Origin of the sequence: Streptomyces sp. NPDC090106, assembly GCF_044747265.1 — a bacterium.
GTDB lineage: Bacteria > Actinomycetota > Actinomycetes > Streptomycetales > Streptomycetaceae > Streptomyces.
In genome coordinates this window covers 54848-169680 of the sequence record NZ_JBIVDS010000007.1, presented here as the reverse complement: position 1 = coordinate 169680, position 114833 = coordinate 54848, and the positions used below count along the sequence as shown (strand labels likewise).

93 protein-coding genes and 2 pseudogenes (2 of these 95 running past the window's edge) are annotated in these 114833 nt (G+C 72.7%); 47 read left to right on the top strand and 48 right to left on the bottom strand.

Annotated features, from left to right (window positions below):
- Nucleotides 1-411: the final stretch of a SpoIIE family protein phosphatase gene (locus tag ACIPSE_RS23500; RefSeq protein WP_401665253.1), read on the top strand. 1959 nt of this gene lie to the left of the window's left edge; 411 of the gene's 2370 nt are visible here — the last part of the coding sequence; its start codon lies off the left edge, out of view; it ends in the stop codon at nt 409-411.
- A gap of 13 nt (nt 412-424) precedes the next feature.
- On the opposite strand, the gene ACIPSE_RS23495 is transcribed toward ACIPSE_RS23500, so the two are convergent.
- Entirely contained in the window at nt 425-1093 is a 669-nt protein-coding gene (locus ACIPSE_RS23495; protein WP_401665252.1) for a peptidoglycan-binding protein, read from the bottom strand.
- Between the two features lie 168 nt (nt 1094-1261).
- On the opposite strand from ACIPSE_RS23495, the gene ACIPSE_RS23490 reads away from it, so the two are divergent.
- Nucleotides 1262-3724, top strand: coding sequence for a polysaccharide lyase 8 family protein (locus ACIPSE_RS23490; protein WP_401665251.1), 2463 nt, complete (start codon nt 1262-1264; stop codon nt 3722-3724).
- 11 nt (nt 3725-3735) lie between these two features.
- Here ACIPSE_RS23490 and ACIPSE_RS23485 read toward each other — a convergent pair whose 3' ends face one another.
- Entirely contained in the window at nt 3736-4575 is an 840-nt protein-coding gene (locus ACIPSE_RS23485; protein ID WP_401665250.1) for a hypothetical protein, read from the bottom strand.
- Between the two features lie 157 nt (nt 4576-4732).
- Between ACIPSE_RS23485 and ACIPSE_RS23480 the strand changes: the two genes are divergently transcribed.
- Nucleotides 4733-5305, top strand: coding sequence for a MarR family winged helix-turn-helix transcriptional regulator (locus ACIPSE_RS23480; protein ID WP_401665249.1), 573 nt, complete (start codon nt 4733-4735; stop codon nt 5303-5305).
- A 37-nt stretch (nt 5306-5342) separates the two neighbouring features.
- Here ACIPSE_RS23480 and ACIPSE_RS23475 read toward each other — a convergent pair whose 3' ends face one another.
- The 10 genes from ACIPSE_RS23475 to ACIPSE_RS23430 form a co-directional block, all read right to left on the bottom strand.
- Entirely contained in the window at nt 5343-6068 is a 726-nt protein-coding gene (locus tag ACIPSE_RS23475) for a gamma-glutamyl-gamma-aminobutyrate hydrolase family protein (protein ID WP_401665248.1), read from the bottom strand.
- On the bottom strand, nt 6065-7555 hold the full coding sequence (locus tag ACIPSE_RS23470) for an aldehyde dehydrogenase (protein ID WP_401665246.1): 1491 nt from the start codon (nt 7553-7555) through the stop codon (nt 6065-6067). The genes ACIPSE_RS23475 and ACIPSE_RS23470 overlap by 4 nt, the downstream gene beginning before the upstream one ends.
- Before the next feature lie 30 nt (nt 7556-7585).
- Nucleotides 7586-9040 (bottom strand): APC family permease, encoded by a 1455-nt coding sequence (locus tag ACIPSE_RS23465; protein WP_401665244.1) that lies wholly within the window; start codon nt 9038-9040, stop codon nt 7586-7588.
- A 269-nt stretch (nt 9041-9309) separates the two neighbouring features.
- The gene (locus ACIPSE_RS23460) at nt 9310-9909 is read right to left on the bottom strand and encodes a TetR/AcrR family transcriptional regulator (protein WP_401665242.1); all 600 of its coding nucleotides are present in this window, start codon (nt 9907-9909) and stop codon (nt 9310-9312) included.
- Between the two features lie 61 nt (nt 9910-9970).
- Entirely contained in the window at nt 9971-10816 is an 846-nt protein-coding gene (locus tag ACIPSE_RS23455) for a fumarylacetoacetate hydrolase family protein (RefSeq protein WP_401665241.1), read from the bottom strand.
- Nucleotides 10817-10827: 11 nt separating this feature from the next.
- Nucleotides 10828-11790 carry a 3,4-dihydroxyphenylacetate 2,3-dioxygenase gene (locus tag ACIPSE_RS23450; protein ID WP_401665239.1) on the bottom strand — a complete coding sequence of 321 codons (963 nt, stop codon included), beginning with the start codon at nt 11788-11790 and terminating at the stop codon, nt 10828-10830.
- Nucleotides 11783-13249: an aldehyde dehydrogenase gene (locus tag ACIPSE_RS23445; RefSeq protein ID WP_401665238.1), complete on the bottom strand. Its 1467-nt coding sequence runs from the start codon at nt 13247-13249 to the stop codon at nt 11783-11785. Before ACIPSE_RS23445 ends, ACIPSE_RS23450 begins: the two co-directional genes overlap by 8 nt.
- Nucleotides 13250-13283: 34 nt before the next feature.
- Complete coding sequence (locus ACIPSE_RS23440) at nt 13284-14090, bottom strand: acetoacetate decarboxylase family protein (protein WP_401665237.1); 807 nt, start codon at nt 14088-14090, stop codon at nt 13284-13286.
- A complete protein-coding gene (locus ACIPSE_RS23435) occupies nt 14087-15325 on the bottom strand; it encodes an NAD(P)/FAD-dependent oxidoreductase (RefSeq protein ID WP_401665236.1) in 1239 nt (412 codons plus the stop codon). Before ACIPSE_RS23435 ends, ACIPSE_RS23440 begins: the two co-directional genes overlap by 4 nt.
- A 1-nt stretch (nt 15326) precedes the next feature.
- Entirely contained in the window at nt 15327-15515 is a 189-nt protein-coding gene (locus tag ACIPSE_RS23430; protein ID WP_401665235.1) for a ferredoxin, read from the bottom strand.
- A 280-nt stretch (nt 15516-15795) separates the two neighbouring features.
- Here ACIPSE_RS23430 and ACIPSE_RS23425 point away from each other — a divergent pair, with 280 nt between their 5' ends.
- Both ACIPSE_RS23425 and ACIPSE_RS23420 read left to right on the top strand, forming a co-directional pair.
- Complete coding sequence (locus tag ACIPSE_RS23425; protein ID WP_401665234.1) at nt 15796-17145, top strand: glutamine synthetase family protein; 1350 nt, start codon at nt 15796-15798, stop codon at nt 17143-17145.
- Nucleotides 17146-17161: 16 nt separating this feature from the next.
- Nucleotides 17162-18454, top strand: coding sequence for a cytochrome P450 (locus tag ACIPSE_RS23420; protein ID WP_401665233.1), 1293 nt, complete (start codon nt 17162-17164; stop codon nt 18452-18454).
- Nucleotides 18455-18460: 6 nt separating this feature from the next.
- Here ACIPSE_RS23420 and ACIPSE_RS23415 read toward each other — a convergent pair whose 3' ends face one another.
- From ACIPSE_RS23415 to ACIPSE_RS23390, 6 genes are all read right to left on the bottom strand, one after another.
- Nucleotides 18461-19909, bottom strand: a complete 1449-nt coding sequence (locus tag ACIPSE_RS23415; RefSeq protein ID WP_401665232.1) for an HAD-IA family hydrolase — start codon at nt 19907-19909, stop codon at nt 18461-18463.
- A 132-nt stretch (nt 19910-20041) separates the two neighbouring features.
- Entirely contained in the window at nt 20042-21019 is a 978-nt protein-coding gene (locus tag ACIPSE_RS23410) for a hydroxyacid dehydrogenase (RefSeq protein ID WP_401666066.1), read from the bottom strand.
- Nucleotides 21020-21078: 59 nt separating this feature from the next.
- Entirely contained in the window at nt 21079-21849 is a 771-nt protein-coding gene (locus ACIPSE_RS23405; RefSeq protein WP_401666064.1) for a carbohydrate ABC transporter permease, read from the bottom strand.
- Nucleotides 21850-21911: 62 nt separating this feature from the next.
- Nucleotides 21912-22736, bottom strand: a complete 825-nt coding sequence (locus tag ACIPSE_RS23400) for a carbohydrate ABC transporter permease (RefSeq protein ID WP_401666062.1) — start codon at nt 22734-22736, stop codon at nt 21912-21914.
- 251 nt (nt 22737-22987) lie between these two features.
- The gene (locus tag ACIPSE_RS23395; protein WP_401665230.1) at nt 22988-24295 is read right to left on the bottom strand and encodes an ABC transporter substrate-binding protein; all 1308 of its coding nucleotides are present in this window, start codon (nt 24293-24295) and stop codon (nt 22988-22990) included.
- Between the two features lie 136 nt (nt 24296-24431).
- Entirely contained in the window at nt 24432-25517 is a 1086-nt protein-coding gene (locus ACIPSE_RS23390; RefSeq protein WP_401665228.1) for a substrate-binding domain-containing protein, read from the bottom strand.
- A 211-nt stretch (nt 25518-25728) separates the two neighbouring features.
- Here ACIPSE_RS23390 and ACIPSE_RS23385 point away from each other — a divergent pair, with 211 nt between their 5' ends.
- Together ACIPSE_RS23385 and ACIPSE_RS23380 are read left to right on the top strand one after the other, a co-directional pair.
- A complete protein-coding gene (locus tag ACIPSE_RS23385; RefSeq protein ID WP_401665227.1) occupies nt 25729-26460 on the top strand; it encodes a TetR family transcriptional regulator in 732 nt (243 codons plus the stop codon).
- Between the two features lie 189 nt (nt 26461-26649).
- Nucleotides 26650-27093: a Zn-ribbon domain-containing OB-fold protein gene (locus ACIPSE_RS23380; RefSeq protein ID WP_401666060.1), complete on the top strand. Its 444-nt coding sequence runs from the start codon at nt 26650-26652 to the stop codon at nt 27091-27093.
- A gap of 28 nt (nt 27094-27121) precedes the next feature.
- On the opposite strand, the gene ACIPSE_RS23375 is transcribed toward ACIPSE_RS23380, so the two are convergent.
- Nucleotides 27122-27505 carry a PPOX class F420-dependent oxidoreductase gene (locus tag ACIPSE_RS23375; RefSeq protein ID WP_401665225.1) on the bottom strand — a complete coding sequence of 128 codons (384 nt, stop codon included), beginning with the start codon at nt 27503-27505 and terminating at the stop codon, nt 27122-27124.
- Nucleotides 27506-27628: 123 nt separating this feature from the next.
- Here ACIPSE_RS23375 and ACIPSE_RS23370 point away from each other — a divergent pair, with 123 nt between their 5' ends.
- Together ACIPSE_RS23370 and ACIPSE_RS23365 are read left to right on the top strand one after the other, a co-directional pair.
- Entirely contained in the window at nt 27629-28657 is a 1029-nt protein-coding gene (locus ACIPSE_RS23370) for a hypothetical protein (RefSeq protein ID WP_401665224.1), read from the top strand.
- 97 nt (nt 28658-28754) lie between these two features.
- On the top strand, nt 28755-30143 hold the full coding sequence (locus tag ACIPSE_RS23365; RefSeq protein WP_401665222.1) for a S1 family peptidase: 1389 nt from the start codon (nt 28755-28757) through the stop codon (nt 30141-30143).
- A 33-nt stretch (nt 30144-30176) separates the two neighbouring features.
- On the opposite strand, the gene ACIPSE_RS23360 is transcribed toward ACIPSE_RS23365, so the two are convergent.
- Together ACIPSE_RS23360 and ACIPSE_RS23355 are read right to left on the bottom strand one after the other, a co-directional pair.
- Nucleotides 30177-30341, bottom strand: coding sequence for a hypothetical protein (locus ACIPSE_RS23360; protein ID WP_401666104.1), 165 nt, complete (start codon nt 30339-30341; stop codon nt 30177-30179).
- A 161-nt stretch (nt 30342-30502) separates the two neighbouring features.
- A complete protein-coding gene (locus ACIPSE_RS23355) occupies nt 30503-31666 on the bottom strand; it encodes an ROK family protein (RefSeq protein ID WP_401665221.1) in 1164 nt (387 codons plus the stop codon).
- A 172-nt stretch (nt 31667-31838) separates the two neighbouring features.
- Between ACIPSE_RS23355 and ACIPSE_RS23350 the strand changes: the two genes are divergently transcribed.
- Genes ACIPSE_RS23350 through ACIPSE_RS23335 form a run of 4 tightly spaced genes read left to right on the top strand, consistent with a single transcriptional unit; the run spans nt 31839 to nt 36316 of the window.
- Complete coding sequence (locus ACIPSE_RS23350; RefSeq protein WP_401665219.1) at nt 31839-32804, top strand: carbohydrate ABC transporter permease; 966 nt, start codon at nt 31839-31841, stop codon at nt 32802-32804.
- Nucleotides 32805-32821: 17 nt separating this feature from the next.
- Complete coding sequence (locus tag ACIPSE_RS23345) at nt 32822-33745, top strand: carbohydrate ABC transporter permease (protein WP_401665218.1); 924 nt, start codon at nt 32822-32824, stop codon at nt 33743-33745.
- Nucleotides 33746-33755: 10 nt separating this feature from the next.
- The gene (locus ACIPSE_RS23340; RefSeq protein ID WP_401665216.1) at nt 33756-35099 is read left to right on the top strand and encodes an ABC transporter substrate-binding protein; all 1344 of its coding nucleotides are present in this window, start codon (nt 33756-33758) and stop codon (nt 35097-35099) included.
- A gap of 14 nt (nt 35100-35113) precedes the next feature.
- Nucleotides 35114-36316 carry a Gfo/Idh/MocA family protein gene (locus ACIPSE_RS23335; protein WP_401666057.1) on the top strand — a complete coding sequence of 401 codons (1203 nt, stop codon included), beginning with the start codon at nt 35114-35116 and terminating at the stop codon, nt 36314-36316.
- 15 nt (nt 36317-36331) lie between these two features.
- On the opposite strand, the gene ACIPSE_RS23330 is transcribed toward ACIPSE_RS23335, so the two are convergent.
- Nucleotides 36332-36997, bottom strand: coding sequence for a response regulator (locus ACIPSE_RS23330; protein ID WP_401665215.1), 666 nt, complete (start codon nt 36995-36997; stop codon nt 36332-36334).
- Nucleotides 36998-37155: 158 nt separating this feature from the next.
- On the opposite strand from ACIPSE_RS23330, the gene ACIPSE_RS23325 reads away from it, so the two are divergent.
- Nucleotides 37156-37905 carry a hypothetical protein gene (locus ACIPSE_RS23325; RefSeq protein ID WP_401665214.1) on the top strand — a complete coding sequence of 250 codons (750 nt, stop codon included), beginning with the start codon at nt 37156-37158 and terminating at the stop codon, nt 37903-37905.
- 50 nt (nt 37906-37955) lie between these two features.
- Here ACIPSE_RS23325 and ACIPSE_RS23320 read toward each other — a convergent pair whose 3' ends face one another.
- From ACIPSE_RS23320 to ACIPSE_RS23305, 4 genes are read right to left on the bottom strand one after another with little or no spacing between them, the layout of a single operon-like run.
- A complete protein-coding gene (locus tag ACIPSE_RS23320; RefSeq protein WP_401665213.1) occupies nt 37956-39428 on the bottom strand; it encodes a S8 family serine peptidase in 1473 nt (490 codons plus the stop codon).
- A gap of 5 nt (nt 39429-39433) precedes the next feature.
- Nucleotides 39434-41320, bottom strand: coding sequence for a RiPP maturation radical SAM C-methyltransferase (locus tag ACIPSE_RS23315; protein ID WP_401665211.1), 1887 nt, complete (start codon nt 41318-41320; stop codon nt 39434-39436).
- Between the two features lie 10 nt (nt 41321-41330).
- Complete coding sequence (locus ACIPSE_RS23310; RefSeq protein WP_401665210.1) at nt 41331-41651, bottom strand: hypothetical protein; 321 nt, start codon at nt 41649-41651, stop codon at nt 41331-41333.
- A 57-nt stretch (nt 41652-41708) separates the two neighbouring features.
- Nucleotides 41709-44597 carry an AfsR/SARP family transcriptional regulator gene (locus tag ACIPSE_RS23305; RefSeq protein WP_401665209.1) on the bottom strand — a complete coding sequence of 963 codons (2889 nt, stop codon included), beginning with the start codon at nt 44595-44597 and terminating at the stop codon, nt 41709-41711.
- Between the two features lie 192 nt (nt 44598-44789).
- On the opposite strand from ACIPSE_RS23305, the gene ACIPSE_RS23300 reads away from it, so the two are divergent.
- From ACIPSE_RS23300 to ACIPSE_RS23290, 3 genes are all read left to right on the top strand, one after another.
- Nucleotides 44790-45035, top strand: coding sequence for a hypothetical protein (locus ACIPSE_RS23300; protein ID WP_401665208.1), 246 nt, complete (start codon nt 44790-44792; stop codon nt 45033-45035).
- Nucleotides 45032-45838 carry a sensor histidine kinase gene (locus ACIPSE_RS23295; RefSeq protein WP_401665207.1) on the top strand — a complete coding sequence of 269 codons (807 nt, stop codon included), beginning with the start codon at nt 45032-45034 and terminating at the stop codon, nt 45836-45838. Before ACIPSE_RS23300 ends, ACIPSE_RS23295 begins: the two co-directional genes overlap by 4 nt.
- Nucleotides 45839-45979: 141 nt before the next feature.
- The gene (locus tag ACIPSE_RS23290; RefSeq protein ID WP_401665206.1) at nt 45980-46399 is read left to right on the top strand and encodes a hypothetical protein; all 420 of its coding nucleotides are present in this window, start codon (nt 45980-45982) and stop codon (nt 46397-46399) included.
- A gap of 125 nt (nt 46400-46524) precedes the next feature.
- On the opposite strand, the gene ACIPSE_RS23285 is transcribed toward ACIPSE_RS23290, so the two are convergent.
- The 6 genes from ACIPSE_RS23285 to ACIPSE_RS23260 all read right to left on the bottom strand — a co-directional run bounded on the left by ACIPSE_RS23285 (nt 46525) and on the right by ACIPSE_RS23260 (nt 51258).
- Entirely contained in the window at nt 46525-47220 is a 696-nt protein-coding gene (locus tag ACIPSE_RS23285; protein WP_401665205.1) for a L,D-transpeptidase family protein, read from the bottom strand.
- A gap of 115 nt (nt 47221-47335) precedes the next feature.
- Entirely contained in the window at nt 47336-48118 is a 783-nt protein-coding gene (locus ACIPSE_RS23280) for an SDR family NAD(P)-dependent oxidoreductase (protein WP_401665204.1), read from the bottom strand.
- Between the two features lie 59 nt (nt 48119-48177).
- A complete protein-coding gene (locus ACIPSE_RS23275; protein WP_401665203.1) occupies nt 48178-49092 on the bottom strand; it encodes an SDR family oxidoreductase in 915 nt (304 codons plus the stop codon).
- Nucleotides 49093-49179: 87 nt separating this feature from the next.
- Nucleotides 49180-49554: a DUF4180 domain-containing protein gene (locus ACIPSE_RS23270; RefSeq protein ID WP_401665202.1), complete on the bottom strand. Its 375-nt coding sequence runs from the start codon at nt 49552-49554 to the stop codon at nt 49180-49182.
- The gene (locus ACIPSE_RS23265; protein WP_401665200.1) at nt 49544-50173 is read right to left on the bottom strand and encodes an MBL fold metallo-hydrolase; all 630 of its coding nucleotides are present in this window, start codon (nt 50171-50173) and stop codon (nt 49544-49546) included. Before ACIPSE_RS23265 ends, ACIPSE_RS23270 begins: the two co-directional genes overlap by 11 nt.
- Entirely contained in the window at nt 50173-51258 is a 1086-nt protein-coding gene (locus tag ACIPSE_RS23260) for an S-(hydroxymethyl)mycothiol dehydrogenase (protein ID WP_401665198.1), read from the bottom strand. The genes ACIPSE_RS23265 and ACIPSE_RS23260 overlap by 1 nt, the downstream gene beginning before the upstream one ends.
- Nucleotides 51259-51414: 156 nt before the next feature.
- On the opposite strand from ACIPSE_RS23260, the gene ACIPSE_RS23255 reads away from it, so the two are divergent.
- Nucleotides 51415-53163 carry an ABC transporter ATP-binding protein gene (locus ACIPSE_RS23255; RefSeq protein WP_401666055.1) on the top strand — a complete coding sequence of 583 codons (1749 nt, stop codon included), beginning with the start codon at nt 51415-51417 and terminating at the stop codon, nt 53161-53163.
- A gap of 12 nt (nt 53164-53175) precedes the next feature.
- On the opposite strand, the gene ACIPSE_RS23250 is transcribed toward ACIPSE_RS23255, so the two are convergent.
- Entirely contained in the window at nt 53176-53598 is a 423-nt protein-coding gene (locus ACIPSE_RS23250; RefSeq protein WP_401665197.1) for a spore germination protein GerW family protein, read from the bottom strand.
- Between the two features lie 80 nt (nt 53599-53678).
- Nucleotides 53679-54515, bottom strand: a complete 837-nt coding sequence (locus ACIPSE_RS23245; RefSeq protein ID WP_401665196.1) for a (2Fe-2S)-binding protein — start codon at nt 54513-54515, stop codon at nt 53679-53681.
- Between the two features lie 279 nt (nt 54516-54794).
- On the opposite strand from ACIPSE_RS23245, the gene ACIPSE_RS23240 reads away from it, so the two are divergent.
- Genes ACIPSE_RS23240 through ACIPSE_RS23225 form a run of 4 tightly spaced genes read left to right on the top strand, consistent with a single transcriptional unit; the run spans nt 54795 to nt 60604 of the window.
- Nucleotides 54795-56012: an acetyl-CoA carboxylase biotin carboxylase subunit family protein gene (locus ACIPSE_RS23240; protein WP_401665195.1), complete on the top strand. Its 1218-nt coding sequence runs from the start codon at nt 54795-54797 to the stop codon at nt 56010-56012.
- Nucleotides 56009-57628, top strand: coding sequence for an IucA/IucC family protein (locus ACIPSE_RS23235; protein WP_401665194.1), 1620 nt, complete (start codon nt 56009-56011; stop codon nt 57626-57628). The genes ACIPSE_RS23240 and ACIPSE_RS23235 overlap by 4 nt, the downstream gene beginning before the upstream one ends.
- Before the next feature lie 55 nt (nt 57629-57683).
- A complete protein-coding gene (locus tag ACIPSE_RS23230; protein WP_401665193.1) occupies nt 57684-59366 on the top strand; it encodes an IucA/IucC family protein in 1683 nt (560 codons plus the stop codon).
- Nucleotides 59363-60604, top strand: a complete 1242-nt coding sequence (locus ACIPSE_RS23225) for a type III PLP-dependent enzyme (RefSeq protein ID WP_401665192.1) — start codon at nt 59363-59365, stop codon at nt 60602-60604. The genes ACIPSE_RS23230 and ACIPSE_RS23225 overlap by 4 nt, the downstream gene beginning before the upstream one ends.
- On the opposite strand, the gene ACIPSE_RS23220 is transcribed toward ACIPSE_RS23225, so the two are convergent.
- Both ACIPSE_RS23220 and ACIPSE_RS23215 read right to left on the bottom strand, forming a co-directional pair.
- Nucleotides 60601-62061, bottom strand: coding sequence for an aldehyde dehydrogenase family protein (locus ACIPSE_RS23220; RefSeq protein ID WP_401665191.1), 1461 nt, complete (start codon nt 62059-62061; stop codon nt 60601-60603). The two genes, ACIPSE_RS23225 and ACIPSE_RS23220, sit on opposite strands and share 4 nt — an antisense overlap.
- 131 nt (nt 62062-62192) lie before the next feature.
- Entirely contained in the window at nt 62193-62486 is a 294-nt protein-coding gene (locus ACIPSE_RS23215; protein WP_401665190.1) for a hypothetical protein, read from the bottom strand.
- A 170-nt stretch (nt 62487-62656) separates the two neighbouring features.
- Between ACIPSE_RS23215 and ACIPSE_RS23210 the strand changes: the two genes are divergently transcribed.
- The gene (locus ACIPSE_RS23210) at nt 62657-63010 is read left to right on the top strand and encodes a nuclear transport factor 2 family protein (protein WP_401665188.1); all 354 of its coding nucleotides are present in this window, start codon (nt 62657-62659) and stop codon (nt 63008-63010) included.
- A gap of 234 nt (nt 63011-63244) precedes the next feature.
- Here ACIPSE_RS23210 and ACIPSE_RS23205 read toward each other — a convergent pair whose 3' ends face one another.
- Nucleotides 63245-65212, bottom strand: coding sequence for an RICIN domain-containing protein (locus ACIPSE_RS23205; RefSeq protein WP_401665186.1), 1968 nt, complete (start codon nt 65210-65212; stop codon nt 63245-63247).
- Between the two features lie 238 nt (nt 65213-65450).
- Between ACIPSE_RS23205 and ACIPSE_RS23200 the strand changes: the two genes are divergently transcribed.
- Nucleotides 65451-66695 carry a glycosyltransferase gene (locus tag ACIPSE_RS23200; RefSeq protein ID WP_401666052.1) on the top strand — a complete coding sequence of 415 codons (1245 nt, stop codon included), beginning with the start codon at nt 65451-65453 and terminating at the stop codon, nt 66693-66695.
- 596 nt (nt 66696-67291) lie between these two features.
- Here ACIPSE_RS23200 and ACIPSE_RS23195 read toward each other — a convergent pair.
- Nucleotides 67292-67951: a TetR/AcrR family transcriptional regulator gene (locus ACIPSE_RS23195; protein ID WP_401666050.1), complete on the bottom strand. Its 660-nt coding sequence runs from the start codon at nt 67949-67951 to the stop codon at nt 67292-67294.
- Nucleotides 67952-68202: 251 nt separating this feature from the next.
- A complete protein-coding gene (locus ACIPSE_RS23190) occupies nt 68203-70056 on the bottom strand; it encodes a cellulase family glycosylhydrolase (RefSeq protein ID WP_401665184.1) in 1854 nt (617 codons plus the stop codon).
- Between the two features lie 242 nt (nt 70057-70298).
- On the opposite strand from ACIPSE_RS23190, the gene ACIPSE_RS23185 reads away from it, so the two are divergent.
- The 8 genes from ACIPSE_RS23185 (at nt 70299) to ACIPSE_RS23150 (ending at nt 80333) form a co-directional block, all read left to right on the top strand.
- Nucleotides 70299-70772, top strand: coding sequence for a (2Fe-2S)-binding protein (locus ACIPSE_RS23185; RefSeq protein WP_401665183.1), 474 nt, complete (start codon nt 70299-70301; stop codon nt 70770-70772).
- On the top strand, nt 70769-73129 hold the full coding sequence (locus ACIPSE_RS23180) for a xanthine dehydrogenase family protein molybdopterin-binding subunit (protein WP_401665181.1): 2361 nt from the start codon (nt 70769-70771) through the stop codon (nt 73127-73129). Before ACIPSE_RS23185 ends, ACIPSE_RS23180 begins: the two co-directional genes overlap by 4 nt.
- Nucleotides 73126-73980 (top strand): FAD binding domain-containing protein, encoded by an 855-nt coding sequence (locus tag ACIPSE_RS23175; protein ID WP_401665180.1) that lies wholly within the window; start codon nt 73126-73128, stop codon nt 73978-73980. The genes ACIPSE_RS23180 and ACIPSE_RS23175 overlap by 4 nt, the downstream gene beginning before the upstream one ends.
- Nucleotides 73981-73986: 6 nt before the next feature.
- Entirely contained in the window at nt 73987-74871 is an 885-nt protein-coding gene (locus ACIPSE_RS23170; RefSeq protein ID WP_401666048.1) for an AAA family ATPase, read from the top strand.
- The gene (locus tag ACIPSE_RS23165; RefSeq protein ID WP_401665178.1) at nt 74868-75980 is read left to right on the top strand and encodes a VWA domain-containing protein; all 1113 of its coding nucleotides are present in this window, start codon (nt 74868-74870) and stop codon (nt 75978-75980) included. Before ACIPSE_RS23170 ends, ACIPSE_RS23165 begins: the two co-directional genes overlap by 4 nt.
- A complete protein-coding gene (locus ACIPSE_RS23160; protein WP_401665177.1) occupies nt 75973-77070 on the top strand; it encodes an XdhC family protein in 1098 nt (365 codons plus the stop codon). The genes ACIPSE_RS23165 and ACIPSE_RS23160 overlap by 8 nt, the downstream gene beginning before the upstream one ends.
- Nucleotides 77071-77158: 88 nt before the next feature.
- Entirely contained in the window at nt 77159-77806 is a 648-nt protein-coding gene (locus ACIPSE_RS23155) for an SRPBCC family protein (RefSeq protein ID WP_401665176.1), read from the top strand.
- Between the two features lie 625 nt (nt 77807-78431).
- Complete coding sequence (locus ACIPSE_RS23150) at nt 78432-80333, top strand: glycosyltransferase family 2 protein (RefSeq protein ID WP_401665175.1); 1902 nt, start codon at nt 78432-78434, stop codon at nt 80331-80333.
- Nucleotides 80334-80400: 67 nt separating this feature from the next.
- On the opposite strand, the gene ACIPSE_RS23145 is transcribed toward ACIPSE_RS23150, so the two are convergent.
- A complete protein-coding gene (locus ACIPSE_RS23145; RefSeq protein WP_401665174.1) occupies nt 80401-81249 on the bottom strand; it encodes a hypothetical protein in 849 nt (282 codons plus the stop codon).
- A 358-nt stretch (nt 81250-81607) separates the two neighbouring features.
- Nucleotides 81608-83995 (bottom strand): SpoIIE family protein phosphatase, encoded by a 2388-nt coding sequence (locus ACIPSE_RS23140; RefSeq protein ID WP_401665172.1) that lies wholly within the window; start codon nt 83993-83995, stop codon nt 81608-81610.
- Nucleotides 83996-84263: 268 nt separating this feature from the next.
- On the opposite strand from ACIPSE_RS23140, the gene lanKC reads away from it, so the two are divergent.
- From lanKC to ACIPSE_RS23120, 4 genes and pseudogenes are all read left to right on the top strand, one after another.
- Nucleotides 84264-86849, top strand: coding sequence for a class III lanthionine synthetase LanKC (gene lanKC, locus ACIPSE_RS23135; RefSeq protein ID WP_401665170.1), 2586 nt, complete (start codon nt 84264-84266; stop codon nt 86847-86849).
- Between the two features lie 58 nt (nt 86850-86907).
- Nucleotides 86908-87024 (top strand): SapB/AmfS family lanthipeptide, encoded by a 117-nt coding sequence (locus ACIPSE_RS23130; RefSeq protein WP_401665169.1) that lies wholly within the window; start codon nt 86908-86910, stop codon nt 87022-87024.
- An 82-nt stretch (nt 87025-87106) separates the two neighbouring features.
- Entirely contained in the window at nt 87107-88774 is a 1668-nt protein-coding gene (locus ACIPSE_RS23125; protein ID WP_401665167.1) for an ABC transporter ATP-binding protein, read from the top strand.
- Nucleotides 88735-90243, top strand: a pseudogene (locus ACIPSE_RS23120) (ATP-binding cassette domain-containing protein); the annotation flags it as partial. The gene ACIPSE_RS23125 and the pseudogene ACIPSE_RS23120, both read left to right, overlap by 40 nt.
- Before the next feature lie 279 nt (nt 90244-90522).
- Here the strand turns inward: ACIPSE_RS23120 and ACIPSE_RS23115 are convergent.
- Nucleotides 90523-91131, bottom strand: coding sequence for a LuxR C-terminal-related transcriptional regulator (locus tag ACIPSE_RS23115; RefSeq protein WP_401665165.1), 609 nt, complete (start codon nt 91129-91131; stop codon nt 90523-90525).
- A gap of 213 nt (nt 91132-91344) precedes the next feature.
- Between ACIPSE_RS23115 and ACIPSE_RS23110 the strand changes: the two genes are divergently transcribed.
- Nucleotides 91345-93486, top strand: a complete 2142-nt coding sequence (locus ACIPSE_RS23110; protein ID WP_401665164.1) for a SpoIIE family protein phosphatase — start codon at nt 91345-91347, stop codon at nt 93484-93486.
- Nucleotides 93487-93732: 246 nt separating this feature from the next.
- Here the strand turns inward: ACIPSE_RS23110 and ACIPSE_RS23105 are convergent, their stop codons facing one another.
- Nucleotides 93733-95088 carry a S1 family peptidase gene (locus tag ACIPSE_RS23105; RefSeq protein WP_401665162.1) on the bottom strand — a complete coding sequence of 452 codons (1356 nt, stop codon included), beginning with the start codon at nt 95086-95088 and terminating at the stop codon, nt 93733-93735.
- A 944-nt stretch (nt 95089-96032) separates the two neighbouring features.
- Here ACIPSE_RS23105 and ACIPSE_RS23100 point away from each other — a divergent pair.
- The 7 genes from ACIPSE_RS23100 to ACIPSE_RS23070 all read left to right on the top strand — a co-directional run bounded on the left by ACIPSE_RS23100 (nt 96033) and on the right by ACIPSE_RS23070 (nt 105038).
- Nucleotides 96033-96248, top strand: coding sequence for a type A2 lantipeptide (locus ACIPSE_RS23100; RefSeq protein ID WP_401665161.1), 216 nt, complete (start codon nt 96033-96035; stop codon nt 96246-96248).
- A gap of 121 nt (nt 96249-96369) precedes the next feature.
- Nucleotides 96370-97176: an HlyD family efflux transporter periplasmic adaptor subunit gene (locus ACIPSE_RS23095; protein WP_401665159.1), complete on the top strand. Its 807-nt coding sequence runs from the start codon at nt 96370-96372 to the stop codon at nt 97174-97176.
- Entirely contained in the window at nt 97173-99395 is a 2223-nt protein-coding gene (locus ACIPSE_RS23090) for an NHLP family bacteriocin export ABC transporter peptidase/permease/ATPase subunit (RefSeq protein WP_401665158.1), read from the top strand. The genes ACIPSE_RS23095 and ACIPSE_RS23090 overlap by 4 nt, the downstream gene beginning before the upstream one ends.
- 1 nt (nt 99396) lies before the next feature.
- Nucleotides 99397-102219, top strand: coding sequence for an NHLP bacteriocin export ABC transporter permease/ATPase subunit (locus ACIPSE_RS23085; RefSeq protein ID WP_401665156.1), 2823 nt, complete (start codon nt 99397-99399; stop codon nt 102217-102219).
- 193 nt (nt 102220-102412) lie between these two features.
- The gene (locus tag ACIPSE_RS23080; protein WP_401665155.1) at nt 102413-103918 is read left to right on the top strand and encodes an MFS transporter; all 1506 of its coding nucleotides are present in this window, start codon (nt 102413-102415) and stop codon (nt 103916-103918) included.
- Nucleotides 103919-104006: 88 nt separating this feature from the next.
- Nucleotides 104007-104501, top strand: coding sequence for a methyltransferase family protein (locus ACIPSE_RS23075; RefSeq protein WP_401665153.1), 495 nt, complete (start codon nt 104007-104009; stop codon nt 104499-104501).
- A 150-nt stretch (nt 104502-104651) separates the two neighbouring features.
- Entirely contained in the window at nt 104652-105038 is a 387-nt protein-coding gene (locus ACIPSE_RS23070; protein ID WP_401665152.1) for an STAS domain-containing protein, read from the top strand.
- Between the two features lie 156 nt (nt 105039-105194).
- Here the strand turns inward: ACIPSE_RS23070 and ACIPSE_RS23065 are convergent, their stop codons facing one another.
- Entirely contained in the window at nt 105195-105617 is a 423-nt protein-coding gene (locus tag ACIPSE_RS23065; RefSeq protein ID WP_401665150.1) for a subtilase-type protease inhibitor, read from the bottom strand.
- 616 nt (nt 105618-106233) lie between these two features.
- On the opposite strand from ACIPSE_RS23065, the pseudogene ACIPSE_RS23060 reads away from it, so the two are divergent.
- Nucleotides 106234-107746 (top strand): annotated as a pseudogene (locus ACIPSE_RS23060) (purine-cytosine permease family protein).
- Between the two features lie 99 nt (nt 107747-107845).
- Nucleotides 107846-109015, top strand: coding sequence for a lactate 2-monooxygenase (locus tag ACIPSE_RS23055; RefSeq protein WP_401665148.1), 1170 nt, complete (start codon nt 107846-107848; stop codon nt 109013-109015).
- A 345-nt stretch (nt 109016-109360) separates the two neighbouring features.
- On the opposite strand, the gene ACIPSE_RS23050 is transcribed toward ACIPSE_RS23055, so the two are convergent.
- The 4 genes from ACIPSE_RS23050 to ACIPSE_RS23035 form a co-directional block, all read right to left on the bottom strand.
- On the bottom strand, nt 109361-110962 hold the full coding sequence (locus ACIPSE_RS23050; RefSeq protein ID WP_401665147.1) for an RICIN domain-containing protein: 1602 nt from the start codon (nt 110960-110962) through the stop codon (nt 109361-109363).
- 463 nt (nt 110963-111425) lie between these two features.
- Nucleotides 111426-111803 (bottom strand): toxin Doc, encoded by a 378-nt coding sequence (locus ACIPSE_RS23045; RefSeq protein ID WP_401665145.1) that lies wholly within the window; start codon nt 111801-111803, stop codon nt 111426-111428.
- A gap of 3 nt (nt 111804-111806) precedes the next feature.
- A complete protein-coding gene (locus ACIPSE_RS23040) occupies nt 111807-112052 on the bottom strand; it encodes a hypothetical protein (RefSeq protein WP_401665143.1) in 246 nt (81 codons plus the stop codon).
- A 137-nt stretch (nt 112053-112189) separates the two neighbouring features.
- Nucleotides 112190-114433: a glycoside hydrolase family 9 protein gene (locus ACIPSE_RS23035; protein WP_401665142.1), complete on the bottom strand. Its 2244-nt coding sequence runs from the start codon at nt 114431-114433 to the stop codon at nt 112190-112192.
- A 354-nt stretch (nt 114434-114787) separates the two neighbouring features.
- On the opposite strand from ACIPSE_RS23035, the gene ACIPSE_RS23030 reads away from it, so the two are divergent.
- Nucleotides 114788-114833: the 5' portion of a SpoIIE family protein phosphatase gene (locus tag ACIPSE_RS23030; RefSeq protein ID WP_401665141.1), read on the top strand. 2339 nt of this gene lie beyond the right edge of the window; 46 of the gene's 2385 nt are visible here — the first part of the coding sequence; it begins with the start codon at nt 114788-114790; its stop codon lies beyond the right edge, outside the window.

Genomic DNA, 114833 nt, shown 5'->3' with positions numbered 1-114833 from the left:
GGCCGGCACGGCACCGCCACCATGGTCCTCGCCCGCTACTCCCCCGCCGACCGGCGCCTGGTGTGGGCCCAGGCCGGGCATCCGCCGCCGCTGCTGCTGCTGCGCGACGGCCGGGCCCGCTACCTCGACCGGCCCGGCGGCATGCTCCTCGGGGCGTGCGCCTCACCGCGGTTCACCGAGCAGGTGTGTCCGCTGGAGCCGGGCGACCGCATCCTGCTGTACACGGACGGGCTGGTGGAGCGCCCGTCCGAGGGACTGGACCGGGGTCTTCAGCGGCTCGCCGACGCCGCCGTCGCCCACCCCGCCGCGGGCCGCGGCGCACTGCGGCCCCTGCTCGCGGACCTCCTGGAGGGCGAGCTGCGCGACGACGTGTGCGTCGTGGACATCCGGGTCCCCGGCGGGCGGACCTGACCGCCCGCCGCCGTCAACCGCCCTCCGTGGTACGGGACTCCAGGGCGTCCCGGGTGTCGTTGCCGTAGACGCCGGTCTCGTCGCCGCGGATGCCGTACCAGAGCTGGAAGCGGGCCACGGCCTCGGTGAGGACGGCGTCGTAGGTGCCGTCGGTGGGGCCGTCCCGGTAGACGTCGGGGATGCGCAGCAGGCGCTGCTGGAGGTCGGTGACCTCCGGTCCGCTGTCGCCCTCGCGGAGCGTGCCGGCTCCGTCGGGGTCCACGGCGTCCGGCCCGGCCGGTGCCGACGCGCTGACGGGAGGGGTGGGCGTCGGCGCGGGCGTGGCGGTGGTCCCGGTGTGTCCGCGCTCGTGCAGCAGGAGCGCGCCGCCGAAGCCGAGCAGCGCGGCGGCGGCCACCGCGATCACCACGGCGGCCCGGCGCTGACCTGGCCCGAAGCCGAGGCCCCCGCCACCGTGGGACACGGGGGCGGGCCGCGCGGGGACGGGTGGCAGTTCCTGGGTCTCGTCCTCCCAGTCCTCGGGGCTCCGCCGCGGCATCACCACGGACTCGTAACCGGCCCCGTCCTGCGGTGGCTCACGGAAGAGCTCGGCCAGGGCGTCGGTGCGCCGGGGGCGCAGCACCCTGATCGGTTCGAGGACCGGGCGGTCCTGCGGTTGCCCGGTCTCGGGCGGTGTCGGCACGTGGGTCTCCTTCCGTCCCTCGCGCGGCAGGCGCGACCGTCCCCGGGTGTGATACGCGGCGCGGGCGCCGCCGGTTCAGCGGCCCGGCCCGAACCTGAACCGATCAATACGATCGATTCGGTAGGCGCTATTGAGCGTTCGATCGTTCGCGTGCTAGAAACCGCCGTCATGACGACTATGCCTCGCCTGTCCCGTTGGTCACGCCGCGGCTTCCTGTCCGCGAGCACCGGTACCGCCCTCGCCCTCGGTCTCGCCGCGCGGGCTTCCGCCGCGGTCCCGTCGGCCGCCGCGACGGCGGCGGAAGCGGACGAGTTCGCCACCCTGCGGGCGAAGTGGAGCACCCTCGTCCTCGGCGAGGGATTCAGCCCCACCGCCGAGCCGTTCCGGACCCGGCTCACCGAACTGGGCACCACAGCGGCCCAGTTGCTGTCCACCATGGCCCCGGCGACCGGTTCCCTCTGGCCCGACCTGGTCTACGCCGACCCCGAGCCGGACACCGACCAGGAGTCGTACGGCTACTCCGCCAACATGAACGCGAGTTACACCCGGCTCCACACGCTCACCCAGGCCTGCGTCCGCCCGGGCACCGGTCTCACCGGCGACGCGGACCTCAAGGCGGCGATCCTCACCGGTCTCGACCACCTCCAGGCCGAGGTCTACAACGCCGGCCAGACCCGCTACGGCAACTGGTACAACTGGCAGATCGGCGCACCGCAGGCGCTGCTCGACATCTGCGTGCTGCTGTACGACGACCTGTCGGCCGCGCGGCTCGCCGGATTCCTCGCCGCCGTCGACCACTTCGTGCCCGACTCCGCCGTCGCGTCCTACTCCGGCACGAGCACCGGCGCCAACCGGGTCGACCTGTGCCGGGTGCTGGCGCTGCGCGGGATCGTCGGCGCGAGCGCGGCGAAGACGGCACTGGCGCGCGACGCCCTCTCCCCGGTGTTCCCGTACGTCACGAGCGGCGACGGGCTCTACACCGACGGGTCCTTCATCCAGCACACCACCGTGCCCTACACGGGCTCCTACGGCTCGGTCATGCTCGGCGGGCTCGGGATGCTGTTCGCGCTGCTCGCCGGGTCGACCTGGGAGGTCACGGACGCGAACCGGCAGATCGTGTTCGACGCGGTCGAGAACGCCTGGGCACCGTTCCTGCACAACGGCCTGGTCATGGACGGGGTCGCGGGCCGCGCGATCAGCCGCGGCCTGACCGCGACCGACGCCAAGCAGATCCAGCAGGACGACCATCTGCGGGGCCACCCGATCCTCGCGGCGATCGTCCTGCTCGGACTGGGCGCGAGCGGCACGGAGAACGCGCGCTGGCGGGCGCTGGTCAAGGGCTGGATGCAGCGCGACTACTACAGCCCGCCGATGAGCGACCCCTCGCTCTCGCTCGCCGGACTCGCCCGTCTCCAGGGTGTCCAGGACGACACGACGGTCACCGCGCTCGCCGAGCCCACCGGGCACCGGCTGTTCACCGGCATGGCCCGGGCCACCCACCGCGGACCCGGCTGGGCCGCCTCGATCAGCATGGCGGACCGGCGGATCACCTACTACGAGACCGGCAACGGCGAGAACCTGCGCGGCTGGCACACCGGCTCCGGAATGCTCTACTGGTGGGGCGACACCTACGCCAACGGCCAGTACAGCGACGCCTTCTGGCCCACCGTCGACCCCTACCGGCTGCCCGGCACGACCGCCTCGCGCAAGGTTCTCGCCGACGCGGCGGGCGGCGACTGGGGCGCGTCCCTGCCGGACGTGAACTGGGTCGGCGGGGTCACCGACGGCCGGCGGGCCTCGATCGGCCAGTACCTCAAGGGACTTCAGTCCACGCTCTTGGCGAAGAAGTCGTGGTTCTGCCTCGACGACGCGATCGTCTGCCTGGGCGCGGGCATCACGTCGACGGACGGCACGGCGGTCGAGTCGACGATCGAGAACCGCAACCTCGGCGCGACCGGCGGCCACACCTTCACCGTCGACGGCACGGTCCGCTCCGCCGCCTCCCCGTGGTCGCAGGCGTTCACCGGCGCCAGCTGGGCGCACATCGGCGGCATGGGCGGCTACGTCTTCCCCGGCGGCGCCGACTTCACCGCGCGGCGCGAGGCGCGCACCGGCGCGTGGAGCGACATCAACAAGGGCGGCTCGACGACCGCGCTCACCCGCACGTACCTGACCCTGTACGTCGACCACGGCACCGATCCGACCGGCGCGGGCTACGCCTATCTGCTGATGCCGGGCGCCACGGCCGCGCAGACCCAGGCCCGCGCCGCCGCCACGGGCTGGTTGACCGTGCTGGCCAACACCGACGGCCAGCAGGGCGTCAGCGTGCCCTCGTCGGGCTTCACCGGCGTCAACTTCTGGTTCGGCGGCACGGTCGGCCCGCTCGTCGCGAGCGACCCGTGCTCCGTGATGGTCACCGAGAAGGGCGACGGCACGGCGGTGCTCTGCGTCAGCGACCCCAAGCGGATGCTGACGGGGCTCACGCTCACCTGGGACCGGGCGGTCTCCGCGGTCGTCTCGAAGCCGTCCACGGTGACCTCGGCGACGACGGGTTCCGCGCTCACCCTGACCTTCGGCGACCTCACGGCGACGGCGGGCGCCACCCAGAAGATCACCGTCAGCCTGGCGTGACCTCCAGGAGGTCAGCCCCGGGCGGCCTCCAGGAACCGGTGCAGGGACGCCTTCAGCGCGATGACGAAGGCGTCCCTCGTCGCGTCGTCGAGGGCGTCCAGGGAGAGATAGGGGTTCAGGTCCTCCAGCTCCACCAGCAGCAGTTCGCCGCCCGGCGCGCGACAGGCGTCGACGCGCTGGATGCCGTGGGCGAGGCTGTTCCACCCGACGAACCGGCGGGCGAACTCCAGGTCCTGCGGGGTCGGTTCATAGGGTTCGAGTTCCCAGCGGCGGTCGGTGCGCGGGGCGTACAGGGCGTACTGGAAGTCGTGGTCGACGAAGTAGAAGGACACCTCGTAGGCGAAGTCCACGCACGGCTGGACGAGGACGTCGCCGTCGGCGAGATCCCGCACCTGCCCGGCCTCCACGATCCGCAGCCCCACCGAGTCCGCGCCGAGCTTCGGCTTGACGACGTACCGCCCGGACTCCGGCAGCCGGCGCAGGTCCGCCGCGCGGTCCACGGTCGGGATGACGGGGTACCCGGCCGCGCTCAGGTCGAGCAGGTACTGCTTGCCCGCCATGTCGCCCCTGCCGTCGAGGGGGTTGTAGACCCGCGTCCCGGCCTCGGCCGCCCGCGCGCGGAAGGCGTCGTACGCGTCCTGGTAGGCGAGGACGGGGCCGCTGTTGCGGACGACGACGGCGTCGAAGGCGTCCATCAGCGCGGCCGCGTCGCGGGGGTGGCACAGGGCCAGGTCGAACTCCTCGCGCAGCCGTGCGGTGAGGTGGATGTCCTCGTCGCAGTAGCGGCGCCCGCGCGCCGGGTAGGCCAGGTCGGTCACATAGAGGAGGCGGGGGCGGCGGGCGGTGGACATGCGGGCTCCTGGCCGGGGCGTCGGGACGGCAGCAGAAAGGTTACGTCAGCGGCTGTCCGGTCCGGCCGGTGCGGGCGCTTCCGTACAATTTGAGGCCGAACGACCGCACGGCCCTCGGAAACGGTGAGGTCGTCGTCCCGCGACCGAAGGAGTCCCCGTGCCCGGCCAGCGATCCATCACCGAAGCCGAGAAGCTCGCCGCGGCCAAGCTGGGCGGCGTCGCGATCCGCCGGGAGCAGATGGCGGCGGTCGCCAACATCTACCGGGCCGCCTCCGCCGTCCGCCAGCATCTGGAGAACTCGGTGCTGCGCGGTTCGGACCTGACATGGACCGCGTTCGTGGTGCTGTGGGTGGTGTGGGTGTGGGGCGAGTCGGAGACCCGGCACGTGGCGGAGGAGGCGGGGATCTCCAAGGGCACGCTGACGGGGGTGGCCCGGACGCTGGAGTCGCGCGGGCTGCTGCGCCGGGCCGGGCACCCGACCGACGGACGGCTGGTCCTGCTGAGCCTGACCGACAAGGGCGAGGAGCTGATGGCCCGGGTGTTCCCCGAGTTCAACGCCGAGGAGGCGTTCGTGACGGAGGGGCTCTCCGACGCCGAGTGCCACGTCCTCGCGGAGGGGCTCAGGAAGGTCGTCCTCCAGGTCGAGGAGCACGGGGAGGAGCGCCGCCGTTCGCTGCTCGGCGGCGCCGAACCGGCCCCGCGGCGCAGCGGGCGGCGTTCCAAGTCCTGACGGTGCGTCAACCGGCGGACCGGCAGCTGACGGTACGTCAACCGGCTGATCGGCGGACCAGTTCGTCGAACAGGCGCTGCTGGGCGGGGTCTTCGTGCGCGGTGTCCTCGGGGTGCCACTGCACGGCGGTGAACCAGCCGCGCGCGGTGGGGAGTTCGAGAGCCTCGATCGTGCCGTCGGCGGCCCGGGCGGTCACGCGCAGTCCGGTGCCCACGCGGTCGACGCGCTGGTGGTGGTAGCAGGAGACGTCGGTCTTCTCCGCTCCGGTGACCCGGGCGACGGTCGATCCGGGTTCCAGGGTGACGGGGTGCACGACATGCCGGTGGTCGCCGCCGGGGCCGCCCATGTCCTGGTGCAGGGTGCCACCGAGGACGGTGTTGACGACCTGGAGCCCCCGGCAGACCGCCAGCAGGGGAAGGCCCAGGTCCAGCGCGTGGCGGGCCGTCTCCAGGTCGAAGGCGTCCTGGACGTCGTCGACGTCGTACACGTCGGCGTGCACGTCGGCGGCGCCGTAGCGGTGCGGGGCGAGGTCGCCGCCGCCGGGCAGCAGGACGCCGTCGAAGCGGGTGAGGCGGGCGGCCACGTCGGTCGGGGCGGGGTGGACGGCGACCGGTTCGCCGCCCGCCCGCCAGACGGCCTCCACGAGCGCGCGTGCGCTGACCTCGGCGGCGTACCGGAGGGCGGAGGCGGACGCGGCGAACCGGGCCGGGACGGCGATGAGCGGGCGGTGCCCGAGGGGCGGTCCGGCCGGGTGGGGTGTCACAACTGGATCCAGGTGGTCTTGAGTTCGGTGTACTTCTCCAGGGCGTGGGCGGACTTGTCGCGGCCGTTGCCGGACTGCTTGTAGCCGCCGAAGGGCACGGTCAGGTCGCCCTCCTCGTAGCAGTTGACCCAGACGGTTCCGGCCCTCAGGGCGCGGGACGCGCGGTGGGCGGTGGTGAGGTCGGAGGTCCACAGTCCGGCGGCGAGGCCGTACTCGGTGGCGTTGGCCAGGCGTATCGCCTCGTCGAGGTCGTCGAAGGGCAGGACGGACAGGACCGGGCCGAAGATCTCCTCGCGGGCCAGCCGGGAGGCGGGGGTGACCTGGTCGAAGACGGTCGGCTCCAGGTAGGTGCCGCCGGTGCCGGTGAGGGTGCGGGCGCCGCCGGTGCGGAGCCGGGCGCCCTCGTCGTGGCCGGTGGCGATGTGGTCCAGGACGCGGCCGAGGTGGGCCTCGCCGACCAGGGCGCCCATCTCGGTGGCCGGGTCGAGCGGGTCGCCGACGCGCAGGGCGCGGGCCCGCCGTACGACGGCCTCGGTGACCTGTTCGGCCACGGTGGAGTGGACCAGGAGGCGGGAGGGGGCGGTGCACATCTCGCCCTGGTTGAAGAAGATGCCCCAGGCGGCGGTGGCGGCGGCCCGGTCGAGATCGGGGGCGTCGGGCAGGACGATGTTCGGTGACTTGCCGCCGAGTTCGAGCCAGACGCGCTTGAGGTTGGAGTCGGCCGCGTAGCGCAGGAAGTGGCGCCCGACGGCGGTGGAGCCGGTGAACGCGAGGACGTCGACGTCCGGATGGAGGCCGAGGGCCCGTCCGGCGACGGGGCCGCGTCCGCCGACGACGTTGAGGACACCCGGCGGCAGTCCTGCCTCGGTGGCCAGCCGGCCCAGGAGCAGTGCGGAGAGCGGGGAGTTCTCGGAGGGTTTGAGGACGACGGTGCAGCCGGCCGCGAGGGCCGGGGCTACCTTCCAACCGGCGAGCGTCAGGGGGAAGTTCCACGGGACGACCGCGCCGACCACGCCGGCGGGCTCGCGGGTGACGAGGGCGAGGGCGTCGGACGCGGTGTGCGGGGACTCGTCGGTGAGCTTGTCGGCGAGCTGGCCGTACCAGCGGAACGTGCCGATGGCGGCGCGCAGTTCGATGTCGTGGGCGTCGGTGACGGGTTTGCCCATCTCCAGGCTGACGGTGAGGGCGAGCGACTCCCGGTTGTCCTCGATGAGTTCGGCGAGGCGGACGAGGGCACGGCCCCGGTCGGCGGGTGCGAGGCGCGGCCAGGGGCCGTGGTCGAAGGCGCGGCGGGCGGCGGCCACGGCCGCGTCGACCTCGGCGGGGCCGCCGTCGGCGACCTCGGCGAGGACCCTGCCGTCGCGCGGTGACACGGCGTGGAAGGTCCCGCCGCCACCTGGCTCGTCGGCTCCGTCGATGTGGTGCGCGCCGGAGATCTCCAGCGCCTTGGCCCGACGGAGCCATTCGTCGTGGGTGACGGCGGACATGGGTGTCCTCTCTTCCGGGGGTGGGGCGGTCTAGGCGGTCGCGTCGCGGCGGGTCAGGCGGGCGGTGAGCAGGCCGAGGAGCAGGACCGCGGGGACGGACACCTCCAGCCAGAGGGCGGTGGTGCTGTCGCCGCCGATGAGGGTGGTGAAGTTCGCGAGGATCAGCCAGATGGCACCGGCGATGCCGAGGGCGCCGAGGCCGGGGGCGATCAGGGTGTTCCAGGGGCGGGTGTCGAGGCGTTCGCGGCGGAAGTAGACGACGACGGAGGCCGAGGTCAGGAAGTACAGCAGCATGATCCCGAGGACGGCGACGCCGCTGCCCCAGGAGAAGAGCGTCAGGACGGGGTCCTTCCCTGCGAGCGCGAAGGGGACGACGAGCAGGAGGGCGATGCCGGTCTGGACGCCTCCCGCGACGGCCGGGCAGTGGCGCCGGTTGGTCCTGGTGAGCGCGTGGGGCAGCAGGCGGTCGCGGCCCAGGGAGTACAGATAGCGGTTGGCGGAGTTGTGGAAGGCCAGGATGCCGGCGAACAGGGACGTGGCCAGCAGGACGGGCAGCACGTCGTTGACCCAGGCGCCGAACTGGTCGGCGATGGGCGCGAAGACGAAGGACGTGGAGTCCCCGCTCTCCAGGGCCTTCCCGGCCGCCGCCGAGGCCTGGGAGGCGCCGTAGGCGGAGATGAGCATCCAGGAGGTGAAGGCGAAGAAGCCGGTCACCAGGGCGACGGCGAGATAGGTGGCGCGGGGGACGGTCCTGCGGGGTTCGCGCGCCTCCTCGCCGTAGATCGCGGTGGCCTCGAAGCCGACCATCGAGGCGACGGCGAACATCAGGGCCACGCCCGGCGCGCCGTCGAGGGCGGCGGCCGGTGAGAAGGAGTCCACGAAGCCGAGCCCTTCGGGGCCGCCGCACTTGACCAGGGTGACCAGGGAGAAGGCGCTGAGGATGCTGAACTCGGCGAGGACGAACACCGCGAGCACCTTGGCGCCCATCTCGATGCCGGAGGCGCCGAGCACCTGGACGATCGCCATGGTGATCACCGAGCACGCCCACCAGGGCAGGTCGAGACCGGTGTGCGCGGCCAGCAGACCGCTGACGGTGGCGCCGTACAGGCCGTACATCGCGGCCTGGATGGCGCAGTAGGAGAAGAGCGCGACCCCGGCGCTGCCCGTGCCGACGGTCCGGCCGAGCCCTTTGCCGATGTAGGTGTAGAAGGCGCCGGCGTTGACCACGTGACGGCCCATGGCGACGAAGCCGACCGAGAAGAGCAGCGTGATCACTCCGGCCACCACGTAGGCGGCGGGTGCGCCGGCACCGTTGCCGATCCCGACGGAGATGGGGGCGGCGCCCGCGATGCCGGTCAGCGGGGCCTGTGCGGACAGGACGAAGAAGAGGATGCCCAGGACGCCGAGGGCGTTGGGCTTGAGCGTGCCTGCGGTGGATGTGGTGTCCTGCGCGGTCTGCGCCGCGGCGACCGTCCGACTGTCCACTCGGATCACCTGCCTGGAGGAGAGGAGGATCGTTTCAGGCCAAACGAGTTGCCTTATCGTGGGGCCGAACTATCCGTTTGGCAAGGGGCCGCGGCGGAGTTTCCGCCGCCGACGCGCACTTCTTACGAAGCCGTGACCAGCCGTACGGCACGCGGGACGGAGGGCGGGCGTCGAGCGGGTCGGGCGGGAGCCGGGCCGGTGGGAGGTGGGCCTGCGGGAGACAGGCCGGTGGGAGGCGCGGTGGTGGTGGGAGGCGCGGTGGTGGCGCTTCAGTCCCCGGCCCGTTCGCGGGCGAGCAGCCGCAGCGTCGCGCGCAGTTCGTCGAGGGCGCTCTCGATGACGTCCCGCTCGCCGAAGACGAGCTGGTGCAGGACGAGACCCTCCAGGGTGGCGAACACCATCCGGGACAGGCCCTCGTCGACGGGCCCGGGCAGCATCTGGGTGAGTTCGCGGCGGGCCGCGTCGAAGTACTCGTCGTACAGCGCCCGCAGGTGCGGGAGCAGTTCGGGGCGGCGGCGGGACTCCAGCAGCAGTTCGTACTGGAAGGCCTGGTGGTCGGGTCCGGTGGCCACCATGTCGGTGAGCCCGGCGGCGAAGTCGGCGGTGTCGCCGGTGCCGGGTTCCAGGGCGCTGCTGCTGAGGGAGGTGCGGATGGCGTGGGTGAGCGCCTCCTCGATCAGCGCGTCGCGCGAACCGAAGTGGTGCACGACGAGCCCGTGGGTGACGCCCGCCTCCTCGGCGACGGCCCGGTAGGTGAGCCTGCGCAGCCCGCCCCGCGCGACGACGCGGACAGCGGCGTCCAGCAGGGCCTCGCGGCCCGCGCCGTAGGTCACGCGCTTGCGGGGGCGCCGCTCGGCAGGATCGGTCATGACAGCGACCCTACCTGCGCGAACGGCGCCGGCGGCGGCGGTGCGCCCCGGGCCGTCGCGGTCAGCGGCGCGGCGGGCGGACGCCACGGAACTCCCAGTCGCCGCCGAGCGCGGTGGACAGCACTTCCTCGGACTCGGTGGGCTGCGCGCCGACGTCGGCGCGCAGGGGCGTGGGTCCGGTGACGATGTGGTTGGTGAGCCGCCCGAGCCCTTCCACCTCGACCTCGACGACGTCACCGGGCTGTACCGGGCGGGAGTTGGCGGGGGTGCCGGACAGCAGGACGTCGCCCGGGTACAGGGTGATGGTGCGGGCGATGTCGGCGACGAGGTAGTGCATGTCCCACTGCATCTCGTCCGTCGAACCGTCCTGCGCCACCTGCCCGTTGACGTACGTGCGCAGGCTCTTGCCGTGGAAGTCCCAGTCCGTCACCAGCCCGGGGCCGAGCGGGCAGAGGGTGTCGGAGCCCTTGACGCGGAGCATCGAACCGGCGTCGGTGTCCCGGAAGTCGTGCAGGCCGTAGTCGTTGGCGATCGTGTAGCCCGCGATGAACTCCCCCGCTTCCGCGGGGGAGATGTTCCGCGCGGTGCGCCCGATGACGATGGCCACCTCGCCCTCGTAGTTGAGCCACTTGCAGCCCTCGGGGCGGACGACCGCGCCCCGGTGGGAGTTGAGGGCGGAGGTGGGCTTGTGGAAGTAGGTGGGGGTGGCGGGCAGCTCGATCATGAACTCGTCCACGCGGCTGCGGTGGTTGAGGTGGACGGCGATCACCTTGGACGGCACGACGGGCGGCAGGTGGTGCGCCTCGCCGGCCTTGACGCGGCGGCCGTCACCGGCGACGAGTTCGTCGCCGTCGACGGTGACCTGGACGGCGGCGCCGTCCAGGAGGATGCGGCGGTACTCGGGCATGGGGCGGTCTCCTAACTGCGGCTGTGCGGGGTGCGCGGGGCGGTCCGGGTGCGCGGGGCGGTCGGTCCGGTACGGGCGGCCGGTCCGGTGCCGGTCCAGCCGTCGGCGGGGCGGTCGAACCAGAGGTGGACCTGGCCGGTGCCGATCGAGTTCTCGTAGGCGCCGTACTGGCGGGCCGGGGCGGCGCAGGCCCCTTCGCCGAGGGCGCCGGCCATCATCAGGTAGTGGAAGAACCTGGCTTCGGGCCTGAACCTCCAGAAGGCGTCCATGGTGTCGAGGACCTTGTCGTGGCGGCCCGCCTTGAACCAGTCGATGCGTTCCAGGTCGGCCTCGCGGGCCTCTGGGGTGAAGATGTGCGACGGGTCGCTGGACTCGTGGTCGCGCAGTTCGCGCAGCGGCCAGAAGGTGTGGGAGAGGGCGCCGGAGGCGATGAGCAGCACGCGGCGTCCGGGGGTGGCGGCGATGCCGTCGGCGAGGGCGCGTCCGAGGCGCAGGTGGTCCTCCATGTCGCCGGTCTGGCAGACGCCGATGGTCACCCAGCGCTTGCCGGGCAGGCCCTCGCCGAGGAACTTCCAGAGGTTGATCGTGGCGTAGTAGATCGGCAGGAAGTCGTCCTCGATCGCGGTGATCCAGGTGCCGTGCTTGTCCGCGAACCGCTCGATGTTGAGGGCCAGTTCGGGGTCGCCGGGAAAGTCGTAGGGCATCCGGCACATTCCGCGCGGGAGTTCCTCGGAGGTGAACAGGCCCGCGCGGCGGCGCTGGGCGGTGACGACGAACTCGACGGTGGTCGCCCAGTGGGAGTCGAGGACGACGACGGTGTCGTAGTCGTCGCGGGCGAAGACGTCCTCGCGCAGCTGCCGGAGCCCGGTGACGAGGGTGATCTCCTTGCCCTCGTTGAGTTCGAGGCGGTCGGCCTCCGGCAGGACGATGGTGGGGACGTGGGCGAGCAGCCCGGCCCCGACGATCTCACCCATGGCTGTGGCTCCATCCCCGCGGCGCGGTCACGGTGTTCTTGAGGTCGCAGTAGAAGTCGAAGCTCCAGGTGCCGCCCTCGCGGCCGACGCCGGAGAGGCGGGAGCCGCCGAAGGGTGCCCGGAGGTCGCGGACGAAGAAGCAGTTGACCCAGACGGTCCCGGCGACGAGGCGTGCGGTGACCCGCTCGGCCCGCTCCGGGTCACCGGTGGCGAGGGTGGCGGCGAGGCCGAACCGGGTGTCGTCGGCGAGGCGGACGGCTTCCTCCTCGTCGGTGAAGGTCTGGAGGGTGAGGACGGGTCCGAAGACCTCCTCCTGCACGATCTCGGAGTCCTGGGCGACGTCGGTGAGGAGCGTGGGCGCGTAGTACTGCCCGTCCCCCGGGTGCCCGCCGATGACCGCGCGGGCGCCGTTCGCGAGGGCCCGCCGCACGAAGCCGTCGATCTTCTCCAGCTGGCGGGGGTGGATGCAGGGTCCGATGTCGGTGGCCTCCTCGCGGGGGTCCCCCTGCGTGAGCCGCCCGGCCTTCTCGGCGAACCGGCGGGTGAACTCCTCGGCGACGGACTCCTCGACCAGCAGGCGGGTCGCGGCCAGGCAGACCTGCCCGGCGTTGTCGTACTGCTCGACGGCGAGGTCCACCGCGAGGTCGAGATCGGCGTCCGCGAAGACCAGCAGGGGCGATTTGCCGCCGAGTTCGAGGCTCAGCGGGGTCAGGTTGGCCGCCGCGGAGGCCGCGATGCGCCGGGCCGTGGGCACGGACCCGGTGAAGCTGATGCGGCGGACGTCCGGGTGCGAGGTGAGGGCGTCGCCGATCTCGGAGCCGAGGCCCTGGACGACGTTGAGGACACCGTCGGGCAGTCCGGCCTCGGCGGCGATGTCGGCGAGGAGGGAGGCGGTGAGCGGGGACCACTCGGCGGGCTTGAGCACCACCGTGTCACCGGCGGCGAGGGCCGGGGCGACCTTCCAGGTGGCCAGCATCAGCGGGGCGTTCCAGGGCGTGATCAGCACACACGGCCCGGCGGGGTCCCAGCTGACCTGGTTCGTGTGCCCGCGCGTCTCGAAGTCCTCGTGGTCCAGGGTCAGCAACCAGTCGGCGAAGAAACGGAAGTTGTGCGCGACGCGGGGCATCACGCCGCGGCGGTGGGACCGCAGCAGCGCCCCGTTGTCCGTGGTCTCGACGATCGCGAGCTCCTCGATCCGCTTCTCGACCCCGTCCGCGACGGCGTGCAGGATGCGGGCCCGTTCGGCGCGCGGGGTGGCGGCCCAGGCGGGGAAGGCGGCGCGGGCGGCGGCCACCGCGGCGGCGGCCTCCTTCGCCGTGCCCCGGGAGATCTCGCCGATCGTGCCGCCGTCGATGGGCGACACGTCGGTGAACGTCCCGGCGGAGGCGACGCGTTCGCCGCCGATCCAGTGCCGGGTGTCGACGGCGACCCCGGCCACCTTGAGCGTGTGCGTGGTCATCTCTGGCCTCCAAGTCCTGTGGCGGATACGGGATTCACTCGGCAGCGGACGTGCCGGACTCCAGGAGCCGGCCGCCGTCCCACACCACGCCGACCTGCCGGTAGTACGCGGCGATCGGCTCCCGGATCTCCAGCCGGGCCAGCTCCTCCGTGGGCGCCTCGAACAGCTCCAGTTCGGCGTCGCCGACCCATGCCTGGCCGGCCTCGAAGGAGGCGGCGCCGGTCTCGATCAGTTCGTCGAGGGCGAGCCCCTTGCCGTTTTCCACGGACGGCAGCCAGCGGTGGTGGGCCATGGGGTGGGCGTTGACGAACCCGTTGGTCCGCGACGGTTCGCGCAGGGTCACCACGGTCTGGGCGAGCCGGCGGTCGGCGGCGGCGAGGGTCGCCCCGAAGCGCGCGCCCGCCTCGATGCGCGGGGCGGGACCGTAGGGGTGGGGGCGGGTCTGGTGGATGGAGCCGAGCTTCTTCGGATAGCCCTGGTGCAGGCCCCGCGCGACGGCGAAGTCCTTGTCGACCCAGATGTACACGCAGCGCGAGTACGTCTGTCCCCGGTACCGGCAGCGGACGACCGCGAACGCCTCCTTGTACTGGGCGCGCACCGGGTCGAGGAGTTCCTCCCCGGCCGCCGCGCAGGACTGCCAGTCGGCCCAGATGAGCGCCACGGCTCCCGGGTCCTCCTCCGCCAACTCCAGCGGCTCGGGCAACAGTTCACGGACGCGGGCGGGGTCGGTGCGGTACTCGACGGTGAGCAGGTCGCCGGAGTAGTGCCAGGGCGGCGCGGGGATCAGCGACGAGGCGCCTGTCGCCGTCTTGGGGTGGAAGTAACCACGGACACCGGTCACTTGAGGGCTCCTTGCGCGGTGAGGGCGGTACGGGCGGGCTGCCGGAGGAGTTCGGCGCGGTACCGGGCGGCCCGGGTGGCGACGGCCGGGCCGCCGAGGGCGACGACACCGACGAGCAGGCCGTCGTGGTGGTACCCGGCCAGCAGGTCGCCGTCCGGGGCGCCTTCGAGGAGGCGGACGTCCGCGAGGCCGAGGGCGGGCGCTCCGAAGGACTGGAGGCGGAAGTCGTGCTGGTCGCTCCAGAAGGTGGGCAGCGGCGCGAAGGGCGCCGGCTCCGCCTCCCCGCAGGTGAGATGGGCGACGAGGGACCTGGCGGCGTGCTTGGCGGTGTCGGTGGGGATGGACCAGTGCTCGACGCGGCGCGGGACGCCGTCGTAGCGGGCGTTGGGGAAGCGGGCGACGTCGCCGACCGCGACGACCTCGGGCCGGCCGCCGACCCGTAGCCGCGCGTCGGTGAGGACGCCGTCGGTGAGGTCCAGGCCGTTGCCGTCCAGCCATTCGACGTTGGCGAGCGAGCCGACCGACTCGATCACCACGTCGGCGGGCAGGGTGCGGCCGTCGCTCAGGGTGACGCCGGTGACGCGTTCGCCGCCCTCGAATCCGGCGACGGCGACGCCGAGCGCGAACCGCACCCCGCGTTCCTCGTGCCGGGCGCGCAGGGCGCGGGCGAGCAGGTCACCGAGGGGTGCCACCATCGGCTGGGGCAGCGGGTCGACGACGGTGACGTGGGCCGCGCCGAGCCCGGTGGCGGTGGCGGCGACCTCGCAGCCGATGAATCCGGCGCCGATGACGACCACACGGACGCCGGGGCGGGTCAGTGCGTCGCGCAGGGCGCGGGCGTCGGCGAGGGTGCGGACCGTGTGGCGGCCGGCGAGGGGGCCGGGGCGGTCCAGGCGGCGGGGGCGCATGCCGGTGGCGACGACGAGTCCGTCGTAGGGCAGGGTGCCGCCGTCGTCGAGTTCCACGAGGCGTTCGTCGAGGCGGGCGGCGGTGACGCGGGTGCCCAGGCGCCATTCGACGTCGGCGGTGGACGCCTTCGGGGTGAAGGCGAGCGTCTCGAAGGAGGCCCGGCCCGCCAGTACCTCCTTGGAGAGCGGGGGCCGGTTGTAGGGCATGTGGGGCTCGTCGCCGACGACGGTGACGGGTCCGGTCCAGCCGGCCGCCCGCAGTTGCTCGGCGGCGCGCAGACCGCCCAGCGAGGCCCCGGCGACGACGACGCGTCCGGTGCGCGTCATGTCAGCCCTCGATCCGGATCGCCTGGAGCGGGCAGACGTCGGCGGCTTCCTCGACCTCGTCGCGCAGGGCGTCGTCGGCGTCGGGGACGTAGGCGAGGTGTCCGTCGTCGTCCAGCCGGAAGACGTCGGGGGCGGCGAAGACGCACTGGCCGTGGTCCTGGCACTTGTTCATGTCGACGACGACCTTCATGGCCGGCCTCCTGGGAGTGGCGTCGGGGCGGGAGAAGGAGAAGGGGAGGAAGAAGGAGAAGGGGAAAAGGGCCCGCCCGGTGCACGGGCGGGCCCCGGCCAAAGGGGTGCGGATCACCGCACCCCCTACTCGTTTGGCTTCAAACAAAGTAGGCAGGCCCTCACCCCTCGTCAATACCTATCCGTCTGGATAAATTCTTTCCCCGCACCCCTTGCGGGCACCGCCACCCGTTCTTACCGTTTGGCATCAAACAATGAGCTGAGGGCCCGAGGAGACAACGGTGAGCGCTCACGACACCCCGGACGTCCGCCGCCATCTGGAGCGGCTCGCCGCCGACGGCATCGACGTGGTCCGGGTGACCTATCCCGATCTGATCGGCACCGACCGCGCCCGTGACGTCCTGGTCGAGGAACTGCCCCGGGCCATGGAGCACGGGCTGGCGTTCTGCCGCGCCGTCTACCACACCAGCCCGCAGGGCGACGTGGTAGCGGTCGGCGGCGGCCTGGACGCGGGGCTGCCAGACATCTCGGTCCGGCCCGACCTGGACACGCTGACGCCCCTGCCGTGGGAACCAGGGGTCGCCACCTGTCTCGGGGACGTCCTGGACCCGGCGACCGGGGTGCCCGCCCCGGAGTCACCGCGCGATCTGCTGCGCGCCGTCCTGGACCGGTGCGCCGAGCACGGGCTGCGGCCGGTCGTCGGACCGGAGCTGGAGTACTTCCTGTGCGAGCCGGACCCCGCGGGCGGCTGGCGCCGGTACGCCCGTGACCCTGGCGTCGTCTACACCGCCGGACTGCGCGCCGACCCGGACAACCACCTGCTGCGCACCCTGCGGCGGGTCAGGGAGCTGGGCGTGGGCGCGATCAGCGGGAACCACGAGTTCGACGGCGGCCAGTTCGAGATCAACCTGACCCATTCACCCGCCCTGTCGGCGGCCGACCGCGCCTTCCGTTTCAAGGCGGCGGTCAAGGAGCTGGCCCGCGCCGAGGGCAGACTCGCCACCTTCATGGCCAAACCCTTCAACGACGCGGGCGGCTCGGGCTTCCACCTCCATCTGTCCTGCGAGGACGCCTCGGGGGCCAACGTCTTCGACGACCCCGCAGGGGTGCACGGCCTGTCGGCGACCGCCCGGCACGCCGTCGCGGGCGTCCTCGCCCACGCGCCCGCCCTGGCCGCCCTCGCCAATCCGACCGTGAACTCCTACAAACGCTTCGGCCCCGACACCCTCGCGCCCTGGCTGATCGACTGGGGGCTCGACAACCGCAGCGCCATGGTGCGGGTCCCGCCGGAGCGCGGCGGCGGGGCCCGCCTCGAACTGCGGCTCGGCGACGGCGGCGCCAACCCCTATCTGCTGATCGCGGGCACGATCGCGGCGGCCCTGCTCGGCGTGCTGGCGGGCGACGAACCGCCGCCCCCGCTGGAGGGCTACGGCTACGACACCGCCCGATCGCCCCTGCTGCCCCAGACCCTGCCGGCCGCCCTGGACGCGCTGGAGGCGGACACCGCACTGTCCACGCTGCTCGGCAAGGACTTCACCACCGCCTACCTGACCTACAAGCGCGACGAGGTCGAACGCTTCCAACGGCACGTCACCGACTGGGAGTTCACCGAGTACGCCTACCACCTGTGACGACCGGGAGCCACCGATGACCACCCACCCCACCCCCGCGGCCCCCGACGCCGCCGAACCGATGGCGCTCGCCGACGTCGACCTGGCCGACCTCGACCGCTTCACGGACGGCGTCACCCCGTGGCGGATGTTCCACACCCTGCGCCATGAGGACCCGGTGCACTGGCAGCCGGAGGACGCGCCCAACTCGGGTTTCTGGGCGGTGACCCGGCACGCCGACATCGCCCGCGTCGACCGGGACGCGGAGACCTTCACCTCCACCCGGTTCGTCAATCTCGAAGAGGTCGACGAGGACCAGATCCGCAAACGCGCCTCCATCCTCGAACTCGACGGGGTCCGCCACCGCGCCCTGCGCAGCGTCATCCAGCGGCAGTTCGGCGCCGGCGTCATCAACAGCTACACCGACTTCCTGCGCGGGCTCACCGCGAAGACGCTCGACGCGGCACTCGCCAAGGGCCGGTTCGACTTCGTGCGCGAGGTGTCCGCCGACTTCCCCATCAACGTGCTCGCCCGGCTCCTCGACGTACCGCCGACGGACAACCAGCGGCTCATCGACTGGGGCAACCGGATCATCGGCAACACCGACCCCGACTACGCGGACGTGCTGCTGCACAGCGAGGAGAGCGAGAAGTACCGCGATCTGCCCTTCCGCTCCCCCGCTTCCCTCGAAGTGTTCGCCTACGGACGGGAACTGGCCCGGCAGCGGCGCGGCGGCGACGGAGCCGACCTCGTCTCCAAGCTGGTCAACACCACCCCGCGCGACGGAGTCCCGTTGTCCGAGCGGGACTTCGACAACTACTTCCTGCTCCTGGTGGTGGCCGGAAACGAGACGACCCGGCACACCATCACCCACTCGATGCTGGCCCTCCTCCAGCACCCCGAGCAGCTCGCCCGCCTCCAGGAGGACCCCTCCCTGATCCCCACGGCGGTCGAGGAGTTCCTGCGCTGGGCCTCCCCCGTCTACCACTTCCGCCGCACCGCGACCCGGGACGTCGAACTCGGCGGGAAGCGGGTGAGGGAGGGGGACAAGGTCGTCATGTGGTACGCCTCCGGCAACCGTGACGAGGAGGTCTTCGGCAACCCCTACGCCTTCGACGTGGCCCGCGAGAACAACGACCACGTGACGTTCGGCAAGGGCAGCCCGCATCTGTGCCTGGGCAATCTGCTGGCCCGCACCGAGATCCGGATCATGTTCGAGGAGCTGATCCCCCGGCTCGCCGGCATCCGGCTCACCGGTGAAGTGCCGCGCGTGCGCTCGAACTTCGTCAACGGCATCAAGAAGCTGCCGGTCGAGGTGACCCTCGCCTGACCCCGGTCACAGACCCGCCGTCCATACCTCCCGCCGGCCGACGCCCTTCAGGCCGGGGACGACCGTGCGCCGGGGCCCCGCGGCGATCGGCGCGAACGACGGGACGGCGAGGACACGGCAGCCCGCGGCCTCGGCGGCCCTGACCCCGGTGGGCGAGTCCTCGACGGCCAGGCACGCCGTCGGGTCGACACCGAGGGCGCGGGCCGCCGCGAGGTAGGGGTCGGCGGCGGGTTTGGTGCGGGGCGTCTCGCCCTCGGCGACCGTCGTCCGGAACCGGTCGGCGCCCAGCCGCTCCAGGACGGCGTCCACCACCGTCCGCGAGGACGCCGACACCAGGGCGGCCGGGATCGCCGACTCCGCGAGCAGGTCGAGGAGTTCGAGCGCACCCGGCAGCGGCGCCGCCTCCTCCCGTACCGCCGCGAGGAAGCGGGCCTCCAGGTCCGCGGCGAGGTCGCGTGGGTCGTCGCCGCTGAGGGTGTGCAGGTGGGAGGCGGTGTCGGCGACCGAACGGCCCAGGACACGGTCGACGTCGACGTCGGGTGCGCTCGCGCGGACCGTGCGCAGCCACAGCGACTCGGTGTCGACCAGGGTGCCGTCCATGTCGAACAGCACGGCGTGCGGGGCGGCGGCGAAGGGCCGGCCGTCCAGGGTCCAGTGCCGGTCGATGTGACGCCCCGCCGCGGCGAACGCCTGGGCGGCGACGTCGACGTGCCGGACGCGGGGCGGCGGGGCCGCGATGCCGGGTCCACACGCGGCCAGCCATGCCGTGGCCTCCTCGGGGGTACGGCCGCCGTGGCCGCCGCCGTCGGCGTGGCCGTGGTCGGTGACGACGAGGACGGTCCACTCCTCCACCGCGTACGACGGCCGGGAGCGCAGCGCGGCGAGCAGCCGGCCGAGCCGGGCGTCGGCCGCGCGGACCGACGTCTCGTACTCCGCGCCGCAGCCCCGGTAGTGGGCGGTCTCGTCGGGTGCGCCGAGGTAGACGAACGCGGCCTCGACGTCGTCCTCGACAAGGACGCGCTCGGCGTCGCGCACGATGTTCTCGTCGCAGTCCTCCCACGCTTCCGGTGTGTCGGCGGCGGGCGCGATGTAGGTGCTCCTGGCCGGGGCGCGGAACAGGGGGCCGCCGCCGCGCGCCTGCATCAGCGGCTGCCAGCCGGCGGCGACGTAGGTGCGGCGGCCGTCCTTCTCGGCGAGCCGGGTCGCGAAGTCGGGGAAGACGTCGAGGCGGTTGCCGCTGAAGGTGTTGCTCCACACCCCGTGCTTGGTCACCCGGACTCCGGTGACGATCGTCGCCCAGCAGGGGCCGGACATGGTGGGGGTCTCCTCGTCGACCTCGACGGGGGTGAGGAAGCCGTCGGCGGCCAGGGCGTCGAGATGCGGGGTGGGCAGACGGCGCAGGATGTCGAGGCGTACTCCGTCGACACCCACGACCAGAACACGGCGGTCGGGCACGGGACTTCCTTTCCGTTCGGGACGGGTCGAGCCTGGTCAGGTCAGGTCAGGTCAGGTCGGGTCGGGTCAGGTCGGGTTGGGTCGGGTTGGGTCGGCTCCTGCCGGACGGGGCCTCCTTTCCGGCAGGTCGGTTCACGCCGATCGGGACAGTTCCTCCGGCCCGATCCCGTACGCGAACGGCAAGCCTCGCGCGTACCGGCCGACCTCGTCGATGGCCCAGTCGGTCATCCGGTGCAGCTCGTTGCCGAGGGACCCGGCGATGTGCGGGGTGAGCAGCACGTTCGGCAGGGTGTACAACGGCGAGCCGGCGGGCGGCACTTCGGGTTCGGTGACATCGAGGACCGCGTGCAGGCGGCCGGTCAGCAGCCGCGCGGTGAGGGCGTCGGTGTCGACGAGGGAGCCGCGCGCGGTGTTGATCAGGGTGGCCCCGTCCTTCAGGAGCGCGATCCGCCGGGCGTCGAACATGTGCCGCGTCTCGGGGAGTTGGGGCGCGTGGATGGAGACGACGTCGCCGCGCCGGGCGAGTTCGTCCAGCTCCGTCTTCTCCGCCCCGAGCGCGCGGGCGTGGGCGGCGTCGACGTACGGGTCGTGCAGGAGGACGTCGAGGTCGAAGGGGCGCAGCAGGTCGATGACCCGGCGGCCGATGCGGGAGGCGCCGACGATACCGACCGTGCGGCGGTAGTTGCCGTGACCGCTGAAGTACGGCAGCAGGTCGGGCGGGGTACGGGCGGCGCGGTAGGCGCGGGCGGCGTCCAGGACGCGTTTGTTGGCGAAGAGGATGGCGGCGAGGGTGAACTCGGCGACCGGCAGGGCGTTGGCGCCCGCCGCGGAGGACACGGTGACGCCGTGCCGCCAGACGGCCTCGGTGACATGGTGCTTGACGGAACCCGCCGCGTGGACGACCGCCCTGAGGCGGGGCAGCCGGCGCAGGGTGTCGTCGGTGAGCGGCGGGGCTCCCCAGTGGGTGAACAGGACTTCGGCGTCGGCCAGTCGGGCGGGATCGGCGGTGGCGAGGTCGGTGACGGCGATGGCCGTGTCGACGCGGGCGACGGTGTGCAGCCGGTCGAGGGTGCCCTCGGCCAGCAGACGGCGGTGGATGCTGTCGCCCATGGCGAGCAGGGTGTGCGGGCGGGTGCGGGGCACGGGGGCTTCCTTCGGTGCGGGCAGGGTCACTTGACCGCGCCCGCGGTCAGGCCGGAGCGCCAGAAGCGCTGGAGGCAGACGAAGGCGGCGATCAGCGGGACGACGGCGACGAGGGAACCGGTGATGACGAGCGTGTAGTACTCGGGCTGCTGCTGGGTGACGCTGTTCCACATGAACAGGCCCAGGTTGACCGGGTAGAGCTTGTCGTCGTTGAGCATGACGAGCGCGCCGAAGAAGTTGTTCCAGCTCGCGGTGAACGAGAACAGGAAGATCGTCATGAAGCCGGGCAGCAGCATCGGCAGGGAGATCGCCCCGAACAGGCGCAGTTCGCTCGCGCCGTCGACGCGGGCCGCCTCCAGCACCTCGTCGGGCACGTACCCCTCGGAGAAGACGCGGGCGAGGTAGACGCCGAAGGGGTTGACCAGGGCGGGCAGCAGCAGCGCCCAGTAGGTGTTGACGACGCCCACCTTGCTGGCCAGCAGGTACATGGGCAGCTGGATGACGGTGGTGGGGACGAGGACCCCGCCGAGGACGACGCCGAACAGCTTCTCCTTGCCGCGGAAGCCGTACTTGTCGAAGGCGTAGCCGGTGGCCACGCACAGCAGGGTCGAGGCGGCCGAGCCGACGACGGAGTAGAGGACGCTGTTGCCGAACCAGCGCAGGTAGATGCCGTCGTCGAAGCTGAACACGCGCTGGATGTTGGCGAACAGGTGGAAGTCGCCGAACGCGAATCCGCCGGTGGCGAAGAGGTCGCGGTGGTTCTTGGTGGCCGCGAACAGCAGCCAGCTGACCGGCATGAGCGTGTAGAACGCGGCGATCAGCAGGATGCCGTTGACGGCGCCCTTGGAGAGCAGGGTCTTCACGAGGTCGCCGCCTTCCACCGGTTGCCGAGGCGGGTGACGAGGTAGGACAGGATGATGCCGAGCGCGGCGAGCAACAGGGACGCGGCGGCGGCGAGACCGTAGTCGTGCCGCACGAAACCGGCCTTCCAGATGAACAGGGTCGGCGACCACTCGGTGTCGATGGACGGGGCGCCCCGCTGGCCCAGGAGCTTGGGCTCGGTGAAGATCTGGATGGCGCCGACGCAGGTGAACAGGACGGTCATGACGACCGCGGAGGCGATCATCGGGACCTTGATCCGGAGGGCGATGCGCAGGGCCCCGGCCCCGTCGACGACGGCCGCCTCGATCACCTCGCGCGGCACGGCCTGGAGGGCGGCGTAGAAGATGACCATGTTGTAGCCGGTCCACTGCCAGGCGCACAGGTTGACCATCGACGCGAGGACGTGGTCGTCGCGGTAGAAGTCCCAGGAGCCGCCGACGGCGCCGATCCAGTCGAGCACGGGGCTCAGTCCCGGGGTGTACAGGTAGATCCAGATGATCGAGGCGATCAGTCCGGGGATCGCGTGCGGCAGGAACAGAGCCAGCTGGAAGAAGCGCCGGGCGCGGGCGAGGGTCGAGTCGACCAGGAGCGCCAGGGCGAGGGAGCCGCCGGTCATGACAGGGATGTAGAGGGCGCAGTAGAGGGCGATGTGGCCGAAGGAGGCGCGGAATCCGTCGTCGGACAGGGCGCCCGCGTAGTTCGCGAAGCCCGCGAAGACGCGCTCGGTGCCGCCGAAGCCGAGTCCCGAGGACTTCTCCTGGAACAGGCTCATCCACCCCGCGTAGCCGATGGGCGCCGCCATGACCAGGGCGAACAGGACGAAGAACGGGGCGATGAGGAGCGCGGCGGTACGCCGCTGGCCGCGCCGGAGCGGTGAAGCTCCGGCCGGCGGGTCCGGCGGCCTGCGCACGGGGTGCCGGCGCATCGGTCGGACGGAGGTGACTGCCACGAGGGCTCCTTGACGAACAGGGTCGGGTCGGACGGGGCGGCCGGGGCGGCGCGGACGGGACACCGGTCGCGCGCGGCCCCGCGGGACGGCGACTCCCCCGGTGGTCACTCGGCGAGCTTCAGCCCGCGTTCCTCGATGCCCGACTCGGCCTTGTCCTGGCCGGCGTCGACGCCCGCCGCGAAGCCGGACTTGGCGGTGGTGTCCTGGACGGCGGTGTACACGTCCATCTGGTTCGGGCCCCAGGTCCAGCCGGGCACGATGGTGTCGACCTGGGCGGAGGCGAGCGCGTAGAGGTCCTGACCGCCCAGGTAGGAGGTGTCGAACCTCGCGGCGGCCACCTCGCGCATCTCGGGGTCGGCGGGCAGGGCGCTGCTGGGCGACTCCAGATCGGCGAGGCGGGCCTCGACGCCGGCCTTGTCGGTGGTGAGCCAGGTGATGAACTCGGCGGCGGCCTCGGCGTGTTCACTGCCCTTGAGGACGCCGTAGGAGGTGCCGCCGTAGTTGCCGGCGGCAGCGGTGCCCCAGTTGGGCATGGGTGCGGCGGCCCACTTGCCGGACAGGTCGGGCATGGAGGTCTTCATGCCGCCCGCGGACCAGGAGGCGCCGAGGAAGGAGAGGGTCCTGCCGTCGACGCGGGCCTTGGTCTCCTCGGGGCTCCAGCCGGTGAAGGTCTGTACGAGGCCGTCCGCGACGAGGCCGTCCCAGTAGGTGGCGACCTTCCGGGTGGGGGCGTCGTTCACGGCGGGCTTCCAGGCGTCGCCCTCGGTGCTGAACCACTTGCCGCCGGCCTGCCAGGAGAGCGCGGCGAGGAGCGCGGCGTCGCTCTTGGGCATGGAGGCGAGGCGGACGTTCCTGTCCTGCTGCTTGACCTTCGCCGCGGCGGTCCTGAACTCGTCCCAGGTCTTGGGGACTTCGATGCCGTACTTCTCGAACAGGTCGGTGCGGTAGTAGAGGAGCTGCGGGGCGACGTCGTAGGGGACCGTCCAGGTCTTGCCGCCGAAGGTGACCAGGGACTGGATGCTCGCCGGGAACTTCGACTTGACCGTTTCACCGGCGTAGTCGGTCAGATCGATCAGGTTTCCCTGGCTCGCGAACTCGGGGACCATCTGGTACTCGATCGTGGCCACGTCGGGCGCGTTGCCCGCCTTCACCGCGTTGGCGAGCTTGCTGTAGCCCTCGGTGCCGCCGGGTATCTCGGTGAACTCGACCTGGATGTCCTGGTGGGTTCTGTTGAACGCCTCGACGGTGGACTTGGCGCCGAGGGTCCAGGTCCAGTAGTGCAGGGTGACGGGCTTGCCGTCGGCCGAGGCGCCGGACGGGTCCCCGCCGCAGGCGGTGGCGCCGGCGAGCAGGCCGAGCGCCGCGACGGCGGCCAGGGCGGTGGTGCGGAACGAACGTGAAGTGCGCGTCATTGCACGGCTCCTACGAGACCTCGTACGGAAAGAGGCAGACGCAGGACATCTTTTGGGCATGACCGATCAGAGTCAAGAGCGTTCGACCAATACAATCAAAACGATCGCACATCACTCATGAAGCGATCGGTTCAGTTCACCTCGGGGAGCGCCCGGCGCCGCAGGAGGAGCGGACCCTCAGCTCCGGCAGCAGGTCGAGGTGGCGGCGGGTACCGGGAGCCCCGCCCTCGCGGCGCTCGGCGAGCCGCTGGAGGAGCAGTTCGGCGGCCAGCCGGCCGACCTCGCGCTTGGGCGGGGCCACGGCGGTGAGGGGGACATCGGCGAGGGCGGCCACCTCGTCCTCGTAGGCGATCAGCGCCAGGTCGTCGGGGACCGCGATCCCGCTCGCCTGGAGCCGGGGCACGAGCACGATCGCGTCCTCGTCGCTGTGCACCAGGGCCGCGGTGACGCCCCGCTTCTTCACCGCCTCGACGAGGTGGCCGACGCAGGCGTCGTAGTCGCCGACCTCACGCACCAGCGGCGCGGCCGAGGTCAGCCCGAGCGAGCGCACGGCGGCCTCGTACCCCGCGGTGATCTGCGCGGCGTGCGGGCCTTCCTGGAGCACGGCGGCTACCTCGCGGTGGCCGAGCGCGGCGAAGTGGCTCAGGGCGACCGCGGCTCCGTGCGCCCGGTCCGTGCGCACCCGGTCGAGCACCGCCGCCGGGTTGCCGGGCGGCGCCGAGCGCTCGACCAGGACGGCGGGGACGTCATGAGCCAGCAGCCACTTCTCCTGGCCGCCCTCGGGCACGCCGCCGAACCAGCTGGGCGCGACGAGCAGCCCCTGCGCCCCGCCCGCGACCAGGTGCTCGGCCTGCGAGGCGTCCTCGGACTCGACGTAGCCCGTCACCCCGAGGACCAGCCGGGCGCCCTGCGCGGCGAGTGCCTCACGGGCGCCGTGCACGATGTCCGCGAAGAGGTTCTGGGTGCTCGGGACGATCATTCCGATCACGGTGTTCCCGGTGTCCGGGGGACGCCGCGCGACCTCGGACTCGGCGTCACCGGGCCACACCACCGCGCCGTGCAGCCGCTGGACCCTGCCCTGCGCCGCCAGCGCCTCCACGTCGCGCCGCAGGGTCACGGCGGACACACCCAGTTCGACGGCGAGTTCGGCGACCCGGATGCTGCCCCGCTCCCGGACGAGTTCGAGCACACGCTCATGTCGCTGGTCGACGTGCAGGCGCATTGGATTCCCCCTGGGCGAGGCCGGACACGATCATCGGTCACTCTACGCCCACTGCCGTATCGATCACTTTCGATCAATACGCTCAGCCAGGGGCGGACCGGTCGGGCGTGACGCACGGGCATCCCGGCGGAGCCGACCAGGATGCGCACTCAGTTCCCTCACAAGGGCGCACTGAGTGCCATACCGCTCCCCCAGTGCTACGTTCCCGTCCATGAGCTCCAGCAGCACGCCGCCCCGCCGCGGCGAGAAGTCGGAGGCGGCGCCGGTGAAGCCGCCCATGCGGGACGCCCTGGTGGCGGCGGCCTTCCAGCTCTTCCTGGAGCGGGGGTACGAGCAGACCACGGTCGACGACATCGTGACGCTCGCCGGGGTCGGCCGGCGCTCGTTCTTCCGCTACTTCCCCTCCAAGGAGGACGTGGTCTTCCCCGACCACGAGCGGTGCCTGGCGGACGTGACCGCGTTCCTCGCCGCCGAGGACGGCACCGCGGAACCGGTCCGGCGGGTCTGCGAGGCGGTCCGGCTGGTCCTGCGGATGTACACCGAGAACCCCGGCTTCTCCGTGCAGCGCTACCGGCTGACCAAGCAGGTGCCGGGCCTGCGCGCCTACGAACTGTCCGTGGTCTGGCGCTACGAGCGGGCTTTCGCCGACCATCTGCGCGCACGTCTGGCCGGGCAGCCGGACGGCTCACTGCGGGCCGACGTGATCGCGGCGGCCGTCGCCGCGGCGCACAACAACGCGCTGCGGTCCTGGCTGCGCGCGGACGGCGAGGGCGACGTGCACACGGAGATGGACCACGCGCTCGGCTATGTGCAGTCCACGCTCGGCCCGGCCCCGGACGGCGGGCCCGCCGAGGAACCCAAGGACGTCGTGGTCGTCGTCTCCCGCCGGGGCGCGCCGCTGTGGCGGGTGGTCCAGCAGATCGAGGCCACGCTGGAGAAGTGAGGGCCCCGGAGCGGGGCCGCGCAGAGCGGGGCAGGCCGCAGGGGTGGGGCCGAGCGGAGGGCGCCGCGGAGATTGAGGGTACGCGGTACCTTTACGCGTGACACTGAGTGTCATACGCTGTGCCGCGTGCACGGTGGCACGGCCGACCGCGCACGTGGGTTTCCGGCCGAGAGCAGGGAGTTGACCAGCGTGTACCACTACTCAGGAAACGTTGCTCCTCAGGCGTTCGGCGCCCCTCAGGCGTTCGGCCAGGCGTCCGGCTCGGCGACCGGGGTCCTGGAACCCTCCGCCCAGGACCGGGACGCCCTGTACTTCCAGCGCTGCACCTGGTGCGGCACCGCCATGTTCCACCGGCTGCTGTGCCCGGTCTGCCAGGGCGGCGACCTGCGCACGGAGCGCAGCGAGGGCACGGGCACGGTCCGGCACTCCACCGTCGTGCACCGCAACACGCCCGCCGCGCGCAACGTGTCGATGATCGAGATGGCCGAGGGCTTCGTGGTGCGCGGCCGGGTCATGGGCCCGCCCATCGGCATCCACAGCGGCGACCGGGTCCGGCTCTCGGCCGCGAAGGACCCGGTGCGCGGCGAGCCCGTCTTCCAGCTGGTCGACGAGCCCTACCGCGCCTGGAGCTGAAGGGAACTGACGCTCCCTGCCCGCACGGTCAGGTCAGCGTCACGCGGATGCCGACGCTGCCGTCCGCCCCGCGGCGCAGCCTGCTGCCGAAGAGGGTGAGCCGGCCCATGACGCCGTACTTGCGGGCGATGAGCCCCCGGATGTGCGCGCTGGTCTCCCGGTCGCAGATCTCGGCGGTGCCGGGCACCGAGTCGCCGGTGGGGTTGCCGCGCAGGTCGCAGGGGCCGACCAGGACGTCGGCGCGGGCCCGGATGCGCTTGACCTTCCAGGCGTCGGCCGCCGACCACACGCAGAGCGTGTCCCCGTCGCGGACCACCCATACGGGCGTGGGCACCGCCGTGCCGTTCTTCCGGTAGCTGGTGATCAGCAGGTACTGGCCGGATCCGAGCCGGTCCAGGGGCGTGTCCGTCATGCCCGGAGTCTAGGCAGCGCCACGCCCGGCGGCCCCTCGAGGTGCGCGCCCACCCGGAATTCGTTTCGCCCCGGCTTTCCCAGGGGGGATGCTGGAGGTGGCGGACCGGACGGGAGCTGCGGAGTGACGCGAGGAACCGAGGACGACGTACGGGATGTTCTTGAGGTCGGCTGCGACGAATCGGGGTCGGACGGCGAGAACCTCACCGGCGGCAACACCGACGTCTTCGCGCACGCGAGTGTGGACGTCCCCGTGGACGTGGCCGCCGCCTACCTCCTGGAACTGCGGAGCCGTATCCGCTCGCCGGCGACCGAGTACAAGGCGAACCATCTGCTGCGGGAGAAGCACCGGCCGGTGCTCGAAGCGCTGCTGGCGCCTTCGGGGCCGCTGTACGGCCGGGCCCATGTGCACCTGACGGAGAAGGCGTATCTGATCGTCGACCGGGCGGTGGACCTGCTCCTCGACGACACGGCGGACGTGCGCGCCCTGTACCGGCGGGGGCGCCGGGAGGTGGGGGACCCGGAGTGGGGCGCGTTCCTCGCGGCGGCCAACCGGTTGCTGCGGGTGCGGGGCGAGGGGGGTCCGCCGGACCCGGTCGAGGCGTTCTTCCGCGCGCTCGACGCCCTGCGGCGCGCGGACCGCCGTACGGACGGCCCCGGGAGTGCCCACGTCACGGAAATACTGGGGCGGTTGGCCGGGGCCCGGTCACGGGCCGGGGCGTACCGGGCCCGGGTGGAGCTGCGGTATCCGCTGATCCCTGCGCTGAACCCCATGCTGCCCGCGATCGTGCACACGGCGGCGCACTGGAGCCGGGGCGGCCGGACGGTGCGGCTGATCCACGACCGGCAGAACATGCTGACGCCGGACCGGATCGCCTGGATCGAGGAGGCGGCCGTGCGCAGGGGCGCCGGGTTCGGCGGCATGGAGCTGGTGCAGGCGGGCCACGACCCGCGGATCCAGTTCGCGGACTTCCTCGCCGGCATCGCCCGCAAGATCGCCGACGACGTGCTGGCGGGCCGCCCCGATGCCGAACTGGTGGCGCTGCTGCGGCCGTACGTGGGGCCCACGTCCGTGTGGGGCGACGAGGAGAGCTGGGCGCTGCTCGGCCCCCGCGCCGGGGACCGGACCCACGCGGCACCGTCGTCCCGCTGAACGCCCCGCGCTCCGGCCACGTATGGAGGTGAGGGCGCTCGACGACCGGAGGGCCCCGCGGTGTTGCCGCCGCGCGTTCGGGGTTCGGGAGCCAGGCATGAGGCACGCACGACGACGGATGGTCCGGCGAGTGGCGCGGCTGGCCGCGGTCGGCGGACTGCTGCTCGGCGGGGCGATGGTGACCCGTGCGGTGGCGAGCGAGCCCTCGGGAACAGCCCAACTCCCGCGTACGACAGCGGCATCGGCGGCGCAGACGGGCTCCGCGCTGGTGTCGGAGCTGGGCACCTCGCGCACGGCGGGCACCTGGATCGCCGCCGACGGCAAGCCGGTGGTCGCGGTGACCGACGCGGAGACGGCGTCGGAGGTGCGGGACGCGGGCGCCAAGGCCAAGGTCGTCCCGTACAGCATGGACGACCTCAAGTCGGCCACGGCGGCGCTGCGTTCGGCGCCCCGGGTGGCCGGGACGGCGTGGGCGGTGGACTACCGGACCAACGAGGTGATCGTCCGGGGCGACAGCACGGTCTCCGCCTCCGACTGGAGCACCCTGACCCAGGTGGCCGAGAACATCGGGGGGTTCGTGCGCATGGAGCGCAGCGAGGGGACCTTCACGACCCGCCTGAACGGCGCGCAGCCCATCCTGTCGACGGGCGGGCGCTGTTCGGCCGGGTTCAACGTGACGGACGGGCAGAACGACTTCATCCTGACGGCGGGGCACTGCGGCGGCACCGGTTCGGTGTGGTTCGCCGACAACCGCGCCCGGACCCAGCTCGGGGCGACGACCGTGCAGAACTTCCCCGGCGCCGACTTCTCCCTCATCCGGTACGACGGCGGCAAGGCCGGTGACGGCGCCGACATCGTGGCGATCGGCGACGGCAACGGCGTGCGCATCACGGGGGCGGCCGATCCGGCGGTCGGGCAGCGGGTGTTCCGCAGCGGCAGCACGACGGGCCTGCGCGACGGGACGGTGACGGCGCTCGACGCCACGGTGAACTACCCGGAGGGCACGGTGACCGGTCTGATCGAGACCGATGTGTGCGCCGAGCCGGGTGACAGCGGGGGCCCGATGTTCTCCGAGGGGGTCGCGCTCGGGGTGACGTCGGGCGGCAGCGGCGACTGCACGACGGGCGGTACGACGTTCTTCCAGCCGGTGACGAAGGCGCTCGGCGAGCTGAACGTCCAGCTCATCGTGTCGGCCCAGCAGGCCGGTTCGGGTCAGGGGCGGCAGAGCGCGTCACCCGCGCCGACGGCCACCGCGTCGGCCGCGGCGGCGGCGCCCGGAGCCGCGTCGCCGGGGTCGGCGGCTCCGGCCACGGAGGGCGGGACGAACGGAGCGGAGCTGCTGACGCGGCTCACGGACGCCCGGAACATCGGTCCCGGGCTGCTGGTGGTCGGGGGCAGTCTGATCGCGCTGGTGGCCACGCGGTACATCCGCACGGAGCAGGACCGCAAGGCCTATCAGAGGTACTACTCGACGACGTGGGGCTGAGGGGGACGGGCGGCGAGGAGGGGGCCGAGGGGATCAGGCCGACTGCGGGGCCGCGGCGGCCCACTCCAGGACGAGCCGTCGGTATTCCTCACGCTGCTCGCCGCTCAGTGTCCCGCCCGACCGGCGCCACAGGGCCCGGATCTCCTCGTTGACCTCGTCAGCCGATCTATCGGATGCCGATTCAACAGTGGTGGACATGCTGTGAAGCATACGTCGCCCCGCGTGAAGGCGGCGTGAGTAAGTATGAGCAATACGGTCATTTCGGACCGTGTCCCTGATCACGTCCGTACGTTCGAACGCCCCTGTCCTCATCCATCCACGCAGGCCAGGGAGTTGGACCCCAGGGCGCGTGGCGGACCTCACGCCTCCGCGGTGCCCAGCACCAGCACCTGGATCGCGAGGACGGCGGCACCCCGCGCCCAGTCGTGAAAATCGGACACTTTGGTCTCCAGGTCGATCGGCGCGGCGAGCGGATGGCGCCGGCCGCGGACGGTGTCCTCGACGGTCTTGGCCGCGACGTCCATCAGTCCGACGCCCTCTCCCGCGAGCAGGATCTTCTGCGGCATCGCGAAGTTGGCGATCTGGGCGACCAGGATGCCCAGAGCGCGGGCCGCCTCCTCGACGACCCGGGCGGGCATGGGTTCACCGGCGGCGGCGAGGACGAGGATCTCCTCGTAGGTGTGGTCGTGTCCGGTGGCGGCCCGGATCTGGTAGCGGATGCTGGGGATCGTCAGCAGGGAGACGGCGCTGCCGCGTTCGCCCTCGGGCGTGAGCGGGCCGTCCGCACTCACGATCCAGTGGGTCCCGAAGCCGCGGTCCTCCTCGGCGTAGGGCACGCGCCGCCCGCCGAGGACGAGGCCGTAGCCGATGCCGGCGCCGATGGTGAGGACGACGAAGCGGTCGAGTCCGCGTCCGGCGCCGAACCATGTCTCCGCCTCGACGAGGGCGGCGACGTCGTTCTCGACGACGACGGGCAACCCGGTCCGCTCCTGGACGAGTTCGGCGAGCGGGACGTCCCGCCAGTGCAGGAACCGTGACTCCCCGACGACGGCGCGGGCCCGGACGAGGCCGCCGACGCCGATGCCGATCCCGGCGACGCGCGCACCGTGGCCGCGGGTGAGCTCGGTGGTCATCTCGGCGAGCAGGTCGGCGACTTGGGCGGGGTCGTGGGTGGTCAGGGGCCGGTCGTGGCGGGCGACGATCTCGCTGCGCAGGGTGGTCAGGACGCCGTAGGCCATGTCGTCGGTGACCTTGAAGCCGACGAAGGCGCGGGAGTCGGCGACGACGTCCAGGGGCTGCGAGGGGCGTCCGGTGCGCACCTCGGCCGGGGCACCCGCCTCGGGCACCTCGATCAGCAGCCCCGACTCGATGAGCGGTTTCGTCAGCCGGGTGAGGCTGCCCGCGGACAGGTCGAGGCGCCGGGCGAGTTCGCTGCGCGAGAGCGGTCCGTTGACGAGCACGTCGATCGCCACCGAGCGTTCCCCGGGGCTCAGTGGATGCCAGCTGGCGGCTGCTGAGGTCATAGGGGTCAGTCTCCCTCCCTGGATATTTATTTTGCCACGGAACCAACGTGACCAATCCATGGGGTCAGATGCGGCTCGTAAAAGATGTTCACCTACCTCTTGACGCATCAATTCTTCCGCCGCAAAAGTAAGTGGCCTGAGGACGAGAGCCGCGCAGACGAGGGAGTCTCTGATGACCATCGCCTCCAGCAGCCCACCGTCGCGTCTGCCGCTGAGCGGCGCGCGGGGGGCCCGGACGACATCGAGGACACGGAAGGCGAGGACCGGCGAGGGACGCGGTGACGGCCGGCTGGCGGCGGTGTTCCTCGCCCCCGCCCTGCTGGGCTTCCTGGCCTTCCTGCTGTGGCCGACGCTGCGGGGCGTGTATCTGAGCTTCACCCGCTTCAACCTGCTGACCCCCGCCGAGTGGGTGGGCCTCGACAACTACGACCGGATGGTCCACGACCCCATCTTCTGGGACTCGCTGCGGGTCACCGTCGTGTACGTGGTCATCAACATCGGTGTGCAGACGGTCTCGGCGCTCGCCATCGCCGTACTGCTCCAGCGGCTGACCCGGTCGGCGACGCTGCGCGGGATCGTGCTCACGCCGTATCTGATGTCGAACGTCGTCGCGGGCATCGTCTGGCTGTGGATCCTGGACACCCAGCTCGGCATCGGCAACGAGATCGTCGCCGGACTCGGCTTCGACCGCATCCCGTTCCTCAACGACGAGACCTGGGCCGTCCCGACGATCGCCCTCATCAACGTGTGGCGGCACGTGGGCTACACGGCCCTGCTGCTCTTCGCGGGGCTCCAGGCCATCCCGAACGACATGTACGAGGCGGCGAAGGTGGACGGCGCGAACGAGTGGCGCATGTTCTGGCGGATCACGCTGCCGCTGCTCAGGCCGGTCCTCGCGGTCGTGCTGATCATGACGGTGATCGGCTCGTTCCAGGTCTTCGACACGGTCGCCGTGACGACCAACGGCGGCCCCGCGAACGCGACGAACGTCCTCCAGTTCTACATCTACGGCGCCGCGTTCGGCCGCTTCCAGTTCGGCTACGCCTCCGCGATGTCGGTGGCGCTGCTCGTGGTGCTCAGCGCGATCACCGTGCTCCAGTACCGGATCACCCGCGCCGGTCAGACGGACCTGGGCTGAGGGAAGGAGACACCGACATGGCCGCCTTGACCGCCACCGGATCCACGTCCGTCCGTCCCACCAGGCGCCTCCCGTCCCCCGGGAGGATCGTCGCCTGGGTGGTGATGGCCGCGATCGTGCTCATCACACTGCTGCCGTTCTACTGGATCCTGCGCACCGCGCTGTCCACGAACACCGCGCTCGCCGCGCACCCCGGCGACCCGCTGCCCGTCGGCCTCACCACCGGCGGCTTCGAGCGCGCGCTCGGCCTCCAGTCCACCGAGGAGGCGATCGCCCAGGGCGGATCGGGCGGCGGACTGAAGTTCTGGCGCTATCTCGTCAACTCGGTGATCGTCTCGACGCTCATCACCGTCTGCCAGATCTTCTTCTCCGCCATGGCCGCCTACGCCTTCGCCCGGCTGCGCTGGCGCGGCCGGGACCAGGTGTTCGGGCTGTTCCTGGCCGGACTGATGGTGCCGGCCATCTTCACCCTGCTGCCGAACTTCGTCCTCATCAAGCAACTCGGCCTGGTGGACAACCTGTTGGGCATCGCGCTGCCGACGATGTTCATGACGCCGTTCGCGGTGTTCTTCCTGCGGCAGTTCTTCATGAACGTGCCCCGAGAGGTCGAGGAAGCCGCCCTGCTGGACGGCGCGGGCAAGGTGCGGATCTTCTTCCGGGTGATGCTGCCGATGGCGTGGACACCGGTCCTCACCCTCGGCGTACTGACGTACATCACCTCCTGGAACGACTACTTCTGGCCGCTGATGGTGTCGTACACGGACAGTTCGCGGGTGCTCACCGTGGCCCTCGCGATCTTCCGGGCACAGACCCCGCAGAGCGGCTACGACTGGTCCGGCCTGATGGCGGCCACGCTCATCGCGGCCCTTCCGATGCTGGTCCTCTTCGGGGCGTTCGCGCGCCGCATCGTCAGCACCATCAGCTTCACGGGCGTCAAGTAAGGGGACTGGGATGCGAATTCGTACCGTCATGTCGCTCGTCGGGGCGCTGGCGCTGTCCCTGGTCTCCGGGTGCGCGCAAGGGGGCGCCGCCGGGTCGGGGGCGAACACGGTGACGTACTGGCTGTGGGACGCCAACCAGCTGCCCGCCTACCAGGCGTGCGCGAAGGGGTTCGAGCGGAAGAACCCGGAACTGACCGTGAAGATCACGCAGTTGGGCTGGGCGGACTACTGGACCAAGCTCACCGCGAGCTTCATCGCGGGCACCGAGCCGGACGTGTTCACCGACCACATCCAGAAGTTCGGCCAGTTCGCCGACCTCAAGGTGCTGGAGCCGCTCGACGGCCTCGGCATCGACGACGCCGCCTACCAGTCAGGGCTCGGCGCCAACTGGACGGGCCAGGACGGCCACCGCTACGGCGCCCCGAAGGACTGGGACACCGTGGCCCTCTTCTACAACCGGAAGATGACCGAGGACGCCGGACTCACCGCGGACCAGCTCAACTCCCTCGCCTGGAACCCGAAGGACGGCGGAACCTTCGAGAGGACGATCGCGCACCTGACCGTCGACAAGAACGGCACCCGCGGCGACGAACCGGGCTTCGACAAGGACAACGTCAGAACCTACGGGCTGGCGACCGGCGGCGCGGGCGACAGCGACGGGCAGACCACCTGGAGCCCGTTCACCGCGTCGGCGGGCTGGAACTACACGGACAAGGCCCGCTGGGGCGACCGCTACGCGTACGACAGCGACACCTTCCAGTCCGTCGTCGACTGGTACTTCGGCCTGGCGAGGAAGGGCTACCTCGCGCCCTTCACGGACTACACCGACGGCGCCAACCCGGCCAACGCCCAGGTCGCCTCGGGCCGGGCGGCCACCGCCTTCGACGGCGCCTGGATGATCTCGACGTACTACGGCACCAAGGGCCTCGACGTCGGCACCGCCCTCACCCCCGTCGGCCCGAGCGGCAAGCGCGCGACCATGATGAACGGGCTCGCCGACTCCGTCACCAAGAACGCCCGCAACAAGGACGGCGCTCTCCGGTGGGTGCGCTATCTGGCCTCCGACGCGTGCCAGAAGACCGTCGGCTCGTACGGCATCGTCTTCCCGGCGACCCCCGACGGCACCCGGGCGGCCGTCGCGGCGTACGGGAAGAAGGGCATCGACGTGTCCGCGTTCACCGGACCGGTCACCGACCGGCAGCACGCCAGGACCTTCTCCTTCCCGATCGCGGACTACGCGGCGGACGTGTACGCGCTGATGCGCCCGGCCATGCAGGACGTGTACGCCAACGGGGCGCCGGTGAGCGGCCTGACCAGGACCAACGACCAGATCAACTTCCTTCTCGGCCAGTGAAAGGCATGCATTCCATGACGTTCTCCCTCGGCATCGTCGGCGCCGGCCAGTTCTCCGGCCAGTTCGCGACGCTGTTCCAGGCCCATCCCGGAGTCGGCGACGTCTACGTCACCGATCTGCTCCCCGAGCGGGCCCGGCAGCTCGCCGACGCCCAGGGGCTGGCCGGCACCTTCCCGTCGTACGAGGCGATGCTGGAGTCGGAGGCCGTCGACGCGGTCGCGGTCTTCACGCAGCGCTGGACGCACGGACCGCTGGTGCTCCAGGGCCTCGCCGCCGGCAAGCACGTCTACTCGGCCGTCCCGATGGCGATCACCACCGAGGAGATCGCCGCGATCATCGAGGCGGTACGGGCGACCGGGCTGACCTACATGATGGGTGAGACCAGCCAGTACAACCCGGCGACCGTGCACGCCCGCAACCAGATCGCCGAGGGCGCCTTCGGGCGGCTCTTCTACGCCGAGGGCGACTACGTCCACGACATGGACCTCGGGTTCTACGACGCGTACCGGTACAGCGGCGGCGACGACTGGAAGTCGACCGCCTCCTATCCCCCGCTGCTCTACCCGACGCACTCGGTGGGCGGCGTGCTCGGCGCCTGGCAGACCCATGCGGTCAGCGTGTCCGCGATCGGCGTGGTGGACGACCGCGGCGACGGGGTCTTCGACCGCTCGGTCAGCCGGTTCGACAACGACGTGTCCAACGCCACCGCCCTGTTCGAGGTGGCCGGCGGCGGCTCGTTCCGCACGAACGAGTTCCGCCGGGTCGGCTACCCCTCCCACATCCGGGAGTCCCGGTTCCGCTTCTTCGGGACGGAGGCGAGCATGGAGCAGCTCGCCACCTTCGCGCTGTGGCAGGACAAGAACGGGGTGAAGGACATCAGCGAGCTCCTGGAACCCAAGCCCACCCTGTCTCCCGACGACCCCTCGCTCCAGCACATCGCACCGGACCTGCGGGCCGCGTTCACCTCCGGCTCGGCCCCGGTGCACGACCGGGCGCGGCTGCCGAGGGAGTTCGACGAGCTGCACAACGGGCACGAGGGCAGCCACCACTTCCTCGTCGACGACTTCGTCACGGCCGTCACCACCCGGTCGCTGCCGTCGGTGAACGCGTGGGTCGCCGCCCGCTACACCCTGCCGGGGATCATCGCGCACGAGTCCGCCCGGCAGGGCGGGGCCAGGCTCACGATCCCGGACTTCGGGGACGCGCCCCCCGCGTGACCGTCCGGTGGGTGCTCACGCGGAGGGCCGGGGCCGTCCGTCCAGGCCCGCGTCCCGGGCCCGGGCGACGGCCGCGGCACGGTCGGTGACCTGGAGTTTGGTCAGGATCGCCGACACATGGTTGCGGACCGTCTTCTCGGCCAGGAACAGCCGCTGCGCGATCTGGTGGTTGCCCGCCCCGAGCGCCACGAGGTCCAGCACCTCCCTCTCCCGTTCGGTGAGTTCGGGGAAGGCGCGGGCCGCGAAGTCCCGGTGCGCGCCGGTGAAGAAGTCGACGATCCGCCGTGCCACGGTCGGCCCGTAGACCGCCTGTCCCGCGGCGACGGCGAGCACCGCGCGCACGATCTCGGCGCTGTCGGCGTCCTTGACGAGATAGCCGCGGGCTCCGGCGCGCAGCGCGCCGAACAGCGCCTCGGCGTCCTCGTGCATGGTGAGCACCAGGACGCCGAGGCGGGGGTGGCGGGCCAGCAGGGCGCGGATCGCGCCGGTGCCGTCGAGTCCGGGCATGGACAGATCGGTGACGACGGCGTCGGGTCCGGCACGGTCGACGGCCGCGCAGAGGTCGTCGCCGTTCGTGGCCTCGGCGACGAGTTCGACGTGCGGGCTCGCCGTGAGGACGGTGGCGAGCCCGTAGCGGTACATCGGGTGGTCGTCGGCGATGACGACGCGAACGGGACTCATACGGCCGCCCCTCGCCGCACCCGGGTCCCCGGTCCTCCCGCCGCGAAGGGCGAGATGCCCGGCCGGCCCGGGACACACGCCTCAGGCGGGGCCGCGCCGGGCGGCCGAGCATGGCGCGACATCCATGTCCGGCTCCGTGCCCGAACCGAGGGAGCGTCATGTCCGCCCATCCACCGACCACGACCACCGCCGACTCTCCGGGGCTCTCGCTCCTGCTTCAGGCCGTCCCTCCGCTGCTGACCGGCGCGTTGACGCTGCTGCTGCACACCAGCAACGCCGACCAGGTCGCCGCCGTCGCCGCGGGTGTCTTCACGCTCGTCGTGGCGGGCTGGCCGTTTCTCCAGCGGTCGGTGAACGCCGACTGCCGGCGCGCCGCCGGACCACCGGGCCAGGTGACCCGGCTGACCGGGCCCGCGCCCCGGGTCACCCCGAGCACCACGACCGTCGTGCTGACCGTGGCACTGGGGGTCGCCGTGCTGTGGCTGCTCGATCTCCTCTGCACCTGGATGGGCATGGGGAGCCTCGGCTACTGGAGCGGTGACTATCCCACCGAGCCGTCCGAGGTCTACCGCGCCGTGGTGCTGCGCGGGCTGCTGGTGCTGCTGCCCGGCGTGTTCGTCGTCGCGGTCGCGATGGCCCACCGGCTGCACGAGGTGGCGCACTCCGCGCTGCTGGTGACCAGCGTCCTGTACACCGTGGCGGTGCTCGTCACGAACCTGGTGCTGGTGCGCCACTGGCACACGGAGCCGATGGCGGAGGACGTGTACGTGCCCCTCGCCCTGGGGGCGTCGGCCTGGCTGGTCTGTCTGGCGGGCCGCCGCTACGCGCTGCGCACCCAGGCGCTGTTCGATCTGACGCAGGCGGTCAGGGTGGAGTGGCGCAGGCAGGCGGCGGGGCGCGGGCGGTGAGGCCGCGGTGGGCGCCCCGCCATGGGCGGCGGGGCGCCCGTCGGCCGCTCTCATCCTGACGCCGCCCTGGGCCGGCGCAGATGCCGCAGCGCCTCGTCCGCCCGGGCCAGGCCGTAGCCGGTCGCGTCGTCCGGGCCGTCGCCGGCCCGGCCACCGGTGGCCGGGTTGCTCACTCCCCTCGTCACGTCCCGGGCCCCTTTCTGCAGAGCACGGCGCAGGCCGTCGGGCGTGAGTGAGGGGTACGCCTGCTTCAGCAGCGCGCACACGCCCGCCACCTGCGGGGCCGCGGCAGAGGTGCCGCTGGCGACGATCCAGCCGTCGTCGGGCAGGGTTCCGTCTCCCTCCCAGTCGGGGCGACCGTCGCCGTCCTCGTCGTCGGGCACCGCACGTCGCCGGTCGATCGCGGACCCGGGCGGCGCGGGAAGCATGATGTACGCGGCCCCTGGCTGCATGCCGACCAGGCCGGACACATCGGGGACCGTGCGGCCGGGGAAGACGCCGCTGACGTATCCGCTGGCGTAGTCCGACGCCTCGGCCTCGCCGTTCCGGTCCAGGTGGACCCCGCCGACGGAGATGACGTCGGGATGCTGGCCGGGGAAGGCGTGATGGCCGTTGCCCGAGGCGCAGACGACCGTGACCCCGGCCAGGACGGCGAGGGCTATCTTGGCCGAGAGGACCAGGTCGTCGGCGGCCAGCTGGCGTTTGGCCTGGAAGCCCAGGCTGATGCTGATGATGTCGGGAAGTTCGTCCTGCCCGAGCGCCGCCTCGAAGGCCCCCACGAGATTGGCCCCGCCGACCTTGACCATGGTGAAGGTGATCCCGGGGGCCACGCTGAACGCGTTCGCCGACTCGCTGGTGCCGTGCCCCTCCTCGTCCCGGTGCGCGTTTGCGGCCTGGGGTCCGAGGACGACGGTTCCGGCGTACTTGTGCTCGGTGAAGTAGGGGAGTTCTTCCCATCCGGAGTCGATCATGGTGAGCCGTACGCCGTCACCGGTGAGGCCCTCGTCGTGGAGCGCCCGGGCACCGAGGTGTTCGGCGACCTGGTCGAGGGTGAGGTGCCAGTACGGCAGCTCCGGCGCGGGACCGATGTCCGAGAAGAGCAGGGCGGGTTGCTCCAGCGCCACTCCTTCCAGGAAGCCCCTGAGATCGTCCCGTTCGGTGGCGATCAGGCCGCGGCGCCGGGTGTCGGGTGTGTCGATGTAGCGGTACGTCCCCCAGGGCAGGGCCGCGCCCGGTGAGATGACCCCCTGACTCGACGTGATGAGGGTGGTCCTGAAGAAATCCTGGTAGAGCTCGGGCGGACCGGCGATGTGGAGCGTGGTCGTGGAGTGTCCGAGGATCTCGAAGCCTTCCTGACCGAGGACATCGATGGCCCGGTCGGTGGCGTTCTCCCGTGACATGAACTGGGTGGCGTTGGCCACGGTGATCTGGTCGGCGTCGAAGAGCGAGGTGGAGCCGATGGACCGCGGGGAAGCGTGGGCGTACACCCGGTCGGGCAGTCGGCTGTCGAGGTCTGGGGTCATGTGCGTCAACTCCTGATGAAGCGAGGCCGGGCGGCCTGGACGGCCAGCGCGACGATCAGCGGACCGTCCTCCAGGACGAGCCCGGCTTCCGTGAATTCCTTCAGAGCACGTTCCACCGCCTCCGCCGCGCCGCCCTCACCGAATCTCCTGCCGAGCGCGGCGCGCGTGACGGGGCGCTCGCAGCAGGCGAGATAGAGGTCGGCGGCGGCTCCTTCGAGGAGGTAGGTGCCTTCCGTCGCCTTGCGTCGTGTGTCGTGGATCTGTACGTAGTGCGGGGCCTGCCGGTATTCGAGGACGGGCGGCCCGCCGTCGCCCCGCCACGCGTCCTGCCAGTCGCCGGCGGCCTGCCGCAGGGAGGCGTAGGCGCTGTCGGGCAGGGCGCCGTCGAGGGTGCCGCGGAAGAAGTAGGCGATCCGGTCGAGGTCGAGGCGTGCGGGGTAGATGTGCGCGTAGCTGGGATCGGGGCGGCGGTCCCGCAGGATCCCCTCGCGGTCGGTGAACAGCGGGCTGAAACGCTCCAGGGTGAGGCGGGCGGCGCTCTCCGGTGGTCTGAGGTGCTCCAGCCGCCACAGTCCGGCGGCCTGGTCGGAGCAGTCCTGCCGGGTCTCGCCGGGAAAACCCCACAGCAGGTTCCAGGTGGCGTGAATTCCGTAGTGCTGTGCCCAGCGCAGCAGATTGACGTTCTGTGCGGCGGTGACCCCCTTGCGCATGAGGCGCAGCACGGAGGAACTCAGCGACTCTATTCCGGGCTGGATCTGCACGACTCCGGCCTGCGCCAGCAATGCGATCTGCCGCCGGGTGAGATTGGCTTTCACCTCGTAGAAGATTTCGTAACTCGCCCCGCTCTCCACGAGTTCGGGGAAGACCGTGCGCAGGTATCGCGGATCGAGGATGTTGTCGACCGCCTCGAAACGGAAGCTGCGGTATCGGCGGGTCTGACAGGCGAATTCCGCCAGGACCCGGTCGGCCGATTTCGAGCGGAAGTCCATGGAGTCCGCGTTCAGTCCGCAGAACGTGCAGTGGTGCCGCCGGCCCCACCAGCAGCCGCGGGCCGTCTCGATGGGGAGGTGGACGTTGCGGCGCGCGGTGAAGGGCAGCAGGCCGAGCCGCTCGGCGTGGTCGAAGTACTCGTCGTAGTCGGGCACCGGGGAGTCGTCCAGGCAGGCGGGTGGCGCCGGCGCCCCGGTCTCGACGTGTCCGTCCACGCGCCGCGCGAGTCCGGGTACGGCGGTCAGGTCGCCGTCGCCGAAGAGCGCCTCCAGCAGCATCGGGAACGTCAGGTCCCCCTCCCCGACGACGGCCGCGTCCACGTACTCCAGCCGCCGCACGTACTCCTCGCCCGCCGGGGGATCGAAGTTGGCGCCGCCGAACACGGTGAAGAGGTGCGGATGACGCTCCTTGAGGCGGCGGGCCAGGGCGAAGGACGCCGTGCTCTGCTGGAACGTCGAGGTGAAGCCGACGACACCGATCCGCTCCCAGGGGTGGGCGGCGACGAGGGCGTCGAGGTAGGCGGGTATGTCGTGGCGCCGGATCCGCAGCAGGGTGTCCCTCAGGGTGTCCGGGTCGAGGGCGTGGTCGCGGGCGACCCCCTCCGCGTACGCGTCGAGGAAGGCGTGCTCCGGGCCGGGCGCGTCGGCGCCGAAGGCCTCCGGTGCGAACAGCCACTCACCGAGCTGGCAGCCGCAGCCGTCGGCGAGCAGCCGGTACAGGTCCACTCCCAGACGCGCCGCGAAGTCCAGGTTGGCGTGCAGGAGACCGACGTCGAACCCGCGGGCCCGCGCGCCCGCCGCCAGCAGCCCCAGGGAGAGCGAGGGGCGGCGGTCGTCCATGAACGGCATGCTCACCAGGAGGACCGGCGCCGGGCCGCGCCGCGGGACGGGAGCGCTCGGCATGGCGGTCCGGCTACTTCTCGTGGGGTTCGGAGGTCCGCGGGTAGGTGTCCCGCCCGTCGGGCCCGGCCTTCGGATCCCCTCGGAAAAGCTCAGAGATCTTGAAGAGCTGACTCCCCTGCTCCGGCTCCTTGCCGGCAATGAAGCTCACGTCGAATCCGGCCACGGAGCGTTCTCCGCAGAGATTCCTGGCGGCTGCCGCGAAAACCAGTGACAGTGCCTCTTTGTTCTCCGTGGTGAATAACGGCTCCAACACCCGCAACGTCAATCCCAGTTCCTTGACGTCTTCCCAGTGCAGCGGTTGCTCTGTCATGGGGTTCCCGTCGATCGACACGCACGGAACGTGCGCCCAGTGGAATGCCCGGGAGTCTGGCGAGCGCCCTTCCTCTCGTCAAGTGGCCGGTCTTTCCAGAGGGCCGGACTCCGTTTGGGCCGCGAGGCGGGCGCGTATCTCCGTCGCTTTGTGGTGACCGAGTTCCTCCAGCAGGTCCAGTGCCCTCCGCCAGGCTCGCGCGGCTCCGGCCGGATCGCCCTCCTCGCGACGCAGATCGCCCAGCGCACAGAGCGTGTCCGCCTCGTTGTAGCGGTCGCCGATCTCTCGGTAGATCGCCAGCGCCCTGCCGTAGCAGTCCGCCGCCCGGTCGAACCGGCGCAGGTCCTGGTGCACATGGCCGAGGCTGTCCCAGGTGTCTGCCTGGGCGAAGCCGTCCCCGGCCTCCTCGTGCAGCGCGAGGGCCTGCCGGCAGTGGACGAGGGCCTCCTGATGGCGGCCCAGGCGTGAGCAGAACCAGCCCAGCGCGTTCAACGCGCGTGCCTGGCCCGAGCGGTGACCCGCTGTCCGGAAGAAGTCCAGGGCCAGCCGCGCGTGGAGGAGCGCGGGCTCGTACTCTCCCCGAAGGTCCCCGAGCCAGGCCAGCATCCGATGGGAATGCGCCTGGCCGAGCGGGTCGCCGAGCCGTTCGTACAGGTCTGCCGCATGCCGAATGTGGGTGTCGGCGTCCTCATACCTGCTGAGCCGCATGTACGCAATCGCCAGGCAGCCGTGGCTCACCGCCCGCCCCGGAAGGCTCTCCGCCCGCCGGGCCGACTCCACCGCCCGCCCGTACACGGTCTCCGCGTCCTGCCAGTGGCCGCGCCGGTCGAGGTACGGCCGCAGCGTCCAGGCCAGTTGCCAGGCCTGCGTGTCCAACCCGGCTGCCGACGCCAGGCGTTGGACCGCGATCAGCGCCGCGATCTCTTCGCCGAACCAGCTCAGGGCGGCCTCGTGACTGTCGAAACGCTCCCCCGTGACCGGTGGCCGCGCGGGCGTGAGAGTGATGGGGTCGTCGCGGACCGGCACGAGGTGGAGGCTCGCCCGGTAGGCGCTGTGCAGACTGTGGTCCACCAGTCGCCGCACCGCCGCCTCGCGCTCCGGGGGCGGCTCGTGGGCGTGGGCCAGTTCCCCGGCGTAGCTGCGCAGCAGGTCGTGGAACTCCCAGCGGCCGGAACCGGACCGGGTCAGCAGGTGGCTCTCGGTGAGCTCGGCGAGGAGGGTTCGCACTCCCTCCGGGGGAAGTCCCGCGAGCCCGGCGACCGCTGCGGCGCCGAAGTCGCGTCCCGGGTGCAGGCCGAGCAGCCGGAACAGCCGGGCGGCCTGCGGGCTCAGCCCTCGGCAGGACCAGGAGAAGACCTTGCGGACGTCGGTGGTGTCGTCGCCGCCGTCGAGCAGGTCCAACGCGCTGCCACAGGTGTGCAGTTCCTTGGCGATCACGTCGAGCGGGAGCTGCGGGTGGGCGGCGGCGTGGGCGGCGACCACGGCCAGGGCCAGTGGCAGCCGGGCGCAGGAGGCGACGATGTCGGCCACGGCGTCCGGCGCGGCGGCCACCCGCCCGACGCCGATCCGGTTGCTCAGCAGGTCCTCCGCCTCGGCCCGGGACATCAGCCCCAGGCCGAGCGGGCGGGCGGCGTCGGTGACCATCAGACCGGTGAGCCGGTTGCGGCTGGTGACGAGGCAGAGGCAGTCGGGTGACCCGGGGAGCAGTCGGCGTACCTGGTCGGCGTCCGCCGCGTTGTCGAGCAGGATCAGTACCCGCCGGTCGGCCAGCAGACTCCGGTACAGGCCGGTACGGCTGTCCTGGTCGAGGGGGATCCGTTCACGGGGCACGCCGAGGGCGTCGAGGAAGCCGCGGATCGCCTCGTCGGGCCGTACGGCGCGGTCGGACGGGTCGAAGCCGCGGAGGTTGACGTAGAGCTGGCCGTCGGGGAAGCGGTCGCGTACCTGGTGGGCCCAGTGCACGGCCAGAGCGGTCTTGCCGACGCCCGCGGTACCGGCGATCGCCCAGATGACGACCGTGCCGCTCGGGCCGGCGGGCGCCGGGCCGGCCGGCAGGAACACGTTCAGACGATCGAGTGCCTCCTCGCGTCCGACGAACCCGGCGGCGGCGTGCGGGAGCTGGGCGGGCGTGACGATCCGCCCGGGGGTGCGTCGCGGGGGCGCGGTGTCGAGCCCGGGGTCGACGGCGAGGATGCGGGCGTGCACCTGCCTCAGCCTCCTGCCCGGCTCGACGCCCAGTTCCTCCCGCAGCAGCCGGCGGGCGGCGCCGAAGGCGGCGAGGGCCTCGGCCTGCCGTCCGGCGCGGTGCAGCGCGAGCATGTGCAGGGCGTGGAGCCCCTCGCGCAGTGGATGGTCATCGGTCAACTGGCGGGTCTCGCCCACGAGATCCATGCCGAGGTCGTCGCCGAGCGCGAGGTCGATCTCGACGCGCTCCTCCAGCACGTCGAGGCGCCGCTGCGCCAGCCGCTCCCGTTCCGCGTCCAGGAACGGGCTCGCCATGCCCTCGCAGAGGCGTCCGTGCCACAGGCCGAGCGCGCGATGCAGGGCGTCGGCGACAACGGCCGCGTCGCCCCGGCCGCGGGCGGCGTGCGCGCGGCCGACGAGCCGGTCGAAGTCCCGTACGTCGAGCAGCCCCGGTCCGGGGGTCAGCAGATATCCGGCCTCGGTCCAGGTGAGCAGGCCCGACGGAGCGCGGGGCGGACGTTCGGGTTCCAGGACCCGACGGAGCCCGGACACATGACGTTGCAGGAGGTTGGTGGCTCGGGCGGGCACGGCCCGTCCCCAGACGGCGTCGACCAGGCGGTCCCTGCTCAGCGGACGGTCGGCGTGCAGCAGCAGGACGGCGAGGACCACCCGCTGCTGCATCGGACCGAGATCCACCTCGGCCGTCCCGCGCCAGGCCCGCAGCGGGCCGAGCAGCTGGAACCGCAGTGCGGTCCGTGTGTCCCGTCCTGCCGGCACTGTCATGACGGCCCCCACCTCACCCGGTGCCTGCCCGTCACGCTAGCGCCGAACCCGCGAGGAGTGCAGCGGGTAATGCAGCGGCCGCTGCAACCCGGCTCCCGAGCATGGCCACAGGGGCGGAGAACCCGGTCCACCGGACCCCGGCCGGCCGCCCCGGCCATCTCCTGAGGAAGCAGAAGGGAACCGGTGACACCCATGTCCGACCCCTTGACCGCCGCCCGTGCCGAGGCCCTGTTCAGCAGCGGCATCAGGACGGGCGCCGAACCGAGCAGGTCCGAGATCGCCGCGGCGGTCCGGCAGGCGATCCTCGACCACGGCGGCAGTCGCGGCTGCGCGGGTGTCCTCGCGCGGGCGTACGGCGACCGCCCCGAGATCGCGGTGCCCCGGATGCGGTGGGCCCTGCGGCAGGTCCTGGCCGCGTATCCGCGCACGGCGCCATGACGGGGCTGGTGCTCGGCGCACAGGTCTGGCTGGCCGCCGTCGCCCTGTGGCTGCCCGGCCCGGCTCTCGTCGCGCTCGGGCTGTACGGCGTGGGGGTGGTGTGTGCGGTGCTGCCGTGGCTGCGCCGGCCGTTCCCGAGCCGAGACCCGATGCGCCCGCGCCGTCATGCGCTCCGGGCTCCCGGCGGGTCCGATGCCGTGGTGCGGCGGGCCGTCGAGGTGGAGCGCACACGGCTGCGGCACGACCTGCACGACGGCCTCGGTCCGCTGCTGTGCGGCATCGGGCTGGGCGTCGCGGCGCTGTCGGATCTGCTGGGTGCCCGGGATCTGCACGCGGAGCGCACCGTGCTGGCCCGGATCGGCGTCGAGGTGTCGCACGCGGTGGCGGAGGTGCGCCGGCTCGTGGAGGCGCTGCCGCCCGCGGCCGTGGCGGAACTGGGGCTGGTGGAGGCATTGCGCGCGCACGCCGGCCGTGTGCCGCCCACGACGGACGTCGAGGTCGTGGTCTCCGTGCTGCCCGCCCTGCCCCGCCCGGTCGAAGCCGCCGTGTACCGGATCGTCACGGAGTCCCTGACGAACGTCGTACGGCACGCGGACGCCCGGCACGCCACGGTCTCACTGGCCGCGCGGCGCCACCGTCTGGTGGTCACCGTCGCGGACGACGGACGCGGGCTGGGCGATGCCCCGGCCGGGGTGGGCATGACCTCGATCCGGCGCCGTGCCGAGGCGGTGGGCGGCACCTTGCGGGTACGGACGGCGCCGGGGCGCGGTACGGAGCTCCGGGTGCGGGTGCCGTTGCCGTGACGGGGCCGTGCCGCGCCCGGCCCGCCGGTCCCGGGACGGCGTCCCGGGCGGGTCAGGACCGCGGCCTCTGCTCCCGGCGCCGCGGGCACCGCACCTTGGGTGACGGCCGACAACGGCCCGTCACCCACTAGGAGTCAGCTCATGGCCTCTGGAACCTTCCAGTCACTTCCCGTACCGACGACCGCGCTAGACGGTCGGATCAGCGCGATCGTGCTCGACCCCGGCGGCAACCCTGCCGACGTCGTCAACAAGGGCACGCCGATCACCGTCCGCATCGAGTGGAACCTCACCGGCTTCCTGGTGCCGCTGCTCGCGGGGAGCTGGGTCGTGCACGTCAGCGTCGACGAGATCGGCGGCCCGCACGACTTCAACAAGCCGTCGCCGTCCCAGGTGCTGGCCCTGAACGGCACCCCGGACTACCGGCACGACATCGTCCTGACCGAGCTCCAGGCCGGACGCACCTACGCCGTCGTGGCCTCGCTCGGCTTCCGCACCCAGGCCGGCGGCGCCGCGCCGCTGGGCGGCTACGTCAACGTCGGCACGGTGAACGTCCTGCTGTGACCGGCCCGCGGTGAACGTGCTGCCGCATCCCACCCGCGACCACTGTCACCGGGGGAGTCCGTGTCCCGTCCCGCCGCCGTGGCGGGGCGGGACGCGGGCGTGCGCGGGAGGCGGCCGGGTACCGCTCAGGTGCCCGGCTTGCGGCCGTAGATGTAGACGTCGTCGCCCTTCTTCAGCAGCGACCAGTACTTCTTGGCGTCCGTCTTGGTCATGTTGGTGCAGCCGTGCGAGCCGGGCGGGTTCCACATGCTGAGGTTCACCGAGTGGAAGGCCTGGCCGCCGTCGAAGAACTGGCTGTAGGGCATGGGCACGTCGTAGATGCTCGACACGTGGTCGATGTCGCGCCAGTAGATCTTCTTGAGGCCGGTGCGGGTCTCGTAGCCGTCGCGGCCGGTGCGCACCGGCACCGGGCCGTAGACGAGGCGGCTGCCGTCCTGGATCCAGCTGAGCTGGAGCGTGAGGTTGACGCAGGCGATACGGCCCTTGTTCACCGGGCACTTGCCGGCCTTGTTCGGGTTGTCGCCGACGGCCCGCTGCTTGAGCATCAGGTCCATCACACCCCAGGTCACGGGGCCCGCGTAGCCGATGTTCGGGGTGATGCCGTGCTTGTTCTGGAAGGCCTGGATCGCCTTGCAGTCGGCGCTGGACTGCTTGCCGTCGACGGGCCGGCCGAGGAACTTCTCGACCTGCTTCTGGTACGGCCCGGTCTGGGTGGTGCACGACGCGGCCTGCGCCGGAGCGGCGCCGAGCGTCAGCGTGAGCGGTGCGATCAGTCCGGTGATCCCGAGGGCGACGGCCCCTCGTCTGCGTATGTCCCCCATGGCTGGCCCTTTCCGTGCATGTCTGTTCCCCTGTGATCCACCTGTTTGACCGGCGGACGGGGGTGGCGGTTGTGCCGCTTTCGGGGCTGTGACCAAACGGTGAGGTTCGGCCTGGTCACACCGGGCCCCGGCGCGCGGCGCGGAAGCCGGTGTCGCCGGTCGTGATGCCGCCGTCCACGACGAGGGTCGTGCCGGTGATCCATGAGGCGTCGCGGGAGGCGAGGAAGGTGACGGCGGCGGCGATGTCCTCGGGCTCGCCGACCCGGCCGAGCGGGTACAGCTCGGCGAACGCGGCGAGCTCGTCGTCGCGGCCCTCCCAGGAGGCCGTGCGCACGGTGCCGGGGGCGACCAGGTTGACGCGGACGCCCCGGGCGGCGGCGTGCCCGGCGAGGGTGCGGGTGAGGGAGACGAGGCCGGCCTTGGCGGCGCTGTAGGCGTGGTTGCCGAAGTCGGCGAGGCCGTTGACGGAGCCGACGCAGACGACGGCGCCGCGTCCGGAGGCCGCGAGGTGGGGCAGGGCGGCGCGGGCGCAGCGGTAGGCGCCGGTGAGGGTGATGTCGAGGTCGGCGGCCCACGCGTCGTCGGACCCGTCCTCGAAGAGCGGGGCGTCGGGCGAGCAGTGGAAGGCGTTGTTGACCAGGACGTCCAGGGCGCCGAAGGTGTCGACGGCGTGGGCGACGGCCGCCTCGACCGCCGCCCGGTCCGCCACGTCGCAGCGGTACGCCTCGGCCGTCAGGCCCCGCTCCCGCAGCCCCGCCGCCGCCATCTCGGCCGCTTCCCCGTCCACGTCGGTCACCAGGACGCGCGCGCCCTCCGCGGCGAACCGTCGTGCGGTGGCGGCGCCGATGCCGCGTGCGGCGCCGGTGATCAGGACTGCGTACCCCTCGAAACGTGTCATGCGGCCGAACCGTACGCAGCGCGGCCCGTCAGCGGTACCCCGGTGACATGCGCGGATCGTCAGCGGTAGCCGGTGACGTCGGCCGGTGCGCCGGCGTCCTGGACCTCGACGAGGTAGCGCCAGGCGTCGGGGCGGCTGCCGTCGAGGTCGGTGAAGCCGTACTCCTGGGCGAGGGCGCCGCTGGAGAGGGACGTGCCGTTGAAGCGGGCCACGTCGGGGTCGGCGGCGAGCGCGGCGACGGCGCGGCCGACGTAGCGCGGGGTCTCGGAGATGGCGAAGTGAGGGACGCGGTCGAGGGCGTCGCGCCAGTTGTCCTCCCGCACCCCGAAGTGTTCGAGCATCATCTCGGAGCGCAGCCAGCCGGGGGTGAGGGCGACGGCGGTGGCGCCGCGCGGGCCGAGTTCATGGCCCAGCGAGAAGCCCATGCGCAGGACGGCCGTCTTGGCGAGGTCGTAGAAGAAGGAGACGCGATAGGTGTCGCGGTTGTACTCGGCGGTCCCGTCGGTCATCTCGACGACCAGTCCGCCGGGGGTGCGCAGGAGCAGCGGGAGGGCGTGGTGGCTGGTGACGGCGTGCGTCTCGACGGCGAGGCGCAGCAGCCTGAGGCCGTTGTCGAGGTCGTGCTCCCAGACGGGGGCGTCCCAGGCGAAGAGGGTCTCGCCGCCCCAGATGTCGTTGACGAGGACGTCGAGGCGCCCCTGCTCGTCGGCGATGCGGTCGACCAGGGCGCGGACGTGCGCGGGGTCGAGGTGGTCGGTGGGTACGGCGACGCCGGTGCCGCCGGCCTCGGTGACCAGGTCGGCGGTGTCCTCGATGGTCTCGGGCCGGTCGTACTCGGAGCGGCGTTCGCGGGTGCTGCGTCCGGTGACGTACACGGTGGCGCCGGCCGCCCCGAGTTCCACGGCGATGCCGCGTCCGGCTCCCCGTGTCGCTCCGGCGACCAGCGCGACCTTGCCCTTGAGCGGCTGTGACATGTCCGTTCCTCCCGGGTGACCGTGTGCTTCGACGTGTTCCACGGTCCCCGGTAATCCGGACATCCTCTGTCACCTTTTACGGCCGGGTCACCCTGCCGGGCGCAGCTTCTCCTCCAGGCTCGTCAGGTCGGGCACGAACCAGATGTGGCCGCCCTGGTTCGTCTCGCGCACGAAGTCGCGCAGCGCGCCGCTCTGCTCGGTGTGCCGGGAGACGTCGCCGACCACGACGAGCCGCAGCCGGTAGTTGACGAACTTCTGCATCACCGCGCCGGCGACACCCGAGCGCAGCCGGAAGAACTCGTCGGCGACCCGTCCGGCGGGCACGGCGACGACCTGGGCGTCGCGTCCCATGGCGTCGCCGATGAGGTCGAGCGCCGCGCTCTCCCCGTCCAGGGACGGCCCGGAGGGAGCGCAGCGCAGGACGTTGACGCCGCCGAGGGGGACGACGTCGTCAGTGGCCACGCGCGATCCACTCCTGGAGGTGCGGGGCCTCCGCGCCGATGGTCGTCGGGTCCCCGTGCCCGGTGAGCACCTTCGTCTCGGGCGGCAGCGCGAGCAGCCGGTCCCGGATCGAGTCGATGATCGTCGGGAAGTGGGAGTACGACCGTCCGGTGGCCCCCGGTCCGCCCGCGAACAGGGTGTCGCCGGTGAAGACGGTGGCCAGGCCGGGGTCGTAGAGGCAGACCGCGCCGGGCGCGTGGCCGGGCGTGTGCAGGACCTGGAGGTCGACTCCGGCGGCCTCGATGACCTGGCCGTCCTGGAGGTGGGCGTCGGGGTCGCGGTCGGGGTGGGTCTGCTTCCACAGGGGCAGGTCGTCCGGGTGGAGCCAGATCCTGGCGCCGGTGAGGTCGGCGAGGGCCGGGGCGGCGTCGATGTGGTCGTTGTGGGCGTGGGTGCACACGATGGCCGAGAGCCTGCGGTCGCCGACGGCCGCGGCGATGGCCTCGGCGTCGTGCGCGGCGTCGATGACGACGACCTCGTGGTCGTCGCCGACGATCCACACGTTGTTGTCGACGTCCCAGGTGCCGCCGTCGAGGCTGAACTGGCCCGAGGTGACGAGGCGTTCGATGCGGGCGGCCATCAGAGGACCACCACCGAACGCAGCACGTCGCCTTCGTGCATCCGCTCGAACGCCTTCTCCACGTCGGTGAGTTCGATGGTCTCGGTGACGAACGCGTCCAGGTCGAGGCGGCCCTGGAGGTGCAGGTCGATCAGCATCGGGAAGTCGCGGGAGGGCAGGCAGTCGCCGTACCAGCTCGACTTCAGGGACCCGCCCCGGCCGAACACGTCGAGGAGGGGCAGCTCCAGCTTCATCTCGGGGGTCGGCACACCCACCAGGACGACGGTCCCGGCGAGGTCGCGGGCGTAGAAGGCCTGCCGGTAGGTCTCCGGGCGGCCCACCGCCTCGATCACCACGTCCGCTCCGAAGCCTCCGGTCAGCTCCTGGATCGCCTCGACGGCGTCCTTCTCACGCGAGTTCACGGTGTGCGTGGCGCCCATGGAGCGGGCCTTGTCGAGCTTGCGGTCGTCGATGTCCACGGCGATGATCTTCGCCGCGCCGGCCAGGCGGGCCCCGGCGACGGCCGCGTCACCGACGCCACCGCAGCCGATGACGGCGACGGTGTCACCGCGTCCGACGTTGCCGGTGTTGATCGCGGCCCCGATACCGGCCATGACGCCGCAGCCCAGCAGGCCGGCGACCTGCGGCGAGACGGCCGGGTCGACCTTGGTGCACTGACCGGCGGCGACGAGCGTCTTCTCGGCGAAGGCACCGATGCCCAGGGCGGGCGACAGCTCGGTCCCGTCGAGGAGGGTCATCTTCTGCTTGGCGTTGTGCGTGTTGAAGCAGTACCACGGACGCCCGCGCAGACAGGCGCGGCAGTTCCCGCACACCGCACGCCAGTTGAGGATCACGAAGTCGCCGGGCGCGACGTCCGTGACGCCCTCGCCGACGGACTCGACCACGCCCGCGGCCTCGTGGCCGAGCAGGAAGGGGAAGTCGTCGTTGATGCCGCCCTGCTTGTAGTGGAGGTCGGTGTGGCACACGCCGCACGCCTGGACCTTCACCACGGCCTCGCCGGGGCCCGGATCCGGCACCACGATCGTCTCCACCCTGACCGGCTCGTCCCTGCCCGGTGCGATCACGCCGCGTACTTCTTGCGCCATGGTGGTGAACCCTTCCGTGTAACCGTTGTCCGTCAGCACGACCCTACGTCCGACCGATCGGTAACCGCGCCACGGCAGGGGCCTCACAGGAAGAAGGCGGCGGACGTAGCCTGAACGCTCCGCCCGACCTCCCGAGGGAGCCCCGTGAGCATCGCCGTGTCCGAGCCCGAGCAGACCGCACCCGCCTGGCGGCTCCTTGTGGGATACGTCCGGCCCCACCGCTGGGCCCTGCTTCTGGGGGCGGTGCTGTCGCTGGTCACCGGGGCCACCGGGCTGCTGCTGCCGCTGGTGGCGAGGGAGTTGATCGACGACCTGTCCCACGACCGCACGATCACGGGGGCGTTGGTCCTCATGTCGGTGCTGGTGGTCGGCAACACGGCGGTGGGGGCGCTGGGTTCGTACGTGCTGCGGCGCACCGCCGAGTCGGTGGTGCTCGGTGCGCGGCGGACGTTGTCGTCGTATCTGCTGCGGCTGCGGATCACGGCCGTGGACCGCAGCGAGCCGGGGGATCTGATGGCCCGCATCACCTCGGACACCACCCTGCTGCGGGAGGTCACCACGGACTCCCTGGTCGGGCTCGGCACCGGCGGGCTGACGCTGCTCGCGACGATCGTGATGATGGGTCTGGTCGACCCGGTGCTGCTGGCCGTCACGCTGGGTGTGGTCGTGGGGGCGGGGACGATACTCGGGGTGATCGTGCCCCGGATCAACCGGGCCAGCCGGCGGGCGCAGGACGCGGTCGGGGTGATGGGCGCCTCGCTGGAACGCATCCTCGGGGCGCTGCGCACGGTGAAGGCGTCGGGCGCCGAGCACCGCGAGGAGGAGACGCTGCACGCGGCGGCGCAGGAGTCGTGGCGGCAGAGCGTGCGGGCGGCGAAGTGGACGGCCGCCGCGGGCAACACGGCGGGCCTGGCGATGCAGATCGCGTTCATCACGGTGCTGGCGGTCGGCGGGGCGCGGGTGGCGACGGGGGCGATCGACGTCGGGACGCTGGTGGCGTTCCTGCTGTACGTCTTCTATCTGATGTCGCCGATCCAGCAGGTCGTGGGCGCGATCACCCAGTACCAGACGGGTGCCGCGGCCCTCGCCCGGATCCAGGAGGCGCTGCGGCTGCCCGCGGAACCGGCCGCCCGGCCCGCCCCGCTGCCCTCCCCGGGCGCGGAACCGGCGTCCGTCGCCTTCGCCGACGTCCGTTTCCGGTACGCGGACGATCTGCCGTATGTGCACCACGGGGTGTCGTTCACCGTTCCGGCGCAGGGCATGACGGCGTTCGTGGGCCCGTCGGGCGCGGGCAAGACGACCGTGTTCTCGCTCATCGAGCGGTTCTACGACCCCGAGTCGGGCGCGATCAGCCTCGACGGCCGCGACCTCGCCGACTGGGAGCTGCCCCGGCTGCGGTCGGCGATCGGGTACGTCGAGCAGGACGCCCCGGTCCTGTCGGGCTCGCTGCGCGACAACCTGCTCCTGGGCAACCCCGACGCGGACGACGACGCCCTCGCCCGGGTTCTGAAGACGACCCGGCTGGACGGTCTGGTGGCCCGGCTGCCCGGCGGTCTGGAGACGCTCGTGGGGCATCGCGGCACCAAACTGTCCGGCGGGGAACGTCAGCGTGTGGCCATCGCGCGGGCGTTGCTGCGCCGCCCCCGGCTGCTGCTGCTCGACGAGGCCACGTCCCAGCTGGACGCGGTGAACGAGGCGGCGCTGCGCGACACCGTCGCCGACGTGGCCCGCACGACGACCGTCCTGGTCGTCGCGCACCGGCTGTCCACGGTCACCATGGCCGACCGGATCGTGGTCATGGACGGGGGCACGGTGCGTGCCACGGGCACGCACCGGGAACTCGTGGCGTCCGATCCGCTGTACGCGGAGCTGGCGGCGACGCAGTTCCTCGCCACGGCGGGGTGACGCCGGGGGCGGTCAGCGGCGGCGCCTGCGGGCCAGGGCGCGCACGGACCGGGAGCCGACGATCCCGGCGAGCAGCGCCGCGACCGGCAGGGCGATGTCCAGCCAGGGGTCGCGGATCGGCCTGTAGACGGCCGTGCCGTCCTTGATCTCGATGTAGCCGAGGGGCCGGGCGTCGACGCCGCCTCCCCCGCCCCCGCCCTCCCCGGAGCGGGCGGCCCCGGCCTCCTTCCCCGCGCCGCCGCCGAAACCGAAGCCGACGCGCGCGACGGGGACGACGGTGATGCCGTCCCGGGTGATCGGCTCGCCGTACACGGCGCTCACCGAGGCCTTGCCGCCCAGCTTCTCGGCCAGGCGTTCGAGCAGGGTGACGGTGGCGTCGACCGCGCCGGCGTCCTCGAGCGGCACGGACACGGAGGTCTCCTCGTTGTCGGTCATCGCCTCACCGTAAGCCGGAGCCCCGCACTCCGACAGGGCGGAGCGGGCCGGGGTGCCGGGAGGGGCGACCGGCGCGGGGGTCAGCCCTCCAGCCTGGCCAGCCGTTCCGCGTCGGCCGTGCGGGGGCAGGTGACACAGGCCTCGGCCGGGCGGATCGCGTAGAACATGCAGCATCCGGCGCGGGTGCGGGTGGCGTGCCGTCGCCCGTCGTCGCCGACGAGGTAGCGGAAGTCGGCGCCGCTCGGGTAGGGGGGCACCGGGATCGGGAGGACCTCGGTGGCGGCCCGGATCGCGGCGCCCTCCTCGCCGAGGGTCCGGCCGAGGTACCACAGGGCGGAGACGAGGTCGTCGGAGACCATGCCCCACAGGGCGCGGGACCGGCGCCGCGCGACGGGCCCGATCGCGGCCAGCAGGGGCCGCATGTGCTCGGCGAGCGCCATCCTCAACTGGGCGCGCAGCCGGTCCTCCTGATCCAGCGTGAGCACGCCCGGCAGTCCGTCGACGGGGTCTCCGGGCAGACAGGCGAGTTCGGTGCCGGGGGTGATCTCGTACGTCCCCGTGGCGAGGTCGAGCCGCAGGTCCTCGGGGCGGATGCGGGGCACCCGGCGTTCGAGGTACCAGGTGCCGCCCAGGAGGACGGCGACGGACCAGGCGTAGTCGTGCAGGGCCCGGGAGGCGGCGACGGCCGGGCGCACGGTGACGTCGTAGCGGTCGCCGATCCGGGCGGCCTCGGCGCCGACGAACGCGTCGAGGACGGCGGGGTCGGAGGCCAGTTCCGCCGCCGACACGCCCGTCCGGCCGGGTTCCTCCGTCACCCGCGCGTCGAGCGCCTCGCAGATTCCGGCCAGTCGGCGGTAGGTGTCGGCGAGGACATGGGCGACGGCACCGTCCGGCGGGGTGTGCAGGGCCACGGACATCGGCGTGCTCCAGTACGGGAAGGACGATGAGCGACAAGCTAGGTAAGCCTTACCTTAACTGGATCAAGGCTTCGACCCGATCAGGGCCTCAGCGTGATCGAGGGCGCCGCGCGTCGACACGGCGCGCGGACCTGACGCTCAGTTGAGAACTAAAGCAAGGCTAACCTAAGCTCACCCATCGTGACGGTGACCCGCCGACAGGTCCCGCCCGCCGAAGGGCGCGCCCGCCGACGGCCCGCCCTCGACTCACCACCCGCAAGCGGAAGTTGTCGCCCATCCATGCGCTTGTACCTGCTCGCCCTCAACCCCACCGACTCCGTCACGGAAGGGTTCCTGCCCGCGGCCGGCCGGCTCGGGCTCGACGTCACCGTCCTCACCGACCGGCCCGACGACCACCGCGCCGCGTACCGGGAGCGCCCGGGCCCGGAGGCGTCCGGGAACGCGCCCTTGCCCGCGATCGAGGTGCTGGAGTGCGACGTCCGTGACTTCCGGGCGGTCGTCAGCCGGATCGCCCCGCACCACCGCCCCGACGCCGTCTTCACCAACAGCGACCATCTCCAGACCCAGGCGGCGCTGGCGGCCTCGTACTTCGGCCTTCCGGGCAAGGACTGGCGGGCCACCCTGCGCTGCAAGGACAAGGCCGAGACGCGCCGCCGGCTCGCCGCCTCGGGCCTGGACACGGTCCGGTCCGCGGAGCTGACCGAGGCGTCCGCGCCGCCGGACATCCCCTACCCCTGTGTGCTCAAGCCGCGCGAGGGCGTGGCCAGCGAGGACGTCGTCCTCGTCGACGGCCCGGAGGAACTCCGCGAGCGGGCCGCCGCGTTCTTCGCCCGGCGCCCCGGCGCCGCCCTGGTCGCCGAGGAGTACCTGCCCGGCGAGCTGTGCACGCTGGAGACCCTCGGCGACGGGCGGATCCGCCACGTCCTGGGCGGCTTCCGCACCGAGCTGTCGCCGCCGCCGTACTTCGTCGAGCGACGGATGACCTACGTCCCGGCGCACCCGGAGCCGGTCGTCGGCCAGGTGCTCGCCCAACTCGACGCGCTCGGGGTCGGGTTCGGCGCGTGCCACACCGAGTTCGTGGTGCACGCGGGCCGGGCCCGGATCATCGAGGTCAACTACCGCGCGATCGGCGACCAGTGCGACCTGCTGCTGGCACGACTGCTGCGCGTCCCCCTCTTCGCCCACATCCTCCGCACCCACCTGGGCACACCGCTGCCCGCCGACCTCGCGGCCCGCCGTGACGGCGCGGCCCTGGTGGAGTACCCCTGCGCCGACCGCGCGGGCGTGCTCACCGAGGCCCCTTCGGCGACCGACGTCACCGTCGAGGGGGTCGAGCTGACCTACCGTCCGCTGCGGGCGCTCGGCGAGCGGCACGCCCTGTACGGCACCAACCGCGACTACCTCGGCGTGCTCCGGGCCACCGGGACGGACCGGCGGACGGTGGCCCGGGTGACGGCCGGCTTCCTGGCCGGGCTGCGCTGGGAGATCACCCCGTGACCGGTGCGGACGCACTCCTCACCCGGGTGCTCGGCGCCCTCCTGCGCGAGGACGTGGTCGGCCTGCGCACCCGCGGCACCCTCGTCCACCGCTCCGACGGCCCCTGGCTCCGCCTGCCCACGCCCCGTGGCGCCCTCCTGCTCGCCGTCGCCGAGGACGGCTTCCAGTGCGAGCACGCCGCCCGGCTGCCACTGCTGCTCCGCGAACCCGACGGCACCGAACTGACCACGTACGGCGAGGTGCTCGCCGCACTGCGCGCGCTCGCGGACCCCGTCGACCGGCCCGGATTCGACGACTTCGCCGAGGAGTGCCGCCAGACCCTCGCCACCGTGCGGCTCCACGCGGACACCCCGCCCGGCCTCGGCCCCGACCCGGCGCTCTGGCCCGACCTCGCCTACGACATGCTCGCGGCCCGCCACGACCACCCCGTGTACCCGACGGCACGGGGCCGCGCGGGACTCACGGAGCCGCAACTGCGCGCGTACGCGCCCGAGTTCCTGCCGCGGTTCGCGCTGCGCTGGGTCGCCCTGCCCCGGCAGACCGTCACCGTGACCGGGGCGCTGCCGGAGTTCTGGCCGACCCCGTCCGAGCTGGGGCTGCCCCTGGACGGCACCCATCTGGCGCTGCCCGTGCACCCGTTGACCGTCGAAGCGCTGGACCTGCCGCCGGGGGCGCGGCTCGCCGACCGCCCCCACCTGGACGTGGTCCCGACCCTGTCGATGCGCACGGTGGCCGTGACCCCGTCCTGGCACCTCAAACTGCCTCTCCCCACGGCCACGTTGGGCCTGCGCAACAAGCGGACCGTCAAGCCCGGCACCCTCGTGGACGGCGCGGCGGGCCAGCGGCTCCTGGAAGCCGTGCTCGACCGTGAGCCCCGGTTCCGGGAGACGATCCTGCACGCCGACGAGTCGACGTACGCGCACGCGGGCGACGAACACCTCGCCGTGCTGTGCCGCCGCTTCCCCTCCGGCCTGGACGAGATCGTCCCGCTGGCGGCCCTGCTCGCCGCCGCCCCGGACGGCCGGACGGTCCTCGACCTGCTCGCCGACCGCTACTACGGCGGCGACCCGCTCGCCCTCCTCGACGCCTTCCTCACCCTGCTCCTCGACTGGCAGACCACCCTGTTCGGCTACGGCATCGCGCTGGAGTCGCACCAGCAGAACGTGTCGCTGGTGCTGCGGCCCGGCGGTCTGCGGCTGCTGTTCAAGGACAACGACGGTCCCCGGATCAACGCGAAGCGGCTCGGCGCCCGGCTCCCCGGGCCGTGGGGGTTCGACGACCCGCGCACCTACGTCACCGGGGACGGCCCGGTCGCCGACCTCTTCACCACGATCACGGTCCATCTGTGCGCGGGCGCCTACGCGTTCGGCCTCCCCCGGTACCGCGAGGCGGTGCTGGACCTCGTCCGGGACCGGCTGACCCAGGCGGTGGACCGGCTCGGCGGCGAGGCGGGGGCCGTACTGCGGGCCAGGGTGCTCGACGCGCCCCGCCTGCCCGTGAAGGCGATGGTCACCGCCGGGACGCTGCTGTCCAAGGAGCGCTCGGGCGCGGCGGACATCAACAAGCACTACACCACCGGGCCCAACTACCTGCGCCGCACCGGGGGTTCGCCCTGAGTGCCGCCTCGGACACCGCCCCTCACCCCTCCATGACCCCGCGTTGGAGCCGCTGATGCCCTCGCTCGCCCAAGCCCCGACGGTCACCGCCGACGCCGTGGTGGCCCACACCCTCCTCAACTGTCTGCTGCGGGAGGTCTCCGGCCCCGAGCGCCAGAGCGTCGTCACCGACGGCCGGCTCCTGCTGCGGCTCCCCCGCCGCGGCGTGCTGCTGCGCGTCGCCCTGCGCCGCACCTCCCTGCTCGGCGCCCACCGCTTCACCGGCCCCGTGGAGGTACGACACGAGGGCGGGTGGGAGGAGTTGGGCTGGGAGCGGCTCGCCGCGTACGCGCGCGACGAGCTGTCGCTGCGGACGGGTGTGCGCAACGACGAGTTCCTCGACCAGGTCGCCTCCAGTCACGAGGCCGTGTCGAGCGTGCTCGCCTCGCCCCGGCGGGCGCACCAGGACCCGTACCTGGCCTCCGAGCAGTCGCTCCGCTTCGGCCACCGCTTCCACCCCACCCCCAAGGCCCGCACCGGTGACCCGCGTGCCTGGTCGGTGTACGCGCCGGAGGCGGGGGCGCTCTTCCCGCTGCGGCATCTCGCCGTACGGGCCGGCCTGATCGCCGAGGAGGCCGCCGAGCCGTCCGCGGTCGCCGTCCTGGACGGGCTGCGGGAGGTGCCGCCCGGGTACCGGCTCCTGCCGGTCCACCCCTGGCAGTACGAGACGCTCCGCGACCATCCCGCGCTCGGCGCCGCGCTCCGGCGCGGGGACGTCGTCGACCTCGGGCCGGGCGGCCGTCCCTTCGCCGCCACCGCGTCCGTGCGGACCCTGTACGACGGGGAGACGTTCCTCAAGTTCAGCCTGAACGTGCGGATCACCAACTGCCTGCGCAAGAACAGCAGTTACGAGCTGTCCGGCGCGGTGGCCCTGACCCGTCTGCTCGGTCCCGCCCTGGACGGCCTCGCCCGCCGCTTCCCCGGCAGCGCGGTGCTCCGCGAGCCCGCCTACCGCACGCTGGCCCTGCCGGGACCGGACGGCACGCCCGACCGGGCGCTGTTCGAGGGGTTCGGGGTCATCGTCCGCGAGGGCCTGCCGAGGCGGCTCGCGCCGGGGACGACCGCACTGCTGGCGGCGTCGGTCGCCGACGAGTACGTGAGCGGCGACGCGCATGTCTCCCGGCTCCTCGGCGGCCCCGGCGCGGGGGCGGCCCTGGACTGGTGGGCCGCCTATCTCGACCTGCTCGTGCCGCCGGTGCTGGCCGCCTACTTCGACCACGGGATCGTCCTGGAACCCCACCTCCAGAACGTGCTGGTCTGCGTCGACGGCGACGGCATGCCCGCCCAGGTCCTCTTCCGCGACCTGGAGGGCACCAAGCTCCTCCCCGAGCGGCACGCCGGCACGCTGGCCGCCCTGCCGCCCGAGGTCGCCGGGCCGATGACGTACGACGCGCGGCGCGGCTGGGACCGGGTCGTGTACTGCCTGTTCGTCAACCATGTCGCCGAGCTGCTGGCGGCGTTGGCCGATCTGCACCCGGAGGCGGAGACCGCCCTGTGGGGCCGGGTCCGGGCGACGCTCCAGGCGTACGCCGACCGGCACGGGTGTCCGCCCCGGCTCGCCGCCCTCCTGGCGGGGGTGCCGCTGCCCGCCAAGGCGAACCTGCTGACCCGGTGGGAACGCAAGGCCGACCGCGAGGCCGGTTACGTCCGGCTGCCCTCCCCGCTCGCCGAGGACATCCTGAACGGAGACCCCCGATGACGCCGGCCCGCGACCACGCCCTCTCCCTGCCGTCGCACGAACTCCCCTCCTTCATCTACGACGTGGATGCGCTGCGCGCGCACGCCGCGACCGTGCGGGGCGCGCTGCCGGGCCGGGTGGAGCTCTACTACGCCGCCAAGGCCAATCCGGAGCCGCGGATCCTCGCCGCGCTCGCGCCGTACGTCGACGGCTACGAGGTGTCGTCGGGCGGTGAACTCGCCCATGTCGCCGAGGCGGTGCCCGGGCGTCCGCTGGCCTTCGGCGGCCCCGGGAAGACGCCGGACGAGATCGCCGCGGCGCTGAGCGCGGGGGTCGGACGGTTCCATGTGGAGAGCGCGCACGAACTGCGGGTGCTGGCCGCGCTGGCAGCCGGGGCGGGTCGTCGCGTCGCCGTGCTGCCGCGCGTCAACCTGCCCCTGAAGGACGGCTCGCTGGCGGGCGGTTCGCTGGCCATGGGCGGGCGGCCGACACCGTTCGGCATGGACCCGGCAGAGGCGCGCGATGCCGTCCGCACCCTCCGGGACGGCACCTACCCGCACCTCGAACTCGCCGGGATCCACGCCCACTTGGCGAGCGGGCTGGAGGCGACCCGGCTGGTGGCGGTGGCCGGGGCCGTCGTGGCGTGGGCCGTCGGGCTCGGCGTGACGGAGGTCAACGTGGGCGGGGGGATGCACGTCGACTACACCGCCCCTGAACGCCGGTTCGACTGGGCGGCGTACGGCGCCGGGCTGGCGCGACTGACCGCGGCGCACCCCGGGGTGACCCTGCGGATCGAGCCGGGCCGGGCGCTGACGGCGTACTGCGGCTGGTACGCGACGGAGGTGCTGGATGTGAAGCGCAGCCACGGCGAGGAGTTCGCGGTGGTCCGGGGCGGCACCCACCATCTGCGCACTCCGGCGGCCAAGGGCCACGACCAGCCCTGTTCCGTCCTGCCGGTCGACGCCTGGCCGCACCCGTGGCCGAGACCGGCCTCGGAAGGTGAACGGCTCACCCTGGCCGGGCAGTTGTGCACACCGAAGGACGTGCTGGCGCGCCGGGTCGAGGCGCCCGGGCTCCGGGCGGGCGACCGGGTGCTGTTCTCCCTGGCGGGTGCCTACGCCTGGAACATCTCGCACCACGACTTCCTGATGCACCCGCGGCCCGGCTTCCGTTTCCTGGACGCCGGGCCGCACGACGAGGCACAGGAAGGGGCACCCGTCGCGGCGACGGGTGCCCCTCCGGAAGAGGTGACGCTCTAGAACGGGAAGTGGGCCTGCTGGGTGGCGATGGTCACCCAGCGGGTGTTGGAGAAGGCCTCCAGGCCCCAGCGTCCGCCGAACCGGCCGTAGCCGGACGCCTTGGCGCCGCCGAAGGGCGCCTGGGGCTCGTCGGCGACGGACTGGTCGTTGATGTGGACGATGCCGGTACGGATCCGACGCGCGACGGTGAGCCCGTGCGTGGCGTTCTCGGTGATGATGCCGCAGGTCAGACCGTTGTCCGTGTCGTTGGCGAGGGCGATGGCGACCTCGTCGTCGGCGAAGGTCTCCACCACGCAGACCGGGCCGAACGCCTCGGCGTGGTAGATCTCCGCGTCCTTCGGCACCCCGGTGAGGACCGTCGCCGGGTGCACCGCGCCCTCGGGCGCTCCTCCGCCGGTCAGCACCTCGGCGCCCTTGGCGACGGCGTCCTCGACGAGCGCGGCCACGCGCCGCGCCGCCGACGCGGCGACGAGCGGCCCGACGACGGTGTGCGGGTCGTTCGGGTCGCCCGACTGGAGGGAGGCGGCCTTGGCGGCGAACTTCCGCGTGAACTCGTCGGCCAGGGCCTCGTGGACGAGGATGCGGTCGCCGGACATGCAGATCTGTCCCGCGTTCATGAAGACGCTGAAGGTGACGGCGTCCACGGCGTAGTCCACGTCCGCGTCGTCGAGGACGAGCACCGCGTTCTTGCCGCCCAACTCCAGTACGGCGGGCTTGAGATGGCGTGCGGCGTGCTCGCCGATGATCCGTCCGACGCCGGTGGAGCCGGTGAAGTTCACGGCCCGGACGCGCGGGTCGGCGATCAGGGACTCGGCGATCTCCGCGGCGTCGGCCCGGTCGTTGGTGAGGACGTTCAGCACCCCGTCCGGCAGTCCGGCCTCGCGCAGGACGTCGGCCACGAACAGCCCGCAGGCCAGCGGCGCGTCCTCGCTCGCCTTGACGACGACGGTGTTCCCGGCGGCCAGGGGTGCGGCGACGGCCCGTACGCCGAGGATGACCGGGGCGTTCCAGGGGGCGAACGCGGCGACCACGCCGAGGGGTTCACGGACCGCGAGTCCGAGGGCGCCCTGTTCCTGGGCGCTGAGCACCTCGCCGCGCGGGGCGGTGACCGCGGCGGCGGCCTCGCGGAACATGTTGGCGGCGAGGGCGACGTTGAAGTAGGCCCAGGGGCGGGTGCCGCCGGCCTCGTTGGCCATGAGCTCGGCGACCTGGTCGCCCCTGCCCTCCAGCAGGTCGGCCGCCTTCAGCAGGATCGCGCGCCGGGCGAACGGGGCGAGCGCCGCCCAGTCGGGGAACGCGGCGTCGGCCGCGTCGACGGCCCTGCGGACGTCCTCGGGGCCCGCCGCCGCGACGGTCGCGTACACCTCCCCGGTGTACGGGTTGTGGTCCTCGGCCGTGCGGCCGGAGGCGGCGGGTACGTCCTTGCCGCCGATGAACAGTTCGCGGGTGATGGGCATGATCCGAACCTCTTCGTTCGCGATGTGAACCAAGATTCACTTGCTCTGCTCGCATGCTCTGTTCGCCCGCGGGCAATGTCAAGGGCCGCCCGGTCGTTTCCGGGCGGCCCTCGGTCGATCACGCTCCGGGGTCAGGCCTCGATGCCGGGCACCAGGTTGGTGACGGGCGCGACGAGCCCGGTGAGCTGGTCCAGCTCGTTGAGGTCGTTCAGCCGGTTGAGCCCGGCGAGCTGCTCGGACGGGAGCGGCAGGTCGGTCCGGTGCTCCGCGGGGATCTCGCTCACGGACAGCGAGTCGAGCGTGGCCATCGGGCTCAGCGGGGCGGCAGCGGCGTCCGCGGGGGCGGCGCTCGCCATCGGGGCGACGAGACCGGTGACACCGGCGGCGAGACCGACGACGGCGGCGATGCGACGAGTGGAGATCATGTCGTGAGCAACGCGGGCACGCGGGATACGGACACGGCCACGGGCCGGCTCTCACCCGTCAGGCGCAGCGCCGCGGCTGCGCTTGCCGAGCCCGGCGGGGCGGAGGACGCTCGAAGGTGAGGCCCACGCGGCCCGCTCCCCCTGGGCCGCGGGCCTTTCGGGAGGTCACCATGGGCACCGGTTTCACCAGCGAGATGCTGCGCCAGGGCATCGAGGGAGACACGGCGGCACCACTGCTGTCGCTCTACGCGGACGACGCGGAACTGCGCGTCGTGGACCGCAACACCCAGCCCAGCAGTCCGCGGGTCCTGCACGGCCGCGACGAGATCGGCGCGTTGCTGGAGGACGTCTACAGCCGCGATCTGTCGCACACGATGGAGCGGTGTGTCGTCGACGGCGACCACGTCGCCTACAGCGAGTCGTGCCGCTACTCGGACGGCGTGCGGGTCCTGTCGGAGTCGATGATCACGCTGCGCGACGGGAAGATCGCCGAACAGATCATGATCCAGGCATGGGACGAGTAGGAAGGAACCTGCCGAAGGTCCAGATCACCTCACGGTTGACCTGGACCTTCTCGGTGCGGGCAGGACCGGCCCGGGCGTTCCCTGCACGGTCCCGGCGGCGCGGAGCGGTCTCCTCGGCGGGCCGGGCCGTGTCCGTCGCGCTCGTCCGATCGGTACTGCGAGCGGGGCGGCCTCGCTGACCGGGCCGGTTCAGGTCAGGTCAGGTCAGGTCAGGTCAGGTCAGGTCAGGTCAGGTCAGGTCAGCGTCCATTTCTGGTTGCTCTGGCCGTTGCACGTCCACAGGACCATCGGCGTCCCGTTGGCCGTACCCGCGCCGTAGGCGTCGAGGCAGAGACCGGCGTTGACGTTGGTGAGGGTGCCGTCGGCGTTGACGTTCCACTTCTGGTTGTTCTGGCCGTTGCAGTCCCAGACGACGACCTTGGTGCCGTTGGTGGTGCCGAGGTTGTAGGCGTCCAGGCACTTGTCGCCGTACAGCACCAGTTCCTTGCGGGAGGTGTACGTCCACTGCTGGTTCTGGCCGCCGTTGCAGTCCCACAGTTCGGCCTGGGTGCCGTTGGTGATCGTGTTGTCGTAGACGTCCAGGCAGCGGCCGGACTGGGTACCGACGGCGAGGGTGCTGTTCATGCCGGGCAGCGGTCTGACCGTGATGTCGGCCAGGGTGGGCGCGCCGGTGAAGGTCAGGCTGTTCGCCGAGCCCTTGGTCAGGCCGACCATCACGGAGACCGTGCCCTGGGCGGAACCGGTCGGCGGGAAGGAGACGGCCGTCGTGCCCTGTCCGTTGACCTTGAGGGTCGCGGTGCGGGCCGAGGAGGAGGTGTTGGTGTAGGCGACGTCGACGACCTTCACACCGGTGCTGCCCGCGACGACGGACGAGAAGCCCGCCGTGCCGGTGTAGGTGCTCGCCGACTGCTCGGTGCCACCGGTGACGGTGAGCATGACCGAGCCGCCCGCCGGGACGCCGGTGGTGTAACTCGTGCCGTACGAACCGAGGGTGGAGCGCGCCCAGAGGTCGCGCACCGTCGCGCTCGCGTCGGTCAGGCCGAGGTCGGACCAGCGCACGGTGATGTTCTGCGCGGAGGACGTGCGGTTCATCAGCACGACGGCGCGGTTGCCCTGCCCGGACAGGACCTTGCCGTACACCTGGAGGCCCGTGGTGTCCTCGGCGACCTTGACGCCCTGGAGGCCGCGCGCGTCCTGGTCGACGGCGATGACCTCGGGGTTCTTGAGGATGTTCGCCGTCTCCGTGGTCATCGTGGCGAGGTTGTTGCCCGCGAGGAGCGGGGCGCCGGAGATGGCCCACAGGTTCATGTGGGTGCGGTTCTGGGCCGCGGTGAAGCCGCTCATGCCGACCATCAGCATGTCCGGGTCGTTGTAGTACCCGGTGTGCTGGGCGAGCGGGTGCAGGCCCTGGTCGAAGTTGGAGAGCATGTTCGTCTGGGAGGGGCTGTTGCCCCAGTAGACGATGTCGGTGCTCGTGCGGAACATCGGGGCCATGCCCGGCGCCCAGTTCCACGGGTTCCCGTAGCCCCAGTTGCAGATGGACAGGGTCAGTTCGCGGCCGGTGCTCGCGGTCGCCGCCGCCACCGCGTCGCTGATCGAGCGGTACGTCGTCGCCGGGTCGAGGCCCTCGGCGTCGCCGCCGCACCAGTCGACCTTCACGAAGTCGAAGCCCCACCGGGAGAACTGGAGCATGTCCTGGGCGTAGTGGCCCTCACTGCCGGAGCCCGGCGCGGCGGGGCGGCCGGTCGGGTAGTAGTAGCCGCAGCCGTCCTTGCCCGCGTCGGTGTAGATGCCGGCCTTGAGGCCCTTGCCGTGGATGTAGTCGGCGATGGCGCTCATCCCGCCCGGCCACTCCGACTCGTCGACGGTGATGTTGCCGGACGCGTCACGGGTGCCCTGCCACCAGCCCTCGTCGATGTTGATGTAGTCGTAGCCCGCGTCCGGCAGACCCACCGCCACGAACGCGTCGACCTGCGCCTTGATCACGTCGTAGTCGATGACGGCGGCGAAGCTGTTCCAGGACGCCCAGCCCATCGGGGCGGACGGCACGGAGATCTGCCGGGTCGTCGCCGCCCGCGCCGGGGCGGGCGAGGTGAACAGCAGCGCGGCGGTGGCGGTGAGGGCGAGGACGACGGCTCGTACGACGGCGGCCCGGGCGCGTCTCACGAGTCCGCGACGGGGCGTGCGGGGTGGGGGAAACATGCGGCTCCTTCGTGCGGGGGAACACCCGACGGGGTGGACGCGCCCGATGGCTCGACCGACCAGCGTTGCCGATATTTCGAACACAGATCGGCTTCTCGAACGTGTCGAGCGCTGAAAGTAGGGCCGCGCGGGGCGGAAGTCAACGGCTGCGACAGGCGTGAACTGGCCGTTGCCGAAGGGTCGTTACCGCGCCCGGACCGCGGCGGCCGTCATACTGGCGGACGTGCGGGTAGCGATCATGACGGCGGGATCCCGGGGCGACGTCGCCCCCTTCACCGGGCTCGGGCACGGGCTGCTGCGGGCCGGGCACGAGGTCACGCTGGTGACCCATGGCTCGTTCGCGCCGCTGGTCGCGGGGTCGGGGCTCGGCTTCCGTCCACTGCCGGTGGACCCGCGGGCGGTGCTGGAGTCCGCGCGCGGGCTCGGTCTGCACCGCAGCGCCTCCGGGCCGGGCAAGCTGTGGCGGGCCGTGTCCATGGCGCGGGAGCTGGCCGGGGTCGTGGCGGACGACCTGATCGCGGCGGCCCGGGACAGCGACGTGCTGCTGCTGTCCGCGTCGGTCGCGCCCCTCGGCCACACCGTCGCCGAGGGTCTGTCCCTGCCGAGCGTCGGGCTCTGCCTCCAACCCGTCGCGCCCACGCGGGAGTTCGCGCCGCCCATGCTCGGCGGCGGCTCCTGGGGAACCCTCGGCAACCGGGTCGCGGGACACGGCGTGAGCCTGGCCGTCGAGCACGTCTTCGCCACGACCGTCCCCGAGGTCCGCACCCGTCTGGGCCTCGGACAGGTGCGCCCGGGAGCAGCCGTGCGCCGCCGCGAGCGACGCCGCTGGCCGGTGCTGAACGGCTACAGCCCGCTGGTCGTCCCCCGCCCGCGCGACTGGCGGCCGGGCCTGGAGGTCACAGGCTACTGGTGGCCGTACGACACGAGCACCGAACTCCCGTCCTCGGTGCGGGACTTCATCGCCGCGGGGCCGCCCCCCGTGTTCGTCGGCCTCGGCAGCGCGACCGTCCCTGACCCCGGGCGGCTGAGCCGGGAGATCGTGCGGGCGCTGCGGCGGGCCGGGAGGCGCGGGGTGTTCCAGCGCGGCTGGGCGGGACTCGCCGCCGACGGCGACGACATGCTGACCATCGACGAGGTCGCCCACTCGGCACTCTTCCCGCACATGGCCGCCGTCGTCCACCACGCGGGCGCGGGCACGACCGGGGCGGGCCTGCGCGCAGGGGTGCCCGCGGTCCCGGTGCCGGTCCAGTTCGACGCCGGCTTCTGGTCGGCCCGCCTCGTCGCCCTGGGCGTGGCCCCGGCCGCCGTCCCCCTGCGCCGCCTCACCGCCGACGCCCTCGCCTCCGCACTGGACCGCATCGCCTCCGACCCCGGGTACGGCGAGCGGGCGCGGGCCCTCGGGGAACGGGTACGTGCGGAGAACGGAGTCGCACCGGTGCTGGCGGCGCTGGACGGGATCGGGAGGCGCGAGCACCGCAGGTGACCTGCCGGTCGCTGGGCCGGTGAGCCGCTGGACCGCTCGGGCCAGTGGGCCGCTCAGCCGGTGGGCCGCTCAGCCGATGGGAGGGCCTGCCGCACGGCTCGGCGGGGCCGGATCGGCCTGGTGGCCCGCAAAGAGTGCACCCGCCGTCGGGCAGTCCGCGCCCGCGCCGACCGGCATGCCGTTGCTCGCCGACGCTGGAGCGGTACGCCCGGCTGATGCTCGGCCGACCACAGCCGCCTGGTCCTGATGCCCTCCCCGACCGTCCCGGGTGCCCTCAATCCCCTGCCGGCCCTCAGCCCTCCCGACCGGCGAACGAACCCGCTCCCGTTCGAGGGTCCGCGAACCCGCGGCCGGTGGCGGCCGAGGCCTGCGGTCGCCGGGCACAGACACGGGCGCGGGCACGGGCACAGGAGGCGTGTCCGATCGGCCGCCGGGACAGCCCGTACGCGGGCCCGCCCTGCGTCCGACGGTCCCCTCGCTGACGGCGCGCGAAAACCCTGGCCCGGCACGGACAGCACGGACGGCACAGACGGCACGTCCGGTCAGCCGTCGCCAAGGCGGGTACGCCGTCCTGCCCGGCGCAGACCCAGGTTGCCCTAGCCCCCCGGTGTCCACCCCTCCGGTCGCATCAACGCGAGCAGTTGCCGTACGAGTTCGTCCACGGCCTCGTCCAGGGTCGCGTCCACCCAGCCCGCGCTCCAGTCGTGGAGAAGGCCGTTCACGGCGCCGATGAACGCGGTGGCGGGGAGCCGGTAGTCCCGGGGTGCCGCCTCGCCGCGGGCCACGGCCCTGCCCGCCTCGGCGCACAGGAGGTCGACCCAGCGGGCGCGACGGGCCAGGCGCTGCTCCTCCAGGCGGGGGCTGACGCCGATGATCTCGACGAAGGTGATCCGCACGCGCCGCGGGTCGCCGGTCACGTCTCCTGCATAGGCCCGGAAGATCGCGGCGGCGCGCTCGGGGAGCGGGAGGTCGTCGGCGTCGGCCACCGCGGCCACGACGGCCCGCTCGGCCCACTCGTTGACCTGGAGGTGCAGCGCGGCCAGCACGTCCTCCAGGGTGCGGAACTCCTCGTAGAACTGCCGGGTGGACAGGCCCGCGGCCTCGCTGAGCGCGGCGACGGTGGTGGCGCGGTAGCCGGGGGTGTCGCCGAAGAGCTGGAGCGCGGCGTCCAGGAATCTCCGGCGCCGTTCCGCCTGCCGCTGCTCGGCGGTCTTGCCGCCGTATCGGCCGGTCGGCGCCTTGATCCTGCCCGCCACGGTCACCTCCGGTCGCCGTTCGTCGTCGTGCCGCGCCTCGCGTCGCGCCACTTCGCCGCGCACCGGCGTCCCCGCAGTTCATCGCAGTCCGCCGCGTCCGCGCAATGTCGTCGCGTCCGCAAGCCTCGCACGGCCGTGGACCGCGCGGCCCTCCAGCGGGCCCGCCGGCCATGGTGCCGAGGCCGTACCGGGCGGCGGACGGCCGGGCCGGACGGGCGCCGCGGGGCGCCGGCCCGGCCCGGTCGCGCGCGTCAGCCGATCTTCGAGCTCACCCAGGAGGCGAGTTCGACCTTGGCCGCGGCGAGCAGCGACGCCGAGGGCGCGGCGGCCCCGTTGGTGACCAGCGCGTAGTGCAGGACCCCGGAGTCGGAGTCGGTCAGGAGCAGCCGCCTGCTGCCCGTGCCGCCCGGTTCCACGGCGGTGCCGACGGGGGTGGACGAGGTGTAGGCGGGCGGGGCGTAGGCCGTGCCCAGGTCGGAGACGACGGTGGTCGAGGCGTTCGGGAAGGACGCGGGCAGGTGCAGTTCGGTGGGGGCCGAGCCGCTGCCGGAGCGCCAGACGAGCACCGAGTACTGTCCGGAGCCGACCAGCGAGGACACGTTGGGCAGGCTGCTGGGCACCGGGTTCCAGGTGAGGGTCGTCGAGCCGTCCCGGGAGCGGTCCTCGTAGGTGAAGGCGACCGTCGAGCCCGAGGCGGCGCTCGGGTAGACGCGGTCGAGGAGCCGGGCGTCCTGACGGAGCGTCACCGCTCCGGAGTCGTCGAGGCGTACGGCGGACAGGTCCTCGTCGTTCCAGGCGTCACCGGTGGTCTGCACCTTGTCGGGGTTGCCGTTCATCAGCTCGCTGTGGCGGCCGTTGTAGATGTCCCACTGCCACTGGGAGCCGGACAGGACCGTGCCCGAAGTCGACGGTGTGGTCCACCAGTTGGCGCCCTTCACCCGGGAGTCGAGGGCCTGGTACATGGCCTTCAGCACGGTCGGCGCCTTGCCTGCGGTGCTGCCGTTGAGCGGATGGCCGAACTCGCTGACGATGCCGGTCGTGCCGAGCGCCGAGGCCCGGTCGCGGACCGTGGCGAAGTCGCTCACGTACTGGCCGTCGGCGGCGTTGCCCCACATCAGGATGCCGGAGATCGCCTTCTGGTCGTAGAAGTGGGTGTTGAAGACGTACCGGGTGCCGATCGCGCCGGCGTCGAGCAGTCCGCCCTCCTCCTTGCTGACGTTGCCGTTCCAGAAGAGGTTCGGCTCGACGAAGGCGGGCTTGTCGGTCCAGCCGGCCGCGTCCATGCGGGCCCGGAACTTCACGTAGAAGGGCCACAGCAGGTCGCGTTCCCAGGTGCGGCTGGCCTGGCCGGAGTCGTAACTGCCCGCGTAGGGCTCGTTGTAGGGGTCGAAGCCGACGACGCCCGCGAACTCCTCGGTGGACAGGTTCTGCCGGATGTACGTCATCGTCTTCTGGGCGGTGGCGAGGAAGTAGTCCTGGAGGCCGTAGGTGTTGTGCCAGAAGTCGTACTGGGCTTCCTTGACGGCGCCGTTCTGGGTGATGTTCTGCCCCCACAGGATGCAGATCCCGCACGACTCGGTGGGATAGTCGCCGAGTTCGACCGCCCAGGCGGGGGCGCCGTCGCCGGTGTACCAGCTGCCCTCGTTGAACAGGTACCGGGAGTAGAGGTCCTGGTGGAAGTCGGGGTAGACGCGGATGCCCGCGTCGAGGAAGGCGCGCATCTGGGCCGTGGCGGAGGCCAGGTACGCGGTGTCGACCTGGCCCTTGACCGGTTCGGCGTAGGCCCAGGAGAGCAGGAAGCGCACGGAGTTGCCACCGCCGAGCGCCCGCAGGGCCTTGGCGGACTTCTGCGCGTCGGCGACCGAGGCGAAGGGCAGGCCGTGGTTCTCGTCGAGCTTGGTCTCGCCGGAGACGTTGTAGCCGCGCAGCACCACCTCGCGGCCGGCTCCGTCGGTGAAGCGGCCGTTGGACACCGTGAGCGCGGTGCCGTCGAAGGAGAGGGAGTCGGGGACGGTGGCGGCGGTGGCGGGCGGGGAGCCCGCCACCGTCAGGAATCCGCTGAGGACGACCAGAACAGCGAGCAGACGGGCCCGGATATTCGGCATGTTCACTACAGTCCGATGCCACCCTGACACCGTCAATACCTTGTGACTCATGAGTAAGTCTCAAGTTCTGGGGCCACGTTGGGCGGCAGAGCCAACGGAGTCCACGAACGCACCGGGGCCAACGGATGCACCGCATGAGACGGATCAACGGTCAACAAAGCGGCGTCGCAGATCTCGCCGCGCCCACCGCCCGGTCCTAGAGTGACCGCCATCACGCCCCGCGGTGTCCCCTGGGAGGGCCCATGACCCGTATCTCGGTGAAGGTGGACGGCACACGCTACGAGGACGAGGTCGAACCCCGTCTGCTGCTGATCCACTACCTGCGTGACCGGCTGGGCCTGACCGGCACCCCCATCGGCTGCGACACCTCCAACTGCGGTGCCTGCACGGTCGATCTGGACGGCGGGAGCGTCAAGAGCTGCTCGGTCCTCGCCGTCCAGGCGGACGGCGGCGAGGTGACCACCGTCCAGGGCCTCGCCGACGCGAACGGGGAATGGACCGGCCTCCAGCGGGCCTTCCACGAGCGCCACGCGCTCCAGTGCGGGTACTGCACCCCGGGCATGATCATGGCCGCCCGGGATCTGCTGCGCGACAACCCCAGCCCCACCGCGGACGAGGTCCGCCAGGGCCTGGAAGGGAACCTGTGCCGCTGCACGGGCTACCAGAACATCGTGCGGGCGGTGCTCGCCGCCTCCGGCCAGGAGGTGGGGACATGACCGGGACACCGGTGCGCGAGGTCGGCCGCTCCCGCCCCCGCAAGGAGGACGCCCGGCTGGTCACCGGGCAGACCACCTGGACCGACAACATCAGCGTCAACGGACTGCTCCATCTGGCGATCCTGCGCAGCCCCATGGCGCACGCCCGGATCGACCGCGTCGACGTGACACCCGCGCTCCGACGCCCGGGTGTGGTCGCGGCGTTCAGCGGCGCCGACCTCGCTGAGGAGATGGGCTCGCTGCCGTGCGCCTGGCCGGTGACCGAGGACATCGTGCTCCCCGACCATCCGCCGATCGCCTCCGCCGAGGTCCGCTACGCCGGTGACCCGGTCGCGGTAGTCGTCGCCCGCGACCGGTACGCGGCGGCCGACGCGCTGGAGGCCGTCGAGATCGACTACACCCCGCTGGAGCCGGTCCTGGACCTGGAGGCGGCGCTCACCCCGAACGCGCCCCTCGTCCACTCCGACAAGGGCACCAACCGCTGCTACGACTGGCCGCTGACGTCCGGCGAGGACTTCGGGACGGTACGGGAGCGCGCCGCGGTCACCCTCAAGCGGCGCTACCACCAGCAGCGGCTGATCCCCAACGCGATGGAGCCGCGGGCGGTCGTCGTCACCCCGCTCGCCGCCTCCGGCGAGTTCACCCTCTACTCCTCCACGCAGATCCCGCACATCCTGCGGATCATGCTCGCCGTGGTCACCGGTGTGCCCGAGCACAAGCTGCGGGTCATCGCCCCGGACGTGGGCGGCGGCTTCGGCTCCAAGCTCCAGGTGTACGGCGAGGAGGCCATCGCCCTGGCGGTGGCCCGCCGCATCGGCCGCCCGGTGAAGTGGACCGAGTCCCGCAGCGAGGGGTATCTCGCCACCCATCACGGGCGCGGCATGATCCAGGACATCGAGATCGCCGCCGACCGCGACGGCAGGCTCCTCGGCCTCAAGGCGGACCTGCTGGTCGACATGGGCGCCTATCTGATGCTCGTCACCCCGGGCATCCCGATCCTGGGCGCGTTCATGTACCCGGCGATCTACAAGATGGACTCCTACGAGTTCCACTGCACCGGTGTCTTCACCACCCGCACCCCGACCGACGCCTACCGGGGCGCCGGACGCCCGGAGGCGACCTTCGCGATCGAGCGGATCATGGACGAGCTGGCCGCCGAACTCGGCCTGGATCCCATCGAGTTGCGGCGGCGGAACTGGATCGGGCACGAGGAGTTCCCGTACACCTCGATCGCGGGGCTGACGTACGACAGCGGCAACTACGAGGCCGCCACCGAGAAGGCCCTCGCCCTCTTCGACTACGACAAGCTGCGCGCCGAGCAGGCCGACCGCGTCCACCGGGGCGACACCGTCCGGCTCGGCATCGGGGTGTCGACGTACACGGAGATGTGCGGGCTCGCCCCCAGCCGGGTGCTGCGGGACCTGCGGTACTCGGCGGGCGGCTGGGAGGCGGCGTCGATCCGGATGCTGCCGACCGGCAAGGTCGAGGTGGTCACCGGCACCAGCCCGCACGGGCAGGGCCATGTGACCTGCTGGAGCCAGATCGCCGCCGACGTGCTCGGCGTGCCCTTCGAGGACGTCGAGGTCGTGCACGGCGACACCCGCGCCGCCCCGCAGGGCATGGACACCTACGGCTCGCGGTCGCTGGTCGTCGGCGGCGCGGCCGTGCACCACGCGGCCCTGAAGGTCGTCGACAAGGCCCGCCGGGTCGCCGCGCATCTGCTCGAAGCCGCCGAGGGGGACCTGGAGTTCACCGACGGCGTCTTCGCGGTCAAGGGCTCCCCCGACGCCCGCAGGACCATCCAGGAGGTCGCCTTCGCGGCGTTCTCCTCGCACGACCTGCCCGACGGCATGATCCCCACCATCAACGCCGAGCACCTCGTCGACCCGGACAACTTCTCCTACCCGCACGGCACCCACCTGTGCGCGGTCGAGGTCGACACGGAGACCGGGCGGACCCGGATCAGGTCGTACGTCTGTGTCGACGACGTCGGCCGGGTCGTCAACCCGATGATCGTCGAGGGCCAGGTGCACGGCGGGCTCGCGCAGGGCATCGCGCAGGCGCTGTACGAGGAGGCCGTCTACGACGACCAGGGCAACCTGGTGTCCGGCACGATGGCCGACTACCTGGTGCCGTCGGCGGCGGACCTGCCCGAGTTCACGACGGACCGCACCGAGACGCCCGCCACCTCCAACCCGCTGGGCGCCAAGGGAGTCGGCGAGGCCGGGACGATCGCGTCCACCCCGGCGGTCGTCAACGCGATCGTGGACGCCCTGCGCCCGCTCGGCGTGACCGACGTCCGGATGCCCTGCACCCCCGAGCGGGTCTGGCGAGCGGTCAGGGAGGCCTCGCGATGATTCCTCCGGCATTCGACTACGTGCGTCCCACGACCGTCACCGAGGCGGTGGACGCGCTCAACGGTCTCGGCGACGAGGCCAAGGTGCTGGCCGGCGGGCAGAGCCTGCTGCCCCTGCTGCGGCTCCGCCTCGCCTTCCCCGGCCTGGTCGTGGACGTCGGCCGCATCGGCGAACTGCGGGGCGTGCGCGAGGAGGGCGCCACCCTCGTCATCGGCGCCCTGACCACCCACCACGACGTGCTCCGCGATCCGCTGGTACGCCGGTACGCGGGCCTCCTCGCGGCGGCGACGGCCACCGTCGCCGACCCCGCCGTACGGCATCGCGGCACCCTCGGCGGGTCGCTCGCGCACGCCGACCCCGCCGGGGACCTCCCGGCGGTGGTGCTGGCGCTGGACGCGGAACTGGTGGCCCAGGGGCCGCGCGGGCGGCGCACGGTCCCGGCCCGCCGGTTCTTCGTCGACTACCTCCAATCGGCCCTGGAACCGGACGAGTTGCTCGTCGAGATACGGATACCGAAGACGGACGGCTGGGGCTTCCACTACGAGAAGTTCCACCGGGTCGCACAGGCCTGGGCGATCGTCGGGGTCGCCGCGCTGGTGCGGCGCGACGACGGCCGTATCGCCGAGGCCCGGGTCGGGCTGACCAACATGGGGGCGAGGCCGCTGCGCGCCACGGCGGCCGAGGAGGCGCTCGCCGGTGCCGGGGACGCGGGGGCGGTGGCGCGGGCCGCCGGGTCCGCGGCGGACGGCACCGAACCGGTCCGGGACACCTCGGCCTCGCCGGAGTACCGGGCGCATCTGGCCCGGGTGCTCACCGAACGGGCGGTACTGACCGCCGCGGGGATGGGGTGAGCGACGATCACGGAGACCGACGGTCCGGAGCAGGTGCGGGCCCGCCTGGAGAAGACGGGGTACCTCGTCGACGACGGGCTGGCCGTCGCCTGCTTCCTGGCCCTCCGGCTTGCCCGGCCGATCTTCTGCGAGGGTGACGCGGGCGTCGGCAAGACCGCGCTCGCGTCCGCCCTCGCCGAGGCCCTGGACGCCCCGCTGATCCGGCTCCAGTGCCATGAGGGCATCGACGCCTCGCAGGCCCTGTACGACTGGGACTTCCCCCGCCAGCTCCTGCATCTGCGCGCCGCCGAGGCGGCCGGGGTGACCGACGCCGACCGGCTGGAGGGCGAGCTGTACGACCGCCGGTTCCTCATCGCCCGGCCGCTGCTGCGCGCCCTGGAGACCCAGCCGTCGGTGCTGCTGGTGGACGAGATCGACCGCGCCGACGACGAGTTCGAGGCGTTCCTGCTGGAGCTGCTGTCCGAGTACGCGGTGACCATCCCCGAACTGGGCACCCTGCGGGCCGCGCGCCCGCCCGTCGTCGTCCTCACCTCCAACCGCACCCGTGAGGTGCACGACGCGCTCAAGCGGCGCTGCCTCTACCACTGGTTCGACCACCCGGACTTCGCCCGTGAACTGGCCATCGTGCGCCGGAGGTTGCCGGAGGTGTCGGCGCGCCTCGCGGAACAGGTGACGGCCCTGACGCAGACGCTGCGCGCGCAGGAGCTGGTGAAGCCGCCCGGGGTGGCGGAGACCATCGACTGGGCGCGGGCCCTGGACGCGCTCGGGGCGAGCGAGGTGGACGCGGAGCTGGCGGTGACCACGCTCGGATCGGTGCTCAAGTACCGGGAGGACGCGGAGCGCGCGCGGGGCCTGGACTTCGCGGCGGTGCTCGCCGGGCGAGGGGTGTGAGGCAGGTGCTCGCCGCCGACGCCGTACTGCTGGGGTTCGCCCGTGCCCTGCGCGCGGCGGGTGTCGACGCGAGCGCCGACCGGCTGCACGCCTTCCTGCGCGCGGTGGACCGGCTCGGGCCGGCGGCACGGTCGGACGTGTACTGGGCGGGGCGGCTGACGCTGTGCGGCGACCGGGACGACCTGGAGCGCTACGAACGGGTCTTCCGCGCCTGCTTCGAGGGCGCCGGGCCGAGCGGCCGGCGGATGCCCGCGGCCCCGCCACCACCCCGGCTGCGGACGGGATTCGCCGAGGCCGCCGACTCCGCTTCCCCTCAGGCGGGTTCACTCCCCGTGGCCTCGCTCGCGGGCTCCGCCGAGGTGCTCAGACACCGCGACCTCGCGTCGCTGACGGCGGAGGAGCGGGCCCAACTGCACCGGCTCCTCGCGGCGTTCGCGCTCAGCGGCGAGACACGGCGCAGCGCACGCCGCCGGCCGGCCCGGCGCGGCGAGGTCGATCCGCGCGCCACCGTGCGGGAGCTGCTGCGGCGCGGCGGGGAACCCGCGCGGCTGCACCGGCGCGCCCGGGTCGTCCGGCCCCGGCGGGTGGTGCTGCTGGTGGACGTCAGCGGGTCCATGGCGCCGTACGCGGACGCGTTGCTGCGGTTCGCGCACGCCGCCGCGCGCGGGCCGCGCACCGAGGTGTTCACCGTCGGCACCCGGCTGACCCGGGTGACCCGCGAACTGGCGCACCGGGACCCGGACCTGGCGCTGGCGGCGGTCTCGGCAGCCGTCCCCGACTGGCGGGGCGGCACCCGGCTGGGCGTACTGCTGCGGGAGTTCCTGGACCGGTGGGGGCAGCGCGGGACGGCGCGGGGCGCGGTCGTGGTGCTGCTGTCGGACGGCTGGGAGCGTGGCGATCCGGAGCTGCTGGCCGCCCAGATGCGACGCTTGCACCGGCTGGCGCACCGGGTGATCTGGGCCAATCCACGCAGGGCACGCCCCGGTTACGCGCCGCTCGCGGCCGGGATGGCGGCGGCGCTGCCGAGCGTGGACGCGTTCGTCGACGGGCACAGCCTGATCGCGCTGGAGCGGCTGGCGGCGGTCGTGAGAGGAGCGGATCGTGCGTGACATCCTTCCGGCGCTGGGCGCCTGGTACGCGGCGGGGACGCCGTTCGGGCTGGCGACCGTGGTGGGGGTGAGCCGGAGCGCGCCGCGCGACCCGGGTGCCTCGATGGCCGTCGGGCCGGACGACGAGGTCGTGGGCAGTGTGTCCGGCGGGTGCGTGGAGGGCGCGGTGTTCGAGCTGGCGCAGGAGGTGGTGGCGGACGGTGAGGCGCGGCTGCGGACGTTCGGGTACAGCGACGAGGACGCGTTCGCGGTCGGGCTCACCTGCGGCGGGGAGATCACCCTGCTGGTGCGGCCCGTCACCCCGGCGACGGACCCGTCGTTCGGGGAGGTGGCCGCGTCGGTGGCCGCCGGGGACCCGGTGACCGTGGCGACCGTCACCGACGGGCCCGCCCCGCGCGGCGCGACGCTCGCCGTGTGGCCGGACCGGGTCGCGGGCACCCTGGGCACAGAGGGCCTGGACGTCGCGGTCACCGCCGACGCACGCGGTGAACTGGCCCTGGGGGCAACGGGGATCAGGCACTACGGGCCACGCGGGGAGCGCCGGGAGGACGCGGTGAGCGTCTTCCTGAACTCCTTCGCCCCGCCGCCGCGCATGCTGGTGTTCGGTGCCATCGACTACGCGGCGGCGGTGGCCAGGATCGGCGTGTTCCTGGGCTACCGGGTCACGGTGTGCGACGCCCGCCCGGTCTTCGCGACGCCGAAGCGGTTCCCCGGGGACGTCGAGGTCGTCGTCGACTGGCCGCACCGCTACCTGCGGCGCACCGGTACCGACGCCCGCACGGTGATCTGCGTCCTGACGCACGATCCCAAGTTCGACGTGCCGCTCCTGGAGGAGGCGCTGCGCAGGCCCGCCGCCTACATCGGGGCGATGGGCAGCCGCCGTACCCACGACGACCGGATGAAGCGGCTGGTGGACGGCGGGCTCACGGACGCCGAGCTGTCCCGGCTGCGCTCCCCCGTCGGGCTCGACCTCGGCGCGCGGACGCCGGAGGAGGTGGCGGTGTCGGTCGCCGCCGAGATCGTCGCCCTGCGGTGGCGCGGCACGGGAACCCCGTTGACGGCCACCGCGGGGGCGATCCATCCGCACTGAGGAACCGTACTGAGGCCCCGCACCGGCACCACACCGAGGAACAGCGCCGAGCAACCGCACCGAGCACCTGAGAGCGACGGAGGAAGTCATGGAACTGCACCACGAGTTCACCGTGCCCGTACCGGTCGACGACGCCTGGCGGGCGCTGCTCGACATCGAGCGTGTGGCGCCGTGCATGCCGGGGGCGAGCGTGGAGGACTACGACGGCAAGACCGTGACCGGCTCGGTCAAGGTCAAGGTGGGTCCGGTGACCGTCACCTACAAGGGCACCGCCGTCTTCGAGGAGCAGGACGAGCAGGAGCGCCGCATGGTCCTCATGGCCTCCGGCCGGGAGACCCGGGGGCAGGGCACCGCCCGTGCCACGGTCACCGGAACGCTCACCGAGCAGGACGGCGGCACGACCGTGTCGGTGCGGACGGATCTCACGGTGACCGGGCGTCCCGCGCAGTTCGGGCGGGGCGTGATCGCGGAGGTCGGCGACCGGATCATCGGCCAGTTCGCGCAGTGCCTCGCACAGCAGCTGGCGCCGCCGCCCCCGGCCGAGGAAGCCGCGCCGGAAGAGGCGCGGACACCGACGGCCGCGGCACCCGCCCCTGCGCCCCTTCCCGCCGCCGAGCCCCTGGACCTGTTCCGCACGGCCGGCGTCCCGGTCGCCAAACGCCTCGCGGGCCTGCTGGCCGCCGCCGTCGTGACCGTGCTGGCGATCCGGCGGATACGACGGGGGCGGCGGGGCTAGGGGGCACCACACAGGACTTTCGCGACACCGCCCTCTAGGGCCTGTCCGCCGGATCGGGCCGGGGGCGAGCCCCGCACGCACTGCCCCGCCGGGCCCACGACGCAGGGCCCGGCGGCGCTGCCGTCACCGGCCGACACCCTCCGGGCCCGCGCCTACCGGGCGGGAAGGTGTGTCCCGACCCCACCGTGTCGCCCGCCGTGACGGCACCCGATCGGCCACGCCCCCTCCGCTGCGCAGCCGCGCGCAGCGGAGCCCGCCCGGGACGGCCCGCCTCCGCGCCCCTCACCGGCGCCCGGCCCCGGCCCCGCGCGTCCGAATAGCGGCGTCGGCGTCGACCACCTGACGGCAGGCGGGCCGGTCGCCCTCGGCATGATCGCCGTGGCTGCACACCACCGCCCCCTGCCACGCGGTCGCGGCGAGCGCCGCTTCCCACACCTCGGTCCGCACGCCGGCGTCGGCGAGCGGCCGGCGTGCGCGGGGCAACCATCGCGTGCGGTCGAGCGTCAACCTGGCGTGGGGCCTGGTTGTCCGTCCTCACCTTTCTCATACCCCCAGGGGTTAGCATCTGCCCACAAGCACCACACCATGACAGAAGCGACAAGCGACCCAAGGGGGACCGAGCCTGATGCCGGTCAAGGTCAGCGTCGTCGTCCCGGTGTACAACCCCGGGACCTACATCGAGGACTGCATCGCGTCTCTGAGGAGGCAGTCACTGCCTCACGACGAGTACGAAGTGATCTTCGTGGACGACGGCTCCACCGACGCAACACCCGCCCGGCTCGACGAGGTCGCGGCCGAGGACCCGCGTATCCGCGTCATCCACCAGGAGAACTCGGGCTGGTCCGGCAAGCCGCGCAACGTCGGGATCGACGCCGCCCGGGGCGAGTTCGTGATGTTCGTCGACAACGACGACCATCTCGGCGACGAGGCCCTGGAGCGGATGTACGACTACGGCGTGGCCAACGGCGCGGACGTGATCGTCGGGAAGATGGCCGGCAAGGGCCGTGGCGTGCCGATCGAGTTGTTCCGCCGCAACCGCCCGCACGCCTCGGTGGAGAACGCGCCGCTGATCGACAGTCTCACCCCGCACAAGATGATCCGCCGGGCCTTCCTCGACGACATCGGTCTGCGCTTCCCGGAGGGCCGACGGCGGCTGGAGGACCACGTCTTCATCGCGGAGGCGTATCTGCGGGCGGACAACGTGTCCGTGCTCAGCGACTACGTCTGCTACTACCACGTGCGCCGGGACGACTCCTCCAACGCCGGTTTCCAGCAGTTCGATCCGGTCGGCTACTTCAGGAACCTGCGCGAGGCCCTCGACGTCGTCGAGAAGTACACCGAGCCGGGGGCGGTGCGCGACCGGCTCTTCCGGCGCTGGCTGCGGGTCGAGATGGTCGAGCGGATGCGCGGCCGGAAGTTCGCCAAGTGGCCCGAGGAATACCGGCGTTCACTGTTCGCGGAGATCCATTCCGTGGTCGTGGAGCGCTTCGGCCCCGGTGTCGCCGCCGGACTCCCGCCCGCGCAGCGGGCCGTGGCCGCGCTGATCGCCGCGAACCGGTACGACGACGTCCTCGCCTTCTCCGAGTGGGAGGCGGGCATCGGCCTCAGGGCGGTCCCGGAGACCGTCGCGTGGGCGGACGCAGCCCTGCGGGTCGTGCTGCGCGCCGAGTTCACCTCGGGCGGCGAGCCGATGCGGTTCCCCGCCGAGGGCGCACCGGCGGACGGTGAGCCGCCGCTGGACGCGGCCGAGGCGATCGCCTGGGTGGGGGCGGACTGCGTGACGCGGTTCGCCAAGGCCTCCGGTGATCTGATGCTGCGTGAACGCTCCAGCGCCGCCCATCACTTCCAGCCCGTCGAGGTGGTCCGCGAGACCGTCGAGGACGGCGACCGGATGCGCCTGACGCTGCGCGTGACGGCCACGGTCGATCCGGCGACGGCCGCGGGCGGCCTCGCTCCGGGCGCCGGACTGTGGGACGCGTTCGTGCGGGTCAGGCTCGGCGCGTGGACCCAGGAGTGCCGGCTGGGCCCGGCCGAGGGGACGTCGCTGCCGGGTGCCGGTGTCGTGGGTGGCCGGGTCGTCCTGCCGTACTGGACGAAGCGGGGCGATCTCGCGCTCGACGTGGACCGGGCGGCCGGGCGGCTGGGACTGAAGGGGACCGGCTCGGCCACCGTCGCCGGGGGTGTGCTGCGCGCGTCGGTGCCGCTGTACGTCCCGGCCGAGACGGAGGTGTCGGTGCGGCTGGGGTCCTCGCGGATCGTGGACGTGCCCGCGGTCCTGTCTCCCGGAGGCGACGGCGCACACGCCGACCTGACGGCCGAACTACCGCTCCCCGGGCTGGAGTCGGGGACCTGGCGGACGGCGCTGTGTCCCGTCCCGGGTGCGGCCGAGCCCCGGTTCCTCGTCCTGCCGACGCTTCTCGGTGTGCGCGGGAACACGGCCCGGGTCGTGCCGCCGGGCGGCGGGCAGAGCCTGGTCCGCCGGGTGCGCCGCAAGGTCGGCCGGATGCTGCGCGCGCTGCGCGGCTGAGCGGCCTGAGCGGGCGGAGGGGGCCGGAGCGCTGCGCTCCGGCCCCCTCCGCCCGCTCAGGCCCTGTTCAGGACGTCGACTCGGCGGGTTTGGCGTACCGGTCCTTCAACGCCTTGCGTTTGTTGCTGCCTTCGGCGTTCTTGCCTTTTTCGATGATCACCAGGTTGTGGTAGAAGTGCACGGCCACGATGTTGAGGTCCGTGTAGCTCGGCTGGTAGTCCTCGTCGACGAACTCCTCGTAATTGAGGCCGTCCGTCAGCCGCTTCAGCATCGCCATGCTGGTGCCGGGATCGTCGAGGTCCTCGCTGCCCAGCCATTCCGGCCAGTACGACGACTGGGTGTCCTCGACGGCGTAGATGCCGCCGTCCTTCAGTCGCGGGAAGAGCGTCGCGAACGTGGTGAGGACGTGCGGGGGGCGGTGGCTGCCGTCGTCGATGATGACGTCGAGCTCACCGATCTTGTCCGCGACGGCGTTCAGCGACGAGGGGTCGGACTGGTCGCCGATGAAGGTGCGGATGCGGTCCTCGTCGACGAAGGACTTGTCCTGGATGTCCATGCCGAAGACGCTCGCCTTGGGGAAGAACGCCTTCCACATCCTGAGCGACGCGCCGCCCTGGCCGGGCCGGTTGTAGCCGCCGATCCCGATCTCCAGCAGGTTGAACTGCTCATCCTTGAGGTGCTGGAGGTGGCGCTGGTAGTGCTGGGTGTACCGGTGCGCTCCCCACTTGTCCGTCTTGAAGTGCACGGCAAGCTTGTTGAGATCACCGGAGATCGCGGCGAGCCCGGTGGGCTTGGGTGCCGCCTTGACCTGCGCGACGGGCCGGGCGGGCTGCCCGGAAAGACGCCGCTTCAGACGGCGGACGCGCCGCACGTTCTGCTCACCCAGTACGGACTTCACCGTTGATCGAATCGACACAGCGGAATGCATTCCTTTCGGTGGTGCAGGTCAGGATGGGGGTCCGGCGATTTCGGTTCGGCGAGGCCGGGGCGGAAGTCTTTACGGAACACCCGATTCCGGTGCCGGTCACCTCCGCGCGACGGCCGATTAGGGAGGACTCTATACGTCGGACACCTTTGATTAACGAGTCGTACGCAATCCCCGGGAACATCAACTCGCTCATGATCACGCGGCAGTTCCGCGCGCCCGGGGGCGCGCCGTCCGGCCCGGTGAACCGTTCGCGACGTGGGTGGCATGCTACGAAAGTCCGAGGTGGCGCGGGAGTGTTTCGGTCAGGCCGGTTCCACTCGTACGGGTGGCCGCTCCCGCGGCGGTTTCACCGCTCCAGGGTGATCTCGCTCCACACCTGCTTGCCGCCGCTGACCGGGACCGTGCCCCAGGCCGCCGACATCGCCGACACGAGGAGGATGCCGCGGCCCCCGGTGGCCTCCCAGCCGATGCTCCTGGGTTTGGCCGGGGTGCGGGGCGAGGAGTCGGCGACGGCGACGCGCAGCCGCTGGTTGACGAGCGTGAGGTCGAGACGGACCCGGCCGTCGGTGTGCACGAGGGCGTTGGTGACCAGCTCGGAGACGACGAGGAGCACGCTGTCGAGGGCGTCCGCGGGGACGTTCCAGGAGCGCAGCGTGCGGCGGGTGAAGCGGCGGGCGTGCCCGACAGCCTGCGGGACGCGCCAGACGGTCCAGCTCTCGCGCCGCGGGTGGGTGGCCATGCCGTCGTAGCGCACGAGCAGCAGGGCGACGTCGTCGCTGCGGCGGGCGCTGCCGAGCAGGGTGTCGGCGACCTGGCCCAGGCGGGCGGGGTCGGCGGCGGCGAGTTCGGTGGCCAGCCGGTTCATGCCGGTGTCGATGTCGGAGTCGGCGGACTCGACGAGGCCGTCGGTGGCCAGGGCGATCGTGGTGCCGGGCCGCAGGCGCAGCGGTGCCATCGGGAAGTCCGCCTGCTCCATGACGCCGAGCGGCGGGCCGCCCTCGGCCTCGGCGATCTCCGTCGACCCGTCGCTGTGGCGCAGCACCGGCGGCAGATGACCGGCGCGCACGCACCAGGCGGAGCCCTCCTCCATGTCGAGGTCGACGTAGCAGCAGGTCGCGAAGAGGTCGGTCTCCAGGTCCACGAGGAGCCGGTTGGCGTGCGAGACGACGACGTCCGGCGGATGCCCCTCGACGGCGTAGGCGCGCAGCGCGGTGCGCATCTGCCCCATGAGGGTCGCGGCGGCGGCGCTGTGTCCCTGGACGTCGCCGATGACGAGGGCGACGTGGTTGTCGGGCATCGGGATCACGTCGTACCAGTCGCCGCCCAGTTCCAGGCCCGCGGTGCTCGGCAGATAGCGGGCGACGGCGGTCGCGCCGGGCAGGACGGGCAGCCGGCGGGGCAGGAGCTGGCGCTGGAGCATGCCGACGAGTTCGTGTTCGGCGTCGAAGGCGCGGGCCCGCATCAGGGCCTGTCCGGCGAGGCCGGCGGAGGCGGTGAGCAGGGCGCGTTCGTCGGGGCCGAAGTCGTGCGGGGCGTCCCAGCCGATGAGGCAGGCGCCGGCCATGCGGCCCCCGGCGGGCAGCGGCAGCACGGCGAGGCCGCCGGGGCCGACCTCGGCGAGGGCGGGTTCCAGGGCGGTGCCGGCGGGCCAGATCTGGGCGCGGCCCTCGCTGAGGGCGGCGGCGAGGGTGGGCATGGCGCGCACGGGCGCCTCGGGCCACTCGGCGCGCCACTCCCGGCGCCACAGCTCGGGCCAGGTCTCCGGCTCGGGCGGGTCGAGGACGGTGACGACGAGCCGGTCGTTCTCCAGCTCGGCCAGCGCGATGCGGTCGGCCCGCAGGGGCTTGCGCAGGGCGGCGACCACGGCCTGGCTGACGTCCCGGACGGTGCCCGCGGTGGCGAGGGCGGCGGCCAGGCGCTGCACGCGGGCCACGTCGGTGACGTCGGAGCGGAGCGTGGAGGCGTCGGCGACGGTGCCGACGAGCCGGGCGGGCCGTCCCTCGCCGCCGGGCAGGAGGCGACCGCGCAGCCTCAGCCATCTGGGGGGACCACCGGAGCGGAGGATGCGGAACTCCAGCTCACGGTCGCCGAGCGACATGTGGTCGGCCTCGGTGACGGACATCAGGGCGGGCAGGTCCTCGGGCACGGTCAGCGCGAGGAGGGTCTCCACCCGGCCGTCGAAGGCGTCCCGGCCGATCCCGAACAGCTCCAGGATGGTGTCGCCGACCTCGATCCGGCCGGTGTCCATGGCCAGGGCGAACGTGTCGGCGGGCAGCTCCCCGCTCTCGGCGGCGCGTTCCGGGGCGGGGCGGACGACGGCGTCGGCGATCAGTTCGAGGCATCTGCGGTCGTCGGTGGTGAAGGCGTCCGGGTGCTCGCTGACCGCGACGAGGCAGCCGTCGCCGGGGGCGGGCAGCACCGCGAGGGAGAAGTCCCACGACGGGGCCCGCCGGGCCTCCGCGCACTCGGCGAGCTCCTGGGGGCCCAGCCAGGCCGCCCGTCCGGTGCGGTGGACCTCGACCACGGGTGAGCCGCCCGAGGTGGGATAGCCGTCGCGGATGCCGTACAGGGAGCGCGGCACCCCGGCCGACTCGACGAGGCAGAGCAGGTCGCCGTCCTTGCCCGGGGTGTACAGGGCGACGAAGGCAGCCCCGGCGAAGACGAGGCCCTGTTCGAGGACGTGCCGCAGCCTCTCGGGCGATTCGGGACCGTCCGTGACCGCTTTGAGGGCCATTTCGGCGCGCGGCGTTCTGGTTTCGCGTCCCGCGCCTCCCTCACTGACCACGTCCGTAATTACAGCGCTAAAGCCCCGGCCGCGCAGCCCCTGTGCACGTTCGCGCAGCTCCTGTGGGCGTTCCGTGGAGTATTTGCGCAGGCGGCGCTCGAAATTCCTCGAACAATTCTTGACCCGTGCGTACCGCACGGTGGTCTCGTGACAGAGGTGACTGTCCGTGCCCACCCCCTCGGCGGGACGCTCGACACCGGGCCAAGGAGGGGCAGGCATGGACAAGCGGTACGAGGTGTACGCGCTCGCCGACCGGCATTTCTACGAGACGCCCGACCGGCTGGGCGCCGGAGCGGACGAGGGCACCGCCCTGTACGAGACGGCGCGGCGCGCCGTGCCGGAGGGATGGGACGCGACTCGGATCGGCGACTGGCTGACGCTCACCCCGCTCGGCGCGGACGGCGGGCCGGTGCCCGGGCCGTCCCAGGGCTGGAAGATCCACGCCTCGGCCACCCGGGCGAACGCGGAGCGGATCGCGGCGATCGTGTGGGAGTACTGCGTGCCGCGCCGCATCCCGTTCAAGTTCGTCCCGGGCCCGTATCTGCACCATCTGCGCAACACCAAGTACGCCTCCCGCGACACCAGCGGCAAGTTCGTGACGCTCTACCCGGCCGACGAGGAGCAGCTGCACACGGTGCTGCGGGAGCTCGGCGGACTCCTGGAGGGGTTCGAGGGGCCGTACGTCCTGACCGACCTGCGCTGGCACGAGGGTCCGCTGTACGTCCGCTACGGCGCGTTCGCCCGTACCTTCGTCGTCGACGAGCGGGGCTCGCTGGTGCCCGCGGTGCGGGACGGCGAGGGGCGTCTGGTCCCGGACCGGCGGGCGCCGTCCTTCCAGGTCCCGGAGTGGGTGACGCTGCCGGCGTTCCTGGAGCCCCATCTGGCGGCGCGGAACACGACGACGGTGGGCGACCTGCCGTACCGGATCGAGAAGGCGCTGCACTTCTCCAACGGCGGCGGGGTGTACGCGGGGACCGACACCCGCGACGGGCGCAGGGTCGTCCTGAAGGAGGCCCGGCCGCACGCGGGGCTCGCCGCGGACGGGGCGGACGCGATCGCCCGCCTGGAGCGGGAGCGGGACGCCCTGGAGCGGACGGCCGGGACGGGTGTGGTGCCGGAGGTACGGGACTGGTTCACGCTCGGCGAGCACCGGTTCCTGGTGATGGACTTCCTGGAGGGCCGCCCCCTCAACGCGTTCTTCGCCGAGCGGCACCCCCTGCTCACCCCGGACCCCGACCCGGAGGCGGTCGCGCGGTACACGGCGTGGGCGCTGCGCATCCACGCGGCCGTGGAGCGGGCGGTGGCCGCGGTCCACGCGCGGGGGGTCGTCTTCAACGACCTGCACGTCTTCAACATCATGGTCGCGCCGGACGAGGAGACGGTGTCCCTGCTCGACTTCGAGGCCGCCGCGCCCGTCACCGAGCAGGGCCGTCAGATCGTCGCGCACCCCGGTTTCCTCGCCCCGCCGGACCGCACCGGCGCCGACGTGGACCGCTACGCGCTGGCGTGTCTGCGGATCGCGCTGTTCCTGCCGGTGACGACCCTGTTCGTGGTCGACCGGCACAAGGCCGCGCATCTCGCCGAGGTGATCCTGCGTCAGTTCCCGGACGTGCCGAAGGAGTTCCTCGACGAGGCGGTCGCGGAGATCACCCGCGGGACCGGGGCCGTGGCACCGGTCCGCTCCTGGACGGACCCCGGTGACTGGCCGGCCGCCCGTGACTCCATGGTCGCCGCGATCCTCGCCTCGGCCACCCCGGAGCGCGAGGACCGGCTCTTCCCCGGTGACATCACCCAGTACAACGACGGCGGCGGACTCGGCCTCGCGCACGGCGCGGCCGGGGTGCTCTACGCCCTGGACGCGGTGGGCGCCGAACGGTACGAGGAGGGCGAGCGCTGGCTCCTGTCGCGCACCGCGCCCCCGCCGCGGGGCACCCCGCTCGGGCTGTACGACGGGCTCGCGGGCGTCGCGCTCGTCCTGGACCGGCTCGGCCACCGGCAGCGCGCCCTCGACCTGATCGGCTCGGTCCTCGCCGAGCGCTGGCAGAACCTGTCCTCCGATCTGCACGGCGGACTGGCCGGCCTGGGGCTCGTCCTCGCCGAACTCGCCCGCACGACCGGTGAGCCGGAGTTCGCGGACCGCGCCTCGGAGGCCGCCGACCTCGTCGTACGGCGTCTCGCGGAACCTCTGCCGCAGGGGCCGCGCAAGCCCCGGGCCGGGCTGCTCCGAGGTGCCGCCGGGCCCGCGCTGTTCCTGCTGCGGGAGTACGAACGCACCGGTGAGAAAAGCCTGTTGGAGGCAGCCGGGATGGCGCTGCGGCGGGACCTGGAGTGCTGTGTCACGCACACCAACGGCTCGCTGGAGGTCGACGAGGGCTGGCGGACGCTGCCGTACCTCGGGGAGGGCAGCGCGGGGATCGGCATGGTCCTCGACGACCACCTGGCCCACACCGGCAAGGAGTCGGCGCAGGTCAGGGACGGCATCCTCACCGCGGCGACCTACCGTTTCTATGTGCAGCCGGGCCTCTTCCAGGGCCGGGCCGGACTGATCCTGCACCTGGCGCGCACCGGGGCCGACCCGGAGCGGATCGCCGAACAGATCGACGGGCTGGGCTGGTTCGCGATGTCCTACCGGGACCGGCTGGCCTTCCCCGGACACCAGATGATGCGGCTGTCGATGGACCTGGGCACCGGCACGGCCGGCTGTCTGCTCGCGCTCGGCGCGGCCCTCGACGCCGGGGCAGGGGCCCACCTGCCGTTCCTGCCGCCGCTCAGGCGGCCCCCACAGCGCGGCTCCGCGACCTGACGGAGCCGTGGTCCGACCCCGTCCCCACGGGTGACCCCCACGAAGAGAGGAAGCCGACATGGCACTGCTCGACCTGCAGACGATGGAGTCCGACGAGACCACCGGTGGCGGCGGCGAAAGCAGCCTGAGCCTGCTGTCCTGCGTCAGCGCCGCGAGCATCACGCTCTGTCTCTGACCAGCACCGCGTGTCCACGGCCCCGGGCGGTCCGCTCCCGCGAGGGAGGGGCCGCCCGGGGTCCCGCTCGCGAAGGGGGCCCATGACGATCCCCACGTCCGGACACGGCCCGCTCGGCCCGGCACCCGCCCGGTGCGCGGCCCTGTGCCTGGCCGGTGTGGCCGCGACGGCCGCCGGACTGCTCCTGCCCGCCGTGCTGGGCCACGCCTTGGACCTGCTGCTCGCCGGGCGCCCGGCGACCCGCTGGGTGCTGTACTGCGCCGCGCTCGTCCTGCTGCTCGCCCTGCTGGACGCCGCCCAGACCGTCCTCGGCGGCACCCTCGACGCCCTGACCACCGCGCGCCTGCGCGAGCGGCTGACCGGCCATGTGCTGGCCGTCGGCCCCGCCGTCCGGTTCGGGCCCGGCGACCTCGTCGCCCGGCTCGTCGGCAACGCCGCCCAGGCCGGCACCGCGCCGGCCGCCCGCGCCGCGCTGCTCGCCGCGCTCGCCGGACCGCTCGGCGCACTCGTGGCCCTCGCCCTCGTCGACCCGTGGCTCGCGGCGGTGCTGCTCGCCGGGGCACCCGTGCTCGCCCTGCTGCTGCGCGCCTTCGCCCGGGACACCCGGGAGTGCGTGACCCGCTACCAGGAGGCCCAGGGCCGGATCGCGGCGGCGCTGTCCGAGGCCGTCGCCGGGCACCGCACCATCCGGGCGGCGGGCATCGCGCGGCGGGAGACGGCGCGGATCCTGCGCCCGCTGCCCGACCTGTCCGCCGCCGGTCATCGCATGTGGCGGGTGCAGGGACGCGCCGCCGGACAGTCCGTCGCCCTGGCCCCGCTGCTCCAGCTCGGCGTCGTCGCCGTCGCGGGGCTCCTCCTGGCCCGGCACCGGCTGACCGTCGGCGACCTGCTCGCGGCCTCGCGGTACGCGGCCCTCGCCACCGGCGTCGGCGTGCTGGTGGCGCGGCTGGCGACGCTGGCCCGCGCCCGCGCCGCGACCGGACGGCTCACCGAGGTCCTGGCCGAACCCGCACCCGTTTACGGCGAGCGCCGACTGCCCCGGGGCAGAGGCGGGTTGGAGCTGCGCGGGGTCACCGCGCGCCGGGGCGGCCGGACCGTCCTGGACGGGCTCGACCTCGTCGTGCCCGGCGGCACGACCCTCGCCGTGGTGGGCCGCTCGGGCGCGGGCAAGTCGCTGCTGGCCGCCCTCGCCGGACGCCTCGCCGACCCGGACGAGGGGGAGGTCCTGCTGGACGGCGTGCCGCTGCGCGAGCTGAGCCACGAGGCGCTGCGCCGGGCCGTCGGGTACGCCTTCGAACGGCCCGCGCTGCTCGGCGGGACCCTCGCCGAGGAGATCGGCCTCGGCCCGGTACCCGTCCCGGCCGCCCGGGTCCGCGAGGCGGCCCGCCGGGCGCGGGCGGAGGACTTCGTACAGCGGCTGCCCGCCGGGTACGCCACCCGGTGCGCGGACGCCCCGTGTTCCGGCGGGGAAGCCCAACGCCTGGGCCTGGCCCGCGCGTTCGCCCACGGCGGCCGGCTCCTCGTCCTCGACGACGCCCTCTCCAGCCTCGACACGGTGACGGAAGCGCGCATCACCGGGTCCCTGACCGGCTCCGGCCCGGACGCCACCCGGCTCCTGATCGCCCACCGCCCGGTCACGGCGGCCCGCGCGGACACGGTGGCCTGGCTGGACGGCGGACGCGTCCGGGCGACCGGCCCGCACGAGCGGCTGTGGCGGCTCGCCGGCTACCGGGAGGTGTTCGGCGCGTGAGCGACACGGCCGGCGGGAGGGGCGGGGCGCCCCTGCTCAGGGGCGCCCCGTCCGCCGGGAAGGGCCTGTCCCTGCGCCGACGTGCCCTTCGTGGCCTGCGGCGGCGGCCCCGGGTCGTGGCGCGGCTCGTGCTGTGGTCGGTGCTGGAGGCCGGGCAGACCTTCCTCACCGGGTACGCGCCCGCCCGCGCCCTGGACGCCGGGTTCCTGGCGGGCCGTCCCGGCGTGGGGCTCGCGTGGCTCGGGGCGGCCGGGCTCGGGGTGCTGACCGGGGCGTTCGGCACCGCGCGGGTGTACGCGGCGGTCGCCGACCTGGTCGAGCCGCTGCGGGACACGCTGGTGACCCGGGTCGTGGCGCGCGGGGTCGGCGAGGGCGACCCGGGGGCGCTGTCCGGGCTCACCCAGCAGACCGAGACGGCCCGGGACACCTTCGCGGGGCTGGTGCTGGTGTCGCGTTCGTTCGTGTTCACCACGGCCGGCGCCCTCGTCGGGCTCGGTGCGCTCGCGCCGCCGCTGCTGCTCCTCGTCGGACTCCCGCTGCTCGCCGGGGTCGGCCTGTTCCTGGCGACGCTGCGCCCGCTGGCCCGCCGCCAGGAGGCGTTCCTCGTCGCCGACGAGGACCTGGCCGGAAAGCTCGGCGCGGTCTGCCCGGGGCTGCGGGACATCACGGCCGCCGGGGCGGAGGCCCGGGTCGGGCACGACACCGGGGCCCTGATCGACGCCGAGCGGCGCACCGCCGTGTCCCTCGCGCGCTGGGGGGTGGCCCGGGTGGCCGCCCTGACGATCGGCGGACAGCTGCCCCTGGTCCTGCTGCTGGCCGCCGCGCCCTGGCTGCCCGCCCACGGGGTCACCCCGGGCGCCCTGGTCGGCGCGCTCGCCTATGTCACCCAGGCCCTGCTGCCCGCGCTGCGCGACCTGGTGCACGGGCTCGGCGCGAGCGGCTCACGGCTCGTGGTGGTGCTGCGCCGCCTGCTGCGCGAGACCGGTTCCGTGCCGCCGGCCGGGCCACCGCGCCGTCCCGGCGCCGACCCGCCCGGCCGCCCCGCGCTCTCGCTGCGCTCGGTCACCTTCGCCTACGGTCCGGCCGCCACCCCCGTCGTCGACGGCCTCGACCTCGACCTCGCCCCCGGCGCCCACCTGGCCGTCGTGGGCCCCAGCGGCATCGGCAAGTCCACGCTCACCGCGCTGGCCGCCGGGGTGCTGGAGCCCGGACGTGGCGCGATCCGGATCGGCGGGCACCCGGTGCCCGGCCCGGAGGCCGCCGCACGCCGGGTGCTGGTGCCCCAGGAGGCGTACGTGCACAGCGGCACCCTCGCGGAGAACCTGGGCCGGCTGCGGCCGGACCCGGTACCGGAGGCGGAACTGCTCGCCGCCGCCGCGGCCGTGGGGCTGCTGCCGCTGCTCGAACGGCTCGGCGGGCCCGGCGCGGTCGTCGGCCCCGCGGTCCTGTCGGCGGGTGAGCGGCAGCTCGTGGCCCTGACCCGCGCCTACCTGTCGTACGCGCCGCTCGTCCTGCTCGACGAGGCGACCTGTCATCTGGATCCGGCGGCCGAGGAGCGTGCCGAGCGGGCGTTCGCGGGGCGGCCCGGGGGCACGCTGGTGGTCGTCGCGCACCGGATCAGCTCGGCGCGCCGGGCCGGCCGCGTCCTGGTGATGGACGGCCGGGCGACGGCGTACGGGACGCACGAGGAGCTCGTGCGGTGCTCGGCGCCGTACCGGGAGCTCGTCGGCGGCTGGGCGGCCGGGGTGTCACAGCCAGCCCTCGCCCTGCGAGATCCGGATGGCGTCGATGCGGTTGCGGGCACCGGTCTTGCGGGTGATGGCCGCCATGTAGTTGCGCACGGTCCCGTGCGACAGATGCAGACTCCGGGCGATCTCCGCGACCGAGGCACCCTCGGCCGCGAGGACTAAGACGCTCAGCTCCCGCCTGGTCAGCGGCATCTCGGCGGCCTTGAGGAAGCCGAAGCCGAGCGAGTCGTCCACGAAACGTTTTCCCTCCGCGACCCGGCGGATGCCCTCGACCAGCCGGTCCGGTGTGCCCTCCTTGTCGACGTAGCCGAGCGCGCCCGCCTGCACGGCCCGTTTCAGCTGTCCCGGCCGGTTCGCTCCGGCGAGGACGAGGAGCCCCGGTCCGGCCGTGCCGCGGGCGCGGCCCGCGAGATCGCCGAGCGGCGGGATGCCGTGGGTGTCGGCGCGCTCCAGATCGGCGGCGCAGACGTCCGGGCGCACCCCGGGCAGTCTGCCGGGCGCGCCACGCCACGGGGCGTCCCACACCTCCAGGTCGGGTTCGCGGCGCAGCCACTCCGCGAGGACGGACCGGACCAGACACTCGTCGTGCACCAGAAGAACCCGGATCACTGTGTGCCCCTTCGCATCGCCGTTCGCGGGTGACCGTGGCGGAGCCCGTGCCGTCACCGTGCTCTGCCGGGGCGAACGGCCCGGGCTCCGAGGTGCGCGTGCCCCGTAGTCCGTGTCCCGCACCTGTCAGGGGCGCGCAGAACCGGCCATGCTCGCCGTGCGCGCCGTACCGGCTGGGGGGAGATTGGATGCCGGGACGCGCAGCGCGAGGAGGTGGTCGGCTTGTCCGAAGGGGACAGGTCCGTGCGGGCGCCCGCCCGCACCCGGGTCGGCCGTCCGCTGATGTCCCTGGCGCTGGCCTCGATGATGGACGAGGTGCACGCCCACTCCGGCGCGGTGTACCTGCTGTCGTCCGGCGAACCGGTGCTGGAGATGGCGGTGATGGCCGGGCTGCCCCGCGCGTTCGCCGCGCCCTGGGAGCGGGTGGGGCTGAGCGCGCCCGTCCCGGTCGCGGACGCGGTACGGCAGCGGCGGCTGGTGTGGGTGGGCGGCGAGGAGGACATGGCCCGCCGCTACCCCCGGATCGCCGTGGTCCTCCCCTACCCGTTCACGCTGGCCGCGCTGCCGGTGGCGACGGACACGACGGTGTACGGCGCCGTCTTCGTGACCTGGCCCGGATCGCACCCCCCGGACCTGTCCGACCGGGAACGGGACCATCTGACGGCGGCCTGCGGACGGCTCGCGGTGCGGCTGGAGCGGGTCGCCGAGGAGAGCCGCCCGCTGTTTCCCGAGCCCGATCTGCTCGCCGGGACGACGGTCTCCGACCGGGCCGCCGCGCTCGGCACGGTGGAGGCGGCGCGGATGGTGGGGCGGCTGCCGTACGGGCTGTGCTCGCTGGATCTGCACGGACGGATCGTCTTCGCCAACGCGGCGGCGGCCGAGCTGGTCGGGGTGCCGGCGAGCAGTCTGCTGGGCACGCAGCTGTGGGCGGCGGTGCCGTGGCTGAACGACCCGGTGTACGAGGACCGCTACCGGGCCGCCCTGATCAGCCAGCACACGACGTCGTTCGTGGCGCTGCGCCCGCCCGCCGACTGGCTGTCGTTCCGGCTCTACCCGAACACGACCGGGCTGAGCGTGCGGATCAGCCGGGCGCGGGCGGTGTCGGAGATGAGCCGTCCCGCGTCCGCGCCCGGACGGCTGGTGACCATCTCGCAGGTGCTGAGCCTCGCGGGCGCGCTGACCGAGGCGGCGAGCGTCGACGACGTGGTGCAGCTGGTGGCCGACGAGATCGTCCCGGCCGTCGGAGGACAGGCCGTCGTGCTCCTCGCCTCCCGCGCGGGGCGGCTGCACGTGCTGGGGCACCGGGGGTACGTGGACGCGCGCGTGGTGGAGCGGTTCGACGGGCTGCCGCTCGCCCAGTCCACACCGGGCACACACGCCCTGAGCACGGGGGTGCCGGCCTTCTTCGACTCACGTCAGCAGCTGGAGCACCTGTACCCGGCGCGCAACGCGACCCCGGACGGCTTCGCGGCGTGGGCGTACCTGCCGCTGATCGCCTCCGGGCGCCCGGTGGGCACCTGTGTGCTGGCCTACGCGGAGCCGCACGTCTTCCCCGCGGACGAACGCGCGGTGCTGACCAGCCTCGGCGGCCTCGTCGCGCAGGCCCTGGAACGGGCGATGCTGTACGACGCCAAGCACCGGCTCGCGCACGGGCTCCAGGCGGCGCTGCTGCCCCACTCGCTGTCGCCGCTGCCCGGCCTGGAGGCGGCGGCCCGCTATCTCCCGGCGACCCAGGGCATGGACATCGGCGGCGACTTCTACGACCTGGTGCCCTCCAACGGGGTGGCGGCGGCGGTGATCGGCGACGTGCAGGGGCACAACGTGACGGCGGCCGGTCTGATGGGGCAGATCCGCACGGCGGTCCGGGCGTACACGACCGTCGGGCAGGAGCCTCAGGACGTCATGCGCAGCACCAACCGGCTGCTCATCGACCTGGGTTCCGACCTGTTCGCGAGCTGTCTGTACCTGCGGCTCGACCCGGCGCGCGGGCGGGCCGTGATGGCGCGGGCCGGTCATCCGCCGCCGCTGCTGCGCAGGCCCGACGGGAACGTGCGGGTGCTGGACCTGGCGGGCGGTCCGCTGCTCGGCATCGACGGCTCGGCGACGTATCCGACGACGGAGGTCGAGCTGGCGCCGGGCAGTGTCCTCGCCCTCTACACCGACGGGCTGATCGAGTCCCCGGGCGTCGACATCGAGGACGCGCTCGCCGAGTTGGGGCGGCGGTTCGCGGCGGCCGGGGATCTGCCGCTGGAGGAACTGGCGGACCGGCTGGTGGACCACGGCGCGGGGACCGGGAGCGGGGAGCGGCTGGACGACGTGGCGCTGCTGCTGATCCGGGCGCGTCCGGAGCGCTGAGCGGCGGCGCCGTGGCCCGTGGCCCGCGGGGAAACGGGACGGTCCGACCCTTCCGCCGAAGGGCCGGACCGCGTCCGTGGGGGGATTGTCCGTGGGGGGAGTTGTGGGGGTGTCAGGTGCGCTGCCGGGCCGGTGCCGCCACCGGATCGGTCCCGGCTCGGATCGGATCGGTCCCGGCTCGGATCAGTACCGGCTCGGATCAGTACCGGGTCCGGTCAGTACCGGGTCCGATCCACACTGGGGTGATCAGTGCTGGCTCTGGCCGTCGTAGGCGCCGGCGCCGGTGTCCTCGCCGCCGACCTCCTCGCCGCCGACCTGGTCCTCCGCACCGGCTCCGGCCTCTTCACCGGCACCGGCTTCCTCACCGGCTCCGGCCTCTTCGCCCGCTCCGGCTTCCTCACCGGCTCCGGCCTGGTCGTCCGCACCGGCACCGGCTTCGTCACCGGCGCCCGCCTGGTCGCCCGCGCCCGCCCCGGCGTCGCCGAGGGTCGCGCCGACCGCCGCGAGGGCGGTGGTGACCGGCTGGAAGAAGGTCTCGCCGCCGACCGTGCAGTCGCCGCTGCCGCCGGACGTCAGGCCGATGGCCAGACCGTCCTCGGTGAACAGCGAGCCGCCGCTGTCGCCGGGTTCGGCGCAGACGTCCGTCTGGATGAGCCCGGTGACGGTGCCCTCGGGGTAGTTCACGGTGGCGTCGAGGCCGAGGACCTGGCCGTCGGCGAGACCCGTGGTGCTGCCCATCCGGAACACCTGGAGCCCGACCTCGGCGTCGGCGGCCTGGCTGATCGCGACGGTCTGGTCGCCGACGTTGACCTCGCTCGGGGCGACGGTCGCCGGGTCGTCGTACTTCACCAGCGCGAAGTCGCCGTCGCCGGGGAAGGTGGCCTGGTCGACGGTGGCGATCGGGGCGCCGCCGTCCGCGTCGGACCACTGGTCGAAGGCGACACCGCAGTGGCCGGCGGTCAGGAAGGCGGGGGTGCCGTCGCCCGCGGTGACGTTGAAACCGGCCGAGCAGCGGGCGCCCTCCGCGAAGATGGCGTCGCCGCCGGAGAGGAAGGTCTTGAACGTGCCGGCCGACTTCTTGATGGTCGCGAGGCCCGAGCCGAGGGTGTCGACCGTCGACTCCAGCTGGTCCCAGTTGCTGCCGGTGACCGTGCTGTCGGCGGTGACGAGGATCTTGTTGGTGCGGGGGTCGACGGCCCACGCGGTGCCCGGGATGGTCGCGTCGGCCTTCAGGGTGGCCGCGCCCTGGGCGAGTTCGGCGAGGCTGTTGTCGACCTCGCGTATCTTCGCGCCGGCGGCCTTGGCCTGCACGATCACGTTGTTGTTGTCGCCGTCGATGACATTGACGTTGACGACCAGCTGCTGCGAGTCGGCGTCGTAGTACGAACCGGCGAACGCCTCGCCGAGCAGATCGGCGAGCTGCGAGGCGAGGTCCGAGGCGTCGGTGGCCTTGAGCGTCTTGGGGGCGACGGCGGCCTGGTCGGAGGACGAGCCGTCCTGGGACGCGTTCGCGTTGGGCAGGAGGATCGCCGCCGCTCCGAGCGCCACCACGCTGCCTGCCGCGATCGCTGCCTTGCGCTTGGGGATTCGCTTGTGACTCAACTTCTTCGACCTCCTGTGAACGGGGGCACTGCCTCCGTCATGGGCAGCAGTTCGGGGCGCCTGGTTGGCAGTGGGTACGCAGGACTCACGTGGGGCGTTCAATTCCGTTTGTTGGCAGTGCCTTTGCGCAGTGGAATCGGCCAGGGGGCGCGTCCGGCGCGGCGGGGACGGGAGGAATCCCCCATATGGCGATGACGGCCGCCGAAGCCGACAAGATCGTCTCGGCCGGATTCACCCCCTGGACGCCGGCCCCCGGACCGGCGGTCCGGGCCACCGGTGTTCACCGGGCGGCGCCGCGTCCGCCCTGGTCACAGCGGTTGGCCCCGGAGGCGGGCGGACCCCGACGGCGGCGGCCGGCCCGGCCGGGGCGATGGTCGCGCCGGCGGCCCGGGGCGGCTGCGAACCCGTGACGGCGGTGCGCCGGCCGGCGTCGTTCCGGCGCGCGGTGACGGGAGCGGATGTCCTGATCGAAGCGGCGGCCGTCCGGCACCGTGCGTGACAGGGAGTCGACGGCGTGTCGCGATTTGGGCGTTGAATCCCTGCTTCAAGGAATCCGCACATTCAATGCTCAACCAAGTCACCGGGATCCGTGGTTCTGCACAACTGCCCGGGGCGGCCCGCGGGGGCCCGGCGCCGTTGGGTCCGGAGTGTCCAATTCGCCGCGCGGGCCGCACGACCGCGCGTGAACCGGACGCGCGTCGCTTGTGAAGGACTCGCCACCGCGTCGTGCCCAGTCCTGCACGCTTCGGTACCGGAAGGGCTCAAGTGCCCTGGTGAGGGGGTTGGTTGATTGGAAGGGCGGCGTCGGCGCGTGCTTTTATCCATCGCACCGCAGGAGCCGCGAAGGATTCCCGGCGACGGGTGTCCGGCACCCGCGGTACGTGGTCGCCCCCGCCAGGGGTCCGCTCCCCCTTGTGAATATCCATATGAAGGGAAGTTCCATCATGAACTCCACCCCCCAGGTCGAGACCGTCGAGATCTCCGACGCCGAGCTCGACAACGTCTCCGGTGGCCTGCAGCTCAACGCCCTGGGCACCGTCACCGGCCTGGTGGACGGCATCGCCCCGGTCTCCGGCCTGGTCGACACGGCCGTCGGCACGGTCGAGGGTGTCACCGGTCTGAACACCGCCCCGGTCACCAACCTGGTCGCCGGTCTCTGATCGCGCCCTTCGCGATCGTCGGGTCCCGGAGCCGTATCCCGGCTCCGGGACTCTCGGGTGCCCCCTACCAGCCGGCTCGCGCGAGCCGGTCCTTCCTCGTTTCCAGGTGAGGGAAAGTTCCGTGCAGTTCCGCCAACAGGCCCTCGCCAGGCTCCAGTCACCGGAGGAACTCGACCTGCCGGTGCGCTTCGCCCGCCCCCAGGGCTGGCTCGCGCTGTCCGTGACCGTGGTCGTGATGGCCGCCGCGTCGGTGTGGACGGTGACCGGTTCGGTCGCCTCCACGGTGAACGCCACCGGCATCCTCACCCACGGGGAGGGCAGTTACATCCTCCAGAGCCCCGTCGCGGGCCAGGTCACCGCGGTCCTCGCCGAGCAGGGCGAGCGGGTGCCCGCCGACTCCCCCGTGCTGAAGGTGCGGACCTCCCAGGGCGAGAGCGTGGTCCGCTCGGTCGCCGCGGGACGCGTCACCACGCTCGCCGCGACCATCGGCCAGATCATCTCAACGGGCACGAACGTGGCGGCCGTCGAGAAGGTCGCGCACAGCCACGATCCGCTGTACGCCACCGTGTACGTCCCCGCCGGGAACGCGGCCTCCATCCCCGCGAACGCCTCCGTTGACCTGACCGTCTCCTCCGTGCCGACCCAGGAGTACGGCGTGCTGCGCGGCCATGTGAAGTCCGTGGACCGCTCGGCGCAGTCCGCGCAGCAGATCTCCGCGTTCCTCGGCGACAGCCAGCTCGGCGAGCAGTTCACCCAGGACGGCCGCCCCGTCGCCGTCCTGGTGAAGCTGGACAAGTCCGCCGGCACGAAGAGCGGTTACCGGTGGTCGTCGAAGGACGGCCCCCCGTTCGCCCTCACCTCGATGACCCTCGCCGACTGCTCGATCCGCCTGGACGACCAGCGTCCCGTCGACTGGCTGCTGCCGTGAGCGCCGCGCAGGAGACGCGGAGCAGGAGACGTGCCGCGCCGCCGAAGCGCCCCGTCCCCAAGGGGCGGGCAAGAACGGTCCGTACGCCGACCGTCCTGCAGATGGAGGCCGTGGAGTGCGGCGCCGCCTCCCTGGCGATGGTGCTGGGCCACTACGGCCGGCACGTTCCGCTGGAGGAGCTGCGCATCGCGTGCGGTGTCTCCCGTGACGGCTCGCGCGCGAGCAACCTCCTGAAGGCGGCCCGCAGTTACGGACTGACCGCCAAGGGCATGCAGATGGACACGGCCGCCCTCGCCGAGGTGCAGACACCGGCCGTCCTGTTCTGGGAGTTCAACCACTATGTCGTCTACGACGGCATGGGGCGCCGCTTCGGCCGCCGCGGGGTGTTCGTCAACGACCCCGGCAAGGGCCGCCGGTTCGTGCCGATGGAGGACTTCGACGGCAGCTTCACCGGTGTCGTGCTGGTCCTGGAACCCGGCGCGGACTTCACCCGGGGCGGTCGCAAGCCGGGGGTGCTGGGCGCGATGCCGGCCCGGCTGCGCGGCACCGCGGGCACCCTGCCGGCCGCCGTGCTGGCGAGTCTGCTGCTGGTGCTGGTCGGCGCGGCGGTGCCCGCGCTGAGCCGCACCTACATCGACATGTTCCTGATCGGTGGTCAGACCTCGCTGCTGGGGGTGCTGTTCGCGTCGATGGGCACCTGTGTGGCGCTCACGATCGTGCTGACGTGGTTGCAGCAGGCGAACCTGCTGCACGGACGGATCATCTCCTCCACCCTGTCCAGCGCCCGCTTCCTGCGCCATCTGCTGCGGCTGCCGGTGACGTTCTTCTCCCAGCGCAGCCCGGCCGACCTGGTGCAGCGCCTCCAGTCCAACGACGCCGTCGCCGAGACCCTGGCCCGCGACCTCGCGGCGGCGGGCGTCGACGCGATCGTGGTCGTGCTGTACGCCGTGCTGCTGTACACCTACGACCCCCAACTCACCTTCGTCGGCATCGGCGTGGCGCTGCTGAACATCGTGGCGATGCGGGTGGTGATCCGGCTCCGGGCGACCCGGACGGCGAAACTGCGCGCGGACAGCGCCCGGTTGACCAACACCGCCTACACCGGCCTCCAGTTGATCGAGACGATGAAGGCGACCGGCGGGGAGGACGGCTACTTCCGCAAGTGGGCCGGGCAGCACGCCACCACACTGGAGGAGCAGCAGCGGCTCGGGGTGCCGAGCGCCTGGCTGGGCGTGGTGGCGCCCACGCTGGCCTCGCTCAACAGCGCGGTGATCCTGTGGATCGGCGGGATGCGCGCCGTCGAGGGCGGTATCTCCGTGGGACTGCTGGTGGCCTTCCAGTCCCTGGTGACCCGCTTCACGGCGCCGATCACCCGCCTCAACGGGGTCGCCGGACGCATCCAGGACTTCGCGGCCGACGTGGCCCGTCTGAAGGACGTGGAGAACTTCCAGGCCGATCCGCTCTACGGGCGCCACGGCGGCGGTGACTCGACGCGGCGGCTGCACGGCCATGTCGAGCTGGAGAACATCGCGTTCGGCTACAACCCCCTCGACAAGCCGCTGCTGACCGGCTTCGACCTCACCGTCGGCCCGGGTCAGCAGGTGGCGCTCGTCGGCGGCTCGGGCAGCGGCAAGTCCACGGTGTCCCGGCTCATCTCGGGCCTGTACACGCCGTGGGAGGGCGTGATCCGTATCGACGGGCAGCGTCTGGAGGACATCCCGCGCGGGGCGCTCGCCTCGTCGGTCTCCTTCGTCGACCAGGAGGTGTTCCTCTTCGAGGGCACCGTCCGCGACAACGTGGCCCTGTGGGACCCGTCGATCCCGGACGACGCGGTCGTGGACGCCCTGCGCGACGCGGCGCTGCACGACGTGGTGATGCGCAGGCCGGGCGGCATCCGGAGCCGGGTCGAGCAGGACGGCCGCAACTTCTCCGGTGGCCAGCGTCAACGCCTGGAGATCGCGCGGGCGCTGGTCCGCCGCCCCAGCATCCTCGTCCTGGACGAGGTGACGAGCGCGCTGGACGCGGAGACCGAGCAGACCGTGATGGACAACCTGCGCCGGCGCGGCTGCGCCTGTGTGGTGATCGCGCACCGGCTCAGCACCGTGCGCGACAGCGACGAGATCGTCGTCCTCCAGCACGGCACGATCGTGGAACGCGGACGGCACGAGGAGCTGGTGGTGCGCGGCGGCGCCTACGCGGCTCTGGTCAGGGAGCGATGAGATGACGACCGCATCCGAGGGTGACCTGGTCCTGGGCGCGCTCGGCTCCCTGGGCAGCCGTGTCGACTGCACGGGCCTGAGCCGTCTCGACCTGGAGGGCCCGCAGGTCCTGTGGCTGGTGGTGTCCGGCGCGGTGGACCTGTTCGCGGTGGACGCCGGGCAGCAGGGCCACTGGCACCACCTGGGCCGTCTGGAGGCGGGGTCGCTGCTGCTCGGCCCGGTCACGGGACCCCGGCACACACTGGTGGCGCGCCCGTCGCGCGACTGTGTCGTGCACCGGATCGGCCTGCGCGAGCTGTACCAGCCCGCGCACACCCAGACCTGGTCCTACGACGCGTACGGCAACCCCCAGTACGTGCCGCCGACGACGAGTCCGCTGGAGTACGCGCTGGCGCTGGGCGTCGGCCGCGGCCTGACGGTCCTGTTCCAGGCGCCGATGGCGGGCCAGGGCGGATCGCCCGCCGAGGTCGCCGACGACGACGTGTTCTGGATGCAGGTGCCGCCCGGCAGCGTCCAGTACGGGCAGCTGTACGGGGCGGAGGCGGCGGCCGATCTGCTGATGGACCCGTCGGTGTGGCAGGGCATGGTCGACCAGCAGTACCGGCTGCTCACCACGGTCGACCGCTGGATCGAGCAGCTGGAACGCACCCACGAGTCCCGTACCGCCGAGGGCATCAAGGCCGGTGAGGCGGTCCGCGCGCAGGCCGACCGGACGCTGCTGGCGTCGATCGGCAAGCCGTCGTCGAAGCGGACGACGGCCGCCGACGCGGACGCCTCGTACGCGGCGTGCAGGCTGGTCGCCCGGGCCGCGGGGATCACGCTCGCCGCCCCGGCGCAGAGCGGCACCGGCGGCGACCGTCTGGACCCGGTCGAGCAGGTGGCGATCGCCTCCCGGGTGCGGACCAGGGCGGTGCGTCTGGACGGCGCCTGGTGGCACGACGACGTGGGCCCGCTGGTCGCGCACCGGGCCCTGTCGGGTGCGCCGGTGGCGTTGCTGTGGCGGCGCGGCGGCTATGTGGCCGTGCATCCGGCGACGGGCCGCGAGACGCCGGTGGAGAAGGCGAACGCGCAGGAGTTCGAACCGCGGGCCGTGATGTTCTACCGGCCGCTGCCCGAGCGGGGGCTCGGCCCGCTCGGGCTGCTGCGGTTCTCCATGCAGGGCATGCGCGGGGATCTGACGAAGCTGGTCCTCAGCGGGCTGGTCACCGTCGTGATCGGCGCGATCGTGCCGGTGGCGACGGGCAAGGTGCTCGGCGAGTTCGTGCCGAAGGCGCAGACGAGCCTGATCGGGCAGGTCTGTCTGGCGGTGATGGTCAGCAGTCTGGTCGCGGCGGTGTTCATGCTGCTCCAGAACCTGACGATCCTGCGTCTTGAGGGGCGGATCGAGGCGACGCTCCAGCCGGCGGTGTGGGACCGGCTGCTGAGGCTGCCGACGAAGTTCTTCACCGAGCGGTCCACCGGCGAGCTGGCGAGCGCGGCGATGGGGATCAGCGCGATCCGCCGGCTGCTGGCGGGAGTCGGCCCGGTCGTCGCCCAGTCGCTGACGGTCGGGGCGATCAACCTCGGCCTGCTCTTCTGCTACAGCGTCCCGATGGCGTTCGCGGCGATGGGGATGCTCGTCGTCATCGCCTCGGTGTTCCTGGGCCTGGGGCTGTGGCAGGTGCGCTGGCAGCGCAGGCTCGTGGTGCTCGGCAACAAGCTGAACAACCAGGCGTTCCAGACCCTGCGCGGACTGCCCAAGCTCAGGGTCGCGGCGGCGGAGAACTACGCGTACGCGGCGTGGGCGTCGCAGTTCGCGCGCAGCCGTGAGCTCCAGCAGCGGGTGGGGCGGATCAAGAACCTCACGACCGTGCTCGGCGCGGTGTACCTGCCGGTCTGCACACTGCTGATGTTCATGCTCCTCGCGGGTCCCGCCCGCGGGTCGATGTCGGCGGCGGCCTTCCTGACCTTCAACACCTCGGTGACGATGGTCCTGACCTCGGTGACCCAGCTGACCGGTTCGTTCGTGTCGGCGGTGGGCGCGCTGCCGCTGTTCGAGGAGATCAAGCCGGTGCTGGAGGCCACCCCCGAGGTGCGCACGGCGAGCACCCGCCCGGGCCCGCTGTCCGGCGGCATCGAGGCCCGCCGTCTCGCGTTCCGGTACGCGGACGACGGTCCGCTCGTCCTGGACGACGTGTCCTTCGAGATCCGCCCGGGCGAGTTCGTCGCGATCGTCGGCCCGAGCGGCTGCGGCAAGTCGACCCTGCTGCGCCTCCTGATCGGCTTCGACCCGCCGGTCTCGGGGAGCGTCCTGTACGACGGGCAGGACCTGGCGGCGCTGGACCAGTCGGCGGTGCGCCGGCAGTGCGGGGTGGTGCTCCAGCACGCGCAGCCGTTCACCGGATCGATCATGGACGTGATCTGCGGCACCGAGCCGTACACGCCGGAGGAGGTGATGGCGGCGGCGCAGATGGCGGGGCTCGCGGAGGACATCCAGCGGATGCCGATGGGCCTGCACACGATCGTCTCCGGCAGCGGTGCCGTCTCCGGCGGGCAGCGTCAACGCCTCATGATCGCGCAGGCGTTGATCCGCCGTCCGCGCGTCCTCTTCTTCGACGAGGCGACCAGCGCCCTCGACAACGAGACGCAGCGCACGGTCATCGAGTCGACCAAGGCCCTCAACGCCACCCGGGTCGTCATCGCCCACCGTCTGTCGACGGTCCTGGACGCCGACCGGGTCATCGTGATGGAGGACGGCAAGGTCGCCCAGCAGGGCCCGCCCGCGCAACTGCTCGCGGACACGAACGGGCGCCTGCACGAGCTGGTCCGACGCCAGCTGGCGTAACACCCGCCCCACACGCCCCTCCCGGCACTTCCAGCGAAACGTTGCCGTTTCGCTGGAAGTGCTTTAATCTCTATGTGTACGAAACCGTTTCGTTCATGACTTGGCAAAGTCATGGCCCTCGTCAACGGCGGCGCCATCGGCCACGGCATGCGATCCGGTTCAACCCGAACGACTTCCCTGGAGCAGTTCCGCGATGTCTCAGAAGACCTTGACCGAGAGCGCCCCCACGGGCGCCGCGGAGGCACAGCCCGAGGCCGCCGCCAAGAAGCGGTGGTGGATCCTCGCGGTCGTCGCCGTCGCCCAGCTGATGGTGGTCCTCGACGCCACCATCGTGAACATCGCCCTGCCGTCGGCCCAGGCCGACCTCGGCTTCTCCGACGGCAACCGGCAGTGGATCGTCACCGCCTACGCGCTGGCCTTCGCCTCCCTCCTGCTGCTCGGCGGCCGGATCGCCGACCTCTTCGGCCGCAAGACCGCCTTCCTGATCGGTGTCGTCGGCTTCGCCGCGGTCTCCGCGCTCGGCGGCGCCGCCACCAGCTTCGAGATGCTGGTCACCGCCCGCGCCCTGCAGGGTGCCTTCGGCGCGCTGCTCGCGCCCGCCGCCCTCTCGCTCCTCAACACGACGTTCACCGACGCGAGCGAGCGCGCCAAGGCGTTCAGCGTCTACGGCGCCATCGCCGGTGCCGGCGGCGCGGTGGGCCTGCTGCTCGGCGGTGTCCTGACCGACGCCTTCGACTGGCGCTGGACGCTGTACGTCAACGTCGTCATCGCCGTGGTCGCCTTCGTGGGCGGCTGGCTGCTCCTGAGCAACCACCGTGACGCCGAGAACTCCAAGCTGGACGTGCCGGGCACGATCCTGGTCGCCGCCGGTCTGTTCTCGCTGGTCTACGGCTTCTCCAACGCCGAGACCCACGACTGGTCCTCGCCGCAGACCTGGGGCTTCCTGATCGTCGGCGGCGTGCTGCTCGCGGCGTTCACCTGGTGGCAGACCCGGGCCGCGCACCCGCTGCTGCCGTTGCGCATCCTGCTCGACCGCAACCGTGCCGCCTCGTTCTTCGCGGTGCTGATCTCCGGCGCGGGCATGTTCGGTGTGTTCCTCTTCCTGACCTACTACCTCCAGCTCAACCTGGGCTTCAGCCCGACGAAGACCGGTGTGGCGTTCCTGCCGATGGTCGCCGCGCTGATGGTCGCGGCCCAGCTCGGCACGACGAAGCTGGTCCCCCGGCTCGGCCCGAAGGCCGTCATCCCGCTCGGCTTCGGGATCGCCGCGGTCGGCATGGCCTGGCTGACCGGCATCGGTGTCGGCTCGTCGTACACGAGCGCGGTGCTGCCGCAGCTGATCGTGATCGGTCTGGGTCTCGGCCTGGTCATGCCCCCGGCGATGCAGCTCGCCACGAGCGGGGTCGCCGCCGAGGACGCCGGTGTCGCCTCGGCCACGGTCAACGCGATGCAGCAGGTGGGCGGTTCGATCGGCACCGCGCTGCTGAACACGCTGGCCGCGAGCGCCGCGACGGACTACCTGGCCGGCCGTGACGTCACCGACAAGCTGGTGCAGGCGCAGGCGACGATCGAGAGCTACACCACCGCCTTCTGGTGGTCGGCCGGCTTCTTCGCCGTCGGCACCCTGATCGCCTTCCTGCTCTACCGCCGCGGTGTGCCGCAGCAGGACCCGGACGCCGCACCGGTCGTCCACATGTAGAGCGGGACAGAACCCGCAGAGCCGCTGGAACCGAGGGGCCGCCGTCAGCAGGGAGACGGCGGCCCCTCTCCGCTGCCATGGTGTCCGTATGCGCATCCCGGCGGCGGCCTTCGGCAGCACCCTCTTCTTCGCGCTCGCCCCGGGCACGGTCGCCGGGCTGATCCCCTGGTGGCTGACCGGCTGGCAGGCCGGGACCTGGCCGCTCGCCCCGCGCCTGACGGGCCTGCTCCCGCTGACCGCCGGGGCGGCGGTGCTCCTGGCGGCGTTCGCCCGCTTCGTCCGCGAGGGCCTGGGCACCCCGGCGCCGGTGGCCCCGACCGAGCGTCTGGTGGTGGGCGGCCTGTACCGGCATGTGCGCAACCCGATGTACGTCGCCGTGGTCGCGGCCATCGCGGGCCAGGGCCTGCTGCTCGCCCGGCCCGTCCTGTTCGCCTACGGCCTGCTCGCCTGGGCGCTGATGTGGGCGTTCGCCCGCTGGTACGAGGAGCCCGCGCTCACGTCACGGTTCGGCGAGGAGTACGACCGCTACCGGCGCGCGGTGCCCGGCTGGCTGCCGCGGCCCACCCCGTGGACGGGCGCCTGAACCCGCCCACCCCGGCACCGGTCAAGGCTTTCCGCCGAAAATCACCAGGTCGGGTGAACCACCCCTTGCGCGGGGCCGGTTCAGGGATGCGGCCCGTCCGGTCGGGGTAACTGAGGAGATCTATCGCGCGCCCCAGCCGAGGTGGAGCCCATGGCACCGGATTCCGCTGATCACGAGGGCACCGGTGGGCACGCGCCCCCGGCGGCTGACCCGCATGCCCGCACGTACCGCCTCGGCCCCTTCACGGTGGTCGAGGCGCTCGGTGAGATCGACCTGCTGACCGCGGGCCCGCTCGCCGAGCATCTGCTCGCCGCCGCCCGGGGCACCCGCCCGGACATCCTGGTCGACCTGCGGCCCGTCACCTTCCTGGACTGCTCCGGCCTGCGGGTGCTGTGCCGGGCGGAGGCCCTGGCCCGCGAGCGGGAGGGCCGGCTGCGGGTCGTCTCGGACGATCCGCGCATACGGCGCCTGCTGCGCGTCTCGGGGCTCCTCAAACGCTTCACGCCCGTGCCGGAACTGCCCGGGCAGGGGCGGTGAGCCCGTACCTCATGGCCGGGGCCGGAGGCGCGGCCGGGCGGCCCCACACCGCCCGGCCGGCCTCCCTCACGAGGTCGCGCGGGACTCCTGTGACAGCGCTCGCATCTCCCCATCCGCAGCACACTGTCGGCGTCCCGGAACCCGCGCGACCCCGGTCTAGAAGGTGAAGAGGCTCGCCCCGTGGGAGCTCTTCACGCACTCGTTGGCGAAGGTGTGTTCGTAGGAGAGGCGTCTGCCCTGCCAGACGCCGTCGACGGTGACGACCACGGGGTCGTACTCCTTGGTGCACAGCACGCCGTCGTCGGCCGCCAGCGCCCCGGGGTCCCCGCCGGCGCCGCGCAGTTCGGCACAGGCGAGGACGGCCGCCGGGTGGGTGCCGGACGCCGTGGGCGCGCAGGTGAGGGTGACGGCCCGGGCCGCCGCGGCGGTGGCGGCGCTGTCGCCGTGGCCCACGGTCAGGACCAGGGCCGAGGGGGCGTAGAGCGACTGCGGGGCAGCGAGCGCGGTCCCGGTGAGGGGACCGGCGAGGGCGGTGGCCGCGAGGGCGAGGGTCGCCGCCCGGCGCGCGGTGTTCCGCATGATGTGCATCCTTCCGCTGGACACGAGGGTGGTGCCGGCCCGGCACGATCGGCGCCTGACCGGCGAGCGGGAGTCTGCCGAGTCCGCGGCCGGAACACACATCGACCCCATGCGTTTCAGTAACCTTGCGTGTTGAATCAGTGGCGGGAAGTCACGGAAATCGAACACCTCGGCCCAGCAACCAGGCGGCCTCCGGTCACCACCACCGACCGAATGGCCGGTTCACACGGGTTCGGCAATAGGCCTGAAACATTCCGGTCGATCCGTCGGCCGGGCGCCGGACCCGAGGGGCGAGCGGGCGCACGGAGACGGGCTGAAGGATGATTCGTACATCGGCACCTGGAAAAATGGATGAACCGTCCGCTGGTGAAGGTCTTGTCACCGGCCGTATCGTCAGCGCACCCCGAACGGACGGATCGCTTTTCGCCACGCACCCACGCGGCGGACGGCCGGCCGCCCCTCCCCTCCGCGCCACCACGCGCTCCACCGCCCTCCCCTTGCTGGAGCCCCCTTGTCCCCGCAGCCCCCGAAGTCCTCGCGGACCTCGCAGCCTTCGCGGCCGGAACCCTCGTCCGCGCCGTCCCTCACCGAGGTCGAGACCCACGGCGTCGACCGCATCCCCGACGCGGAGCGCTCCGCCACGCCGCTGGACCTGTTCCGGCTCGCCTTCGGCGGTGCGAACACCTTCTCCACGTGCGTGCTGGGCGCCTTCCCGATCCTGTTCGGCCTCTCCTTCTGGCAGGGCCTCGCGGCGACGCTCCTCGGTGTCCTCGCCGGCGCGCTGACTGTGCCCGATGGCGGTGTTCGGCCCGGTCAACGGCACGAACAACGCCGTCTCCTCCTCCGCGCACCTCGGCGTGCACGGCCGGGTGGTGGGCTCCTTCCTCTCGCTGCTGACCGCGATCGCGTTCTTCTCCATCTCGGTGTGGAGCTCCGGCGACGCGCTCGTGGGCGGCGCGCACCGGCTGTTCGGGCTGCCGCGCAGCGACTTCTCGTTCTGCGTCGCCTACGCGCTGTTCGCGTGTCTGGTGCTCGCGGTGTGCGTGTACGGCTTCCGGTTCATGCTGTTCGTCAACAAGGTCGCGGTGACCTCGGCGAGCCTGCTCTTCGTGGTCGGCGCGATCGCCTTCGCCGGTGACTTCGACCCGTCGTACGCGGGTGTCTTCACGGACTCGGCGGACGCGGCGACGCAGTCCCTGTTCTGGCCGTCCTTCATCGGCGCGGCGCTGATCGTGCTGTCGAACCCGGTGTCCTTCGGCGCGTTCCTCGGCGACTGGTCCCGCTACATCCCGGCGAGCACCCCGCGCCGCCGGGTGGTCGGGGCGGCGTTCCTGTCGCAGATCGCGACGCTGCTGCCGTTCCTGTTCGGTCTGTCGACGGCGAGCATCATCGCGGCCAAGGCCCCCGAGTACGTGAACCCGGACGCCCCCGACTTCGTGGGCGGACTGCTGGCGATCTCGCCGGGCTGGTTCTTCCTGCCGGTGTGTCTGCTGGCCCTGATCGGCGGCATGTCGACCGGTACGACGGCGCTGTACGGCACCGGTCTGGACTTCTCCTCGGTGTTCCCGCGGCTGTCGCGGGTGCAGGCGACGGTGCTGGTCGGCGTCGCGTCGATCGCGTTCATCTTCATCGGCCGGTTCGGTCTGAACCTCGTCCAGTCGATCTCGACCTTCGCCACGATGATCATCACGTGCACCACGCCGTGGATGGTCGTGATGATGCTCGGCTTCTACACCCGGCGCGGCTGGTACGACCCGGACGCGCTCCAGGTCTTCAACCGGCGTCAGCGCGGCGGCCGGTACTGGTTCGCGCACGGCTGGAACTGGCGGGGCATGACCGCCTGGTGGGTGTCCGCGCTGCTGGGCGTGCTGTTCACCAACATCCCGGGCCAGTTCGTGGGACCGCTCGGCGATCTCGCGAGCGGGGTCGACATCAGCCTGCCGCTGTCCCTGGTCGTGGCCGCGGTGCTGTACCTGACGCTGCTGCGGGTCTTCCCCGAGCCGCGCGCCGTCTACGGGCCCGAGGGCGCCCGGCTGGCCCGGACCGTCGAGGTGCCGGTGCCGCCGATCACGGGGCCGGGTGCCGGTCCGGGCGAGCCGGAGCCGGTGGGGGCGGCGAACGGCGGCTGAGGCCCGGCACCGGGGCGGTCCCCCGGTGCCGACCTGCGCCTACTCGTCAGTATGGTCGGGGTGCAACGCGTTCTCAGCGACGAGAGGCGGGACCTCCGGATGGCGAAGCACTGGGCGGACTTCCAGTACGAGATCTATCTGAACGGCATGTCGGGCGCCGTGCCCCGGCTGCCCACCGATCTGACCCGGCTGGAGGAGCTCACCGAGCGGCGGCTCGGTCCGGGTCCGGTCGGGTACGTGGCGGGCAGCGCCGGGGACGGGAGCACCGCCCGCGCCAACCGGGCGGCGCTGGAGCGGCGCCGGATCGTGCCGCGCATGCTGCGGGACGTGCACGAGCGGGACCTGTCGGTCCAGGTGCTGGGCCGCCCGCTGCCCGCCCCGCTCGCGCTCGCCCCGGTCGGGGTCCTGTCGATCATGCATCCGGAGGCGGAGACGGCCGCCGCGCGGGGCGCCGCCGCTCAGGGGGTGCCGTTCGTGCTGTCGTCCGCGTCGAGCACGCCGATGGAGCAGGTCGCGGAGGCGATGGGGGACGCCGAGCGCTGGTTCCAGCTGTACTGGCCCAAGGACCCCGAGGTGGCCCGGAGTTTCCTGCGGCGCGCGAAGGCGGCCGGGTTCACCGCGCTCGTCGTCACCCTGGACACGCCGATGCTGGCCTGGCGGCCCCGCGATCTCGACCAGGCGTACCTGCCGTTCCTGCACGGCGTCGGGACCGCCAACTACTTCTCCGACCCGGCGTTCCAGGCGGGTCTGGCCAAGCCGGTCCTGGAGGATCCGAACGCCGCCGTCATGCATTTCGTCGGGATGTTCTCCGACCCCGCGAAGACCTGGCCGGACCTGGCGTTCCTGCGGGAGAACTGGGACGGCCCGATCGTCCTGAAGGGCGTCCTGCACCCGGACGACGCCCGGCTCGCCGCCGACGCCGGGGTGGACGGGGTGGTGGTGTCCAACCACGGTGGCCGCCAGGTCGCCGGTTCCGTCGCGGCGGCCGACGCGCTGCCCCGGGTCGTCGAGGCGGTCGGCGACCGGCTGACCGTGCTGTTCGACAGCGGGGTCCGCACCGGCGACGACATCTTCAAGGCGCTCGCGCTCGGCGCCGACGCGGTCCTCGTCGGACGGCCCTACGTCTACGGGCTCGGCCTCGACGGACAGGCCGGTGTCGAGCACGTCATCCGCTGCCTGCTCGCCGAACTCGACCTCACCCTCGCCCTGTCCGGCCACGCCACGCCCGCCGGCGTCGGCCCCGCCGACCTGGTCGAGGACCCGGCGTGAGCGTCGCCGGGTCCGCGCCGGAGCAGATGCTGCGGTGCGTCAGCCGCGGCTTCGGCGGCGGGCGGGGCGCTGGGGAAACGGCGGTATGCGCCTCGCCTCGACCGGGGCCGAGGCGCGGAACGCGTCCGGGCGGGCCGTCGCGCTGAGGCTCGCTCGGGCGCACGCTCGTACCGGCCGAGCGGCTCGTGCCGGTACCTCCCGCTCGGCGCCTCTCGGCCGGCGCTGCTCAAGCCGACGGCCTCCGCCGCGGGCACCGGGCGTCCTCGATGGTTTCCCCAGCGGGCGAGTCGCCCCGGGACGGGGCGCGTGCGCGGCCGTCCCGGGGCGGGCTCCGTCAGGGGGCGGTCAGTTGAGGCGGCCCCGGACGGTGGCGTCCACCGCTCGGATCGACGGCGCGTGGCTGTCGGGGACGGACAGCGCGCCGGCGGTCGGCGAGGGCGGGTCGGTGACCCAGCGCTGCTGGTCGGAGCCGTCGCGGACCTTGACGACGATGTCGGCGTCGGGTTCGGCGGCGGTCGCGGTGACGGCCAGCTGCTCGTCCCAGCGGGTGATCAGCTCGCCCCGCACGGTCAGGTCGTAGCGGACGTCCTCGGCCCGCCCGGTCCTGTCGTCGGCGCAGGTGCCGAGGATGACGACGCCGGCGTCCGCGTGCGAGTCGAGGCACAGGGTGGGGTCGGCGGCGCTGCGCAGCAGCCCGTCGGTCTCGTAGGTCCACTTCTGGCTGTCGTCGTCCGTGCAGGTCTCCAGCTCGGTCCCGGCGCCCGCCCGGACCGCGCCCCGGACGTCGAGGCAGAGGTCGGCGCCGACGTTGCGCAGCCTGGACTGCCGGGGCACGGTGGGGAGTTGGGCCGTGCCGGGCGGTGAGGTGGTCGCCCCTGCCTCGGTGCGCGCGGTGGGGGCACCGGAGGCGGCCGGGTCGGTGCCGTCGTCGTCGGCGAGGAGGTTGACGGCCAGGACGCCGGCGAGGAGTCCGGCGGAGGCCAGGCCCACTCCGGTGAGCAGGACGCGGGACTTCGGGCCGTCCGGGGGCCGGCGGGGCGCGGGCAGCCGGGAGAGCAGTCCGCGCCGGCCGCCGCCGTGCCGGGCGCCGCCCCGGTCGCGCGGGGTCTGCCGGTCGCGGCCCGGGCGGGAGTCGAGGTAGCGGCGGGCGCCCCAGCCGAGCACGGCCTCGGCGAGGAGCATGCCGAGGCCGCCCTCGAAATGGCTCAGTTGCTCGGCGGCGAAACGGCAGTAGCGGCACTCGTCCAGATGCTGCTGGACGTCGGGCAGGAGGGTGCCGCCCCGGCGGATCGGGACATCGAGGAGCCGGTTGTAGTAGCGGCAGTCCTTCGACGGCGCGAGTTCCCGGTGGGCGAGCACACAGCCTTCGCGGAATTTGTCACGCGCCTGTTCGAGGGCGGCCGAAGCGGTGTCGGTGTCCATACCGAGCAGACCGGCGGGGACGGCAATGGGTTCGGCCTCGACCTCGATGTGCCACAGCAGACAGCGGGCCAGTCCGGGCAGCGCGAGGAATGAGCGTTCGGCGAGTTTGCGGTTTTCGGGCGTCATGGACTTCGCCGTCCGCATACCGCGTCCGCCGGCGGGCCGGGCGAGATCCGGAAGGACGTCGGATATCCGGTCCTCGGCGGCCCACTCGCGGACCGTGTCCCGGGCGCGCACCAGCAGCCGGGGACGCAGCGCGGTGGCCGGCTCGCCGAGCGCGAGCCGGTCCAGGACCTGGTGGAACGCCGCCGCGGTGACCATGGAGGCCACTTCGGAGCGGGCGGCGAGGCAGATGCCGGTGTACTCCAGGACCGGCCGCCAGTGACGGGCCATCAGCAGCGCGGAGGCCTGGGCCGCCTCGCCGTCGGGGCGGCCTCTGAGTTGGGCGGCGAGGTCGTCGTCGGATTCCCCCGGGAACCCGCCGGGCGGCGGATAGGGCGGGCGAGGGGGGTGGGGGGTGGGCACTGAGCGGATTCCTTACCTCTGAGAGTCAGCTACGCGTGCGATTCGCGAAGCGCGAGGAGCAGGAATTCGCCTGCGGCTCGTCCGCCCTGGTTCCCCCCGGGGCGAATGAAGGCCCGGCCGATACCCCCCGCACGGGTGGTTCACCCTTGCACAACCGAGTCACGGCCAACAAGGCACTCGGGCAACATCCACACCTTTGAAAGAAAGTCAGAAACGCCGCGGTCGCGGGCCGTACGCCCTCGGCATTCGCTTTTCCACACGCCCCGTGTGAAACACACGCACGCGCCGGTGCGTCACGCACGCTCCCGGCGCGCACCACCGCGTAGTGCACTAGGGGTGGCCCCTCGGAAGGCCACGCGCGGGACGGCGGCTCTCCCGTGCGAAACGGCCGCCGACCCCGTTCCCCCCGCCCTCGGTCGGCGGCCCCGAGGGCGGGAGGCGGGGCCGGCCCGGCCGGCCCGCGTCATATCTGCCAGGACCGCAGGCGGTCGGCCGCGCCGTAGACGTCCGTCTTCGAGGAGATCAGGTCGCGGGCGAGGTCGACGAGAGCGCCGTAGGGCGGATCGATGCCGACGCCGCTGACGAACATGTAGGCCACCGCGGTCGCGCAGGCGAACCGGGCGTTGGCCGACGGCAGGGGCTTGAGCAGGGCGAGGGTGTGCAGCAGGGCGGCGGCCCTCCAGGCCGGGTCGGAGTCCACGCCGAGCCGGGGCGGGTCGACGCGGTGCCGGGCGACGGCGGCCACCAGGGCGGAGAAGTCGTTGACGGTGGGCTGGTCGGGCAGGACCTCTTCGTGCCGCTGGAGCAGCCAGGGCACGTCGATGTGGACGACGGGTGGCATCGGTCAGCCGACCCGCCCTTCGCTGGTGACGGCCGGTTCGTCGTCGGGGAAGGCGGCGGCGAACTCCTCGGCGTGTGTCGCGAAGAACCGCCGGAACGCCTCCGCGCCCTCCTGGAGCGCCCGGTGGCGGGCGATGTCGGCGGCGGCGGCCTCCCGCACGAGCGCCTTCATCGACGTACCGCGCTCCTTGGCGATCTGGCGCAGGTCCTCTAGCTCACGATCACTGAACTCCACGTTGAGAGCTGGCATGCCCTCACGGTACCGCTGCGGTACTTACCCGTAAATACTGCCTGCTCAAGACGGATCGGCCGGGGTACCGAACGCACCGTCCCGGCACCCCGCGAAGTGAGGGTCGCCGACCTCGCTCCGCGGGGGACGGGCCGGTCCTACGCCTGGTCCGCCACGAAGGAGGCCATGCGGGTCAGGGCCGAGTTCCAGTTGATGGTGTGCTCGTTCGTCGACCAGGACTGGATGTCGTCGATGTAGCAGAACTGCCCCACGCAGCCGGTCAGCTTGCTCTGTGCATAGGGGTCCTGAATGCTGGAGTTGGGGCCGCCCGCGAGCGTTCCCCGGGGCGGGTTCGGCTGGCTCGGGTCGAGCTGGTGGGCGTACCAACGGGCGTGCTGGTTGTGGGAGTCGACCTCGCCGTAGCCCGTCACGTAGGACATGTTCAGCGCGTTGCGGCCGAAGAGGTAGTCGACGCTCTGGAGGGCGCCGTCACGGTACTTGGCCGCGCCGGTGACGTCGTAGGCGGTGGCGATGACGATGCCGTTGTGCAGGATCTGGTGGTTGGAGCCCCAGTCGTAGAGGTTGCCGGCGGGTGCGTACGGCATTCCGTAGGCCTGGGACCCGAGGGTGGCGAGGTAGCGGTCGGCGCCCTGGACCACCGAGCGGCGGACCTGGTCACGGCCGGGCAGCCGGCTGGGCACGGTCGCCAGGTCGAGGCGGGCGGCGGCGGCGGTGCGGGCCCAGTCGTAGCCGAGGGCGCCCCAGATGTCGGCGGTGTGGACCGGCGAGGCCAGGACGTGGTCGGCGTACCGCTTCTCGCCCGTGGTCAGATACAGCTCGGCCGCCGCCCAGTAGAACTCGTCGCTCGCGTCCGTGTCGGGGTAGGCGCCGCCGCCGGTGCCGTCGTCGGGGTCGGCGTACAGCTCCGGGTGGGCGAGGGCGGCGGTCCAGGCGGTGCGCGCGGCGGCGAGGGCCTTCGCGGCGAACGCCTTGTCGTAGGGCTTGTAGAGGCGGGCCGCCTGGGCCGCCGTCGCCGCGAGATTGAGGGTCGCGGTGGTGGTCGCCGGGTGCAGTTCGCGCTTCTGCGGGTCGGCGCTCGGCAGCAGCGGCAGGCCCGTCCACTGCTCGTCGTGGATCTTGTGGTGGGCCATTCCGGCGAGCGGCTGCCCGGCGGGCACCTGCATCTTCAGCAGGAACTCCAGCTCCCAGCGGGCCTCGTCGAGGATGTCGGGCACCCTGTTCCCGCTCTCCGGGATGGCGAGCGAGCCGTCGCCGAGCTTCGCGGGCTGCCCGGTGCGGGCGTGCAGGGACCGCTCATAGGTGCTCAGCAGCTCCCAGGTGGAGATGCCCCCGTTGACGACGTACTTGCCGTGGTCGCCGGCGTCGTACCAGCCGCCGGTGACGTCGAGGGTGTAGTCGCAGACGCCGGGCTGGCAGGGCACGGCGGAGTCGCCCTGGTTGGGTGCCACGTCGACGTGGCCCGCGGCGCGGCCGTAGCCGGGGCGCAGGTCGTCGCGGATCGCGATGCCGCTGCGCTGGGTGTAGTAGTACTTCGCGGCGTCCAGGCGGAGTTGCTCGTAGGCGGCGGCGCCGATGTCGAAGGGGCGGCTGGTCTCGCCGTCGGCGACGAGCGTGTAGCCGGTGCCGGCCTTGCGGTACGACCCGAAGTCGATCGAGTGGACGTTCTGCGCGGAGGACGCGTCCGTGCCGCGCGGCACGCTGGAGCCGTGGGCGACGACGGTTCCGGCGGCGTTCCTCAGCTGCCAGGGCAGCGCGCCGGTGGCGTCCGTCACCAGCGTGGCGTTCTTCGGCCCCGAGGGCAGATAGGCGACCTGGTTGACGCGCACCCGGGGTCCGGTGTCGGGCTCGTACACCTCGGGCGGCACCCCGCCGAGCAGGGACACGTCGTCCATGCAGAACCGCCAGGCGTCGGCGCTGCCGCCGAGCTGGAGGCCGACCTGGCCCTGGGTGGTGTCCACGGGCGAGGTGAAGGTGTACGCGTAGCCGTCGCCGGCGGGGGTGAGCTGCGGGCTGATCTCGAACCAGGTGTCGTACGGGGCGACCTGGAGGCCCACGATCGCGCGCACGGCGTGTCCCTCGGGCGAACCGCTCGCCGTGAAGGCGAACTTGTACGACTCCCCCTTCACCAGGGTGAGGTCGTTCTGGCCGACGGCGGCGTCCCAGGCGTTGGTGGTGCCGCCCGGCACGTCCGCGCACAGCCGGCCCTCGGACAGGCCCGCGGTGACGTTGCCCGTCGACCACCAGGGGTCGGTGGTGGTGTCGAAGGTGCCGTTCCTCAGCTGTTCGACCTCGTCGGCCGAGGCCGTGGAGGCGGGCGAGGCCACAAGGGCCGCGGCCAGCAGGGCCATCAGGGACAACAAGGTGGGCTTACGTCTTTTCACGTCCGGGCTCCTCGGTGAGCTGCGGGCGGCGCTCGCGATGGGAGCGCTCCCAAGAGACGGTCGACGGCCATGCTTGTTCCAGGCATGACACCCCGTCAACGGTCAGGACGGGACTGGCCGGACGATCTCCGGCCGCCGCGCCGCCCGGACCGGCGGGACACCCGGGCGACCGGCGTACGGCCGGGACCCCCGGTCGGCCCGGTCACCACGGCGGTCCACCGTGCCGCTTCCCTGTGAAGTGCCCATGTCAGGCATTGTGTGGGGGGTTCCCGTCCGTGCCCGGCCGTTACGCACTAGGCTGGAACGCAAGTGGCGCGACTGTTCACTGTGAGTGTCCGCAATGGAGTGGCGACGATGACCCCGGACTACCCGTTCGACGATTCCGCGACGGCGCGGGCCG

Coding starts and splice junctions, on each gene's coding strand:
- ACIPSE_RS23190 (WP_401665184.1), bottom strand. CDS start 70,056: ATGCCGAATATCCGGGCCCGTCTGCTCGCTGTTCTGGTCGTCCTCAGC.
- ACIPSE_RS23385 (WP_401665227.1), top strand. CDS start 25,729: ATGAGCTCCAGCAGCACGCCGCCCCGCCGCGGCGAGAAGTCGGAGGCG.
- lanKC (WP_401665170.1), top strand. CDS start 84,264: ATGGACAAGCGGTACGAGGTGTACGCGCTCGCCGACCGGCATTTCTAC.
- ACIPSE_RS23455 (WP_401665241.1), bottom strand. CDS start 10,816: ATGCCCGAGTACCGCCGCATCCTCCTGGACGGCGCCGCCGTCCAGGTC.
- ACIPSE_RS23225 (WP_401665192.1), top strand. CDS start 59,363: ATGACGCCGGCCCGCGACCACGCCCTCTCCCTGCCGTCGCACGAACTC.
- ACIPSE_RS23300 (WP_401665208.1), top strand. CDS start 44,790: ATGTCCGACCCCTTGACCGCCGCCCGTGCCGAGGCCCTGTTCAGCAGC.
- ACIPSE_RS23200 (WP_401666052.1), top strand. CDS start 65,451: ATGACGGCGGGATCCCGGGGCGACGTCGCCCCCTTCACCGGGCTCGGG.
- ACIPSE_RS23085 (WP_401665156.1), top strand. CDS start 99,397: ATGACGACCGCATCCGAGGGTGACCTGGTCCTGGGCGCGCTCGGCTCC.
- ACIPSE_RS23355 (WP_401665221.1), bottom strand. CDS start 31,666: ATGACCTCAGCAGCCGCCAGCTGGCATCCACTGAGCCCCGGGGAACGC.
- ACIPSE_RS23245 (WP_401665196.1), bottom strand. CDS start 54,515: ATGTCCGTGGCCCTGCACACCCCGCCGGACGGTGCCGTCGCCCATGTC.
- ACIPSE_RS23220 (WP_401665191.1), bottom strand. CDS start 62,061: ATGCCCATCACCCGCGAACTGTTCATCGGCGGCAAGGACGTACCCGCC.
- ACIPSE_RS23125 (WP_401665167.1), top strand. CDS start 87,107: ATGACGATCCCCACGTCCGGACACGGCCCGCTCGGCCCGGCACCCGCC.
- ACIPSE_RS23390 (WP_401665228.1), bottom strand. CDS start 25,517: ATGCGCCTGCACGTCGACCAGCGACATGAGCGTGTGCTCGAACTCGTC.
- ACIPSE_RS23410 (WP_401666066.1), bottom strand. CDS start 21,019: ATGGGCGACAGCATCCACCGCCGTCTGCTGGCCGAGGGCACCCTCGAC.
- ACIPSE_RS23330 (WP_401665215.1), bottom strand. CDS start 36,997: ATGAGTCCCGTTCGCGTCGTCATCGCCGACGACCACCCGATGTACCGC.
- ACIPSE_RS23435 (WP_401665236.1), bottom strand. CDS start 15,325: ATGACGCGCACCGGACGCGTCGTCGTCGCCGGGGCCTCGCTGGGCGGT.
- ACIPSE_RS23350 (WP_401665219.1), top strand. CDS start 31,839: ATGACCATCGCCTCCAGCAGCCCACCGTCGCGTCTGCCGCTGAGCGGC.
- ACIPSE_RS23155 (WP_401665176.1), top strand. CDS start 77,159: ATGGAACTGCACCACGAGTTCACCGTGCCCGTACCGGTCGACGACGCC.
- ACIPSE_RS23045 (WP_401665145.1), bottom strand. CDS start 111,803: ATGCCACCCGTCGTCCACATCGACGTGCCCTGGCTGCTCCAGCGGCAC.
- ACIPSE_RS23470 (WP_401665246.1), bottom strand. CDS start 7,555: ATGTCCGCCGTCACCCACGACGAATGGCTCCGTCGGGCCAAGGCGCTG.
- ACIPSE_RS23230 (WP_401665193.1), top strand. CDS start 57,684: ATGCCCTCGCTCGCCCAAGCCCCGACGGTCACCGCCGACGCCGTGGTG.
- ACIPSE_RS23140 (WP_401665172.1), bottom strand. CDS start 83,995: ATGGCCCTCAAAGCGGTCACGGACGGTCCCGAATCGCCCGAGAGGCTG.
- ACIPSE_RS23450 (WP_401665239.1), bottom strand. CDS start 11,790: ATGGGTGAGATCGTCGGGGCCGGGCTGCTCGCCCACGTCCCCACCATC.
- ACIPSE_RS23070 (WP_401665152.1), top strand. CDS start 104,652: ATGGCACCGGATTCCGCTGATCACGAGGGCACCGGTGGGCACGCGCCC.
- ACIPSE_RS23250 (WP_401665197.1), bottom strand. CDS start 53,598: ATGACCGACAACGAGGAGACCTCCGTGTCCGTGCCGCTCGAGGACGCC.
- ACIPSE_RS23345 (WP_401665218.1), top strand. CDS start 32,822: ATGGCCGCCTTGACCGCCACCGGATCCACGTCCGTCCGTCCCACCAGG.
- ACIPSE_RS23325 (WP_401665214.1), top strand. CDS start 37,156: ATGTCCGCCCATCCACCGACCACGACCACCGCCGACTCTCCGGGGCTC.
- ACIPSE_RS23080 (WP_401665155.1), top strand. CDS start 102,413: ATGTCTCAGAAGACCTTGACCGAGAGCGCCCCCACGGGCGCCGCGGAG.
- ACIPSE_RS23430 (WP_401665235.1), bottom strand. CDS start 15,515: ATGAAGGTCGTCGTCGACATGAACAAGTGCCAGGACCACGGCCAGTGC.
- ACIPSE_RS23215 (WP_401665190.1), bottom strand. CDS start 62,486: ATGATCTCCACTCGTCGCATCGCCGCCGTCGTCGGTCTCGCCGCCGGT.
- ACIPSE_RS23335 (WP_401666057.1), top strand. CDS start 35,114: ATGACGTTCTCCCTCGGCATCGTCGGCGCCGGCCAGTTCTCCGGCCAG.
- ACIPSE_RS23295 (WP_401665207.1), top strand. CDS start 45,032: ATGACGGGGCTGGTGCTCGGCGCACAGGTCTGGCTGGCCGCCGTCGCC.
- ACIPSE_RS23485 (WP_401665250.1), bottom strand. CDS start 4,575: ATGTCCACCGCCCGCCGCCCCCGCCTCCTCTATGTGACCGACCTGGCC.
- ACIPSE_RS23400 (WP_401666062.1), bottom strand. CDS start 22,736: ATGGCGGCGCCCATCGGCTACGCGGGGTGGATGAGCCTGTTCCAGGAG.
- ACIPSE_RS23205 (WP_401665186.1), bottom strand. CDS start 65,212: ATGTTTCCCCCACCCCGCACGCCCCGTCGCGGACTCGTGAGACGCGCC.
- ACIPSE_RS23305 (WP_401665209.1), bottom strand. CDS start 44,597: ATGACAGTGCCGGCAGGACGGGACACACGGACCGCACTGCGGTTCCAG.
- ACIPSE_RS23240 (WP_401665195.1), top strand. CDS start 54,795: ATGCGCTTGTACCTGCTCGCCCTCAACCCCACCGACTCCGTCACGGAA.
- ACIPSE_RS23320 (WP_401665213.1), bottom strand. CDS start 39,428: ATGACCCCAGACCTCGACAGCCGACTGCCCGACCGGGTGTACGCCCAC.
- ACIPSE_RS23040 (WP_401665143.1), bottom strand. CDS start 112,052: ATGCCAGCTCTCAACGTGGAGTTCAGTGATCGTGAGCTAGAGGACCTG.
- ACIPSE_RS23280 (WP_401665204.1), bottom strand. CDS start 48,118: ATGACACGTTTCGAGGGGTACGCAGTCCTGATCACCGGCGCCGCACGC.
- ACIPSE_RS23365 (WP_401665222.1), top strand. CDS start 28,755: ATGAGGCACGCACGACGACGGATGGTCCGGCGAGTGGCGCGGCTGGCC.
- ACIPSE_RS23075 (WP_401665153.1), top strand. CDS start 104,007: ATGCGCATCCCGGCGGCGGCCTTCGGCAGCACCCTCTTCTTCGCGCTC.
- ACIPSE_RS23185 (WP_401665183.1), top strand. CDS start 70,299: ATGACCCGTATCTCGGTGAAGGTGGACGGCACACGCTACGAGGACGAG.
- ACIPSE_RS23445 (WP_401665238.1), bottom strand. CDS start 13,249: ATGACCACGCACACGCTCAAGGTGGCCGGGGTCGCCGTCGACACCCGG.
- ACIPSE_RS23360 (WP_401666104.1), bottom strand. CDS start 30,341: ATGTCCACCACTGTTGAATCGGCATCCGATAGATCGGCTGACGAGGTC.
- ACIPSE_RS23395 (WP_401665230.1), bottom strand. CDS start 24,295: ATGACGCGCACTTCACGTTCGTTCCGCACCACCGCCCTGGCCGCCGTC.
- ACIPSE_RS23490 (WP_401665251.1), top strand. CDS start 1,262: ATGACGACTATGCCTCGCCTGTCCCGTTGGTCACGCCGCGGCTTCCTG.
- ACIPSE_RS23285 (WP_401665205.1), bottom strand. CDS start 47,220: ATGGGGGACATACGCAGACGAGGGGCCGTCGCCCTCGGGATCACCGGA.
- ACIPSE_RS23275 (WP_401665203.1), bottom strand. CDS start 49,092: ATGTCACAGCCGCTCAAGGGCAAGGTCGCGCTGGTCGCCGGAGCGACA.
- ACIPSE_RS23210 (WP_401665188.1), top strand. CDS start 62,657: ATGGGCACCGGTTTCACCAGCGAGATGCTGCGCCAGGGCATCGAGGGA.
- ACIPSE_RS23150 (WP_401665175.1), top strand. CDS start 78,432: ATGCCGGTCAAGGTCAGCGTCGTCGTCCCGGTGTACAACCCCGGGACC.
- ACIPSE_RS23180 (WP_401665181.1), top strand. CDS start 70,769: ATGACCGGGACACCGGTGCGCGAGGTCGGCCGCTCCCGCCCCCGCAAG.
- ACIPSE_RS23290 (WP_401665206.1), top strand. CDS start 45,980: ATGGCCTCTGGAACCTTCCAGTCACTTCCCGTACCGACGACCGCGCTA.
- ACIPSE_RS23420 (WP_401665233.1), top strand. CDS start 17,162: ATGACCACCCACCCCACCCCCGCGGCCCCCGACGCCGCCGAACCGATG.
- ACIPSE_RS23065 (WP_401665150.1), bottom strand. CDS start 105,617: ATGCGGAACACCGCGCGCCGGGCGGCGACCCTCGCCCTCGCGGCCACC.
- ACIPSE_RS23100 (WP_401665161.1), top strand. CDS start 96,033: ATGAACTCCACCCCCCAGGTCGAGACCGTCGAGATCTCCGACGCCGAG.
- ACIPSE_RS23265 (WP_401665200.1), bottom strand. CDS start 50,173: ATGGCCGCCCGCATCGAACGCCTCGTCACCTCGGGCCAGTTCAGCCTC.
- ACIPSE_RS23340 (WP_401665216.1), top strand. CDS start 33,756: ATGCGAATTCGTACCGTCATGTCGCTCGTCGGGGCGCTGGCGCTGTCC.
- ACIPSE_RS23130 (WP_401665169.1), top strand. CDS start 86,908: ATGGCACTGCTCGACCTGCAGACGATGGAGTCCGACGAGACCACCGGT.
- ACIPSE_RS23315 (WP_401665211.1), bottom strand. CDS start 41,320: ATGCCGAGCGCTCCCGTCCCGCGGCGCGGCCCGGCGCCGGTCCTCCTG.
- ACIPSE_RS23055 (WP_401665148.1), top strand. CDS start 107,846: ATGGCGAAGCACTGGGCGGACTTCCAGTACGAGATCTATCTGAACGGC.
- ACIPSE_RS23375 (WP_401665225.1), bottom strand. CDS start 27,505: ATGACGGACACGCCCCTGGACCGGCTCGGATCCGGCCAGTACCTGCTG.
- ACIPSE_RS23175 (WP_401665180.1), top strand. CDS start 73,126: ATGATTCCTCCGGCATTCGACTACGTGCGTCCCACGACCGTCACCGAG.
- ACIPSE_RS23405 (WP_401666064.1), bottom strand. CDS start 21,849: ATGCCGGTCAGCTGGCTGCTGTTCGCGGCCACCAAGAACCACCGCGAC.
- ACIPSE_RS23460 (WP_401665242.1), bottom strand. CDS start 9,909: ATGACCGATCCTGCCGAGCGGCGCCCCCGCAAGCGCGTGACCTACGGC.
- ACIPSE_RS23260 (WP_401665198.1), bottom strand. CDS start 51,258: ATGGCGCAAGAAGTACGCGGCGTGATCGCACCGGGCAGGGACGAGCCG.